At 64.3% G+C, this 113,373-nt stretch carries 105 protein-coding genes, 3 tRNA genes and 2 pseudogenes (2 of these 110 running past the window's edge); 46 read left to right on the forward strand and 64 right to left on the reverse strand.

Annotated elements, in window-relative coordinates; all coding sequences use genetic code 11:
* The 7 genes from dnaB to rnr all read right to left on the reverse strand — a co-directional run.
* On the reverse strand, positions 1-980 hold the 5' portion of the coding sequence (gene dnaB, locus VF673_RS07165; protein WP_090536530.1) for a replicative DNA helicase. It extends 421 nt beyond the left edge of the window; 980 of the gene's 1,401 nt are visible here — the first part of the coding sequence; the start codon lies at positions 978-980; the stop codon falls past the left edge of the window.
* A gap of 152 nt (positions 981-1,132) precedes the next feature.
* Complete coding sequence (gene rplI, locus VF673_RS07170; protein WP_440291423.1) at positions 1,133-1,579, reverse strand: 50S ribosomal protein L9; 447 nt, start codon at positions 1,577-1,579, stop codon at positions 1,133-1,135.
* Between the two features lie 19 nt (positions 1,580-1,598).
* Entirely contained in the window at positions 1,599-2,507 is a 909-nt protein-coding gene (locus VF673_RS07175; protein ID WP_090536526.1) for a hypothetical protein, read from the reverse strand.
* A 40-nt stretch (positions 2,508-2,547) separates the two neighbouring features.
* Positions 2,548-2,778 carry a 30S ribosomal protein S18 gene (gene rpsR / locus VF673_RS07180; RefSeq protein WP_090536524.1) on the reverse strand — a complete coding sequence of 77 codons (231 nt, stop codon included), beginning with the start codon at positions 2,776-2,778 and terminating at the stop codon, positions 2,548-2,550.
* A 40-nt stretch (positions 2,779-2,818) separates the two neighbouring features.
* Positions 2,819-3,250: a 30S ribosomal protein S6 gene (gene rpsF, locus VF673_RS07185; RefSeq protein WP_090536522.1), complete on the reverse strand. Its 432-nt coding sequence runs from the start codon at positions 3,248-3,250 to the stop codon at positions 2,819-2,821.
* 193 nt (positions 3,251-3,443) lie between these two features.
* Positions 3,444-4,187, reverse strand: a complete 744-nt coding sequence (rlmB, locus tag VF673_RS07190) for a 23S rRNA (guanosine(2251)-2'-O)-methyltransferase RlmB (RefSeq protein ID WP_440291424.1) — start codon at positions 4,185-4,187, stop codon at positions 3,444-3,446.
* Between the two features lie 12 nt (positions 4,188-4,199).
* Positions 4,200-6,743: a ribonuclease R gene (rnr, locus tag VF673_RS07195; protein WP_440291425.1), complete on the reverse strand. Its 2,544-nt coding sequence runs from the start codon at positions 6,741-6,743 to the stop codon at positions 4,200-4,202.
* A gap of 180 nt (positions 6,744-6,923) precedes the next feature.
* Between rnr and VF673_RS07200 the strand changes: the two genes are divergently transcribed.
* The 3 genes from VF673_RS07200 to VF673_RS07210 all read left to right on the forward strand — a co-directional run bounded on the left by VF673_RS07200 (position 6,924) and on the right by VF673_RS07210 (position 9,010).
* Positions 6,924-7,010: transfer RNA gene (locus tag VF673_RS07200), tRNA-Leu, on the forward strand.
* A 42-nt stretch (positions 7,011-7,052) separates the two neighbouring features.
* A tRNA-Leu gene (locus VF673_RS07205) sits at positions 7,053-7,139 on the forward strand.
* Between the two features lie 101 nt (positions 7,140-7,240).
* On the forward strand, positions 7,241-9,010 hold the full coding sequence (locus tag VF673_RS07210) for an SLC13 family permease (protein WP_440291426.1): 1,770 nt from the start codon (positions 7,241-7,243) through the stop codon (positions 9,008-9,010).
* Positions 9,011-9,020: 10 nt separating this feature from the next.
* Here VF673_RS07210 and VF673_RS07215 read toward each other — a convergent pair whose 3' ends face one another.
* The 6 genes from VF673_RS07215 to VF673_RS07240 all read right to left on the reverse strand — a co-directional run bounded on the left by VF673_RS07215 (position 9,021) and on the right by VF673_RS07240 (position 15,474).
* The gene (locus VF673_RS07215) at positions 9,021-10,109 is read right to left on the reverse strand and encodes a CaiB/BaiF CoA transferase family protein (protein ID WP_440291427.1); all 1,089 of its coding nucleotides are present in this window, start codon (positions 10,107-10,109) and stop codon (positions 9,021-9,023) included.
* Between the two features lie 16 nt (positions 10,110-10,125).
* Positions 10,126-11,751, reverse strand: a complete 1,626-nt coding sequence (locus VF673_RS07220; RefSeq protein WP_440291570.1) for a long-chain fatty acid--CoA ligase — start codon at positions 11,749-11,751, stop codon at positions 10,126-10,128.
* Positions 11,752-11,858: 107 nt separating this feature from the next.
* Positions 11,859-12,995, reverse strand: coding sequence for an acyl-CoA dehydrogenase (locus tag VF673_RS07225; RefSeq protein ID WP_440291428.1), 1,137 nt, complete (start codon positions 12,993-12,995; stop codon positions 11,859-11,861).
* Positions 12,996-13,005: 10 nt separating this feature from the next.
* Entirely contained in the window at positions 13,006-14,193 is a 1,188-nt protein-coding gene (locus tag VF673_RS07230; protein ID WP_440291429.1) for an acetyl-CoA C-acyltransferase, read from the reverse strand.
* 9 nt (positions 14,194-14,202) lie between these two features.
* Positions 14,203-14,970 (reverse strand): SDR family NAD(P)-dependent oxidoreductase, encoded by a 768-nt coding sequence (locus VF673_RS07235; RefSeq protein ID WP_440291430.1) that lies wholly within the window; start codon positions 14,968-14,970, stop codon positions 14,203-14,205.
* A 378-nt stretch (positions 14,971-15,348) separates the two neighbouring features.
* The gene (locus VF673_RS07240; RefSeq protein ID WP_440291431.1) at positions 15,349-15,474 is read right to left on the reverse strand and encodes a hypothetical protein; all 126 of its coding nucleotides are present in this window, start codon (positions 15,472-15,474) and stop codon (positions 15,349-15,351) included.
* A gap of 137 nt (positions 15,475-15,611) precedes the next feature.
* On the opposite strand from VF673_RS07240, the pseudogene VF673_RS07245 reads away from it, so the two are divergent.
* A pseudogene (locus VF673_RS07245) lies at positions 15,612-15,998 on the forward strand (AMP-binding enzyme); the annotation flags it as partial.
* A 40-nt stretch (positions 15,999-16,038) separates the two neighbouring features.
* Here VF673_RS07245 and VF673_RS07250 read toward each other — a convergent pair.
* The 4 genes and pseudogenes from VF673_RS07250 to VF673_RS07265 form a co-directional block, all read right to left on the reverse strand.
* Complete coding sequence (locus VF673_RS07250; RefSeq protein ID WP_440291432.1) at positions 16,039-17,049, reverse strand: AraC family transcriptional regulator; 1,011 nt, start codon at positions 17,047-17,049, stop codon at positions 16,039-16,041.
* Positions 17,050-17,197: 148 nt separating this feature from the next.
* On the reverse strand, positions 17,198-18,460 hold the full coding sequence (locus tag VF673_RS07255) for an OprD family porin (RefSeq protein ID WP_440291433.1): 1,263 nt from the start codon (positions 18,458-18,460) through the stop codon (positions 17,198-17,200).
* Between the two features lie 40 nt (positions 18,461-18,500).
* Positions 18,501-19,844, reverse strand: a complete 1,344-nt coding sequence (locus VF673_RS07260) for an MFS transporter (protein WP_273125563.1) — start codon at positions 19,842-19,844, stop codon at positions 18,501-18,503.
* A gap of 264 nt (positions 19,845-20,108) precedes the next feature.
* Positions 20,109-20,213, reverse strand: a pseudogene (locus VF673_RS07265) (LuxR C-terminal-related transcriptional regulator); the annotation flags it as partial.
* 90 nt (positions 20,214-20,303) lie between these two features.
* Between VF673_RS07265 and VF673_RS07270 the strand changes: the two are divergent.
* Complete coding sequence (locus tag VF673_RS07270; RefSeq protein ID WP_440291434.1) at positions 20,304-20,624, forward strand: enoyl-CoA hydratase-related protein; 321 nt, start codon at positions 20,304-20,306, stop codon at positions 20,622-20,624.
* 64 nt (positions 20,625-20,688) lie between these two features.
* Here the strand turns inward: VF673_RS07270 and VF673_RS07275 are convergent, their stop codons facing one another.
* The 12 genes from VF673_RS07275 to VF673_RS07330 form a co-directional block, all read right to left on the reverse strand.
* Complete coding sequence (locus VF673_RS07275; protein ID WP_440291435.1) at positions 20,689-21,978, reverse strand: adenylosuccinate synthase; 1,290 nt, start codon at positions 21,976-21,978, stop codon at positions 20,689-20,691.
* A gap of 48 nt (positions 21,979-22,026) precedes the next feature.
* Positions 22,027-23,220, reverse strand: a complete 1,194-nt coding sequence (locus VF673_RS07280) for an ATP phosphoribosyltransferase regulatory subunit (protein ID WP_440291436.1) — start codon at positions 23,218-23,220, stop codon at positions 22,027-22,029.
* A gap of 19 nt (positions 23,221-23,239) precedes the next feature.
* The gene (locus tag VF673_RS07285; RefSeq protein WP_090536485.1) at positions 23,240-23,425 is read right to left on the reverse strand and encodes a DUF2065 domain-containing protein; all 186 of its coding nucleotides are present in this window, start codon (positions 23,423-23,425) and stop codon (positions 23,240-23,242) included.
* A gap of 122 nt (positions 23,426-23,547) precedes the next feature.
* The gene (hflC, locus tag VF673_RS07290) at positions 23,548-24,420 is read right to left on the reverse strand and encodes a protease modulator HflC (protein ID WP_440291437.1); all 873 of its coding nucleotides are present in this window, start codon (positions 24,418-24,420) and stop codon (positions 23,548-23,550) included.
* On the reverse strand, positions 24,420-25,625 hold the full coding sequence (hflK, locus tag VF673_RS07295) for an FtsH protease activity modulator HflK (RefSeq protein WP_320331020.1): 1,206 nt from the start codon (positions 25,623-25,625) through the stop codon (positions 24,420-24,422). The genes hflC and hflK overlap by 1 nt, the downstream gene beginning before the upstream one ends.
* A 116-nt stretch (positions 25,626-25,741) precedes the next feature.
* Complete coding sequence (gene hflX / locus VF673_RS07300) at positions 25,742-27,043, reverse strand: ribosome rescue GTPase HflX (RefSeq protein WP_440291438.1); 1,302 nt, start codon at positions 27,041-27,043, stop codon at positions 25,742-25,744.
* Between the two features lie 17 nt (positions 27,044-27,060).
* Positions 27,061-27,309, reverse strand: a complete 249-nt coding sequence (gene hfq, locus VF673_RS07305; protein ID WP_440291439.1) for an RNA chaperone Hfq — start codon at positions 27,307-27,309, stop codon at positions 27,061-27,063.
* 109 nt (positions 27,310-27,418) lie between these two features.
* The gene (miaA, locus tag VF673_RS07310; RefSeq protein ID WP_440291440.1) at positions 27,419-28,393 is read right to left on the reverse strand and encodes a tRNA (adenosine(37)-N6)-dimethylallyltransferase MiaA; all 975 of its coding nucleotides are present in this window, start codon (positions 28,391-28,393) and stop codon (positions 27,419-27,421) included.
* Positions 28,394-30,253, reverse strand: coding sequence for a DNA mismatch repair endonuclease MutL (gene mutL / locus VF673_RS07315; RefSeq protein WP_440291441.1), 1,860 nt, complete (start codon positions 30,251-30,253; stop codon positions 28,394-28,396). It lies immediately after the preceding gene.
* Positions 30,254-30,272: 19 nt separating this feature from the next.
* Positions 30,273-31,628, reverse strand: coding sequence for an N-acetylmuramoyl-L-alanine amidase (locus VF673_RS07320; RefSeq protein ID WP_440291571.1), 1,356 nt, complete (start codon positions 31,626-31,628; stop codon positions 30,273-30,275).
* 50 nt (positions 31,629-31,678) lie between these two features.
* Complete coding sequence (gene tsaE / locus VF673_RS07325; RefSeq protein ID WP_440291442.1) at positions 31,679-32,158, reverse strand: tRNA (adenosine(37)-N6)-threonylcarbamoyltransferase complex ATPase subunit type 1 TsaE; 480 nt, start codon at positions 32,156-32,158, stop codon at positions 31,679-31,681.
* Positions 32,155-33,645: an NAD(P)H-hydrate dehydratase gene (locus VF673_RS07330; RefSeq protein ID WP_440291572.1), complete on the reverse strand. Its 1,491-nt coding sequence runs from the start codon at positions 33,643-33,645 to the stop codon at positions 32,155-32,157. Before VF673_RS07330 ends, tsaE begins: the two co-directional genes overlap by 4 nt.
* Before the next feature lie 64 nt (positions 33,646-33,709).
* Here VF673_RS07330 and queG point away from each other — a divergent pair, with 64 nt between their 5' ends.
* Positions 33,710-34,801 carry a tRNA epoxyqueuosine(34) reductase QueG gene (gene queG / locus VF673_RS07335; protein WP_440291443.1) on the forward strand — a complete coding sequence of 364 codons (1,092 nt, stop codon included), beginning with the start codon at positions 33,710-33,712 and terminating at the stop codon, positions 34,799-34,801.
* 521 nt (positions 34,802-35,322) lie between these two features.
* Here the strand turns inward: queG and orn are convergent.
* Entirely contained in the window at positions 35,323-35,865 is a 543-nt protein-coding gene (orn, locus tag VF673_RS07340; RefSeq protein WP_090536467.1) for an oligoribonuclease, read from the reverse strand.
* 81 nt (positions 35,866-35,946) lie between these two features.
* Between orn and rsgA the strand changes: the two genes are divergently transcribed.
* The gene (gene rsgA, locus VF673_RS07345) at positions 35,947-36,972 is read left to right on the forward strand and encodes a small ribosomal subunit biogenesis GTPase RsgA (RefSeq protein ID WP_440291444.1); all 1,026 of its coding nucleotides are present in this window, start codon (positions 35,947-35,949) and stop codon (positions 36,970-36,972) included.
* Positions 36,973-37,004: 32 nt separating this feature from the next.
* On the opposite strand, the gene motB is transcribed toward rsgA, so the two are convergent.
* Both motB and motA read right to left on the reverse strand, forming a co-directional pair.
* Positions 37,005-38,018, reverse strand: a complete 1,014-nt coding sequence (motB, locus tag VF673_RS07350) for a flagellar motor protein MotB (protein ID WP_440291445.1) — start codon at positions 38,016-38,018, stop codon at positions 37,005-37,007.
* Positions 38,019-38,021: 3 nt separating this feature from the next.
* On the reverse strand, positions 38,022-38,876 hold the full coding sequence (gene motA, locus VF673_RS07355; RefSeq protein WP_090536461.1) for a flagellar motor stator protein MotA: 855 nt from the start codon (positions 38,874-38,876) through the stop codon (positions 38,022-38,024).
* 189 nt (positions 38,877-39,065) lie between these two features.
* Here motA and VF673_RS07360 point away from each other — a divergent pair, with 189 nt between their 5' ends.
* Positions 39,066-39,875, forward strand: coding sequence for a rhodanese-like domain-containing protein (locus VF673_RS07360; RefSeq protein WP_440291446.1), 810 nt, complete (start codon positions 39,066-39,068; stop codon positions 39,873-39,875).
* Positions 39,876-39,887: 12 nt separating this feature from the next.
* A complete protein-coding gene (asd, locus tag VF673_RS07365; protein WP_440291447.1) occupies positions 39,888-40,739 on the forward strand; it encodes an archaetidylserine decarboxylase in 852 nt (283 codons plus the stop codon).
* Positions 40,740-40,892: 153 nt separating this feature from the next.
* On the opposite strand, the gene groL is transcribed toward asd, so the two are convergent.
* The 3 genes from groL to VF673_RS07380 all read right to left on the reverse strand — a co-directional run bounded on the left by groL (position 40,893) and on the right by VF673_RS07380 (position 43,520).
* The gene (gene groL, locus VF673_RS07370; protein WP_440291448.1) at positions 40,893-42,536 is read right to left on the reverse strand and encodes a chaperonin GroEL; all 1,644 of its coding nucleotides are present in this window, start codon (positions 42,534-42,536) and stop codon (positions 40,893-40,895) included.
* A gap of 46 nt (positions 42,537-42,582) precedes the next feature.
* Positions 42,583-42,876, reverse strand: a complete 294-nt coding sequence (locus tag VF673_RS07375) for a co-chaperone GroES (RefSeq protein ID WP_090536453.1) — start codon at positions 42,874-42,876, stop codon at positions 42,583-42,585.
* 185 nt (positions 42,877-43,061) lie between these two features.
* Positions 43,062-43,520 carry an FxsA family protein gene (locus tag VF673_RS07380; RefSeq protein WP_440291449.1) on the reverse strand — a complete coding sequence of 153 codons (459 nt, stop codon included), beginning with the start codon at positions 43,518-43,520 and terminating at the stop codon, positions 43,062-43,064.
* Positions 43,521-43,678: 158 nt separating this feature from the next.
* Here VF673_RS07380 and VF673_RS07385 point away from each other — a divergent pair, with 158 nt between their 5' ends.
* A complete protein-coding gene (locus tag VF673_RS07385; RefSeq protein ID WP_090536449.1) occupies positions 43,679-44,437 on the forward strand; it encodes an SDR family oxidoreductase in 759 nt (252 codons plus the stop codon).
* A 282-nt stretch (positions 44,438-44,719) separates the two neighbouring features.
* Here the strand turns inward: VF673_RS07385 and VF673_RS07390 are convergent, their stop codons facing one another.
* Positions 44,720-45,724: a DUF481 domain-containing protein gene (locus tag VF673_RS07390; protein ID WP_440291450.1), complete on the reverse strand. Its 1,005-nt coding sequence runs from the start codon at positions 45,722-45,724 to the stop codon at positions 44,720-44,722.
* Positions 45,725-45,767: 43 nt separating this feature from the next.
* Here VF673_RS07390 and VF673_RS07395 point away from each other — a divergent pair, with 43 nt between their 5' ends.
* Positions 45,768-46,136, forward strand: coding sequence for an MGMT family protein (locus VF673_RS07395; protein ID WP_273126278.1), 369 nt, complete (start codon positions 45,768-45,770; stop codon positions 46,134-46,136).
* On the forward strand, positions 46,133-47,494 hold the full coding sequence (locus VF673_RS07400) for an AmpG family muropeptide MFS transporter (protein ID WP_273126280.1): 1,362 nt from the start codon (positions 46,133-46,135) through the stop codon (positions 47,492-47,494). Before VF673_RS07395 ends, VF673_RS07400 begins: the two co-directional genes overlap by 4 nt.
* Before the next feature lie 30 nt (positions 47,495-47,524).
* Here VF673_RS07400 and VF673_RS07405 read toward each other — a convergent pair whose 3' ends face one another.
* Positions 47,525-48,010: a YajQ family cyclic di-GMP-binding protein gene (locus VF673_RS07405; RefSeq protein ID WP_090536439.1), complete on the reverse strand. Its 486-nt coding sequence runs from the start codon at positions 48,008-48,010 to the stop codon at positions 47,525-47,527.
* 110 nt (positions 48,011-48,120) lie between these two features.
* Between VF673_RS07405 and VF673_RS07410 the strand changes: the two genes are divergently transcribed.
* From VF673_RS07410 to VF673_RS07420, 3 genes are read left to right on the forward strand one after another with little or no spacing between them, the layout of a single operon-like run.
* Positions 48,121-49,086 (forward strand): GGDEF domain-containing response regulator, encoded by a 966-nt coding sequence (locus tag VF673_RS07410; protein ID WP_440291451.1) that lies wholly within the window; start codon positions 48,121-48,123, stop codon positions 49,084-49,086.
* Positions 49,079-50,005 (forward strand): 2-dehydropantoate 2-reductase, encoded by a 927-nt coding sequence (locus tag VF673_RS07415; protein WP_440291452.1) that lies wholly within the window; start codon positions 49,079-49,081, stop codon positions 50,003-50,005. Before VF673_RS07410 ends, VF673_RS07415 begins: the two co-directional genes overlap by 8 nt.
* A 51-nt stretch (positions 50,006-50,056) precedes the next feature.
* Positions 50,057-50,623, forward strand: coding sequence for a cob(I)yrinic acid a,c-diamide adenosyltransferase (locus VF673_RS07420; protein WP_090536435.1), 567 nt, complete (start codon positions 50,057-50,059; stop codon positions 50,621-50,623).
* Positions 50,624-50,645: 22 nt separating this feature from the next.
* Here VF673_RS07420 and VF673_RS07425 read toward each other — a convergent pair whose 3' ends face one another.
* The 4 genes from VF673_RS07425 to VF673_RS07440 all read right to left on the reverse strand — a co-directional run bounded on the left by VF673_RS07425 (position 50,646) and on the right by VF673_RS07440 (position 56,548).
* Positions 50,646-52,661 carry a methyl-accepting chemotaxis protein gene (locus VF673_RS07425; RefSeq protein WP_440291453.1) on the reverse strand — a complete coding sequence of 672 codons (2,016 nt, stop codon included), beginning with the start codon at positions 52,659-52,661 and terminating at the stop codon, positions 50,646-50,648.
* A gap of 107 nt (positions 52,662-52,768) precedes the next feature.
* Entirely contained in the window at positions 52,769-53,578 is an 810-nt protein-coding gene (gene ampE, locus VF673_RS07430; RefSeq protein WP_440291454.1) for a regulatory signaling modulator protein AmpE, read from the reverse strand.
* Positions 53,578-54,147, reverse strand: coding sequence for a 1,6-anhydro-N-acetylmuramyl-L-alanine amidase AmpD (gene ampD / locus VF673_RS07435; protein WP_440291455.1), 570 nt, complete (start codon positions 54,145-54,147; stop codon positions 53,578-53,580). Before ampD ends, ampE begins: the two co-directional genes overlap by 1 nt.
* A gap of 76 nt (positions 54,148-54,223) precedes the next feature.
* A complete protein-coding gene (locus tag VF673_RS07440) occupies positions 54,224-56,548 on the reverse strand; it encodes a DUF1631 domain-containing protein (RefSeq protein WP_440291456.1) in 2,325 nt (774 codons plus the stop codon).
* A 229-nt stretch (positions 56,549-56,777) separates the two neighbouring features.
* Between VF673_RS07440 and nadC the strand changes: the two genes are divergently transcribed.
* A complete protein-coding gene (gene nadC / locus VF673_RS07445) occupies positions 56,778-57,626 on the forward strand; it encodes a carboxylating nicotinate-nucleotide diphosphorylase (RefSeq protein WP_440291457.1) in 849 nt (282 codons plus the stop codon).
* 9 nt (positions 57,627-57,635) lie between these two features.
* Here nadC and VF673_RS07450 read toward each other — a convergent pair whose 3' ends face one another.
* Together VF673_RS07450 and tesB are read right to left on the reverse strand one after the other, a co-directional pair.
* Entirely contained in the window at positions 57,636-58,238 is a 603-nt protein-coding gene (locus tag VF673_RS07450) for an HAD family hydrolase (protein ID WP_440291458.1), read from the reverse strand.
* Positions 58,225-59,094, reverse strand: a complete 870-nt coding sequence (tesB, locus tag VF673_RS07455) for an acyl-CoA thioesterase II (RefSeq protein WP_090536420.1) — start codon at positions 59,092-59,094, stop codon at positions 58,225-58,227. The genes VF673_RS07450 and tesB overlap by 14 nt, the downstream gene beginning before the upstream one ends.
* A 198-nt stretch (positions 59,095-59,292) precedes the next feature.
* On the opposite strand from tesB, the gene VF673_RS07460 reads away from it, so the two are divergent.
* Positions 59,293-60,540, forward strand: a complete 1,248-nt coding sequence (locus VF673_RS07460) for a TIGR03862 family flavoprotein (protein WP_440291459.1) — start codon at positions 59,293-59,295, stop codon at positions 60,538-60,540.
* A gap of 16 nt (positions 60,541-60,556) precedes the next feature.
* On the opposite strand, the gene pdxH is transcribed toward VF673_RS07460, so the two are convergent.
* The 3 genes from pdxH to dinG form a co-directional block, all read right to left on the reverse strand.
* Positions 60,557-61,177 (reverse strand): pyridoxamine 5'-phosphate oxidase, encoded by a 621-nt coding sequence (pdxH, locus tag VF673_RS07465; protein ID WP_440291573.1) that lies wholly within the window; start codon positions 61,175-61,177, stop codon positions 60,557-60,559.
* A gap of 89 nt (positions 61,178-61,266) precedes the next feature.
* A complete protein-coding gene (locus tag VF673_RS07470; RefSeq protein WP_440291460.1) occupies positions 61,267-62,439 on the reverse strand; it encodes a serine hydrolase domain-containing protein in 1,173 nt (390 codons plus the stop codon).
* A gap of 139 nt (positions 62,440-62,578) precedes the next feature.
* Entirely contained in the window at positions 62,579-64,711 is a 2,133-nt protein-coding gene (dinG, locus tag VF673_RS07475) for an ATP-dependent DNA helicase DinG (RefSeq protein ID WP_440291461.1), read from the reverse strand.
* 69 nt (positions 64,712-64,780) lie between these two features.
* Here dinG and VF673_RS07480 point away from each other — a divergent pair, with 69 nt between their 5' ends.
* Complete coding sequence (locus VF673_RS07480) at positions 64,781-65,260, forward strand: YchJ family protein (protein ID WP_440291462.1); 480 nt, start codon at positions 64,781-64,783, stop codon at positions 65,258-65,260.
* A 6-nt stretch (positions 65,261-65,266) separates the two neighbouring features.
* Here the strand turns inward: VF673_RS07480 and VF673_RS07485 are convergent, their stop codons facing one another.
* Positions 65,267-65,830: a hypothetical protein gene (locus VF673_RS07485; RefSeq protein WP_440291463.1), complete on the reverse strand. Its 564-nt coding sequence runs from the start codon at positions 65,828-65,830 to the stop codon at positions 65,267-65,269.
* 133 nt (positions 65,831-65,963) lie between these two features.
* Between VF673_RS07485 and VF673_RS07490 the strand changes: the two genes are divergently transcribed.
* Complete coding sequence (locus VF673_RS07490) at positions 65,964-66,446, forward strand: LEA type 2 family protein (RefSeq protein WP_320331000.1); 483 nt, start codon at positions 65,964-65,966, stop codon at positions 66,444-66,446.
* A 31-nt stretch (positions 66,447-66,477) separates the two neighbouring features.
* Entirely contained in the window at positions 66,478-66,918 is a 441-nt protein-coding gene (locus VF673_RS07495; RefSeq protein ID WP_440291464.1) for a DUF2489 domain-containing protein, read from the forward strand.
* 3 nt (positions 66,919-66,921) lie between these two features.
* Here the strand turns inward: VF673_RS07495 and VF673_RS07500 are convergent, their stop codons facing one another.
* Positions 66,922-67,704, reverse strand: coding sequence for an SDR family oxidoreductase (locus VF673_RS07500; RefSeq protein WP_440291465.1), 783 nt, complete (start codon positions 67,702-67,704; stop codon positions 66,922-66,924).
* A 141-nt stretch (positions 67,705-67,845) separates the two neighbouring features.
* Here VF673_RS07500 and VF673_RS07505 point away from each other — a divergent pair, with 141 nt between their 5' ends.
* Positions 67,846-68,286: a hypothetical protein gene (locus VF673_RS07505; protein ID WP_090536401.1), complete on the forward strand. Its 441-nt coding sequence runs from the start codon at positions 67,846-67,848 to the stop codon at positions 68,284-68,286.
* On the opposite strand, the gene dinB is transcribed toward VF673_RS07505, so the two are convergent.
* Positions 68,283-69,341 carry a DNA polymerase IV gene (gene dinB / locus VF673_RS07510; protein ID WP_440291466.1) on the reverse strand — a complete coding sequence of 353 codons (1,059 nt, stop codon included), beginning with the start codon at positions 69,339-69,341 and terminating at the stop codon, positions 68,283-68,285. The two genes, VF673_RS07505 and dinB, sit on opposite strands and share 4 nt — an antisense overlap.
* 34 nt (positions 69,342-69,375) lie before the next feature.
* Positions 69,376-70,557: a GGDEF domain-containing protein gene (locus VF673_RS07515; RefSeq protein WP_440291467.1), complete on the reverse strand. Its 1,182-nt coding sequence runs from the start codon at positions 70,555-70,557 to the stop codon at positions 69,376-69,378.
* Positions 70,558-70,778: 221 nt separating this feature from the next.
* On the opposite strand from VF673_RS07515, the gene VF673_RS07520 reads away from it, so the two are divergent.
* The 9 genes from VF673_RS07520 to VF673_RS07560 all read left to right on the forward strand — a co-directional run bounded on the left by VF673_RS07520 (position 70,779) and on the right by VF673_RS07560 (position 79,276).
* A tRNA-Met gene (locus tag VF673_RS07520) sits at positions 70,779-70,855 on the forward strand.
* Between the two features lie 393 nt (positions 70,856-71,248).
* On the forward strand, positions 71,249-71,527 hold the full coding sequence (locus tag VF673_RS07525; RefSeq protein WP_440291468.1) for a type II toxin-antitoxin system RelE/ParE family toxin: 279 nt from the start codon (positions 71,249-71,251) through the stop codon (positions 71,525-71,527).
* 10 nt (positions 71,528-71,537) lie between these two features.
* Positions 71,538-71,825 (forward strand): HigA family addiction module antitoxin, encoded by a 288-nt coding sequence (locus tag VF673_RS07530; protein ID WP_440291469.1) that lies wholly within the window; start codon positions 71,538-71,540, stop codon positions 71,823-71,825.
* Positions 71,826-71,890: 65 nt separating this feature from the next.
* Entirely contained in the window at positions 71,891-72,886 is a 996-nt protein-coding gene (locus tag VF673_RS07535; RefSeq protein WP_440291470.1) for a 2-hydroxyacid dehydrogenase, read from the forward strand.
* Between the two features lie 57 nt (positions 72,887-72,943).
* Entirely contained in the window at positions 72,944-74,359 is a 1,416-nt protein-coding gene (locus tag VF673_RS07540; RefSeq protein WP_440291471.1) for a coniferyl aldehyde dehydrogenase, read from the forward strand.
* A 34-nt stretch (positions 74,360-74,393) separates the two neighbouring features.
* Entirely contained in the window at positions 74,394-74,936 is a 543-nt protein-coding gene (locus VF673_RS07545) for a twin-arginine translocation pathway signal protein (protein ID WP_440291472.1), read from the forward strand.
* A gap of 19 nt (positions 74,937-74,955) precedes the next feature.
* A complete protein-coding gene (locus tag VF673_RS07550; protein ID WP_440291473.1) occupies positions 74,956-76,545 on the forward strand; it encodes a GMC family oxidoreductase N-terminal domain-containing protein in 1,590 nt (529 codons plus the stop codon).
* A gap of 42 nt (positions 76,546-76,587) precedes the next feature.
* Positions 76,588-78,543 (forward strand): alkyl/aryl-sulfatase, encoded by a 1,956-nt coding sequence (locus tag VF673_RS07555; RefSeq protein WP_440291474.1) that lies wholly within the window; start codon positions 76,588-76,590, stop codon positions 78,541-78,543.
* Positions 78,544-78,595: 52 nt separating this feature from the next.
* Positions 78,596-79,276 (forward strand): TetR/AcrR family transcriptional regulator, encoded by a 681-nt coding sequence (locus VF673_RS07560; RefSeq protein WP_090536384.1) that lies wholly within the window; start codon positions 78,596-78,598, stop codon positions 79,274-79,276.
* Here VF673_RS07560 and VF673_RS07565 read toward each other — a convergent pair.
* The gene (locus VF673_RS07565; protein WP_440291475.1) at positions 79,248-81,038 is read right to left on the reverse strand and encodes an arylsulfatase; all 1,791 of its coding nucleotides are present in this window, start codon (positions 81,036-81,038) and stop codon (positions 79,248-79,250) included. The two genes, VF673_RS07560 and VF673_RS07565, sit on opposite strands and share 29 nt — an antisense overlap.
* Positions 81,039-81,218: 180 nt before the next feature.
* Between VF673_RS07565 and VF673_RS07570 the strand changes: the two genes are divergently transcribed.
* A complete protein-coding gene (locus VF673_RS07570; protein ID WP_090536381.1) occupies positions 81,219-82,091 on the forward strand; it encodes a LysR family transcriptional regulator in 873 nt (290 codons plus the stop codon).
* An 18-nt stretch (positions 82,092-82,109) separates the two neighbouring features.
* Here the strand turns inward: VF673_RS07570 and VF673_RS07575 are convergent, their stop codons facing one another.
* Together VF673_RS07575 and ccoN are read right to left on the reverse strand one after the other, a co-directional pair.
* Positions 82,110-83,258: an HPP family protein gene (locus VF673_RS07575; RefSeq protein WP_440291476.1), complete on the reverse strand. Its 1,149-nt coding sequence runs from the start codon at positions 83,256-83,258 to the stop codon at positions 82,110-82,112.
* A gap of 160 nt (positions 83,259-83,418) precedes the next feature.
* Positions 83,419-84,864, reverse strand: coding sequence for a cytochrome-c oxidase, cbb3-type subunit I (gene ccoN / locus VF673_RS07580; RefSeq protein WP_440291477.1), 1,446 nt, complete (start codon positions 84,862-84,864; stop codon positions 83,419-83,421).
* Between the two features lie 219 nt (positions 84,865-85,083).
* On the opposite strand from ccoN, the gene VF673_RS07585 reads away from it, so the two are divergent.
* From VF673_RS07585 to VF673_RS07610, 6 genes are all read left to right on the forward strand, one after another.
* Positions 85,084-86,256, forward strand: coding sequence for an isovaleryl-CoA dehydrogenase (locus VF673_RS07585; RefSeq protein ID WP_440291478.1), 1,173 nt, complete (start codon positions 85,084-85,086; stop codon positions 86,254-86,256).
* On the forward strand, positions 86,256-87,863 hold the full coding sequence (locus tag VF673_RS07590) for a carboxyl transferase domain-containing protein (protein ID WP_440291479.1): 1,608 nt from the start codon (positions 86,256-86,258) through the stop codon (positions 87,861-87,863). Before VF673_RS07585 ends, VF673_RS07590 begins: the two co-directional genes overlap by 1 nt.
* Positions 87,864-87,880: 17 nt before the next feature.
* Positions 87,881-88,681, forward strand: coding sequence for an enoyl-CoA hydratase-related protein (locus VF673_RS07595; protein ID WP_440291480.1), 801 nt, complete (start codon positions 87,881-87,883; stop codon positions 88,679-88,681).
* Positions 88,678-90,603, forward strand: a complete 1,926-nt coding sequence (locus tag VF673_RS07600; RefSeq protein ID WP_440291481.1) for an acetyl/propionyl/methylcrotonyl-CoA carboxylase subunit alpha — start codon at positions 88,678-88,680, stop codon at positions 90,601-90,603. Before VF673_RS07595 ends, VF673_RS07600 begins: the two co-directional genes overlap by 4 nt.
* 29 nt (positions 90,604-90,632) lie before the next feature.
* Positions 90,633-91,532, forward strand: coding sequence for a hydroxymethylglutaryl-CoA lyase (locus tag VF673_RS07605; RefSeq protein ID WP_090536368.1), 900 nt, complete (start codon positions 90,633-90,635; stop codon positions 91,530-91,532).
* Positions 91,533-91,753: 221 nt separating this feature from the next.
* Positions 91,754-93,715: an acetoacetate--CoA ligase gene (locus tag VF673_RS07610; protein WP_440291482.1), complete on the forward strand. Its 1,962-nt coding sequence runs from the start codon at positions 91,754-91,756 to the stop codon at positions 93,713-93,715.
* Positions 93,716-93,719: 4 nt separating this feature from the next.
* Here VF673_RS07610 and VF673_RS07615 read toward each other — a convergent pair whose 3' ends face one another.
* Entirely contained in the window at positions 93,720-94,592 is an 873-nt protein-coding gene (locus tag VF673_RS07615) for a cache domain-containing protein (protein WP_440291483.1), read from the reverse strand.
* A gap of 205 nt (positions 94,593-94,797) precedes the next feature.
* Positions 94,798-95,694 carry a LysR family transcriptional regulator gene (locus tag VF673_RS07620; RefSeq protein ID WP_440291484.1) on the reverse strand — a complete coding sequence of 299 codons (897 nt, stop codon included), beginning with the start codon at positions 95,692-95,694 and terminating at the stop codon, positions 94,798-94,800.
* A gap of 135 nt (positions 95,695-95,829) precedes the next feature.
* Between VF673_RS07620 and VF673_RS07625 the strand changes: the two genes are divergently transcribed.
* From VF673_RS07625 to VF673_RS07645, 5 genes are all read left to right on the forward strand, one after another.
* Complete coding sequence (locus VF673_RS07625) at positions 95,830-97,338, forward strand: CoA-acylating methylmalonate-semialdehyde dehydrogenase (protein WP_440291485.1); 1,509 nt, start codon at positions 95,830-95,832, stop codon at positions 97,336-97,338.
* 51 nt (positions 97,339-97,389) lie between these two features.
* A complete protein-coding gene (locus tag VF673_RS07630) occupies positions 97,390-98,163 on the forward strand; it encodes an enoyl-CoA hydratase (protein WP_440291486.1) in 774 nt (257 codons plus the stop codon).
* A 227-nt stretch (positions 98,164-98,390) separates the two neighbouring features.
* Positions 98,391-99,284: a 3-hydroxyisobutyrate dehydrogenase gene (mmsB, locus tag VF673_RS07635; RefSeq protein ID WP_440291487.1), complete on the forward strand. Its 894-nt coding sequence runs from the start codon at positions 98,391-98,393 to the stop codon at positions 99,282-99,284.
* A complete protein-coding gene (locus VF673_RS07640; protein ID WP_440291488.1) occupies positions 99,281-100,345 on the forward strand; it encodes an enoyl-CoA hydratase/isomerase family protein in 1,065 nt (354 codons plus the stop codon). Before mmsB ends, VF673_RS07640 begins: the two co-directional genes overlap by 4 nt.
* Positions 100,346-100,358: 13 nt before the next feature.
* Positions 100,359-101,510 carry an acyl-CoA dehydrogenase family protein gene (locus VF673_RS07645; protein WP_440291489.1) on the forward strand — a complete coding sequence of 384 codons (1,152 nt, stop codon included), beginning with the start codon at positions 100,359-100,361 and terminating at the stop codon, positions 101,508-101,510.
* Between the two features lie 48 nt (positions 101,511-101,558).
* Here the strand turns inward: VF673_RS07645 and VF673_RS07650 are convergent, their stop codons facing one another.
* Positions 101,559-102,197, reverse strand: a complete 639-nt coding sequence (locus VF673_RS07650; protein ID WP_320330981.1) for a response regulator transcription factor — start codon at positions 102,195-102,197, stop codon at positions 101,559-101,561.
* A 2-nt stretch (positions 102,198-102,199) separates the two neighbouring features.
* A complete protein-coding gene (locus VF673_RS07655) occupies positions 102,200-103,672 on the reverse strand; it encodes a sensor histidine kinase (protein WP_440291490.1) in 1,473 nt (490 codons plus the stop codon).
* A 157-nt stretch (positions 103,673-103,829) separates the two neighbouring features.
* On the opposite strand from VF673_RS07655, the gene VF673_RS07660 reads away from it, so the two are divergent.
* The 4 genes from VF673_RS07660 to VF673_RS07675 all read left to right on the forward strand — a co-directional run bounded on the left by VF673_RS07660 (position 103,830) and on the right by VF673_RS07675 (position 109,172).
* Positions 103,830-105,458, forward strand: a complete 1,629-nt coding sequence (locus VF673_RS07660; RefSeq protein ID WP_440291491.1) for an acyl-CoA synthetase — start codon at positions 103,830-103,832, stop codon at positions 105,456-105,458.
* 162 nt (positions 105,459-105,620) lie between these two features.
* Positions 105,621-106,997 (forward strand): solute carrier family 23 protein, encoded by a 1,377-nt coding sequence (locus VF673_RS07665; protein ID WP_440291492.1) that lies wholly within the window; start codon positions 105,621-105,623, stop codon positions 106,995-106,997.
* Positions 106,994-108,256: an OprD family porin gene (locus VF673_RS07670; RefSeq protein WP_440291493.1), complete on the forward strand. Its 1,263-nt coding sequence runs from the start codon at positions 106,994-106,996 to the stop codon at positions 108,254-108,256. Before VF673_RS07665 ends, VF673_RS07670 begins: the two co-directional genes overlap by 4 nt.
* A 49-nt stretch (positions 108,257-108,305) precedes the next feature.
* Positions 108,306-109,172: an MBL fold metallo-hydrolase gene (locus VF673_RS07675; RefSeq protein WP_440291494.1), complete on the forward strand. Its 867-nt coding sequence runs from the start codon at positions 108,306-108,308 to the stop codon at positions 109,170-109,172.
* Positions 109,173-109,204: 32 nt separating this feature from the next.
* Here the strand turns inward: VF673_RS07675 and VF673_RS07680 are convergent, their stop codons facing one another.
* From VF673_RS07680 to VF673_RS07710, 7 genes are all read right to left on the reverse strand, one after another.
* Positions 109,205-109,795, reverse strand: coding sequence for a hypothetical protein (locus tag VF673_RS07680; RefSeq protein WP_440291495.1), 591 nt, complete (start codon positions 109,793-109,795; stop codon positions 109,205-109,207).
* Between the two features lie 16 nt (positions 109,796-109,811).
* A complete protein-coding gene (locus tag VF673_RS07685; RefSeq protein ID WP_440291496.1) occupies positions 109,812-110,129 on the reverse strand; it encodes a hypothetical protein in 318 nt (105 codons plus the stop codon).
* Positions 110,130-110,508: 379 nt separating this feature from the next.
* Complete coding sequence (locus VF673_RS07690; RefSeq protein ID WP_440291497.1) at positions 110,509-111,156, reverse strand: FMN-binding negative transcriptional regulator; 648 nt, start codon at positions 111,154-111,156, stop codon at positions 110,509-110,511.
* A 48-nt stretch (positions 111,157-111,204) separates the two neighbouring features.
* On the reverse strand, positions 111,205-111,669 hold the full coding sequence (locus VF673_RS07695; RefSeq protein WP_440291498.1) for a GNAT family N-acetyltransferase: 465 nt from the start codon (positions 111,667-111,669) through the stop codon (positions 111,205-111,207).
* Complete coding sequence (locus VF673_RS07700; protein ID WP_090536334.1) at positions 111,662-112,033, reverse strand: DUF805 domain-containing protein; 372 nt, start codon at positions 112,031-112,033, stop codon at positions 111,662-111,664. The genes VF673_RS07695 and VF673_RS07700 overlap by 8 nt, the downstream gene beginning before the upstream one ends.
* 174 nt (positions 112,034-112,207) lie before the next feature.
* Positions 112,208-112,534 (reverse strand): hypothetical protein, encoded by a 327-nt coding sequence (locus tag VF673_RS07705; protein WP_440291499.1) that lies wholly within the window; start codon positions 112,532-112,534, stop codon positions 112,208-112,210.
* A gap of 169 nt (positions 112,535-112,703) precedes the next feature.
* Positions 112,704-113,373 carry the 3' portion of a bifunctional diguanylate cyclase/phosphodiesterase gene (locus VF673_RS07710; protein WP_440291500.1) on the reverse strand. The gene runs 1,886 nt beyond the window's last position, so the window shows 670 of its 2,556 coding nt (coding positions 1,887-2,556); the start codon falls outside the window, past its right edge — the gene reads right to left on this strand; it ends in the stop codon at positions 112,704-112,706.

Below are 113,373 nucleotides of genomic sequence, written 5' to 3' on the forward strand. Positions count from 1 at the left end.
CCGTGCTCGCGCACGACCCGGCGGGCCCGGGCGCGCATCTCCATCGGCGACAGGCCGGCGGTATCGTCAATGAACAGCTTGCGGTCGTTGAGCAGATTCACCGCCGAGGTCAGGCGCGGCCAGTCCTCGTCGTCCAGACGACCGGAACGCACCTTGGTCTGGTCGATCCGCCCCAGGGACGACAGCATACGCATGATCAGGGATTCGCCGGGCATCTCCAGGGAGAACACCAGCACCGCCTTGTCACTGCCCAGCACCGCGTTCTCCACCAGGTTCATGGCGAAGGTGGTCTTGCCCATGGAGGGGCGACCGGCGACGATGATCAGGTCCGCCGGCTGCAGGCCCGAGGTCATGTTGTCCAGGTCGGTAAAGCCGGTGGACAGCCCGGTAATGGAGCCTTCGCTGTTGAACAGGGTATCGATCCGGTCAATGGCCTTGGTCAGCAGGGTATTGACCGATTCGGGACCACCGCTCTTGGGTCGGCTCTCGGCGATGGCGAAGATCTTGCGCTCGGCCTCGTCCAGCACCTCGTTGGGCTGCATGCCCTTGGGATTGAAGGCCGTCTCGGTGATTTCCGTGCTGACGCTGATCAGTTGGCGCATGGTCGCGCGCTCGCGGATGATCTGTGCGTAGGCACCTATGTTGGCCGCCGACGGCGTGTTCTTGGCCAGCTGACCGAGGTAGGCCAGACCACCGACCTGGTCGATCAGCCCTTCGCGGTCCAGTTCCTCGGCCAGGGTGACCACGTCGAAGGGCTGGTTGCGTGCCGCCAGACCGACCAGCGCGCGGAAGATCAGGCGATGATCATGGCGGTAGAAGTCGGACTCGCTGACCAGCTCGGCGACCCTTTCCCAGGCAGCGTTGTCCAGCATGACCCCACCGAGGACCGCCTGTTCGGCTTCGATCGAATGCGGCGGGATTTTCAGAGCAGCAGTCTGGAGGTCCAACTCGGGGCGCTGGGCATAGATCTGATCAGTCATGGGCTCAAGCTCAGGGACAATTTGGCAGGCTGAAAACGACAACACGGCGCCTGTCGGAGACAGGCACCGTGTCCAAGTCTACCAGAGCCACCCGCCGACCCGCGACCACAGGTCGGGGCGGCGGACGGACTCCTGCTAAGGCGCTGTCGCGCTTAGCCGGCAACCACTACCACTTTGACGGTGGTTTCAACGTCGGTGTGCAGCTGCACAGCCACGTCGAACTCACCCACAGTGCGCAGCGGACCTTCCGGCAGACGTACTTCACTCTTCTCCAGCTCAACGCCAGCGGCGGTGACGGCATCAGCGATGTCGCGGGTACCGATGGAGCCGAACAGCTTGCCTTCCTCACCGGCGTTAGCGGCGATGGTGACGGTCAGATCAGCCAGCTTGGCTGCACGGGCTTCAGCCTCGGCAGTCTTCTCGGCAGCGATCTTTTCCAGCTCAGCGCGACGCGCTTCGAAGGCTTCGATGTTGGCGGCAGTGGCCGGAGTTGCCTTACCGAACGGCAACAGGAAATTGCGAGCATAGCCAGACTTCACGGCGACCTTGTCGCCCAGGCTGCCCAGATTCGCGATCTTTTCGAGCAGGATAACTTCCATTGCGATGACCTCTTTGAATTCAACCTTGGCTGTTCGGGTCGTCATCACCGCGCGGACCGGAGCGCCGCATGCGTGAGCGAAAATCGAACAGACTGTCTACAAATGCCAAAAACATAATCAGGGGGTAGGCGAAGCGCAAAAACAGAATCAGCACAACATAGATTCCGATCAGCCAGCCCCTACCCAGATTCCTTGCCCCTACAACACCATGCAGCAGTGCCAGCCCGGCGATCAGCAAGGGCACACTGGCTACCGGCGACAACATCGCCAGCGACGGCCACTGCGGCGCCAGGACCACCAGCACCAGCAATCCGATACTGGCCATGACCGGCAGTCGCAGCTGATGGAACTCCTGGCGAAAACCACCGGGGTTGTACAGCCCGGCCTGCCAGTACCGACCGATCATCAGACTGATCAGGGCCATCAGCATGTGCGTGGCGCCTAGCACACCGCCGAGCACGGGGATCATCAGCTGGTCGAGACGGGCCAGCAGCTGTGCCCGCTCCGTATCTTCCAGCTGGACGCCCATCTGCTCCAGCAGCTGCGGCAGCATCTCGCGAAAACTGCCGGCCAGCGCTTGCAGGGGTTCACCCAGCGCTCCCAGTAACAGCAGGGCGTAGAGCAATCCCAGAGGTACTGCCAGCAGCAGCACCCGAACCCACTCATTGTGCTGGCGCAGTATCAGCGCCAGCCCGGCGGTGCCGGTAATCACCAGCACGGGGGTCAGATCGCCGACTACCGCCCAGACCACTGCGGGCAGCAGACCCCAGGCAAGAATCGGTAACGCATCGGACAGGCCGCGACGCAGGATGACCAGCGCCAGGGCCGCCGCACTGAACCAGAACAGCAGAGGTATCGCCGCCGCTATGGCTACCGCGAGGGTGGCTTCCCTGCGGCCGCGCATGATGTATTCAGCCAGACCTCGCATACCGGTTCAGTATCCCCTGATTACAGGTTCAGACTGCTGCTCAGCGACCGTGGCTGTCGGTGTAGGGCAGCAGGGCCAGGTAGCGCGCACGCTTGATAGCGACGGCCAGCTGGCGCTGGTACTTGGCCTTTGTACCGGTGATACGGCTGGGTACGATCTTGCCGGTTTCGGTGATGTAGGCCTTCAGGGTGTTGAGATCCTTGTAATCGATCTCTTTAACGCCTTCAGCGGTAAAACGGCAGAACTTTCTGCGACGGAAAAAACGTGCCATGGCAGCGTCTCCTTTTTAACTGGAATGGGAACCGAAAAACTTACTCGTCGTCACCGTCGGTGTCGTCAGCGTCGTTGCTGTCGTCAGCCTCGTTGGCGCTGTCGTTCTCGTCGGAACGCTCGCGGCGCTCACGGCGCTCGCCACGACCGGAATCTTCCGGCTTGAGCATGTCGGACTGTTCGGTGATGGCTTCGTCACGGCGGATGACCAGGTTACGGATAACGGCATCGTTGTAACGGAAGTTTTCGGTCAGCTCTTCCAGTGCCTTGGCGCTGCACTCGACGTTGAGCATGATGTAGTGAGCTTTGTGGATCTTGTCGATCGGGTAAGCCAGTTGACGGCGGCCCCAGTCTTCCAGGCGGTGGATCTTGCCGCCGTCTTCTTCGATCAGCTTGGTGTAACGCTCAACCATGCCGCCGACCTGCTCACTCTGATCCGGATGAACCAGAAATACGATTTCGTAATGACGCATTAGGTGCTCCTTACGGGTTATAGCCAGCCACCCAAATGGTCTGGCAAGGAGTAGAACTTCAGTTTGGGGCGGCCATTCTAGAGAAGTGGCCCGGAACTGGCAAGGAAAAAGCGTGACTGCCGCCGGAAATCAGCCGTTCCTGCGGTAGCGGGTGCCCGCCTCGGAGACATGGCACCCGCACGGAAGGAGCCCGTCAGCGGGAGGCGCGCTGTCGCACCGCCTCGAACAGGCAGATACCGGCGGTAACCGAGACGTTGAGACTGCTCACCGCGCCGGCCATCGGCAGCTTGGCCAGATAGTCGCAGTGTTCGCGGGTCAGACGTCGCATGCCGGTACCTTCGGCGCCCATGACGATGACCGTAGGCACCGCCAGATCGATATCGTACAGCAGCTGCTCGGCCTCGCCGGCCGTACCCACGATCCAGAGACCGCGCTGCTGCAGCTGCTTGAGCGTGCGCGCCAGATTGGTCACAGCTACCAAGGGCACCGTTTCAGCGGCACCACAGGCGACCTTGCGCACGGTCGGCGTCAGGCTGGCGGACTTGTCCCGGGGAATGATCACCGCCTGCGCCCCGGCCGCATCGGCACTGCGCAGACAGGCGCCCAGGTTGTGCGGGTCGGTGACACCGTCGAGCACCAGCAGCAAAGGCACCCCATCGAACTTGTCCAGCAGATGCCCGAGCATTTCCTCGGACCACAGCTGGCTCGGGGAGACCCGGGCCACGACACCCTGATGCACGCCGCCATCGGCCAGCCGATCCAACTCCTCGGGCAGTACCCGATCAACCTCTACCGACTCGCTCGCGGCCAGCTCAAGTACCGCCTGGATGCGGGCATCCAAGCGACCACGCTGCACCAGCAGCTGCCGCACGCGCCGGGGCGCGCGTTCGAGCATGGCCTGCACAGCGTGCAGGCCGTATACGTGTTCGTCGCTCATTGATGATGTCGCTTATCTGTTACTGGTCTTGCGCTTGCGCGGTCCGGCGGAGGGGGTGTCACCACCCTTGCCGCCCTTGCGCGGGCCGCTGGACGTCTTGCGGCTGCCGGACCTGCCCTCTCTGGCCGTACCTTTATTGCTTCGACTGCCTTTGTCCCCGGCCTTGCGAGCCTCCCGGAGCAGTTTCTCGCGCACGGCACGACTGTTGTCGACGCGGTCTGCCTTGCCGTCGTCACTGGCCATCTCGAAGTCGATTTTGCGCTCATCGAGATCAACCCGTGCGACCTTCACGCGGATCGAGTCACCCAGACGGAATACCCGCCCGGCACGCTCGCCGGTCAGCGTGTGCTGTACGGCATCGAAGTCGTAGTAGTCCGCCGGCAGTGCAGTGATGTGCACCAGGCCCTCGACGTAGATGTCAGTCAGCTCGACGAACAGGCCGAAGCTGGTCACCGCGGTGACCAGGCCATCGAAACTCTCCCCGACCTTGTCCTGCATGAATTCGCACTTGAGCCAGCTGACCACGTCGCGACTGGCCTCATCGGCCCGGCGCTCGTTCTGCGAACATTGCTCGCCCAGACGCTCCAGCTCGGCAAGGTCGTAGGGATAGATAGCCGCCTTGGGCAGAGTGCCGGCGCCGGCACGGCGAACCAGATCGGTCTTGCGCCGAGAGCGGATCACCGAGCGGATGGCGCGGTGCACCAGCAGGTCCGGATAGCGCCGGATCGGCGAGGTGAAGTGCGTATAGGCCTCGTAGTTGAGACCGAAGTGCCCGGCGTTGTGCGGAGTGTATACCGCCTGACTCAGAGAGCGCAGCATCACGGTCTGGATCAGCTGGGCGTCGGGGCGATCCTGAACCCTGGCCAGCACCGCCGCATAGTCCTCGGGGGTCGGATCCCCCTTCTTGCGCGTCAGCGACAGCCCCATGGATCCGAGGAACTGGCGCAGGCGCTCGACCTTCTCCGGCTTGGGCCCATCATGCACCCGGTACAGCGCTGGAATGTCCAGTTCCTGCATGAAGCGTGCAGTGGCCACGTTGGCGCACAGCATGCATTCCTCGATGATCTTATGCGCATCGTTGCGCACCGTCGGCAGGATCTCGGTGATCTTGCGATCCTCACCGAACAGCATGCGTGTTTCGGTGGTTTCGAAGTCGATGGCGCCACGCCCCTGACGGGCCTTGGCCAGTGCCTTGTAGAGGTCATACAGATTCTTCAGGTGCGGCAGCACCTCGGCGTACTCCTCGTTCAGCGCCTTGGCCTCGCGGCTGCGCGGATGCTCCAGCATGGTCGAGACCTTGTTGTAGGTCAGCCGCGCATGGGAATGGATGACCGCTTCATAGAACTCGAAGTCGGTCAGCTCGCCGGTCTTGGAGATGGTCATTTCGCAGACCATGGCCAGACGGTCGACACCGGGCATCAGCGAACAGAGACCATTGGAAATGGCCTCCGGCAGCATGGGGATCACTTCACTGGGGAAATAGACCGAGGTGCCGCGCAGCTCGGCCTCGGCATCCAGCGCCGAGCCCAGGGGCACGTAATGGGAAACGTCGGCGATGGCCACGTAAAGCTTCCAGCCGCCGGCGAACAGCCGCCAGCCACTGGCCTTGCGCGGTTCGCAGTACACCGCATCGTCGAAGTCGCGGGCATCTTCACCGTCGATAGTCACCAGCGGCAGATGGCGCAGGTCGACGCGCTTGGCCTTGTCCTTCTCGGCCACCTGGTCGGACAGCTTCGCTGCCTCGTCGAGCACTTCCTGGGGCCAGACGCTGGGGATATCGTAGCTGCGCAGTGCAACCTCGATCTCCACACCCGGCGCCATGTAATCACCGACAACCTCGATCACCTCACCGGTGGCCTGACGGCTCATGGTCGGCCAGTGGGTGATGCGCACCTCGACATACTGGCCGGGCTTGGCACCACCGGCGCTGCCGGGGGCGATGACCACTTCCTGTTTGATGCGAGCGTTGTCCGCGGCGACGAAGCCGATGCCGCTTTCCTCGTAATAGCGCCCCACCAGAATCTCGTGGGCACGCTCGATGACTTCCACCACGGCACCTTCACGGCGACCGCGGCGGTCAACACCGGTGACCCGGCCGAGCACCCGGTCACCGTCGAATACCAGGCGCATCTGCGCCGGACCGAGAAACAGATCCTCGCTGCCGTCGTCCGGCACCAGGAAGCCGAAGCCGTCCCGGTGCCCCTGGACCCGACCGCTGATCAGATCGAGCTTGTCCACCGGCGCATAGGCGCCACGGCGGGTATAGATCAGCTGACCGTCGCGCTCCATGGCGCGCAGGCGCCGACGCAGGGCCTCGATGCTGTCTTCATCGTAGAGCCCGAATTCCTGCTGCAACTGGGCACGGGTCGCCGGCGCGCCACGCTCGGCCAGGAGGCGGAGAATGAGTTCGCGACTGGGGATGGGATTATCGTATTTCTCTGCTTCACGCTGGGCTGCCGGATCCAGTTCGGTCCAGCTGATCGGGTCGGCAGAGCTCGACTCGACAGCATTGCTCGGTGCGGGCACCGAGACTTGAGGTTTGGTCTTTTTCGTCATAGACGCCTATTGAACCGCGAAACGCGGTTTCTTGCACCAACTATTTCCCGACGGGAGAATTATTTTTGCAAACAGGGGTTTACAAGGTTTTGCCTGCTGCGTATCATTCGCGCCGTCAACAAGACATCGTTGCACCGCGGAACAGACAAGTTCAGCATAGCAGAGATGTCCGAAAGACATGCCCAGGTGGTGAAATTGGTAGACACGCTAGCTTCAGGTGCTAGTGGCTTCACGGCCGTGGAAGTTCGAGTCTTCTCCTGGGCACCAATTCAAGGCGACTGAACCTGTTCAGTCTCCACTGCAGTACCCGCCCAGGTGGTGAAATTGGTAGACACGCTAGCTTCAGGTGCTAGTGGCCTCACGGCCGTGGAAGTTCGAGTCTTCTCCTGGGCACCAATCTGAACAAAGCCGAGCTCATGCTCGGCTTTGTCATTTTTCCCTCCCCTATTGCGCAGAGAACAGGCTATCGTTAGCTGACGAGCTTGGGGGAAGCACGCATGACAATCGAAATTGCACTGGTACTGGGTATCGCCCTGGTGGCGGTCCTGTTGTTTGCCACGGAGAAACTGCGCATCGACGCCGTGGCCCTGCTGGTCCTGTCGGGGCTGGCCATTCTCGCACTGGTCAACCCGGAACAGGCACTGAGCGGCTTCAGCAACCAGGCGACCATCACCGTAGCGGCAATGTTCGTCCTTGCCGCCGGCCTGCAGAACAGCGGCGCGCTGTCGGGCATCGGTCGACTGCTGAGCCAGGCCAGATCGCCATTCCTGTTTCTGCTCACACTGTTCGGGGTACTCGCGGTAGTAGCCCCCTTCGTCAACAATACCGCGGTAGTGGCGGTATTCATGCCCATCGTCATGACCGCCACGGCCAGCATCGGCATGTCCGCCTCCAAGGCGCTGATCCCCCTCTCCTATGTATCCCAGATGGCGGGCGTCTGTACCCTGGTCGGCACCTCAACCAACCTGCTGGTCAATGCCATGGCCAAGGACCTGGGGCATCCCGGGTTCACCATGTTCGAATTCACCCCCCTGGGGGTCATCTGCTTCTTCGCCGGGTGTTTCTACCTGCTGACGCTGGGCCGCTGGCTGCTGCCGCGCACACGCGCTACCGAGCTGGTGGAGCATTACGAGCTGGGCAAGTACATCACCGAGCTGCGGGTCATGCCGGATTCCTCGCTGATCGGCAGCTCGGTGGGCGAGGCCAAGCTTGGCGAGGAGTTCGGCGTCTACGTACTGGAACTGATCCGCGGCGATGAGAAGGTCTGGTCGCCGCGCTCCCAGGTACTGGAGGAAGGCGACGTGCTGATCGCCCGGGGCGACTGGTCGAAACTCGATGAGCTGAAGAACCGGACAGGCCTGGAGATCAACTCCGAATTCCAGCTGCGTCAGCGCACCCTGGAGGAAGGCACCCAGCAGGTGCTGACCGAGGTCATGATAGCCCCGCGTTCACGATTGATCGGCGGCAGTCTGGGCGTGCTGGACCGACGCTGGCAGCATAACGCGACGGTCCTGGCGGTCCACCGGCGCGGCGAGGTTTTACGCAAGCAGCTCAAGGAGGTGCGCCTGAACGTAGGCGACGTGCTGCTGATGCTGATGCCCGAGAGCGAGATGCCGGCGCTGCGTCAGGATACCAACGTCATAGTGCTCAGCCAGCGAGATCACGACCGCCCCATGGGCTGGCGTGCCCCCTTCGCCCTGGCCACCATGATTCTGGTGATCGCCACCTCAGCCATCGGCTGGGCACCGATCTCCATCACCTCGCTCATCGGCGCAGTGGCAATGACGCTGGCGGGCTGTCTGGAGGCGGACGAGGTCTATGACGCCATCGACTGGCGCATTATCATCCTGCTGGCCGGCCTGCTGCCCCTGGGGGTAGCCATGAGCCAGAGCGGGGCCGCCGAGTTCGTGGTCGCCAACACCCTGGGGCTGGTCAGCGACTTCGGCCCGCTGGCGGTGCTGGCGGTGCTCTACCTCATGGCCCTGCTGCTCACCGAGTTCATGAGCAACGCCGCCGCTGCGGTCATCCTGACGCCTGTCGGCATGTCCACAGCCAAGCTGATGGGGGTCGACCCGACCCCCTTCCTCATCGCCGTCACCTTCGCCGCCTCCACCAGCTTCGCCACACCGGTGGGCTATCAGACCAACACCATGGTCTACAGCGCCGGCGGCTACCGCTTTGTCGATTTCATCAAGGTGGGGCTGCCGCTGAACCTGATCTTCTGGGTGCTGGGAATGATCTTCATCCCGATTTTCTGGCCGTTCTGAGCTGAACCGCTCAGGGCCGCTCACTCCAGATATCAGCGTCCGGGTCGAGCTGTACGCTGGGGCGTATACCTGACGCAGTGCGCGAAAAGCGCGGAGCAGGTGCACTGTGCAGAACACCATCGATCTGCTGGTAGGTTCCCCGTGATGCCATGTGGGGATGCAGTCGGGCTTCTTCCAGCTCCAGCACCGGTGCGAAGCAGGCGTCCGTCCCCTCCAGCAATGCGCACCACTCGTCCCGCGTACGCTGGGCAAACAGCTGCGCCCAGTGCTCGGCCTGCAATGTTTGCCCAGTCGCATCCTGCGCCTGCTGCTGCATCACCTCACCTGCCCCGGTGAGCGCCACCAGCTCAGCATAGAACCCCGGTTCCAGCGCTCCCACAGCAATCTGTCGACCGTCGGCACAACGGTAGCAACGGTACCAGGGCGCTGCGCCACCGAGCAGATTGCAGCCCTGACGCATATCGATGCGACCGCTGGGCAACAGACCACTGAAGAACGACATCAGTGACGCAGTACCATCGACGATGGCAGCATCAACCACCTGCCCCTGCCCCGAGCGTTCTCGCTCCAACAACGCAGCGAGAATGCCCACCGTCAGGAACATCGAGCCGCCACCGAAATCACCCACCAGATTCAGCGGTGGAATCGCCTCACCCTGCGCCGGGCCGATGGCTGCCAGCGCCCCGGTCAAGGCGATGTAGTTGATGTCGTGGCCGGCGGACCGGGCCAGAGGCCCGGTCTGTCCCCATCCGGTCATGCGGCCATAGACCAGCCGCGGGTTGAGCGCGCACAACTGGTCAGGACCCAGCCCGAGACGCTCCATCACCCCGGGACGATTGCCTTCAATCAGCACGTCGGCACGTTGAGCGAGTTCCAGACAGCGCTGGCGACCAGCCTCAGTGCGGATATCCAGGGTAATGACCGATCGTCCGCGATCGACCACGGGGTTAGGCCAACCGTTGCCCCCCGGGCGCTCAACGCGCAGGACATCCGCTCCCATATCCGCCAGTTGCATGGCGCAATGCGGGCCGGGACCGATGCCGGCGAACTCCAACACCCGCAGACCGGCCAACGGACCGCTGTTCATGCTCGCCGTCATCCCCCCTCCTCCGTCTCTACAGCTGCGCCTGAAGCCTGGAATCAGCCAGGTAGTTGTAATAGCGATCCCGCAGTACCTTCTTGTCGATCTTGCCGGTGGCAGTCAGGGGCACTTCATCAAGAATCATATCGTCGGGCATCCACCATTTGACGATCTTGTCTTCCAGGTGTGCCAGCATCATTTCCATGGTGACTGTTTCGCCCGGGTGGGTTTCCACTATCAATAAGGGTCTCTCTTCCCACTTGGGATGATAGACGCCTATCACCGCAGCGACTCGCACTCCGGGACAGGAAATGGCGGCATTTTCGACGTCGATGGAACTGACCCACTCACCGCCGGATTTGATCACATCCTTGGTACGGTCGGTGATACGCATGAAACCGTTTTCATCCAGAGTGGCGATATCGCCGGTATCGAACCAGCCCTCGGCATCCAGCGCACTGGTGTCGCTGCGGAAATAGCGCTCCACCGTCCACGGACCGCGCACCATCAAGGTACCGGCGCTCTTGCCATCGGCCGGCAGGGGTTCGCCCTTTTCATTCACCACCTTGAGTTCGATGCCGTATTGAAGGCGTCCTTGACGGCTCCAGATGACATCATTGACTGCGTCTTCTCCCAACTGGGCCAGTTTGGGCGTTGGGGTAGCCACCACACCCAGGGGGCTGGTTTCGGTCATGCCCCACAGCTGGCGAACAGCCACCCCGTATTTGGTCTGGAATTTCTCAGCCATGGCGCGGGGCACAGCGGAGCCGCCGATAATCAGATGGGTCAGCTTTCCGGCGTCTTCACCGGTACGCTCGAGGTGATCCAGATACATGGTCCAGATGGTCGGTACGCCCCCGGAGAAGGTCACCCCTTCGTTCTGGATCAGCTCCTGCAGGCTGGCGCCGTCCATCTTGTCGCAGGGCAGCACGAACTTGCAGCCATTGATCGCGGCTGCAAAGGGCACCCCCCAGGCCGTGCCGTGGTACAGGGAAGAACAGGGCATGATGCAATCAAAGGCGGAGAAGTTGAACGCGCTGTTGAGGCCCGCGGCCAGCGCATGCAGCACTATTGAGCGATGGCTGTAGAGAACGCCCTTGGGGTTGCCGGTGGTACCCGAGGTGTAACACAGGATGGCGCCGGCATTCTCATCGAAGCTCGGCCACTGATCGAAGGACTCTTCCTGGGCCAGCAGCTGCTCGTAACCCAGCAGGTTCACGCCGGGCATGTCCGGCAGGTCCGCGTCGGCAAGCATGATGAAATGGCGGATATTGGTCAGCCGGGGCAACAGGCGCTGCACCAGATCGGCGAAGTTGCGCTCGAACAGCAGCACACTGCTGCCCGCATGGTTCAAGGTATAGGCGATCTGCTCGTCCGACAGGCGCGGGTTGCCGGTATGCAGTACAGCGCCGATGCCGGGCACCGCGAAGAACAGCTCATAGTGCCTGTGGGTGTTCCAGGCCAGGGTCGAGACGAAATCCCCCGGGCCGACTCCCAGCCGTTTGATCATGTTGGCTGCGCGCCCTGCCCGCTCGGCGAGGCCGGCATAGTCGTACCGCCACAGCGGCTCGTCTACCAGTCGGGAGACGATCTCCCGGTCGCCATGGGCGGTAGCGGCATGTTGCAGGATGCTGCTGATCATCAGGGGGAATTGCTGCATGCTGCCAGCTTGAAAATTCTGCATTGTTCTGTTCCTTGTTTTTGTTATCGGACTGCTTGGCAGCAGCATTCACCGCTGCCTTGATTAACTGTTACCGGACCGGGGGATCACTGCCCTCCCAGGTTACGGGCAATCACCAGCCGCTGGATATCGCTGGTACCCTCGTAGATCTGACACACCCGCACATCGCGATAGATGCGCTCCAATGGGAAGTCCTTCAGATAGCCATAGCCGCCCAGGGTCTGGATTGCCGCCGAGCACACCTTTTCCGCCATTTCCGAGGCGAACAGCTTGGCCATCGACGCCTCGACCAGCGCCGGCTGGCCGGCGTCACGCAGGGCGGCGGCGTGGTGCACCATCTGCCGGGCCACGGCGATCTGCGTGGCCATGTCGGCCAGGCGGAAGGCCACCGCCTGGTGCTCGGTCAGGGTCTTGCCGAAGGCCTGGCGTTCGTTGGCATAATCGCGCGCCGCCTCGAACGCCGCCCGCGCCATGCCCACCGCCTGGGCGGCGATACCGATGCGGCCCCCTTCCAGGTTGGCCAGGGCGATACGATACCCCTCGCCCTCCTCACCCAGACGGTTGGCCAGCGGCAGGCGCAGGCCATCGAAGGCGATCTGGCAAGTATCCGAGGCGTGCTGGCCGAGCTTGTCCTCGACCCGTACCACCTGATAGCCGGGGCTGTCGGTGGGGACGATAAAGGCACTGATGCCCCGCTTGCCGGCATCCGGGTCAGTCACCGCGAACACGATCACGGTGCCGGCATGACTGCCGGAGGTGATGAATTGCTTGGCGCCATCCAGCACATAACCGTCGCCGTCGCGGCGCGCGCGGGTGCGCAGCGAACCGGCGTCGGAGCCGGCATGCGGCTCGGTCAGGGCGAAGGCGCCGATCTGCTCGCCGCTGGCCAGCGGTGGCAGGAAACGCTGCTTCTGCTCATCACTGCCAAAGCGCAGGATGGGCGCACAGCCCACCGAGTTGTGCACACTCATGATGGTCGAGCAGGCACCATCGCCGGCAGCGATCTCCTCCAACGCCAGGGCATAGGTCAGGTAGCCGGTATCGCAACCGCCCCACTGCTCCGGCACCAGCATGCCGAGAAAGCCCAGCCGGCCCATTTCCGCCAGCGCCTCGGCGGGAAAGCGGTGCTCGCGGTCCCAGTCGGCGGCAAACGGCAACAGCCGCTCCCGGGCGAACTGGCGTGCTACCCCGGCGATCTCGCGTTGCTCATCGGTCAACAGCATTTGCGCCTCCTCAGTCGATCAGTTCGATGGCCATGGCCGTGGCTTCACCACCGCCGATGCAGATGGCCGCCATCCCGCGGCGCAGGCCACGCGCCCGCAGTGCCGCCAGCAGGGTGACCAGGATGCGCGCGCCCGAGGCGCCGATCGGATGGCCCAGAGCGCAGGCACCGCCATGCACGTTGACCTTTGCCGGGTCCAGCCCCAGCTCCCGCACCGCGATCATGCTGACCACGGCAAAGGCCTCGTTGATCTCGAACAGATCGACCTCATCCAGCGACCAGCCAGTGCGTTCCTGCAGTTTGCGGATGGCGCCGATAGGGGCAACCGGAAACAGGCCTGGCTCGTCGGCAAAGGCCGCATGACCACGAATCGCTGCCAGCGGCTTGAGCCCCCGGCGCAGCGCCTCGGACTGGCGCATCAGCAACAATGCTGCGGCACCATCGGAAATAGAACTGGAATTGGCCGCCGTCACTGTGCCACCGTCACGGAAGGCCGGCTTCAGGCTGGGGATACGGCTCGGATCGACCTTCAGCGGCGTCTCATCCACCTGCATCTGTACCACCCGCCGCCCGACCTGGGCGCTGATCGGTGTCAGTTCCTCCGCGAACAGCCCCTGCTCGATGGCCGCCTGCGCCCGCTGCACCGATTGCAGCGCCCAGGCATCCTGCTCTTCACGGGTAAAACCATGCTGCTGGGCGCAATCCTCGGCGAAGGTGCCCATCAAACGACCCTTGTCATAGGCATCCTCAAGCCCATCAAGGAACATGTGATCAAGCAGACGCCCATGCCCCATGCGCAACCCCTGACGGGCACCATCGAGCAGATAGGGTGCGTTGGACATGCTCTCCATGCCACCGGCCACCACCACATCGACACTGCCGGCCAGCAGTCGGTCATGGGCGATGATCGCCGCCTGCATGCCAGAACCGCACATTTTGTTCAGGGTGGTGCACACCGTGGACTTGGCCAGCCCGACCGCCAACGCCGCCTGGCGCGCCGGTGCCTGACCGAGGCCGGCGGGCAGCACACAACCCATCAGCACTTCCTGCACCGCCTCGGCGGCCAGACCACTGCGCTCGACCGCAGCGCGAATCGCCGCCGCCCCCAGTTGCGGCGCGGGTATCCCGGCCAGCTCACCCTGCAGCGCCCCCATCGGGGTACGGGCACTGCCTGTGATTACAATTGGATCCTGTTGCATATCGCCTCCTCAGCGCGCCGCCATGCGCAGCGCGCCATCCAGACGGATCACTTCGCCATTGAGCATGGGGTTTTCGATGATATGGCGCACCAGCGCCGCGTATTCAGCCGGCAAGCCCAGGCGCGGCGGGAAAGGCACATCCCGGGCCAGCGAGTCACGCACCTCCTGAGTCATGCCCGCCATCATCGGCGTCTCGAAGATCCCGGGGGCTATGGTCATCACCCGGATGCCATGGCGCGCCATCTCGCGTGCCGCCGGCAGGGTCATGCTGACCACGCCGCCCTTGGAGGCGGCGTAGGCGGCCTGGCCGATCTGCCCGTCGTAGGCGGCCACCGAGGCGGTATTGATGATCACGCCGCGCTCGCCCTGCCCATTTGGCTCGCCTGCCGCCATCACCTCGGCCACCAGCCGCAGCATGTTGAAGCTGCCGAGCAGGTTGATGCGCAGCGCCCGGTCGAAGCTGGCCAGACCGTGCGGACCGTTACGACCCAGGATCTTCTCCCCGGGAGCGATGCCGGCGCAGTTGACCAGCCCGTGAAGACTGCCGACATCCCGCCGGGCCGCCGCTACCGCTTCAGCGGCCTGCTGTTCATCGGCAATATCGGCGACATAGGCCCGGGCACGATCGCCCAGTTGCTCGACCTGCTGTTGCAGGGCATCACCATTGAGATCGACCAGCGCCACCCTGGCCCCGGCCTCGATCAGCATGGCAGCGGCCGCCGCGCCCAGGCCCGAGGCACCACCGGTGATCATGAAAGTGTTGTCGTTCAGCTGCATGAAAGCTCCTGGCTCGGGCCAGCGCACGGCCCGTCAGATTGTTATGCAACCATTCTGGTATCCGGCCGCCGGGCCGGGCAATGGCCGTTTGTTTCAACCTGCCTGACTGTTTTGGACACTGTTGTTATCGGATAGGGATGCCGCTCCGGATGACGGAGCGGCCAGGCATCACCGGATGAAAATCTGTGGCGTGGTGGTCGACATATCCTCACCCGGCAGGGTGATGCTGCCGACTTTCTTCAGGGTCTCGGTCTGGCCGGCCTCCAGTCGGCATCGATCTGCAGCTGCTGCAGGTTGTGCTCGACAATATTCAGTTTGATACCCATGGGACCACCTCGCTGAGTCTGTTGATTCCGTTTACATCGGAGCCGCCCGACCTCATGGGATCGGCGGTATCACCCAGCGCTGAACGCCGACAATCATCTGGCCTTCACCGGTCACGACCTGGCCACTCTGCTCAACTGTCGCCAGCACTTTCAGGTTGCCGAGGTTGTTGGCCATCATCGGGCGTTCGGGGTTGGGACCCGCATCACCCGGTAAGGCGTCTTGCCATCCTCACCGATGCCCCAGGCCTCGGCATCCAAACGGCCCTCGCCCAACTGCGGCGTGCCATTACGTCGCCCTGCGACAAAGCGCTGGGCGGCTACTACCGTACCGGCGATGTCGCCGTCCGGGGCGAGGCCGGGTACTTCACCTATATCGGCCGCAGCGATGACGTCTTCGAATCCTCGGGTTATCGCATCAGCCCCTTCAAACTGGAAAGCGTGCTGATCGAACACAAGGCATTCGTCATCCTGCGCCAGGGCCATACCCCGAGCCCGGAGCTGGCCCGCCACATCATCGAGTTCGCTCGTCAGCAACTGGCGCCCTACAAACGTGTGCGGCGAATCGAGTTCAGTGACCTGCCGAAAACCATTTCGGGCAAGATCCGCCGGTTGGAGCTGCAGGCACAGGAACAGGCCCGTGCGCCCGGTTCCCGTGGCGAGCTGGAGTTCTGGGAGGAGGATTTCAGCCATGATTCGGCCTGAGGGACCCGGGCTGGCACATCATCGGCGGATCCCGGCCCGCTCAATCGTCGCCAAGGATCAGCTGACGGTAGTGGCCGGGGTTGGTACCGGTCCATTTGCGGAAGGCCTTGTAGAACGAGCTGACATCGGCAAAGCCGAGCCGTTCGGCGATATCCGCATAGCTGATCGCCGGATCGGCCAGCCAGCGGGTAGCCTGCTCCTCGCGCAGGCTGTCCTTGATCGCCTGGTACTGGACCCCTTCGGCTGCCAGTCGGCGACGCAGGGTCGACGGCGACATGCACAGCGATTGCGCCAGCGCATCGCTGGTTGGCCAGTCGATCGCCGGCAGCGCGCGCAGGGCGTTCTTGACCTGGCTGGCCAGGCTGTTGGCATCCCGGTAGCGCACCAGGATATTGGCCGGGGCGTGGCTGAGGAAGCAGCGCAGTTCGTCCTTGCTGCGCCGGACCGGCAGGTCCAGCGCCTCGGCGGCGAAAATGACCCGGGTGGAGGCCTGGCCGAAGCGCAGGTTGTCGGAAAACATCACCCGGTAATCGTCGACGTAACCCGGCTCCTGGCAACGCAACTCGACCGCCAGCAGTGGGATGCGCCGGCCGGCCAGCCAGCAGGCCAGCCCATGCACGATCATCCAGTAGGTGAAATAGGCAAAGGGCCGCTGCGGCGGCTGCGTGCCCTCCTGCAGAACGATTTCCGCCAGGCTCCGGCTCCGGGCCAGGCGGCCCTTGAAGTTGCCGAGCATCAGGCCGAGGAAGTTGAGGGTATGGATCAGCGCCTGCTCCACCGTCGGCTGGTTGATCCCGGTGCGACACAGGAAGTTGAAACTGCCGAGCCGCAGCGGGCGCGGGTCCATGGCGAAGAACTCATCGTCATAGGTAGCGGCCAGGCGCAGCCAGACCACACTGTACAGCTCGACCGGCACCCGCTGGCCCGGCTCATCCAGCGGCACGCCGGGAAAGCCGAGGCTGTCCAGCAGGGCTCCAGCGTCCAGCCCGGGACGGGTGAAGCCCCGCAGGGCTTCCTTCAGAAGGCAAGCCGAGATCGTGTCTTTGTGCATTATCGCCATAGCGCCTCCCCCTGCTCTGCTACGCTGCAAAACTGCGGGATTGCAACTGGTCGGACCAATCCATTGAGCACGGAGTGTAACGCAGGGCGGCGTTGGCCGCCATTAGCCATCCGGCTATACAGGGAATTTCCCTTTGCGTTTATAAATCAAAGACATAACGAACGATAAGGCGGTTCTCATTGGCGCTGTCGGCATAGGTCGAACGGTTCGTCGAGTTGCGCCACTGCAGCGACAATGCCTTGAACGGTCCACTCTGCACAGTGTAACCAATATCGGTGACCCGCTCCCATTCCTTGCCTTCACGACCTTGCGCACGCAACTCGGCGGCCTGCGCGGTGCTCAGCAGTGTCGGATCGACCTCATCACCCTTCACATACTTGACCCCAAGGGTGAGGCCATCCAGTCCCGCCGCGGCGAAGTCGAAATCGTAGCGCAGGAACCAGACCCGTTCCTTCGGCGCCGTGAAGGTACTGACCAGCGACTCGCCGAACAGATAGGTATCGGAACCATTGACGAAGGCGAAGGGGGTACTGCCCCAGGCCTTCTGGTAGCCACCCCCCAGGGTATGGCCAGCCACGCGGTAGGCGAGCCAGCTGCTCAGGGTACGGTTATCCACCTCGCCGAGCTTTTCCGCCCCGCTGTCACGGGCGTCGAAGTAACGGATATCCGATATCAGGCTGCCCGGCCCGAGTGGCTGGTCGAGCTTCAGGCCAAGGAAATGGGAGCGATACAGGTCATCCAGGTCAGCCAGGTGATAGCTGAGCGACAGACCAGGCAGCGCCTGGTAATCCAGCGCCAGATAGTCGTAATGATCGGCACTGACCGGCGCATAGCCGAAGGCCGTCAGCGACTCGAAGTCCGTCGAGTTACGCTGCTTGACCGCGTTCACCCGCAGCAGGCTGATGCGCAGCGGCTCCAGGTCGTTGGAGACCAGCATGCCGCCACGGAAGATCTGCGGCAACAGGCGACTGTTGTTGCTCCACAGCATCGGCAAGGTCGGATGCAGACCACCGATCCGCAGCTCGCTTTGCCCGGCCCGCGCCTTGGCGGTCAGCGTCACCTTGCCATATTCATCCGCTACATTGCGCTCGGAGTCATGCGCGAGAATACCCGATCCGGTGCGATCGGGGCTCGAGTCCAGCTTGACCCCGAGCATGCCGAGCGCGTCGACACCGAAGCCGATGCGGCCTTCGGTGAACCCCGACTGCAGGTTGAGTATGAAGCCCTGGCCCCACTCGTCCCGCTTGGACTGGGCGGCACCCTCGTTGCGCAAATCCCGATTGTAGTAGAAGTTGCGCAGCTCGAGGCTCGCCTTGGCATCACCGAGGAAGTCTGCCAGTGCAACGGGCGCTGTTGCTGTCACAGCGCAGGCCAGCAGCAGCTTGATTGTGTTCTTGAACATGTTACCGATACCATTTTTGTTGTTTGAAAGGTCTGTGCGTTCAGTTGTTCAGCGCTGCCGCTTCCCGGACCTGGGTGGAATCGGCGCGCGACTGGTTGACCAGGGTCACCGCTATGGCGCCAAACACCCCGGCCACGGCGATGGCCATGAAGTTCTGCTCCAGCGGCAGGCTCAGCGAGACCAGCCAGCCGATCAGGATCGGCGCCACTATCGCGCCGATGCGCCCTACCCCGGAGGCGAAACCGACCCCGGTCGAGCGAATCGACAGCGGATAGAAGTCGCCGGCATAGGCATAGGCCAGCAACTGGGTGCCCAGGGTCGAGGCACCGACGATGAACACCATCAGGAACAGCAGCCCGGTGGAGCGAGTAAAGCCCAGCGCGGTCAGGGCCACGGCGCCGATCAGGTAGAACACCACCAGCACGTGCTTGATATTCAGCCGGTCGCTGAGCCAGCCGCCGCCGACCGCACCGACGATGGCACCGATGTTGAACACGATCACGAAGTTCAGCGCCGAGCCGAGGCTGAAACCGGCCATGGCCATCAGCTTGGTCAGCCAGGAGTTGAGGGCATACACCATGAACAGGCCGGTCATGAAGGCGGTCCAGATCATCACAGTGCTGAAGCCGCGGCCTTCGCGGAACAGATTGCGCACCGGCGTATCCTGCCTGGTCGCTGTTGCATCCAGCCCGACGAATACGGTTTGCTGGCTCAAGGCCAGTTGCGGTTCGATCTTCTGCACAATCGTCCGCAACTCCTGCTGACGGCCTTTCTTGAGCAGGAAGGTCATCGACTCGGGCATGCTCTTGAGGATGAAGGGGATCAGCAGCACCGGCAGGCCGGCCATATAGAACACCGACTGCCAGCCATGGCTTTCGATCAGTTGCTTGCCGGTCAGGGCCACCAGGATGCCGCCCACCGAATAACCGGCAAACACCAGGGTCACCAGCCGGGCACGCAACTTGGCTGGCGAGAATTCACTCATCTGCGCGGTCATCACGGGCAGCACCCCACCAATGCCGAGACCGGCGATAAAGCGCGTGACACTGAAGCTGACCGGGTCGCTGGTCAGCCCCGACGCCGCAGTGAACAGGCTGAACAGCGCGACACAGATCGCGATCATCTTCGGCCGGCCTATGCGGTCAGCCAAGGTACCGAGGAACATGGCACCCAACATGGTGCCGAACAGCGCCGAGCCGGCCATGATGCCGGCGCTGGTGGCATCGACGCCCATATCATCCATTATCGCGGGCAACGCCGCTCCTACCACGGCCAGATCGTAGCCGTCGATTATCAATATGAGCACACACCAGAACAGAATGAGTCCGTGGAAACGGTTGAATTTCGACTTGCCGGTAAGCTCGTACACGTTCACCGATTGCATAGATGTACTTCCTTCTTGTCTTGTTCTTGTTTTTCAACGGCCTTGTGGGCCTGTTTTTCAGATGCACGCGTCCCTGCTGCCTCGGATACGGGAGGCAGTACGTCGTCGAACGGCGATGGAGTTACCGCATTGGATGACGCCCCCGGAGGCCGGGGCAAGCGATCATCTGAATGTCATCCATAGTAGAGCGGCAGGTTTGGCGATCAATGTTCGGAAAGATCGTTTTGCGTGACCGATTTGGACAGTGGAAGCGGCGCCTCAGACTCAGAATCGAGCCAGACACCTGATCGCAGCGGCGGCGGCCGCCGTACGGTTCTCCACGCCGAGCTTGCGAAACACCTGATCCAGATGCTTGTTCACCGTGCGCGGGGGCTTCCCTGGCGTTTGCCTCCGATCTGATCGTGGCGGCGCAGGGTAGCTATATTTCGATGGCCTACGTCAAGGCGGGGCTGGTGCCCGATGGTGGCGGAAGTCGCCCTGTTCGACGGGCGGTTGCCGATTGAGCGTTTCGCCGCAGTGGGTGTGATCAACCAACTGGTCGAGTCCGGCACTGCCCCGCAGGTGGCACTGGAACTGGGACAGCAATTGGCCGAGGGGCCGAGTGAGTCGCAGGCGGCGATTCTGGAGTTGCTGGATGGGCCAGACCGTGAGGCGTTCGAGCGGCAGTTGGAGCGTGAGACGCAGTTGATGGCGATTGCGCTGGGTGGCGCGGAGGCTGCCGAGGGGATTGCCGCGTTCAGGGAAAAGCGGGCGGCGAGGTTTTCAGTGTTCGGGACCTGAGCACCCCATTCTTGAACCACCGGGACAGGCACTTCCATGCCTGTCCCGGTGGTTCAGATGCGGGTCAGAAGATCTGCCGCAGGATGATGGTCTCGTTGCGGTCGGGACCGGTGGAAATGATGTCGATGGGGGCGCCCACCAGCTCCTCGATCCGCTTGATGTAGGCCTGCGCAGCAGCCGGCAGCCCTTCGACGGTCTGGATGCCCAGGGTGGATTCGCTCCAGCCGGGCATTTCCTCGTAGACCGGCTCCAGTCCGGTGTAGCTGTCGGCATCGCTGGGGGCTTCGATCAGGTTGCCCTCGTCGTCGCGGTAGCCCACGCAGATGCGGATCGAATCCAGACCGTCGAGTACATCCAGCTTGGTCAGGCACAGACCGCTGATACTGTTGATCTCGATCGCCCGACGCAGGATCACCGCATCGAACCAGCCGCAGCGGCGCGCACGTCCGGTGGTGGAGCCGAACTCGTGGCCGCGGGTAGCCAGGCGCTCGCCGATATCGTCGAACAGCTCGGTGGGGAAAGGACCGGAGCCGACGCGGGTGGTGTAGGCCTTGGTGATACCCAGCACGTAATCCAGGTACAGCGGGCCGACACCGGAACCGGTGGAGGTACCGCCGGCGGTAGTGTTGGAGCTGGTGACGTAGGGATAGGTACCGTGGTCGATGTCCAGCAGCGTGCCCTGGGCACCCTCGAACATGATGTTGGCACCCTCGCGGCGCAGCTCGTGCAAACGGGCAGTCACGTCGATTACCAGGGGCTTCAGCCAGTCGGCAAAGGCCAGCGCCTCTTCCAGGGTCTTCTGGAAGTCGATCGGCTCGACCTTGTAATAGTTCTTCAGCACGAAGTTGTGGTAATCCAGTACCTCGCCGAGCTTGGCGGCAAAGCGCTCGCGATGGAACAGGTCACCGACGCGCAGGCCGCGGCGGGATACCTTGTCCTCATAGGCCGGACCGATACCACGACCGGTGGTGCCGATCTTGGCTTCGCCGCGGGCGTTCTCGCGGGCCTGATCCAGCGCCACGTGGTAGGGCAGGATCAGCGGACAGGCGGGGCTGATGCGCAGGCGGTCGCGTACCGGCACGCCACGGGCTTCCAGCCCGCCCACTTCCTTGATCAGCGCTTCCGGGGACAGCACCACACCGTTGCCGATGTAGCACATGACATTCTCGCGCAGGATGCCCGAGGGGATCAGGTGCAGCACTGTCTTCTCGCCATCGATCACCAGGGTGTGGCCGGCGTTGTGACCGCCCTGATAGCGCACGACGGCGGATACCTGATCGGTCAGCAGATCGACGATCTTGCCCTTGCCCTCATCACCCCACTGGGTGCCCAGGATGACAACATTCTTACCCATGTTCAGCTCTTGCCTCACTCAATATGAATCGGCCCGGGGGCCAGAAAATCAAACTTGCAGTTCGTCAACCTGCCAGCCGTCGTTTGCAAAACGCAGTATGCGATCACATCCCAGTTGCGCTGCATCGGCATCCACCTGCCCCGGCAGCGCCGCGATCACCCGCTCGCCCGCCTGCCGCAGCTCTGCCACCTTCTCCTGCAACCCCGGCTGCTCGCCATGGGGTGCCCAGATGCCGCGATCGCGGCGGCCATCTGCCTGAATCTCACCGCATGCCACCAGCAGGCGCAGGTCGGTGGAAAAACCCGTCGCCGGGCGCGCCCGACCGAAGTCCCGGCCGATCTCGTCGTACCGGCCACCCTGGGCGATGCTCTGGCCGGTTCCCGGTATGAAGGCCGCAAAGGTCACCCCGGTGTGGTAGTGATAGCCACGCAGCTCGGCCAGGTCGAAATACAGCGGCACCTGCGGATAGCGCCGCCCCAGTACACGGGCAATCTCCGACAGCTCATCCAGGGCGACCATGATGCTCTCCGGTGCACCCTTGAGCAGGACATGGGCGCGCTCCAGCACCTGCGCATCCCCGGACAGGTCCACCAGACCACTGAGCATGGCAGCCAGCTCCGGCTGGGTGATGTGCGAGGTCAGCTCACGCACTTCATCCCCGGCCTTGCGCTGCAGTGCATCGAACAGCGCCCGCTCGGTAGCCTCGTCCAGCTCGGCGGCCTGCACCAGACCACGGTAGATGCCGACATGACCCAGATCCAGATGCACATTCTGCACCCGGCTGGCTGCGAGGGTTTCCAGCATCAGCGAGATGACTTCGATGTCGCTGGCGCTGGAGGCGTCGCCGTAGAGTTCAGCACCCAGCTGAATCAGGCTGCGCGAGGTGGACAACGGTCGCGGCAGCGTGTGCAGGACACTGCCGCAATAGCATAGACGACTGGGGCCTTCGGCACCGAGGGTATGGGCGTCGATACGCGCCACCTGGGGCGTGATGTCTGCGCGCAAGCCCAGCATGCGACCGGACAGACGGTCAGTCATCTTGAAGGTCTGCAGGTCGAGATCATGACCGGAGCCGGTCAGGAGGGATTCCAGATATTCGATATGCGGGGTAATGACCAGGTCATAGCCCCAGCGGGAAAACAGATCAAGCAGTTGCCGGCGGGCGGCTTCGGTACGCGCCGCCTCCTCGGGCAGCACTTCCTCGATCCCGTCAGGCAAGAGCCAGCGATCAACAGTAGGCATCATCAGAACCTTAATTTCGTTAGCGGATCAGGTACAGACAGGCCGTACCCGTCAGCATGCACAACAGGCCGGCCACACGCAGCTGACGCTCTCCCATGAGGCTCACAGCTGCCAGCATGCGCTTCCAGGTCGCGGGGGCAAGAAACGGCATCAGACCTTCGATCACCAGCACCAGACACAGCGCCGTCGCCAGACTCTGCCACATCGGCTCATACCTCTATCCCGGAACCACCGGTCACAAAAAAGCCGGGAGGGCCCGGCTGCGCGATTGTAGCATGTTTTGAGGTGGCCACACCTGCCCGGCGGACAAGTGTGGCCAGTTTCCGATCAGGGCCGCTGCGCCCCCTGGAAGAACCGGAAGAACTCGCTGTCCGGATCCAGCACCAGCACGTCGGACTTGCTGGAGAAGCTTTCCCGATAAGCCTGCAGGCTGCGGTAGAAGGAGTAGAACTCCGGATCCTTGTTGTACGCCGCCGCGTAGATGGATGCCGCCTCGGCATCACCCTGACCGCGGATCTCCTCGGCTTCGCGGAAGGCCTCGGCCAGGATCACCCGCTGCTGACGGTCGGCGTCGGCGCGGATACCTTCAGCCAGCTCGCGGCCCTTGGCGCGGTGTTCACGTGCCTCACGCTCACGCTCCGAGCTCATGCGCTCGAACACGCTGCGGTTGACTTCCCGTGGCAGATCGATGGCCTTGACCCGCACGTCCAGCACCTCGATGCCCATCTCGCGACTGGCAACCCGGTTGAGGTCGGCGGTGATGTCCGCCATCAGCTGGTCACGCTCGCCCGCCACGACCTCGTGCAGGGTGCGGCGAGCCACCTCGTTGCGCAGACCTGACTCCAGCTGCCGGGACAGACGCTCCTCAGCGATGGAGCGCATGCCGGAGGTAGCGGTGTAGTAGCGCTGGACATTGATGATGCGCCACTTGGCGAAGGAATCCACCATCAGCGCCTTCTTCTCCAGGGTCAGGTAACGCTGGGTAGCCGTGTCCAGGGTCAGCAGGCGGGCATCGAACAGCTTGGCCTCCTGCACAAAGGGCAGCTTGAAATGCAGACCGGAGGGCACATCATCACGCACCACCTTACCGAACTGCAGCACCAGCCCACGCTGAGTCTCGGAGACGATGTAGAAGCTGTTCCAGCCGACAACGATCACCACCAGCGCGACGATCACTCCGAAAATCGATTTGTTACTCATCAGCGAGCCTCCCTTGAACGCAGATCACGCTGCTGCAGTTGAACCGGTATGCGGTTGCTGGCGTCCGCCCCGGTGGCGGTGCCGGCCGACTGGCTGCCGGAGGACGAGGTTCCGGTGCTGCCGCCCTGTTGCATCAGCTTGTCGATCGGCAGGTACAGCAGATTGCTGTTGCCCTCGCCCGATACCATGATCTTGCTGGTATTGCTCAATACATCCTGCAGGGTCTCGATGTACAGACGCTCGCGCATGACCTCCGGTGCCTGACGGTATTCACCGACCAGCAGGTTGAAGCGTTCGGCCTCACCCTGGGCCCGAGCCACTACCGCCTGGCGATAGCCGTTCGCTTCTTCCAGCAGACGCTGGGCCTGACCGCGGGCTTCCGGAATGACGCTGTTGGCATAGGATTCGGCCAGGTTGCGCTCACGAACCTCGTCCTCCCGGGCACGGATCACGTCATCGAAGGCATCCTGCACCTCCGCCGGCGCCTGGGCGCTCTCGATGTTCACCTGAACCACAGTGATCCCGGTCTCGTAGGCATCCAGATAGCGCTGCAGACGCTCGGTGGTTTCCACACCCATCTGCTCACGCCCTTCGGTCAGCACCTGGTGCATGGGGGTCGAACCCACAACGTGGCGCAGGGCACTCTCGGTGGCATGGCGCAGGCTGGTTTCCGGATCCTCTACCTTGAGCACGAAGTTCTCCAGATTGGAGATGCGATACTGCACCGCCAGCGGTACTTCGACGATGTTCTCGTCCTCGGTCAGCATCTGACCCTGTTGACGGTAGGAACGGATAGCGGTGACGTTACGCTGGAACTTCTTCTCGAAGGGCGGGAAATACACATGCAGGCCCGATTCCACGGTGCGATTGTATTCACCCAGGCGCAGAATGACCGCCTGCTCCTGCTCATCGACCATGTAGATGGCGTTGAACAGCCAGAACACGAACAGCAGAACCCCGCCGATGATCCAGACTCCACGGGGAATACCCTGTCCACCACCGACGCGCCGGCCATTGCCGCCGGAGCCCCCGCTCTTCTTGTTGCCGAAAATGCCGTTCAGGCTGTCCTGCAGCTTGCGCAGGGCCTCGTCCAGGTCCGGCGGCCCCTGTTTGCCGCCGCGGTTGTCACCGCCGCCACGGTTACCGCCGCCCCAGGGATCCTGGTTGTTCGAATTGTTACCGCCACCAGGCTCATTCCACGCCATAGCGTTCTCCGTTGTCAAAAACCGTGAAACCGCTCCGGTCAGCCCGCCGGCCGACACAATCATTCGCGCATCCTACAGCAAATACCGGCCGCTTCGCGAACCGCAGCCAGCATCCATTATTGCAAAGTATGTTGCTCGAGGAAGGCGTCGGGCTGCCAGCCCTCGCGCTTGACCAGGCGGTTGAAGTCCGCCCGGGGCAGGCGCAGGTCCAGCTGTTGCCGGCCATCCTCGGTCACACGTTCAGCTGTGACCGCGCCGGCGGCATAGAATTGCGCGCGCAGTCGGGCTTCAGCGTGCTCGAGCAGTATGCTCTGCTGCACTATGTCCTCGCCCAGCCGCTCGGCAATCGCCTGCGCCAGCAGGTCCAGCCCCTTCCCGTCCCGTGCGGAGAGCCAGACACGTACCGCCACTCCCTGCTCGTCGCGCTGTATCTGGGGCTCGAAGTCCTCAAGCAGGTCGATCTTGTTGTAGACCTCGAGAATCGGCAGCTCAAGAGCGCCGATCTCGCCCAGCACCAGATGCACCTGTTCGATATTGGAGGTCCGCTCGGGGTCGGCGGAGTCGATCACATGCAACAGCAGATCGGCCTGACTGGATTCCTCCAGCGTGGCACGGAAGGCCTCCACCAGTTTGTGCGGCAGATGGCGGATGAAGCCTACTGTATCGGCCAGCACGACAGGGCCTATATCGGCCAGCTCGATGCGGCGCAGGGTCGGATCCAGGGTCGCGAACAGCTGATCGGCAGCGTACACCGCTGCCTCGGTCAGCCGGTTGAACAGGGTGGATTTGCCGGCGTTGGTGTAGCCGACCAGGGAGACCACAGGGATTTCCGCCCGCCGCCGTGCACGCCGGGCCTGATCACGCTGACTGCGGACCTTCTCCAGACGCTTGGTGATCTGCTTGATGCGCACCCGCAGCAGCCGGCGGTCGGTTTCCAGCTGGGTTTCCCCCGGACCACGCAGGCCGATACCACCCTTCTGCCGCTCAAGGTGGGTCCAGCCGCGGACCAGACGGGTACTCAGATGATCGAGCTGGGCCAGCTCGACCTGCAGCTTGCCCTCGTGGGTACGGGCGCGCTGGGCGAAGATATCCAGAATCAGACCGGTACGGTCGATCACCCGGCACTCCAGTTCGCGCTCCAGGTTGCGCTCCTGGCTGGGGGTAAGAACATGATTGAAGATGACCAGGTCACCCTCACCCGCCTTGACCAGCGCACGCAGATCGTCCACCTTGCCGCTGCCGATCAGGAAACGCGGGCTGGGCTGATAGCGGGTGATGGTCATGAAGTCGACCACCTCGGCGCCCGCAGACCTTACCAGTTCGAGAAACTCGTGAGGGTCCTCACGGCTCTGCTCGTCCTGGCTCTCGAGATGAACGAGTACTGCCCGCTCACCCCCTTCATGGCGCTCAAAGAACAATCAGGCCACCTTCAGGCTCAAGGGTTAGCCTCGGCGTCATCACCACCCTGAACCGGCAGACGCACCGGACGGCCCGGAACCACGGTGGAAATGGCATGCTTGTAGACCATCTGGCTGACGGTGTTCTTCAGCAGGATGACGAACTGGTCGAAGGATTCGATCTGCCCCTGCAGCTTGATGCCGTTGACCAGATAGATGGATACCGGAACACGTTCCTTGCGCAGGACGTTCAGGTAAGGGTCTTGTAGGGAATGCCCTTTTGACATTACTCACTCCTTATGGAAACTAGTAGAGAAACTGTTTTCGAAACAAAAAATCATCTGGCCGGTCCGCCAGAGACGGACAGCCCGAAACCTGCCGACAGAACGGGATAAGCTATATGGCGATTGTCCTGAGATGTTTCAAGAGCTTGTCTGATCTTTTCGGATCCAGGCTGTCGAACCATTCGATTTCCTCATGCCAACCGCGCAGCCAGGTGAACTGGCGCTTCGCCAACTGCCGGGTGGCAATTACCCCGCGCTCGACCATCTCCTCCAGCGAGAGTCTCCCCTCGAGATAGTCCCAGGCCTGCCGGTACCCCACAGCCCTGATCGACGGCATCGACACATCCAGATCCCCCCGCGCATGCAGGGCTTCCACCTCGGCAAGGAACCCCTGCTCCATCATCTGCTGGAAGCGCAGGGCAATGCGTTCGTGGAGAATATGCCGCTCACGCGGAGCCACAGCCACATAGCGCGTAGTATAGGACATATTCGGCCTGCCAGTCGCGCTGCTTTCGGCATTTTCCAGCGCCTGGCGACGATGCCATTCGCTGAGCGGCACGCCGGTCAGCAGAAACACCTCATAGGCCCGCTGGATGCGCTGCGGGTCATTGGGATGGATGCGCTGCGCCGCCTGCGGATCGACCTTCGCCAGCTCCCCGTGCACGGCCTCCCAGCCTGCGGCGGCCGCCATAGCCTCGATGCGCTGACGCACCTGCGGATCGGCCGCGGGCATCTGCGCCAGCCCCCCGGCCAGAGCCTTGAAGTACAGCATGGTACCGCCGACCAGCAGCGGGATGCGCCCGCGCTCGAGGATGTCCGTGATCAGCGCCTGGGCATCGACACGGAAACGCGCCGCCGAATAGGCCTCGGCCGGATCGAGGATGTCCACCAGGTGGTGGGGGTAGCGAGCCAGGGTGGCCGCGTCGGGCTTGGCTGTGCCTATGTCCATGCCCCGATAGACCAGCGCCGAATCGACGCTGATCAGTTCACAGGGCAGATGCTCGGCCAGATGCAGGGCCAGGTCGGTCTTGCCGGCGGCGGTCGGCCCCATCAGGCAGATCACCGTAGGCGAAGCAGGGGAAGTCATCTAGCGCCCCCGCAGGAACAGCTTGTCCAGCTCGGCCATGCTCATGCGCGTCCAGGTCGGACGCCCGTGATTGCACTGGCCGCTGCGCTCGGTCTGTTCCATGTCCCTCAGCAGCGCATTCATTTCCGCCAGCGTCAGCCGGCGATTGGCGCGGACCGAGCCGTGGCAGGCCATGGTCGCCAGCAGCTCGTTGCGGTGCGCTTCGATCCGGTCGCTGGTACCGTATTCCATCAGGTCGGCGATCACGTCCAGCACCAGCTGGGCGGCATCGGCCTGGCGCAGCAGCGCCGGAATCTCGCGGATCGCCAGTGTTTCGGGCCCCATGCGCTGCAGGGCGAAGCCGAGCCGGGCAAACCACTGGGCGTGTTCTTCGGCGCAGTCGGCCTGGCGCTGACTCACCGCCAGGGTTTCAGGCACCAGCAGCGGCTGGCTGCGCAGGCCTTCCAGGTCCATGGCCTGCTTCAGGCGCTCGTAGGTGATGCGCTCATGGGCGGCATGCATGTCGACCACCACCAGACCCTCGGCATTCTCCGCCAGGATGTAAATGCCATGCAGCTGGGCAATGGCGTAGCCCAGTGGCGGCACCTCGCCGGCTTCGACTTCGGCCATCGGCATGGACGGGGCCGCCGGCTCACCGTACAGATCGGCATAGGAACGGGCGGCGGCGGCCAGCTGCCCGGGTTCCGGACGGATGACCGGCGGCACCGACCAGCCGGCGGCAGGCTCGTGCAGCGGCATGCGGGTCTGACCGGAGAACACGCCGGCGTCTATGCCGCTGACGGTATTCACCGGACCGGTTGACTGCAGCGCCTCCGCCCCGGCGAGCGAACCGGCATCACCGGGCGCCTGGCCGTCGGGACGCTGGTCCGCCAGCGCCCGGTACAGGGTGCTGAACAGGAAATCATGCACCATGCGGCCGTCACGGAAGCGCACCTCGTGCTTGGTCGGGTGCACGTTGACATCCACCACCGCCGGGTCCAGCTCGAGAAAGAGTACGAAAGTCGGGTGCCGGCCGTTGAACAGCACGTCCCGGTAGGCCTGGCGCACCGCATGGGCGACCAGCTTGTCACGGATCATCCGGCCATTGACGCAGAAATACTGCAGATCCGCCTGACTGCGGGAAAAGGTCGGCAGCCCCACCCAGCCCCAGAGCCTCAGACCGCCGCGCTCCTGGTCGATGGTCACCGATTGCTCGACGAAGGCGGGACCGCAGATGCTGGCCACCCGGCGCCGGGCTTCCTGCTCGGTATGTGCCGGTCGCAGGCTGAGTACGGTACGGCCGTTGTGACGCAGATTGAAGGCCACATCGAAGCGCGACAATGCCAAGCGCTTGACCACCTCCTCGAGGTGGCCGAACTCGGTTTTCTCGGTACGCAGAAACTTGCGCCGTGCCGGCGTGTTGAAGAACAGGTCGCGCACTTCGACCGTGGTGCCCTGCGGGTGGGCAGCCGGCTGAACCCGGGGGTTCATGTCGCGCCCCTCGGTCTCGACCTGCCAGGCCTGATCGGCATTCTCGGCACAGGAGGTCAGCAGCAGGCGCGATACCGAGCTGATCGAGGCCAGCGCCTCGCCGCGAAAGCCCAGGGTGGCCACCCGCTCCAGATCATCCAGGTCGGTGATCTTGCTGGTGGCATGGCGCGACAGGGCCAGCGGCAGGTCCTCATGGGCGATGCCGCGTCCATCATCGCGCACCCGCAGCAACTTTACTCCGCCCTGCTCGACATCGATATCGACGCGAGTGGCACCGGCATCAAGACTGTTCTCCAGCAGCTCCTTGATGACCGAGGCCGGCCGCTCCACCACTTCGCCGGCGGCAATCTGGTTGGCCAGCCGCGGCGTCAACAAATGTATTCGGGACATCTTCAACCCCATGACCGCATCAGGGGTCATTTTTCACCAACATGCTGGAGGCCGGTACCTTGAGTACCTGCCCCACTCGAATCTGATCGTTGCGCAGCCCATTGGCCTGGCGCAGGCTGGCCAGGCTGACATCGTGCCGATTGGCAATCAGCGACAGGGTATCACCCCTGCGCACCGTGTACTCGCGATCCACCTGGGCCAGCTGGCCATTGCTCTTGAGCGCGGCCAGTCGGGTGCCCGGCGGCGGGTTGCGGTGGAAGTAGCCGCGGATCCCGCCGAGCATGGCCCGCGCCAGAGCCTGCTGGTGACTGCGGGTCACCAGTTTCTGCGCTTCACCCGGGTTGGAGATGAATCCGGTCTCGACCAGGATTGACGGGATGTCCGGCGACTTGAGCACCATGAAACCGGCCTGTTCGACCCTGCGCTTGTGCAAGGGAGTGACCTGGCCGATGGAGCTGAGTACCTGCTGGCCCACGTCCAGGCTGGCCGACAGCGTCGCGGTCATCGACAGGTCGAGCAGCACGCTGGCCAGTACCTGATCCTTGTTGTCCAGGCTGACCCCGCCCACGCCGCCGATCAGGTCGGAACGGTTCTCCCGGTCCGCCAGCAGGCGTGCAGTTTCCGAGGTCGCCCCCCGGTCAGACAGGGCGAACACCGACGCGCCGAAGGCACTGGGCCGGGTAAAGGCATCGGCGTGGATGGAGACCAGCAGATCGGCATTGTGCCGGCGGGCAATCTCGGTACGCCGGCGCAATGGAATGAAGTAGTCACCGGTACGCACCAGCACGGCCCTGAACCCGGGCTCGGCATCGATCAGGCTCTTGAGCTCCCGGGCGATTGCCAGCACCACGTCCTTTTCCAGCGCCTTGTTGTGACCGATGGCACCGGGGTCCTCACCGCCGTGACCGGCGTCCAGAGCAATGATCACATCGCGCTGCCCGGCCTCGGTCACCGATCGGGTCGGCGTCTGCGGCAGGGGTGAGGCGCTGGGCTCGGCGCGCGGCGGCAGCGAAGGGGCCGGCTCCTGATCGTAGAGGTCGATCACCAGACGATGGCCATACTGCTGGTTGGGTGGCAGCGAGAAACTCTTGGCGGTCACCTGGCGTGACAGGTCCAGCACCACGCGCAGGTCGGAGCCATCCCGGGGCGCCGAGCGCAGGCCGGTCAGCGGCGTATTGTCCAGCGCCAGGTTACTGGTCGAGGCGTTGAAGGTGGCGCCACTGATATCGATGACGATCCGCTCGGGGCTGGCGAGAGTGAACAGCGTATGGTCGGCGGGCCCGCTCAGGTCGAACACCAGCCGGGTGTTGTCCGGTGCCCGCCAGAGCCGCACATTATTGATCTGAGCCGCCTGCGCCAGACCGCAGAACAGCATGCTGGCGGCTACCAGCAGAGCGGCGGCATACCTTATTGTCGTTCTGATCGTCACGGCGTTGTCGTGCCTCTTGAGCTATGCAGCCGCTGACATGCAGCCTGGCCGCGCGGTCCCTGTCCGTCAATCTGCAAGATACGGCCGGCGCCCTCTACCCGGATGCGGATACACAGATCCGGCACCGGCAGAACGCCATCCCCCTTTTCCGGCCATTCTACTAGACAGAGGCTGTTGTCGGAAAAATAGTCACGAATGCCCAGAAACTCCAACTCCTCGGGATCGGCCAGGCGGTAAAGATCGAAGTGGTAGATCTGCCGCTCCCCCAGTTCGTAGGGCTCGACCAGGGTGAAGGTCGGACTCTTCACCGCGCCGGTGTGCCCCGCCGCACGGATAAGGCCGCGGCTGAGCGTGGTCTTGCCGGCGCCCAGATCTCCGCTCAGCCAGATGCTGCCGCGCCACTCCAGCGCTCGGCCGATCTCCGCTCCCAGGCCCTCCATGGCCTGATCACCCAGTACATGCACTTCCAGGCTCATCTACAATTCCGCAGGTTCAGGTAATAACGTATGTGTTCGACAAGGTCACTGGCCAGGATGCCCAGCTCGCCCTGTTCGCGGGCGGCCCGGTCCCCGGCCAGGGCATGGACCAGCACTGCCAGACGGGCTGCCTCCGGCGCTGCCATGCGCTGCGCCAGCAGTGCCCCCACCAGCCCGGACAGCACATCGCCCATACCGGCGGTGGCCATACCCGGATTGCCATGGCTGCACAGACCGGGGAGCCGCTCACCTGCAGCATCAGCCACCAGCGAACCCACACCCTTGAGGACCGCGGTACAGCCGAAGCGTTCCGCCAGCTCACGGACGGCCCAGGGCCTGTCGGCTTGCACCTGCGCGGTGCTGATCCCCAGCAGTCGGGCGGCTTCGGCGGGGTGCGGCGTGATGACAGTCGCTTCGCCCAGCATCACGGACTGGCCGGCAAGCAGATTGAGGGCATCGGCGTCCAGAATGCAGGGCAGCCCCCGCTGGAGGGCGCTGTCCAGCAAGCCACGTGCCCAGTCGTCGCGCCCCAGGCCCGGGCCTACCACTACAGCGGTGGCCTGGTCCAGTAACGGCGCCAATTGTGCCGGATCCGCCACCCCATGCGCCATCACTTCCGGGCAGCGGGTCAGCATTGCTCCCAGATGTTCGGCCCGGGTCGCCACACTGACCTTGCCGGCACCGGCGCGCAGGGCGGCCTGTGCCGCCAGCAGTATGGCGCCGCCCATGCCCCGGTTGCCGCCGATCAGCAGCAGATGCCCGAACATGCCCTTGTGGGCGGCCCGTGGTCGGGGCGCAAGACCGGCCTGGTGACCCAGCTCCAGCCGTTCCAGCATGGGCCTCACGCCCTGCCCGGTAGACTCGACCAGCGCCGCGAAACGCAGCTGACCTGCCTGATCCGGGCCCTGGCCGGTCAGCAGTCCCGGCTTGACGGCGATGAAGGTGACCGTCAGGTCGGCGCGCACGGCGCAGCCGAGTACCGCACCGGTGTCGGCCTGCAGCCCGCTGGGCAGATCCACCGCCACCACCGGCAGGCCGGAACCGTTGATCGCCGCAATCGCCCCGGCAAAGGGCTCGCCCACCGGGCGATCCAGACCGGTGCCCAGCAGCGCGTCCACCAGCACGCCGTCTTCGGGCAGCGCGACCGGCCAGGCCTCGATCAGCACGCCGGCATCCCGTGCTGCGGCCAGGGCCAGCGCTGCGTCACCAACCAGGCGCTCGGGCGGACTCACAGCCACAGCGCGGACCCGCCAGCCTGCCAGATGCGCCAGCTGGGCGATCAGATAGCCGTCACCGGCATTGTTGCCACCCCCGCACAGCACCGTCAGTTGCCGCGCCTGCGGCCAGCGACTGCGCAATTCCCGCCATACCGCCACGGCGGCGCGGCGCATCAGTTCGAATCCCGGGGTACCGGCGGCAATGATCCGCGCATCCAGCTCACGGGTCGCGGCGGCGCTGTACAGCAGTCGGGGCAGTTCGGGATGCATGGGCATGTCAACCTGATGGATGTCTGGCAGAATTATACGTTCAGTCAAGCAGGTACTCTAATCCATGTCCTCCCCCAGCCACGACCATGCCGCCCTGGCCGACCGCATACGCAGCATCGCCAGCGAACTCGGGTTCCAGCAGCTGGGCATCACCGATGCCGATATCGGCGAGCATGAGCAGCATCTGCAGCGGTGGCTGGAGGCCGGCTATCATGGCGAGATGGAGTGGATGGCCAGCCATGGCACCAAGCGCACCCGTCCCGCCGAGCTGGTACCCGGCACCTGTCGAGTGATCTCGGTGCGCATGGACTACCTGCCGGGGGACACCCGCATGGTCCAACGGCTGGCCGACCCAGACAGTGCCTATGTGTCACGCTACGCCCTGGGCCGTGATTACCACAAGCTGATGCGCCGCCGACTGCAGCAACTGGCCGAACGCATCCAGGCGCTGATCGGCCCCTTCGGCTACCGCGCCTTCGTCGACAGCGCCCCGGTCATGGAGCGAGCGCTGGCCAGCCGCGCGGGCCTGGGCTGGATCGGCAAGAACACCCTGCTGATCAATCCGCGGGCAGGCAGTTACTTCTTTCTCGGCGAGCTGTACACCGACCTTCCCCTGCCGGTGGATGCGCCCTTCGATCAGCACCACTGCGGCAGCTGCAGCGCCTGTCTGAGTCGCTGTCCCACTGACGCCTTCGTCGGCCCGCAGGTGCTGGATGCCCGGCGCTGCATCTCCTACCTGACCATCGAGCTCAAGGGTGCCATCCCCGAGGAGCTGCGCGCGCCCATGGGCAACCGGGTGTTCGGCTGTGACGATTGCCAGCTGGTGTGTCCGTGGAACAAGTTTGCCAACCCTGCCCGGGAGCCCGACTTCAGCCCCCGGCATCAGCTCGACCAGACCGACCTGGTCAGTCTGTTCCGTTGGGACGAAGAAGAGTTTCTGAGAAACACCGAAGGCTCACCTATCCGCCGCATCGGCCACGAACGCTGGTTGCGCAACCTGGCGGTGGGCCTGGGCAACGCCCGCACCAGCATCCCGGTGATAGAGGCCCTGCGCAGCCGACTGGCGCACCCCTCGGAACTGGTGCGCGAGCATGTGATATGGGCATTGGCGCAGCATGGCATCAGCCCTGACGGAGAGGGCGCGGCTGCCGGGTAGACCCTTCGCCGGGGGACCGGCCTCACAATAGGTTCCCGTAGCATCGGTTCGCACCCGGGGCGGGTGCTCCTACAAAACCACCAACGCCTGCCCGTAGGAGCACCCGCCGGATCGCCGGACCGCCCGGGTGCGAAGGGGAATCAGCCCGGAACGAATTCCGTGCCCGCCCGGTTCGCAACGGGCGGATCCAGCGGTACCCCCGCAAAAAGGCCAAACCCACCTCAGGCCGTAGGAGCACCCGCCCCGGGTGTTTCGCAACGGGCGATCCAGCGGTACCCCTGCAAAAGGGCCAAACCCACCTCAGGCCGTAGGAGCACCCGCCCCGGGTGTTTCGCAACGGGCGATCCAGCGGTACCCCTGCAAAAGGGCCAAACCCGCCTCAAGCCGTAGGAGCACCCGCCCCGGGTGTTTCGCAACGGGCGATCCAGCGGTACCCCTGCAAAAGGGCCAAACCCACCTCAAACCGTAGGAGCACCCGCCCCGGGTGCGAAGGGCCAGCGCAGAAGCCAGATGCCGACTGATCAGACCTTGATGAAATGCTCGCGGTAATGGCGCAGCTCGGCGATGGAGTCACGGATATCATCCAGCGCCAGATGGCTGCTTTCCTTCTGGAAGCCATCGCGCACCGCCGGGGCCCAGCGTGCGGCCAGTTCCTTGAGGGTTGACACATCCAGATTGCGGTAGTGGAAGAAACGCTCCAGCTCGGGCATGCCCCGATAGAGGAAGCGCCGGTCCTGGCAGATGCTGTTGCCACACATGGGCGAGCGGCCGGCGGGCACCCACTGCTGCAGGAACGCCAGGGTCTGGCGCTCGGCCTCGGCGGCATCGACGCGGCTTTCACGGACCCTTTTCACCAGTCCGGACTGGTTGTGCTGACGGGTATTCCACTCATCCATGCCATCGAGCAGTTCGTCGGGCTGTTTGACCGCCAGCACCGGACCCTCGGCCAGTACGTTGAGCTGGGAGTCGGTGACCACGGTGGCGATCTCGATGATGACGTCCTTGTCCGGATCCAGCCCGGTCATCTCCAGGTCAATCCAGATCAGATTGTCGGGGTGTTTCATGGCGGCTCCTGCGCAGTGAAGGTAGCGCATCAGTATACGCTGCCCGTGCTACACTGCGGCGGATTATCCCAAGAAACGACCATGGCCAAGCGAAACCTTACCCGGCGTCAGAAGTGGCGCATCGAGAAAATCCAGGAAGAACGCAGCGCCCGCGCCAGCCGCCGGGCCGAGCGGGCCGAGGAAACCCTGCTCGGGGGCGACCTGGGCCCGGAACAGGAGGGGCTGGTGATCGCCCATTTCGGTGTCCAGGTGGACGTCGAGGTACTGGAGGGTGAGGACCGAGGTCAGGTGCGCCGCTGCCACCGGCGCGCCAATCTGCCGGCCCTGGTGACGGGTGACCGCGTGGTCTGGCGCGCGGACAACCAGCAGAGCGGCGTGATCGTTGCCCTGCAGCCCCGCCGCACGGAACTCTACCGCCCGGACCATCGGGGCCAGCTCAAGCCGGTGGCGGCCAATGTCGACCGTCTGGTCATCGTCTTCGCTCCCCTGCCCCAGCCGCACCGCAACCTGATCGACCGCTACCTGGTGGCCGCCGAACAGGCCGGGCTCGAGCCCCTGCTGGTACTGAACAAGGCCGACCTGCTGGCGCAGCCGGAGCATGCGCAGATCCGCGGCTGGCTGGATGACTACGCCGCCCTCGGCTATCGCACCCTGTGCCTGTCGGCGGACTCGGGCAACGGTCTGGATCAATTGCGCGAGGAGCTGCGCGGGCACGTCAACGTGTTCGTCGGCCAATCCGGCGTGGGCAAGTCCTCGCTGATCAATGCCCTGCTGCCTGATGCCGATCTGCGCGTCGGCGCCCTGTCCGAGATGACCGGCAAGGGAACCCATACCACTACCACCGCCCGGCTGTTCCACTTCCCCGCAGGCGGGGACCTGATCGACTCCCCCGGCATACGCGAGTTCGGCCTGACCCACATCAGCCATGCGGACCTGCTGGAAGGCTTTATCGAGTTCCGTCCCTTCCTCGGCCACTGTCGCTTCCGGGACTGTCAGCATGTCCATGAACCCGGCTGCGCCCTGCTCGATGCGGTGGCCAGCGGCGCCATCTCCGCAGGTCGCATGGAAAGTTACCGGCACATCCGGGGCAGCCTGACGGAGGATTGAAGCGCAGGGCCGGACACTGCCGGCCAGCGCACTCAGGGACGCAGCTGGCGCAGCGGATTGTCCGCCTCGAACAGGTTGCGCGAGGTACGGGGCTCTGCGGGCGGCGGTGCGGGCTGGCTGGCTGTAGCCGAGACGGGCTGCGCAGCTTCCGGCGCCGGAACCGAAGAGGAGTCCGGGGTCTCCACCGCGGCAGCGGGCGGCACGCCGGTCTGGCGGACCAGATCCTGCTCCGCCCGGCGGTTCATCACCACGATGTCGATCCGGCGGTTGATCGGGTTGAGCGGATTGCCCGCGTCAAACAGGGCCGAATCGGCATAGCCCACCACCCGTGCTATCTGGTCCTTCGGATAGCCCGCCACCTCCAGGGTGCGACGCGCGGCGTTGGCACGCTGGGCGGACAGTTCCCAGTTGCCGTAGTCAGGTCGCCCGATGAAGGGCATGGCGTCGGTATGGCCGCTGATGCTGATCTTCTTCGGCGACTTCGCAATGGTGTCGCTCAGCGCCAGCAGTATGTCCTCGAAATAGGGCTGCAGATCAGGACTGCCACTGGCGAACATCGGCCGGTTCTCGGCATCGACGATCTGGATGCGCAACCCTTCCATGGTGAACTCCATGAGGATCTGTTCGCGGAACCGCTGCAGCACCGGTTCGGTTTCGATCTTGTTCTGCAGCTCCTGCAGCAGCAGGTCCAGCTCGCGCAGCTCCACTATATCCGGCGCCTGCTCGGCCTCCGGCGCCGGCATCTCCGGACGCGGTTCGCTGTCCACCGTCAGTTCGTTGAGGGTGCGCTGGGGGGCCGGGGTCGGCGAGCCGCCCAGGTCGATCGGACGCGGGCTGCCCCCGTCGAAATTGATCGGATCCTTGAAGTACTGGGACACCATCTTCAGCTGTTCAGGCGTCGCCACTGTGACCAGCCACATCACCAGAAAGAACGCCATCATGGCAATGGCAAAGTCGGCAAAGGCGATCTTCCAGGAGCCACCGTGGTGGCCGCCGGCCCGGCGGCTGACCCGCTTGACGATGATCGGCTGTTCGCTGGCGGACACGACTCAGCGCCCCTTGACCGAAGCTTCCAGCTCGGCAAAGCTCGGGCGGGCCGCCGCGAACAGAGCCTTGCGCCCGAACTCCACGGCCAGCGCCGGGGGCAGACCCTGGGCACTGGCGACCAGGCACATCTTGATTGCCTCGTAGGTATTGGCTTCCTCGTTGGCATCCTGCTGCATGGCCGCGGCAAAGGGTCCGACGAAACCGTAGGCGGCAAGGATCCCCAGGAAGGTACCGACCAGGGCGGTGGCCACCTTCTCGCCGATCATGGCGTTGTCCGCCTCACCGAGGATGCTCATGGTGATGACGATGCCCAGTACCGCCGCGACGATACCGAAGCCCGGCAGGGCATCCGCCACCCGGTTCAGTGCATGGGACGGCTCGCTCAGCTCCTCGGTCAGGGTGGAGATTTCCACATCGAACAGCGCTTCGAGCTCGTGCGGCGCCATGGTGCCGGTGGACATGATGCGCAGGTAGTCGCAGATGAACGCCGTCATGCGCTCATCCTTGAGAATGGCAGGGTACTTGGCAAAGATCGGGCTCTCCCGCGGCTCCTCGACGTCCGCCTCGATGGCCATCATGCCCTCGCGGCGACTCTTGTTGAGGATCTCGTAGAGCAGCCCGAGTACGTCCAGATAGAAGGGCTTGCTGTAGCGGTGACCGAAGATGATCTGGGGTATCTTGGCAAAGACGCCCTTCACCAGTGACAGGTTGTTGGCCACCAGGAAGGCGCCGAAGGCTGCACCACCTATGATCACTATCTCGAATGGATGCCACAACGCGGCGAGCGCGCCGCCGGACATGAGAAAACCGCCCAGCACGCTGGCGATGACAACCACATAACCCGCAATTTTCAACATAAGAACTCACGATCCCTGAACAGCAACTCGGCCGCTTTCGCGTTATAGTCTGCAGTCGGCATGCCGCAACCACACGCAGAGGACTGCGCCGACTCCCTGCTATCGGCCAGCCCCGGAAAATTTTGAGCGCATTATAACGTCAGCCGGTCACCGGCTGGCGCACCGGCACAGGAATAATTGGAACAGATCATGACCGACACCACCCTTCCCCTCCTGCTGGAGCCCACCGATCTACCGGCCGAGCTGGATCCGACCCGCTTCCGGCTGGTGGATCTGAGCCGCTCGGAGCAGTACCTGGCCGGCCATATTCCCGGCGCCGTGCACCTGCCGCCGGGCAGCCTGATCTCCCCGGCGCCGCGCCCCGGCCTGCTGCCCGATGTGCAGAGCCTGCAGCATATCCTCGGCAGCCTGGGCCATCACGACCAGCTGCATTATATTGTCTACGACGACGAGGGTGGCGGCTGGGCCGGCCGTTTCATCTGGCTGCTCGACAGCGTCGAGCATCACAGATACAGCTATATCAACGGCGGCTTGGTGGCCTGGCACGACGAGGGTCTGCCCCTGGAGCGCCAGATCAATCAGGTCGAGCCCACCCAGCCGACCCTGCAGATAGATACCAGCCCCACCATAGACGTGGATACCCTGATGGCTGATCTGGACAACCCGGACCGGGTCATCTGGGACGCCCGCTCCCCCGCCGAGCACCAGGGTGTGCGGGTGTTTGCCGCCAAGGGCGGACATATTCCCGGGGCGATCAACTTCGAGTGGACCTCGGGCATGGACCCGCAACGCGGGCTGCGCCTGCGCGCGGATCTGGCCAGCCGTCTGCAGGCGCTGGGTATCACGCCGGACAAGGAGGTGGTCACCCACTGCCAGACCCACCACCGCTCCGGTTTCACCTACCTGGCGGCAAAAATTCTCGGTTATCCCCGCATCAGGGCCTACGCCGGCTCCTGGTCCGAATGGGGCAACCACCCTGACACCCCCGTAGAGATCTGAGGCTGCTGACGCATGCGTGACCGTTTATTCATCCTGTCCCAGTACCTGTTACCCCACCATCTGCTGTCGCGCCTGGCGGGCGCACTGGCCAACTGCACCTGGGACTGGGTCAAGAACCCCTTCATCAACTGGTTCGTCAAGCGCTATCAGGTCGACATGACCCAGGCCGTGGAACAGGATCCCACCGCCTATGCCTGCTTCAACGACTTCTTCACCCGTGCCCTGGTGGCCGATGCCCGGCCGCTGGATCCGGGCGCGGACAGCATCCTCTGCCCGGCCGATGGCGCCATCAGCCAGCTGGGCCGCATCGAGCATGGCCGCATCTTCCAGGCCAAGGGCCACAGCTTCAGCGTGCTGGAACTGCTCGGCGGCAACCCGGAGCACGCCGCGCTGTTCCAGGGCGGCGAGTTCGCCACCGTATACCTGTCGCCGAGCGACTACCACCGGGTGCACATGCCCCTGGGCGGCACCCTGCGGGAAATGATCCATGTGCCGGGCAGACTGTTCTCGGTCAACCAGACCACCGCCGAGAATGTGCCCGAGCTGTTCGCCCGCAACGAGCGGGTCGTCTGCCTGTTCGATACCCAGGCCGGCCCCATGGCCGTGGTGCTGGTCGGGGCCATGATTGTGGCCTCCATCGAGACAGTCTGGGCGGGGCTGGTGGCACCGCCGCTTCGTCGGGTCCGCAGCCAGCGGTATGACACCCGCGCGCCCGAGCTGGAACGCGGCGCGGAAATGGGCCGTTTCAAGCTGGGTTCCACCGCCATCGTCCTGTTCGGCCCCGGCCAGGCACGCTGGGAAGAGCATGTGCAGGCCGGCGCCCTGGTACGCATGGGCCAGAAGCTGGGCCAGATAGCCCACTGAGCAGAGGCCGGGGCCGCCGCCCCGGCCTGCACCTGCCCCACCGGCCGCCGTCGCGCCGCCTTTGACCTTGACCAATTTCCAGACATGAAAAAACCCCGGTACGGGCTGGCCCGTACCGGGGTTCTGACTGGCTTGGTTAGCCGGGTCGGCTGATTACATCATGCCGCCCATGCCGCCCATTCCACCCATGCCGCTCATGTCGGGCATGGCCGGCTTCTCTTCCGGCAGCTCGGCAATCATGGCCTGGGTGGTGATCATCAGACTGGCAACCGAAGCAGCAGCCTGCAGGGCGCTGCGGGTCACCTTGGCCGGATCCAGGATACCCATCTCGATCATGTCGCCGTACTCACCGGTGGCAGCGTTGTAACCGTAGTTGCCTTCGCCAGCGCGCACTTCCTGCAGGACCACGGCAGCTTCTTCACCAGCGTTGGTGACGATCTGGCGCAGCGGCGCTTCGATGGCGCGACGCAGCAGCTTGATGCCCACGTTCTGGTCTTCGTTGTCGCCCTGCAGGTTTTCGAAGGCCACCAGGGTGCGAACCAGAGCTACGCCACCGCCAGGTACCACGCCCTCTTCCACGGCAGCGCGGGTAGCGTGCAGCGCGTCTTCCACGCGGTGCTTCTTCTCTTTCATTTCCACTTCGGTGGCAGCGCCAACCTTGATTACGGCAACACCGCCAGCCAGCTTGGCCAGACGCTCCTGCAGTTTTTCCTTGTCGTAATCGGAAGTGGTTTCTTCCACCTGCTTGCGGATCTGGGCAACGCGGGCTTCGATGTCGGACTGGGCACCAGCACCGTCGATGATGGTGGAGTTGTCCTTGTTGATCTGCACGCGCTTGGCCTGACCCAGGTGCTCCAGGGTAGTGGTTTCCAGGTTCAGACCCACTTCTTCGCTGATCACGGTACCGCCGGTCAGGATGGCGATATCCTGCAGCATGGCCTTGCGACGATCACCGAAGCCCGGGGCCTTGACCGCAGCCACCTTGACGATGCCGCGCATGTTGTTGACCACCAGGGTGGCCAGCGCTTCACCTTCAACGTCCTCGGCGATGATCATCAGCGGACGACCGGCCTTGGCCACAGCTTCCAGCACCGGCAGCATTTCGCGGATGTTGGAGATCTTCTTGTCAACCAGCAGGATGTACGGGTTGTCCAGCTCGGCGGACATGGTGTCCGGCTTGTTGATGAAGTACGGGGACAGGTAGCCGCGGTCGAACTGCATGCCCTCAACCACGGACAGCTCGTTCTCCAGACCGGACCCTTCCTCAACGGTGATCACACCTTCCTTGCCAACGCGATCCATGGCTTCGGCAATGATCTTGCCGATGGACTCGTCGGAGTTGGCGGAGATGGTGCCTACCTGGGCGATGGACTTGGAGTCGGCGCAGGGCTTGGCCAGGTTCTTCAGCTCGGCAACAACGGCAGCGGTAGCCTTGTCGATACCACGCTTCAGGTCCATCGGGTTCATGCCGGCGGCAACCGCCTTCAGACCTTCGGTAACGATGGCCTGGGCCAGAACGGTAGCAGTAGTGGTACCGTCACCGGCGTCATCGTTGGCACGGGAGGCAACGTCCTTGACCAGTTGCGCACCCATGTTCTCGAAGCGGTCCTTCAGCTCGATTTCCTTGGCAACGGAAACGCCGTCCTTGGTGATCAGTGGAGCACCGAAGCTGCGCTCGATCAGAACGTTGCGGCCCTTCGGCCCCAGGGTGGACTTGACCGCGTTGGCCAGAACGTTAACCCCTTCCAGCATCTTGTTGCGAGCGGCGACGTCAAACAATACTTCTTTAGCAGCCATTTTCACTTTCCTTCAATGAATTCTCTTGCGGATGAACGGTGGCGTCTCAGCCTTCGAGGACACCGTAGATTTCGGATTCGCTCATGATCAGCAGCTCTTCACCATCGATCTTGATGGTGCTGCTGCCGGAGTAAGGGCCGAACACTACCTTGTCACCTTCCTTCACGGCCAGGGAACGTACTTCACCATTGTCCAGCAGACGCCCGGTACCAACAGCGACCACCACACCGGTGTTCGGCTTTTCTGCTGCAGAGCCAGGCAGAACGATACCGCCAGCGGTTTTGGTTTCTTCTTCGCTGCGACGAACGACTACGCGATCGTGTAACGGACGGATTTTCATCGTTGTGAGTCTCCCAATAGTAAGCAAATCGCCGGTTTCCCGGCATTCCAGTAAAAGCTCAGGCCACCGGCCTGAAGGGCGCTGCGCGCCCCTGTTCAAACGGCCACCGTCACCGGAGGCCGAAAATCTCGTGCATCCTTTATGGGGATCGCTTTTGCCATTTCAAGGGCTGCCCCGGAAAATTTTCAATGGTCCCGCAGGCGCGAGGAATCCCGCTCACGGGGTGGATCACCTGCCTGCCATTCACCCTCGATGATGGTGTATTCTCCGCGCCGGTAGGTCCGCGGACCCTGGTCATTGCCGCCACCCGGGCCGGAGCCGCCGCCACGATGACGCAGAGCCATGATCAGGCAGGGCAGCGCCAGCACATCGCTGACCAGCCCGGGAAAGGCGATCAGCGCCCCGGCCAGCACGCCCCACATGCCGGACTTGAGCACGGCACCTGGATTGCGGTTGGCCAGCATCTGCTGTTGCAGCCGCTGGAACATGCCCCAGCCCTGCCGCTGGATGAGCATCAGACCCAGAACACCGGTAAACAGCACCCAGAACAGCGTCCAGCCTACGCCGACGGCCTGACCCAGCAGGATCAGACTGGCCAGCTCGATCAGCGGGAAGGCCAGCAACAGTATGCGCAACAGGGGCATGAGCACCTCGTGTGTGATTGCAAAATTTCTATATGGGGCGTATCCCCGGCGTTTCAAGGCCTGGGGTCATGCTCGACCTTTCGGGTATTTCATATTGCGTACGGTCTGATGCATGCTTGTGGCTCCAACAACAAGCACCCCGTTAAGGAAGTATTCGCATGCAATTGAAAGACAGCGTAATCATCGTCACCGGTGGCGGTCAGGGCCTGGGCCGGGCGATGGCTGAATATCTGGCCGGGCGTGGCGCCCGCCTGGCTCTGGTGGACCTGGATCAGCAGCGCCTCGACGAAGCCGTCGCCGCCTGCAAGAGCGCCGGCGGCGATGCCCGCTCCTACATCTGCAACGTCGCCAATGAGGATCAGGTGAGCAACATGGTCAGCCAGGTCGCCGGCGACTTCGGCACCATCAACGGCCTGATCAACAACGCCGGCATCCTGCGCGATGGCCTGCTGCTCAAGGTGCGGGACGGCGAGATCCAGAAAATGCCGCTGAATCAGTGGCAGTCGGTGATCGACGTCAACCTGACCGGGGTCTTCCTGTGCACCCGCGAGGTCGCCGCCAAGATGGTCGAGCTGCAGAGCAAGGGCCTGATCATCAACATTTCCTCGATCTCCCGGGCCGGCAACATGGGCCAGTCCAACTACTCCGCCGCCAAGGCCGGCGTCGCCGCCATGACCGTGGTCTGGGCGAAGGAACTGGCCCGTTACGGCATCCGCGTAGCCGGTATCGCACCGGGCTTCATCGAAACCGAGATGACCGCCAGCATGAAACCCGAGGCGCTGGAGAAGATGACCGCCGGCATTCCCCTGCGACGCATGGGCAAACCCGAGGAAATCGCCCACTCGGCGGCCTACCTGTTCGAGAACGACTACTACAGCGGTCGCATCCTCGAGCTGGACGGGGGGCTGCGTCTGTAAAGCGTAACCGAGAGGGACGAGCCCCGGCTCGTCCATCATCGAGCTGGTGCTCGACGTTCCCAGGAGGCTCGACGTTACCGGCAAGAGCCGAGCCAAGGCCGGGCGTGCGACAGGACGCAGCGTTTCACCGCAGGCACGGCTTGATCCCGGGAGGGGCGAGCACCAGCTCGTCCGAGGCACCGCGGGCAGCTCCGCCCATCGAGCTGGTGCTCGACGTTCCCGGGAGGCTTAACGTTCCCAGGGGGCGACGCTCCCAGGGGCTCGACGTTCTCCTGCCCCCTCCTACCAGTTGACCCCCAGCCCCAGCTTGTAGCGCCGCTCGTTCTGACTCTTCTCATCCGAGCTGCTGATGTAATCCCACTCGGTCATCAGGCTCAGCGACGCCCAGCTGTTGAGCAGGTAGCGCAGACCCAGCTCGGCATCCACCAGATAATCCACATTGCTGTCGTTGGGAATGATGGTTTCCGCATTGTGTACCAGCTGGAAACGCTTGCCCCACAGATAACGGCGGTAATCCCAGTTCAGACCCAGACCGTTGGTGCGGCTGTCCGAACCATCCCGGGCATCCATGCGGATGTGCTCGAAGCGGGCCGAGGTCTCGAAGCGGCCCAGGGCATTGTTCCACCACTCGTAACCGGGACCGGAACCGATCTGAATCTGCCGCTCGATATCACCCAGATGATCACGCATGTAGCTCACCCGGTTCTGCCAGAACCACTTGTCGGCAAAGAACCAGCTCAGGGTATAGTCGGTCTCCCACCAGTGGCGGCTCTTGATGTCATCGCGATAATCACGTTCGAACTCGCTGGACAGCACGTGACGCCAGTCGCCATGGCGCGCCTCGGTGGTCACATCGATATCCAGATCGCGCTTGCGCGATTCGGTGTTGTCCAGCTCCAGCGAGAAGGTGGCCCGGCCGTCCCAGACCCAGTCCTCGATGATCGGCTGCGGCTCCATGATCTGCCGCAGGTCGGCAATCTGCAGCGGCTGCGGTGGGGTGTCGCCGTTGACCAGCACTATCTCCCCTTCCGTCTCGGACGCTTGAATGCGCCGGGCCCGCTTAGTATCGTCACGGGTCTTGATCAACAGCGGACCGTCGCTCTCCAGGGTACGTATGCGGCGGATATCCACCGCTACCTGCCCGGCGAATTCGGTCTGCAGTATGAGTCGATTGCCCTCCATCAATTCGATACGGCCGGTCAGGCGATCGCCGTTATCCAGCCAGAGGGTATCGGCCATGACCGGCCAGGTGAACAGCAACGACAGCAACCACAGAAAACGCGACATCGGCAATCATCCGCAACAGTGAACAGAACCAGAGACATTATCCATGATTGAACGTTCCGGCGCTGCTCCTGACGGCACCGACCTGCGACGGGAAGCGGTGTGGCAAGTGCTGGCCGCCATTCCGCCGGGGCGGGTCACCAGCTACGGTCAGCTGGCCCGGATGGCCGGGCTCGGCCGGGGTGCGCGGCTGGTCGGGCGCTGGCTGGGGCAGCTGCCGGATGACACCCGTCTGCCCTGGCACCGTGTACTCAACAGTCAGGGCCAACTATCATTGCCGGCGGACCACCCCGCCGGGCGCGAGCAGCTGCAGCGACTGCTGGCCGAGGGGGTGGTGGTGCGCAACCGCCGCGTCAGCATGGCCCGATATGGCTGGCCGGATCATCCCCATTCCATCGAGACAGCTTCAGAATGAATGACACCACGGCAGAACCAGCGCGCGAGGGCTGGAAGGTCTACCTCAAACCCCGCGTGATCGGCATGCTGTTTCTGGGCTTCTCCGCCGGCCTGCCGCTGCTGCTGGTAGGCGGCACCTTCAGCGCCTGGCTGCGGGATCTGGGCATAGAACTGGCCGCCATCGGTTTTCTCAGCTGGGTCGGCATGGCCCACTCGATCAAGGTGCTCTGGGCACCGCTGATCGACCGCGCCCCCCTGCCCCTGCTCAGCCGCCTGCTGGGGCGACGCCGCTCCTGGATGCTGCTGGCTCAGCTGGTAATTGCCGGTGCCCTGCTCGGCATGGCGCTGACCGATCCCCGGGAGAATCTCAGTCTGGTCGCCCTCTGGGCAGTACTGGCGGCCTTCGGCTCGGCGACCCAGGATGTGGCCATCGACGCCTACCGGGTGGAAGCCGAGGCCCGCCATCGCCAGGCGGCAATGGCCGCCACCTATGTCACCGGCTACCGGGTGGCCATCCTTGCCGCCGGCGCCGGGGCACTGCACCTGGCCTCCATCGACAGCTGGATGCTGGCCTACGGCACCATGGCGGTACTCATGGGTGTAGGTGTAGTGACGACTCTGGTGATTGCCGAGCCGGCGGTGGCGGTGGACAGCACCACGGTGCGCTTCGAGCAACGCGTGGCGGACTATCTGGACCGCACCGACCACGCTGGCTGGCAGCGCACCATCACCGCCTGGTTCATCGGCGCCATCGTCTGCCCCTTCGCCGAATTCTTCCAGCGCTACGGCAAGGCTGCGCTGCTGATCCTGGCCTTTGTCGCAACCTTCCGCATCAGTGACATCTTCATGGGAGTGATGGCCAACCCCTTCTATCTGGATCTGGGCTTCAGCAAGGCGCAGATCGCCAATATCGCTGCCGCCTTCGGTCTGGCCATGACTCTGCTCGGTGCGGCACTGGGGGGACTGCTGGTGGCGCGCTTCGGCATCGCGCCGATACTGCTGCTGACCGCCTTCATGGCGCCGGCGACCAATCTGATGTTTGCCTGGCTGGCCTACACGGGTCCGCAGACCCAGGGGCTGGTGATGGCCATCATTGCCGACAACATCACCGGAGGGCTGGCGATCTCGGTGTTCATCGCCTATCTGTCGAGTCTGACCAATACCGCCTACACGGCGACCCAGTACGCCCTGTTCAGCTCACTGATGACCCTGCCCGGGCAATTCGCCGCCGGCTTCACCGGGGTCATGGCGGCGGCCATGGGCTGGGTGCCCTTCTTCATGGTCACCGCTCTGACCGGCCTGCCGGCCATAGTGCTGGCAGCCCTGTTGATCCGTCATGCGCACCCGGACCGGGTGCAGCGTCCGGGACTGGATTGAGCGGCCGGGGCCGCCGGCCCCGGGCAGCGGTCAGTCGCGGAAGTTGGTGAACTGCAGCGGCATGTCGAGCTTGGCACCGCGCAGCAGGGCCATGGTTTCCTGCAGGTCATCGCGCTTCTTGCCGGTAACCCGCACCTGCTCGCCCTGGATGGCGGCCTGGACCTTGATCTTGGAGTCCTTGATGGTGGCGACAATCTTCTTCGCCAGCGCCTGATCGATGCCTTCGCGCAGCACCACTTCCTGCTTCATGTTCTTGCCAGAGGCATAGGCATCCTTCACCTCCAGGCACTGCACATCGATTTTGCGCTTGGTCAAACTCAGGCGCAGGATCTCCAGCATCTGCTCCAGCTGGAACTCGGCCTCGGCAGTGATGGTCACTGTAAGCTGCTTGTCGTTGAACTCGAAACTGCCCTTGCCCTTGAGATCGTATCGGCGATCCAACTCCTTCATGGCATTATCGACAGCATTGGTGACTTCGTGTTTGTCCAGCTCGGACACGACATCAAAGGACGGCATGATGGAACCTCAAATAAACATGATTTTATGACCGTTATGGCAGAATAATAGCCGCACGTCGTGGCATTATAGCGATGTCGCTGATAATACAGGCAGCAGGGAGCTCAGACATGCCAAACCCGCAACTCAGCATAATGGTGGTGGACGATACCAAGTTCAGCAGCGCGGTCATAGGCCATACGCTGTCCCAGGCTGGGTACACCGACATCCGCTTCGCCAGCTCCGCCATGGCAGCCCTGGCGATGCACGAGGAGCGGGCCGCCAGTGTCATGGTGGCGGACTGGCTCATGCCGGAAATGGATGGCCTGCAGCTGACCATGCGCATACGCCAGCGCGACGAGCAGACCAACCACTACACCTACGTCATGCTGTTGACCGCCCGGGAAGGCGACAACGTGCTGGGACAGGCCTTCGACCGCGGCGTGGACGACTTCATCAGCAAGTCGGCAATGAGCGAACAGCTGCTGCCGCGCATCTTTGCCGCCGACCGTATCAGTCAGCTGATCAATCGCCTGCTGGAAGAGAATCAGCTGCTGGCCCGCAACAACGCCCTGCTTGAAGAACACAATCTGATCGACAGCCTCACCGCCCTGGGCAACCGCCGCTACCTGCTGCAACGTCTGGCCGATGCACTGCAGCGGGTCGAGTCCCGCGGTGGTTTCTGCTCCCTGCTGGTACTGGGCATCCAGAATTACGAGGATATGGGCACCCGTTTCGGCGAGCACGTGCAGCAGGAACTGCTCCGCGGCGCCGCCAGACGCCTGCAGCAACTGGTTCGACCCATGGATGTGATTGCCCGGATCGGTCCCGGCACCTTCGGCATCTGCACGGTTGGCAGCGACGCCGACGAATGCAAACCCAACAGCTTCCGCCGTCTGCACGACGGCCTCAACCTCAAGGCGTTCAAGACCAGCGAGGGCTACCTGTCCCTGCGCGCCGGCATGGCTTTGAGTACCCTGGGCAAAAATGATCCGCGCATCGATGCCGACCAGATGCTGCAGGGTGTCGAGGCCCATCTGGAACAGGCCTGGGCCACCAACCTGATCACCGAAGTGCGGATTCCCCAGCTTGTCTGACCCGCTGCACATTCTGGGGGCCGGCAGCCTGGGGCTGCTGCTGGCCGCACGCTGTACCCTGGCCGGTGTTCCCTGCCGACTCATACTGCGAACCCGGGAAGCGGTCTGCGCCTGGCGGCGGCGTGACAACCTGCTGCTGCTCGAGCAGCAGGGCCGGAGCACAGCGCTGAAGGTCGCCGGGGAGCTGGCCGACGAATCCGCGCAACCCATACGTCTGCTGGTGGTAGCGACCAAGGCCTGGGCGGTGGCCGATGCCCTGGACAGCGTTGTTCACCGGCTCACCCCGGACAGCCAGATACTGCTTCTGCAGAACGGCCTGGGCAGCCAGCAGGCCGTCAGCCGCCGGCTTCCCGATCACCGCGTTCTCTACGCCAGCGTCACCGATGGCGCCTGGTTGCGCAACCCCAACCAGGTGGTCTGGGCCGGTTCCGGGCAGACGCTGATCGGTGACCCCGCCGCCGCCCCTGCCCCGGACTGGTTGCAACGGCTCACCCGTGCCGGTATCGACTGGCGCTGGGAAACCGACATACTCCCGGTGCTCTGGCTCAAGCTGGCGGTCAACTGCGCCATCAACCCGCTCAGCGCCCTGCATGATTGTCCCAACGGCGAGGTGCCGGAGCGGGCCGGCGCGATCTTCGAACCCCTCCTCGCCGAGCTGCATGCCCTGCTCTCCAGCGAGGGCGTGAGCCTGTCACTGGCCGAGCTGCGCGAGCGCATTCTGGCAGTGATCCGAGCCACCGCCAGCAACAGCTCATCCATGCGCCAGGATGTGCTCGCCGGCCGCCGTACCGAGATCGACTTCATTCTCGGTCACGCCTGGCGCAGTGCCCGGCAGGCCGGGTTGAGCACCCCCGTACTGGACACGCTCTACCTGCAGCTGCAGAATCACCTGACCGAACGCGGCCTGCCCCGCAACTGAACTGTCCCGCGCTGCGCCCTGTCCCGCCGCCGCACTTCCGAGGAGACCTTCATGGGTTATCGTCTGAGCAAACTCTATACCCGCACCGGCGACGCCGGCACCACAGGACTGGCCGACGGCAGCCGGGTTCCCAAGGACAGTCCGCGTATCGAGGCCATGGGCACCGTGGATGAGCTCAACAGCAGTCTGGGGGTCTTGCTGGCCGGCATGTGCAGTTCCGCCCTGCAGCCCCTGGTCGAGGCGCTGGCACCGGTCCAGCATCGGTTGTTTGATATCGGCGGTGAACTGGCCGTGCCGGGCGTGGACATCATAGAGGAGGAGGACGTGGCCGCTCTGGAGCGGCTGATCGACCGCTTCAACAGCGAGCTGCCACCATTGAGGGAATTCATCCTGCCGGGAGGATCGATGCTGATTGCCCAGGCCCATCTGGCGCGCAGCATCTGTCGCCGCGCCGAACGGCGCTACCTGACGCTGGCCGCCGCCGAGCCGATCAACACCCGGGCCATGGCCTATCTCAATCGCCTGTCGGACCTGCTGTTTGTCATCGCCCGCAGCATTGCCCGGCTGGACAATACCCCCGAGGTGCTCTGGCAACCCAAGCCCCGCCCCGAAGCCTGACAGCCCGGGGCAGGACGGTGGTTCAGACGCGGAAGGTGCTGATCAGCTTCTGCAGCTCGCTCACCAGTTCGCCCATGCGGCTGCTGGCCTGCTCGGTACGGCGGGCACCTTCGGCGGTACGCTCGCCGGAATGGTTGATCTCCACGATGCTCTTGTCGATATCGTGGCTGACGGCGGTCTGTTGCTCCGCCGCCGAGGCGATCTGCTGACTCTGATCGACGATCTGGGTCACGGCGCGCAGGATGTTGTCCAGCGCGGCCTGCACCTTGAGTGAGGAATCAACCGCCTCGCCGGTCATGCCATGACTGCTGCCCATGGCCTTGACCGCAGCGCCGACCCCTTCCTGCAGACGCGCGATCATCTGCTCGATTTCCTGGGTCGACTGCTGGGTGCGCTGGGCCAGGGTACGGACCTCGTCGGCGACCACGGCAAAGCCGCGGCCCTGCTCGCCGGCCCGAGCCGCCTCGATGGCCGCGTTCAGGGCCAGCAGGTTGGTCTGCTCGGCCACGCCCTTGATCACATCCAGCACCCGACTGATGGAAGCGCTGTCCTCGGCCAGGTTGTTGATGACCTTCACCGAGTTCTCGATTTCCTGAGCCAGCTTCTCGATGCCATCCACGGACGCCTCGACCATCCGCCGGCCACTGAGGGTTTCCTGATTCACCTGCTCGGCGTTGGTTGCTGCCAGCGCGGCGCTGCGGGCAACCTCCTGGGAAGTGGCGGCCATCTCGTTCATGGCCGTGGCTACCTGCTCGATCTGGTTGCGCTGGGCATCCACTGCCTGGCTGCTCTCGCTGGAGATGCTGACCACCTCCGCCGACTGGTCGTGTACCTGCCCCGAGGTCCGGCGCACGTGCTGGATCAGGCTCTGAATGCGCTCCAGACTGCCGTTGAGTTCCTGTGCCAGGGCACCAAGCTCATCCCGACTGGCAACCCTGACCCGACCGGTCATGTCACCGGCGGCCACCTGGCGCATCACCAGGGACAGCTCGCCGATGGTCTGGCGGGTGGAGAAGTAGAAGCCCAGATACAGCCAGATGATCAGTACCATGATCACCGCCAGCGCCGTCACCAGCAGGGTCATCGACCGGTTTCCGGCGCTCAGGCGCTGGTCCAGTGCCTGCTGCAGATGGTCCAGCACGGCATGGCTGAAGTCGTAGGTCTTGTTCATTTCCAGGGTGACGGTCTGGAAGAAGTCGTCCCAGGTATCGTCAAAGGAGGATGCCAGGATCACCTGCTCCTCGAAGATTTCCGCCACCCGCTCCAGGGACTCCACGCTGGCCGCCGCCGATGCCCGCAGGGATTGCAGCGAGGGTTGCTGCAGCACCGCCTGGGCCTGGACATACTGTCCCCCGAGTCGCTGGATCTCCTCCAGCACATAGTCCATGTAGCGGCTGGCATCGGAGTTCAGGTAGCCCAGACCGATGGAGTAGGCCCCTGTGGCCCGGCCCAGACCAACGGTGGAGGTGACCTGGGGGGCATGATTGACCAGCAGATCCATCAGTTGCCGCACATCGCGGTCGTAGTCATGGGACAGGCCGCTGTAGGCCGCGCTGAATGTGAGCAGCGACAGCAGGTCCACATGCGCCTGGGTGCTCATCTGACCGCGGTTGCGCAGGGAGGCGGTAGCGGTTTCGCGATAGGCGGCCACCAGGGCGTCGCGCTGCTCGTTGAGTTCACGCGCTTCCGCCGAGTGGCCTTCGATGACCACAGCCTGAAGACCGGAGATGATGCGCTGGCGCACCTCCTGGCTGCGCTGCTCGAGCACGGCTCCCTCATCACCCACACCCAGATGGAAAGCGGCGATATCGAGACCACGGACCCGCTCAGCATCCGGAATCAGCTGTACCAGCTGACGCAGGATGTGCATGGAGTCCAGGGCGTGGCGTGACGCCTGCACCCGGTCCCAGGCCTGATGAACCAGCAGGCCGCTGACCACCACCAGGGGGATGAAGCACAGGGCACTGATCAGACAGAATTTCCAGGCGTAACTGAGCCTGTTCATCAGGGCCATGGCCGGTGCCAATAGACTGTTCAAGCGACTCTCCTCACAACTTGACTCCCTTCAGGAGTATTTCTTGTACTCCTGCCGCCGGTCGCATCCCGGTGGCGCTTGTCATTCTATCGGCGCTGCCTCCCGCTTCTTTAACCCAGCAGGGAAAGAAAGGCGATGATCACTGCCCAGCTGAGTATGCAGCGGACCAGCAGCTGTCGCTGCTCGTCAATCACCGCAATGTCCTCCGCGCCGCGCTCGGTGCTCAGGGCCGCCGCTGCACACCGCGCCACCAGCTCCCCGGCAGACAGTTCCCACTGGGCAGCCAGCGACCTCAGGGTGCGCAGCGTACTCTCGAACTGGCCGACCAGGGCGAAGCTCAGTGCCATCAGCCTGGCGGGTATCCATTCCAGCGCGTGTACCAGCATCCCCGCAGGCTGCACCGCTGCATGCGTCCCCTGCTGCCGCAGCAGCTCCAGCAGACGATAGGCCAATGCCCCCAGCGGCCCGACCAGCAGATACCAGAAGGCCGGCACCAGATAATCCTGCAGGCAGGTCGCGGCCATGCGTGCACGCACCTGGGTCAGCAGCCCCGCCGGCGCGGAGTCGACCACTCCCAGCTGCTGCTCTGCAACCAGAGCGGCCGCCGCCTGGTCGCCGCGCTGCCAGGCGCTCACGAACTCCCGACCGAAACCGCGCAGCGGATCGTGCCGTCCCACGCACAACAGCATCAGTGCCACATGCAGCACCAGGGTGAGAAACCCATAGGCCACCCCCTGCACCAGCCACAACAGCACAGCGATCGGCAGCAGCAGCGCGAGCACCGCCGCTACCGCACGCCAGCCAGTCCCGATGGCACCGGCGCGCAGCACCCATGACTGCAGCAGATCCCGCGGATAACCGCGCTGCCAGGGTGACCACAGCAGGATCAGTCCAACCAGCAACAGCACCAGAAAATTCATCAGTCTTCACCTTCTTCGAGAGGGGCGTCGAGCCGCGCGAGGTAGGAGTTCCAGTCAAAGGCCGGACCGGGGTCGGTCTTGCGCCCCGGGGCAATATGCTCGTGCCCGGTAATACGTTGCGCCGTGATCAGCGGATAGACCCGTCGCAGGGCCCGGGTCAGCCTCACCAGGCTGTCATACTGGGCGGCGGTATAGGGCAGCTCGTCGGTGCCCTCCAGCTCGACGCCGATGGAAAAGTCATTGCAGTTGTCCCGCCCGCCAAAAGCTGACCGACCCGCATGCCAGGCGCGCTGCAGGCAGGATACGAACTGGGTGATGGAGCCATCGCGTTCGACAAGGAAATGGGCCGAGACACGCAGATCGGCGATTTCCAGGAAATAGGGGTGGGCTGAGCAATCCAGGGTGCCGCTGAAGAACTGCTGGACGCAGCCGGTGCCGAACTGGCCCGGCGGCAGGCTGATGTTGTGGATCACCAGCAGGGAAATGTCGTCCGAATCCGGACGCTCATTGAAATGGCTGGAGGGGCAATGCGCTGCCTCGCTCAGCCAGCCGTTCTGATCAACCTGCATGGAAACCGCACCCCGACAGCAAAACCGCTATCCTAGGGTGTCCCGGGCCCGGGCTGCAAGCCGGGCAGCCCGCCCCTCAGGAACGGCTGCCGCGCAGTTGCCGCAGATTGCCGATCACCGACTCCAGGGCGCGATCGAACAGCTGATCGTTGGCCAGCAGGCGGATTTCGCCGCGCTGGTAGAGGCTGCTCAGTTCCAGATGCCCATATTCTGCGACCTTCATGCCACTGCGATTGACGAAGATGTACTTGCCGCTGAAGCTGATGATCGCCGCCAGCTTGCAGCGTTGCGCCGGCCGGTCTTCGCTCGCGGCCAGCTCGAACCAGCTGCCGGTATGCAGGCTGTCGACCCAGGCCGCGGCCTCGGCGTCCGGCAGCTCCGCCACGGTCTCCGGCTGCGACTCGGGCAGCGGCTCCTCCAGAACCGGTTCCTCGACCAGCACCATATCGGTCAGCAGCGGAATGTCGACGGCAAGCTCGGGCTGACCCGGTTCGGCTGCCGGAACGGATTCAACCTCGGAGATCGGAGCCGATACCGGCTCGACCATAAAGGACGCTTCGACCGGCTCGACCACCGTCGGTGCCGGCGGCGCCATCGTGGCCAGTGCCGCCTGCTGCAGCGCCTGAAGCTGATGCAACTGCGGAGAATCCTCCGGCTGCTCCTCGCCAATCAGTCGCATCCCGTCACACAGTCCTTCGCAGACCTGCTCATTGAGCCGACGCCGCTGCTCGAGGGTTTCCCGAACAGGGATTTCGACACTTTCCACCAGGCGTTCGGCAAGGGCCACGGCATCCTGCCAGGCGCTCGAGTCCCTGCCCTCGCGCAGGTGCGCCAGCTGCAGAACCTGGCTCCAGCGATCGCGCAGCAGGTCCACCACGAATACCGGCAGAGTCCGCCCCATCAACAGACCATTGAGCACCCTGGCAGCCTGGCTGCGCGCCGCCTCGACCCGCGCCCGGCCCTCTTCAGCATCCCGGGTACGCTGCTCCAGCCGCTCTGCGCGACGCTGTTCCAGGCGCACGAAACCCGCCAGCTCCTCGTGCATCTGCTCGAAGAAGGCCGCATCCACCAGCGCCTCGCCGTGCATGCGGTCGACCATGCGTTCAAGCAGGGCATGCAACTGGTCGCGCTGCAGATCATCATGGTCGCTCCAGCCCATGGTCGCCCGAGCCAGCTCGTTGAGCAGCCGGCGAGCCGGATGGGAGGCTCTGTTGAACAGACTCTTGTCGGCAATGGCGACCCGCAGGATCGGCAGCTGCATGCGGCCGATCAGCGCCTTGAGGGCGGCGGGCAGCTGGTCATCATCCAGCACCACGTCAAACAGCATGGACACCAGACTGATGACATCGTCATCCACCCGGTCCAGCTTGCGCACCTCGCCGGTCTGGCGCTGCTGTTCGGTCAACTGGTGATTGATGTGATTGCGCAGATCGGTCAGCGAGGCGCCGGAATGGCTCGCCTGACTGGCAAAGTGGTTGAGCATGCCGAGCAGCTCATCACTGCGCACCGGGGGAGCACTGGGCGCGCCCAGGGCACTGAGGGCCACATCGCCACTGACGTGCCGCCAGCTGCTGATCAGCTCGCTGAAGATCGACAGGACCTGCTGCTGCTCAGCGCCATCCTCCGCCGCTCCGGTGGTGGCAGCGGGCCGGCCGGCGGCGGGTGTCGGACGTTCGGCCCGGGGACGGCGCACCGGACCGCCCTGTTTCAGATCGGGGAGCACGCCGGCATTGGCCAGCAGCTCGTTGATGTCCGCGTAAAGGGAATCGAGGGAGTTGAACACGTGCCGCTCGAACATCTTGAGGATGATCAGGCGGACCTTGATGTCCAGGTTCAGCGGCGCATAGCCATCGACAAACAGCTGCACCAGCTGGGCCGGCGCCAGAACATTGTCGGCATCGCTGATCCCGCCATTGACCAGGGCATTCAGGCGCAGGGTCAGATGGGTAAGGGCCTGCTGATTACGCGCCAGAACCCGACCCACCATGCTGTCCATGGCGACCGTCTGCTCCAGCTCGTCGGGCTGTACCAGGCTCAGGGAGTCGAGATCGTAGGAGGCGGGCGCCTCGGCGGCGCGACGGTAGCCCTGCAGTTCGTTGAACTGGCGGTCCAGGCCCTCGCAGCAGCTCTTCTCTACGGCGTGACGCTGCAGGCGCAGCAGCCGCATGGCATCGAAGAACATGCTCTGATCGGCATTGCTGGCGGCGCGATCGGCCTTGGCAAAGAGGGTGTCATCGGCATTGTCGAACAGCTCGCTCAGGCCGACCCGCAGGAAGGTCTGCACTCGGTCGCGGACCGCAGCCAGCGGCGGGGGCAAGCTGCCACGCGACACCGCCCCCTGGCGGCGGACGCCCTGCCCCACAGAAGCAAGGGAAACAACATTGTTGTGATCCTTGGACATTGCCATTCTCCCGGCGAGCAGTCCTTCATGGTGGACGCCCTTTAATGACGATTTTCTGACGTCAAAATATAGTGAAAGTATACATGCTTTGCTGACAGCGGTAGTAGCAAGCACTCAATATTTGCTCGGCGTCACAATTTATGAAGGCGCACCGCCCATGTTCCCGGCCCCGACCACGGGGGTATACTGACAGGCTTTCGCCGTACCATCGACCGCAACGGAGTCGCCCATGCCCAATATCACCCTTGAAAGTCTGCAGCCTTCCATACAGGACGAGGTGCGCCGGGCGCTGGCCGAGGACGTCGGCAGCGGTGATATTACCGCGGCACTGATTCCGGCGGATCGTCAGGCGCGGGCGACCATCATCTCGCGGGAACCCGCCACCCTCTGTGGCACCGCCTGGGCGGATGAGGTCTTCCGTCAGGTCGACCCGCAGATCAGCGTCGAATGGCTGGCCGCCGATGGCGACCGGCTCGAGCCCAACCAGCCGTTCTGCCTGCTCAGCGGCCCGGCGCGGGGACTGCTGACCGGCGAGCGTTGTGCTCTCAACTTCATCCAAACCCTGTCTGCCACTGCGACCCGCAGCCGCTATTTCGCTGATCTGGTCGAAGGCACCGGCGTGAAGTTGCTGGACACGCGCAAGACCCTGCCCGGCCTGCGCCTGGCACAGAAATATGCGGTCACCTGTGGCGGTTGCCACAACCACCGCATCGGCCTGTTCGATGCCTTCCTGATCAAGGAAAACCACATTGCCGCCTGCGGCGGTATCCAGGCGGCGGTCAGCCAGGCCCGCGCACTGGCTCCGGGCAAACCGGTGGAAGTCGAGGTGGAGAGTCTGGACGAGCTGCGCCAGGCACTGGAGGCCGGTGCCGACATCATCATGCTGGACGAGCTGAGCCACGAGGACATGCGCACCGCAGTCAGCATCACCGCCGGTCGTGCCGGGCTCGAGGCCTCCGGTGGCATCAACGAGGCCAACCTGCGCAGCGTGGCGGAAACCGGTGTGGACTACATCTCCATCGGCAGTCTGACCAAGGACATCAAGGCCGTCGACCTGTCCATGCGCCTGAGCATGTAAGTCGGCAGCTCAGCTGGCGGACTGTACCTGTGCCAGCAGCGCATGGCAGTCCGCTACGTGCATATCGGCCAGCTCCGGCCAGCTGTTGTCCGGGTGCACCAGACAGGTATGGCAGCCCGCCGCACGCCCGGCCTCCAGATCAAAGCGGAAGTCCCCGACCATGACCGCCTGCTCCCGGCGCAGCTGCCAGCCGGCGAGCAGCTGATGGATACCGTCGGGCGCAGGCTTGGGAGCCGTATCGTTGCGTCCGAGCACATGCTCGGGTGCGAAACATTCCAGTACACCTATCCTGTCCAGCGAGGCCAGCGCCACCGTGCGCAGGTTGCGCGTGAGTATCCCCAGCCGCGCGCCACGGCCGTGCAGCTCGCGGATCAGTTCCGCCGCCCCCGGCGCCGGCTCCACCTGGCTGGCCAGGCGCAGCTCGATGTCGTCGAGACGGGCATTGAGCTCGTCGCGCTCGGCAATCGGCAGACGCCCCAGATGCTCGAGAATATCCTCCTCGGCGGGGATGCCCAGCTCCCGGCGGATCGCCGCGAAGTCATGCTGGGCGATGGTCAGGGTACCGTCCAGATCGAATATCCAGCCCCGCAGCGGCAGGTCAGATACCGTCATTGCGCTCACGCATCAGCGACTCCTGCGCCACCGAGGCCACCAGTTCGCCGGCACGGTTGTACACCAGACCACGGGAGAAGCCCCGGGCGCCGCTGGCCGAGGGGCTGTCCATGGCGTACAGCAGCCAGTCATCCATGCGCAGCGGGCGATGGAACCAGACCGCATGGTCGATGCTGGCTACCTGCATGCGCGGTGACCAGGTGGAAATGCCATGGGGCAGCGCCGCGGTGCTCAGCAGGTTGAAGTCCGACGCGTAGGCAAACAGGTAGCGGTGCAGGTGGTCGTCATCGGGCAGCTCGCCCGCGGCGCGGAACCAGATGTACTGCTGCGGCTCGGACTTCTTCGGGTTGAAGGGGTTGTAGCCGTTGACCCGACGGATCTCGATCGGCTTGGGACACAGCACGCTCTCGCGCACGGCCTCGGGGATCAGGTGCTGATGCTCCAGTGCCACGTCCAGCTCGCTCTTCAATCCTTCCGGGCCGACCACCTCGGGCATCGGCGTCTGGTGCGAGACACCCCGCTCATCACCGTGAAAGGATGCCATCAGGGTGAAGATCGCCCGTCCCTTCTGGATGGCGGTGACGGTGCGGGTGGTGAAGCTGCCGCCATCGCGGGGCGACTCCACCTGATAGACGATCGGCAGACGGGCATCGCCCGGGCGCAGGAAGTAACCATGAACCGAGTGCACCTTGCGCTCCGGCGCCACTGTCTGGCTGGCAGCGGACAGGGCCTGTCCGAGAACCTGGCCACCGAACAGCTGGCGAAAGCCAAGATCCTGACTCAGACCACGAAACAGATTCTCTTCTATCTTCTCCAGCGCCAGCAGGCTGACCAGGTCATCCAGTTTTTCGCTCATAGCGGCTCCTCGACTGCCCTGCCGCCAGGGGGCGGGAGGGGACGACGTCATAATCGCGACAGAGTGTCGCACCGAAAAGGGATGAGATTCTAAACCCCGGCGTCGCATTCTGACAGTATCGGCTTGTAAACCGTGCTGTCACTGCGTACTCGCCCGGCTTTGAGGTACACTGCGCCGCAGTTCACACCGGAGCTCCGCATGTCGCCCCAGCCCTCCTCCAGCGCGCCCCTCGTCGCCGTCATCGGCGGTGGCCCGGCCGGCCTGATGGCCGCAGAAACCGTGGCTGGCGCAGGCCTGTCGGTTGCCCTGTTTGACGCCATGCCCTCGGTGGGCCGCAAGTTCCTGCTGGCCGGGGTCGGCGGCATGAATATCACCCACTCCGAGGCAGCGGAGCGTTTTATCAGCCGTTACCGCGAAGCCGCGCCCTGGGTGGCGGGCTGGCTGGAACAACTGGATGCCCCTGCCCTGCGCCAGTGGATTCACGACCTGGGCATAGATACCTTCGTCGGCTCTTCCGGTCGGGTATTTCCCACCGACATGAAAGCGGCACCCCTGCTGCGCGCCTGGCTCAAGCGCCTGCGTGATGCGGGGGTGCAGCTGCACACCCGCCACCGCTGGCTGGGCTGGGATGAGCAGCAGGCCCTGATGTTCGACACTCCTGCCGGGCACCGGCGGGTACAGGCCGACGCCGTGATCCTCGCCCTGGGTGGCGGCAGCTGGGCACGCCTGGGCTCCGATGGCCGCTGGGTATCATTGCTGCGTGAGAAGGGCATGGACATCCGGGATCTGCGGCCGACCAACTGTGGCTTTCTCTGCAACTGGAGCCAGCACCTGAGCAGCAGGTTCGCCGGGCAGCCGCTCAAGCCTGTGGTTGCCCGTCTGAGCACCACCAGCGGCGAGCAGCTGGAGCGCCGCGGCGAATGCATCATCACCGAGGATGGTCTGGAAGGCAGCCTCGTCTATGCCCTGTCCGCGCCCCTGCGCGAATTACTGGAGCGTGACGGGCAGGCCACCCTGCAGCTGGATCTGGCCCCGGACCGCAGTCCGGCACAGCTCGCCGAGCTGCTCACCAGACCGCGCAAGGGCCAGACCCTGTCGAGCATACTGCGCAAGCGCGCCGGTCTGGATGGCCTGAAGGTCGCTCTGCTGCATGAATGTCTGGAGCGAGCGCAACTGCTGGATTCCGCGCAACTGGCCGCCGGCATCAAGGCGTTGCCGATCCGACTGCACGGTACCCGGCCACTGGACGAAGCCATCAGCAGCGCCGGCGGCATCGCCCGCCAGGCGCTGGATGACCAGCTGATGCTGCGCCGGCTTCCCGGGGTGTTCTGCGCGGGGGAAATGCTGGACTGGGAAGCCCCGACCGGCGGCTATCTGCTGACCGCCTGCTTCGCCAGTGGCCTGGTCGCCGGCCGGGGCGCCCTGGCCTGGCTGAAGGCGCGCTGAGGCGCCGGCGCGCCCCTCACGGGGCCAGGCGTTCGCGCACCCAGGCATCCTCGACCCGGCGATAACGCAACCGGTCATGCAGCCGGCTCGGCCGGCCCTGCCAGAATTCGATCATCTGCGGCACCAGACGGAAGCCGCCCCAGTGCGGTGGACGCTCCGGCTCGGCATCGGCAAACCGCGCTTCGACCTCGGCCAGACGCCGTTCGAGCTCTTCGCGGCCGCTGATCACCTGGCTCTGGGGTGAGGTCCAGGCGCCCAGCCGACTGCCCAGAGGGCGGCTGTGGAAGTACTGGTCGGATTCCTCGGCGCTGACCTTCTCCACCTGGCCTTCGATGCGCACCTGGCGCTCGAGGTCGTGCCACCAGAAGGTCATTGCCGCCCGGGGGTTGGCCAGCAGCTGCCCCGCCTTTGCGCTCTGGTAGTTGGTGAAGAACACGAAGCCCCGCTCGTCGAACCCCTTGAGCAGCAGGGTGCGCAGATGGGGCTGACCGTCGCCGTCGACGCTGGCCAGCATCATCGCATTGGGTTCGGTGGACTCCACTTCCACCGCCTGGCTGAACCAGAGGCCGAACAGACTGAAGGGATCATCGGGGGCCTGCTCCTCCACCAGTCCATAACGGGTGTAGTTGCGGCGCATATCGGCAATGCTGTATTTCACGGGCGAACTTCCTGAAAGATCATGCTGCTGATTCTGGCATATCTGCCTGCGGACGCCATTGACGCTGCTCAACAGAACTCGCGCAGGCAACGGTAGACCTCGCGGCTGAGTTCGCCCGCCCGGGGGTCGGTGAGCACATAGGGCCCCATGGTATTGGTCACATAGCCGAAACCGACCCTGGCGTCCGGGTCGGCAAAGCCCAGCGAACCACCGGCACCCGGATGACCGAAGGCATTGGCGCCCATGCCGAAGCTGCCCCCCTGCCAGTCCTGCTCGAGCATCACGCCCAGGCCGAAGCGGGTCGGACACAGCAGCGTCAGATCGTCCCCGGCACTGTGCTCACGGCGCATCAGTCGCACCAGTTCGCTGTCCAGCAGGCGGACATCCCCGAGCTGCCCGTCGTGGGCCAGCGCTTGCCAGAAACGCGCCAGGGAACGGGCATTACCGGTGCCGTTGGCGGCCAGGATCTGCGCCTGCTGCCATTCCCGCTTGTTGGTACTGGTCTGCAGGCTGCTGGGGTTGGCGAAGGCCTTCCACTGCAGGCCTGCGGCATTGCCCATGGCGGCGAACAGGGCGCGGGCGTACTCGTCCCCAGACTGATTGCGCAGCCGCGACAGGTGCGCGATACGCGGCAGATCCGCGTCGGGGACGCCGACATGGAAGTCCATGCCCAAAGGCAGAAACAGCCGTTCACGCAGGTAATCTCCCGGCATCTGTCCGCTCAGCCGGCGCAGGGGCTCACCCAGCAGCCAGGCATAGGTCAGGGGCGCATAGCCATGCCGGCTGCCGGGCTCCCACCAGGGTTCCTGGGCTGCAATAGCGGCGGTCATGGCCTGCCAGTCGAACAGCTGTTCCGGCGCCATCGGCTCGCTGATGGCGGAAACCCCGGAGCGATGACTGAGCAGCTGACGCAGGGTGACCTGCTGCTTGCCGGCCTGGGCAAACTCCGGCCAGATGTCCGCCACCGGCTGATCCAGCGTGATACGACCGGCCTCTACCTGCTGCAGCAGGGCCACCGCACCCAGCGGCTTGGTACAGGAGAAGACGTTGACCAGGGTGTCCTGTTCCCAGACCCGGCTGTTGTCCTTGTCCATCACCCCGGCCCAGATATCCAGCACAGTGGTATCCCCCACGGTGACGCACAGCGCGGCCCCGCGGGCCTGCGGGTCGCGCTGCTGCTGGGCAAAGAGTTCGCGCACGGTTTCGAAGCGGGGGTCGAAATAGCCTTGTATCTGGGTCATCTTATTGGTTCTTGTCCGATTAATGGGTTGGCCTGGGTTGTTCCGGTCCGGGTCCGGTGATTTCGCGCCAGGGGCGGCGCTCCTACAGCCCAGCTGGCGCCTGCAACTGTAGGAGCCGCGCCCCGGGGCGAATGGCCTCCTACTCGATTTCCCGCCGAAACGGCGGCAGCGCGGCAAGGATAGCCTTGCCATAGCGCTGGGTCACCAGCCGCCGATCCAGCAGGGTAATAATGCCGGTGTCCTGCTCGGTACGCAGCAGCCGGCCGCAGGCCTGGACCAGGCGCAGGCAGGCATCCGGTACCGCAATCTCCATGAAGGGGTTGCCGCCATTGCGCTCTATCCACTCCGACAGAGCCGCCTCCACCGGATCATCCGGCACGGCAAAGGGGATCTTGGCAATCACCACGTGTTCGCAATACTTGCCCGGCAGATCCACCCCTTCGGCAAAGCTGGCCAGACCGAAGATCACGCTCTGCTGGCCCTTGTCGACCCGCGCGCGGTGCTGGCGGATCAGTTCCTGCTTGGACAGGTCGCCCTGCACCAGTATGCGCTCGCGAAAATCCGCCGGCAGACCGGCGTACACCTCGAGCATCTGCCGGCGCGAGGAGAACAGCACCAGGCTGCCCGGCTCGTCACGCAGGATGTCCGGCAGATGCTCGATGATGGCAGCGCTGTGGGCGGTGTTGTCCCGCGGATCTGCACCATAGTCGGGTACCCGCAGCACGCCACTCTCGGCATAGCGGAACGGACTGGGTGCCAGGGTGCACACCGCGCTGCGCGGCAGACCGGCGCGGTGGATGAAACGGTCAAAGCGGCCCAGGGCGGTGATGGTGGCGGACGTGACCAGGGCGGCAAAGGCCGCGTGCCACAGGTACTGACGCAGGGTGTCGGCCGCCAGTATGGGGCTGACATGCACCTCCAGATCACCCTGCTCGGTCAGGGTCATCCAGCGAGCGGTCGGCGGCTTGTCCTCGGGGTCGACCAGACTGAACTGGGTCCACAGGGTCCAGTTGGCCTCGGCCCGGGCCTGCAGTGCGCCGAACAGCGGATACCATTCCTCGGCCTGGGTCTGGTGCACGCCACTGACCTCGCCGTCCATCGCGTCCTTGAGCAGATCGACCAGCCGCTGCAGCAGGTCGCTGATGCGCCCGAAGCCGCCCTTGAGTTCCACCGACATCTCACGCAGCTGCTCTGGCACCACCCCATGCTCGAAGCGATACTGAGGACGGATCTGGCCGCTGCCGTCCTCGGCACTGGCAAAGTCCGCGACCTCGCCCAGGGCCTGGGCCATGAACTGCTGATGCGGCTTCAGTTCCCGGGCCTGCTGGGGCACCTGCTCCAGCAGACGCCCGAAATCCCCGGGCAGCGGGTGCTGGGCCAGCAGCTTGGTCAGGTTCTTGTCCAGCTGATCGAGCCAGTCGGCAGTGGCGCCCATGCGGGTATGGTGGGCGAAATGGCTGATCGCCTTGTCCGGCAGGTGATGCCCCTCATCGAACACGTACAGGCAGTCCCGCGGGTCGGGCAGTATGGCCCCGCCGCCCAGGGCCAGATCGGCCAGCACCAGGTCGTGGTTGGTGACTATGACATCGATCTTCTGGATGCCCTCGCGGGCCTTGTAGAACACGCACTGGTTGAAGTGACCGCAGCGGCGGTTGGTGCACTGGATATGATCGGTGGTCAGCCGCGACCAGTCCTGATCCTCCAGCGCCTCGGGCCAGGAATCACGCTCGCCATCCCACTTGTTGCTGGCCAGCGCCTCGACCATGCGGGTGTAGAGCTTCAGGCCCGCCTCATCCACGTCGATGCGAAAGCCCTCTTCGGCAAAGCCCTGCTGCTGGCTGGCCAGCGCCTGGTTGTCCTGCAGCAGCTGGTCCAGTTTGGACAGACACACATAGCGTCCGCGCCCCTTGGCCAGGGAGAACTGGAAATCCAGGCCCGCATTGCGCTGAATATCCGGCAGGTCCTTGAGCACTATCTGCTCCTGCAGGGCCACGGTGGCGGTGGAGATCACCAGCGGCTTGCCCAGATGCCTGGCTATGGGAATGCCGGCCAGGCAATAGGCGACCGTCTTGCCGGTCCCGGTGCCGGCCTCGACCACGGCAACCGCCGCCTCTCCATCCCGATGGCCTTCCTCGTCCAGGCTCACTCCACCGAACAGCTTGGCCACCTCGGCGATCATCAATCGCTGGCCGTAACGCGGCTTCAGCGACTTGTTTTCGAGGAAGGTACGGTAGGCCGTCTGGATCTGGGCCTTGAGGTCATCGTTGAGCATGCGGTCTCCGGGGCAGAACAGGGATGATACCATCTCACCCACCTCTGTTCAGACCTCAAGGCAAATACCATGCTTGCATCACAGCCCGACATGCCCTGCCCCTGCGGAGACGGTCGCCCCTATGCCGACTGCTGCCAGCCCCTGCACCAGGGCCGCCCCGCCGCCGGCGCCGGGCGCCTCATGCGCTCACGCTACAGCGCCTACGTGCTGGGACTGATCGACTATCTGGTGCAGACCACGCTGCCCGCGCAGCAGGCACTGCTCGACCGGCAGGCCATGGAGCAGTGGAGCCGGGAAAGCGAATGGCTGGGGCTGGAAGTGACCGAGGATGCCCCCGATGGCGACACCGCCAGCCGCGCCCGGGTCAGCTTCGTGGCCCGTTGGGCGGACCCGGACGGCACCCGTCACAGTCACCTGGAACGCTCGGAGTTCTGCCAACTGGACGGGCGCTGGTACTTCATCGATCCCAATCACCCGCTCAGCGTCGGTCGCAACGATGCCTGCCCCTGCGGCTCGGGACGCAAGTTCAAGCAGTGCTGCCGGTACTGACAGCCCCTAGCCGTTATTGCCCTCGTCGGCCAGATGCAGATGACTGGTATCGGGAATTGGCCCGGCGGGGCTGCGGGGGAGCTGCCCCATATCGCTGCCGACAGGCGCCAGCGAAAAGGCTGACAGATCGATATCCAGCGGCGTGAATTCGCTGTAACTGTCCTGCATGTCCGCGCCCAATGGGGCGATGGGCAGGTCCGGCGCCTGAACATCGCGGAAGGCCGCCATGTACTCGTCCCTCGGCTGAATCGCCGCGGCGGCGGGTGCCGCAGGGCGGGCCGGCTCGGGTGCGGGGGCGGGTGCGGATGCGGGTTCAGACGCAGGCGCAGACACCTGCTCATCGGCCATGGGCACTATCTCGCAGAGCGCACCGGCCCGCTCGATGGCTTCGCGGTACTTCTGCGCACCGGCCTCGTCCAGCCCCTGCTTGATGACTATCCGCCGGCCGGAGAACAGGACCTCAAGCTGCCGCTCACCAACCTGGAACAACTGCCCGATGCGGCTCCTGGCCTGCTCGATATCCACTCCCGGGCGCACCTGCCCGCGGAAAACCACCTCGAACGCTGCCATTTTTCACTCCCTTGTCTCAAATCGGTGCTAGGTTCGGTTGCTGTTTCAACTCAACTGAACCTAGTATGGACAGGCTGCCGGTGAGCGACAACTCCGTCCACTCACGGGGCAGTTCCTGCAAGGAGGGATCGCCATGATGCTGCGCTCGACTGGACTGACACTGCTGATGCTGCTGGGGCTGTTCAGCCTGCAGGGCTGTGCCATGTTCAGCCGGTCCTACAGCGAGCCGGAGGTGACCCTGGCCAACGTGGAAATGCTCAAGGCCAATCTCTGGGAGCAGTCCTTCCGCCTGCGCATGCGGGTGGACAACCCCAATGACCGCAGTCTGCCGGTTCGTGGCATGCAGTATCAGGTGTATCTGAACGGCATGCGGCTGGCCACCGGCGTGGCGGACCGGCATTTCACGGTACCGGCCTACGGGTCGGAGTACTTCGATCTGACGGTGAGATCCAATCTGTGGCGTCATCTGGGTGGTCTGCTGGACATGGTCGAGCACCAGCAGCCGGTTGATTACCGGATCAGCGGCCATATCAATACCGGGCTGTTCTGGGCCCGGCGCCTGACGCTGGACGAACAGGGTACCCTGGATCCCGCTGACCTGAACCTGAAACGATGACCCGCCGAACCGGGCCGAAGGGATAACCACCATGCAGCCAACCGACTGGCTGGTCCTCAGTGGACTCTTGCTGATCTTCCTGCTCGCCGGCTACGCCGCCTGGCTGTGGTACCAGGTATGGCGCAATCGCCAGCGTCAGGCCGAGTCACTCCAGGCCCGCAACCAGCGACTGGCCGGCGATATCCAGCTCCTGGCCCAGGCCCTGCTTGACGGTCAGCTGCCGGCGATCGAGGGCGCCATCCGCCTCAAGGTCCTGCTGGACAACTACAGCGGCGCCCGACCGGCCGATCTGGATATCGAGGTACTGGAAACGCTCTACAATGCCACGGCGCACATTCCGACCCACGCCGCCTGGAAGGAGCTGCCCCTGGCCGAGCGGCGGCAGCACGAGCGCCACATGGCCGAACTGGAGCAGCAGCACCGGGAGGCACTGCTGCGTTCGGCCGAGACACTGCGTCAGGGTCTGGAGTAAGGCTCAGACGGCGGAGTAGCCGCCGTCCACGGCAATCGCCTGCCCACTGATGTGACGTGATGCCTCGCTGGCCAGCAGCAGTGCCACACCCTTGATGTCATCCTCGCCACCGACACGCCCCATCGGGGTGCCCTTGATGATGGACTCGGCAACGTGGTCCAGCCCCTTGGCCAGCTTGGTCGGGAAATAGCCCGGGCAGATGGCATTGACGTTGATGTTGTAGGCGCCCCACTCGCCAGCCAGTGCACGGGTCAGGTTGATGGCTGCGGCCTTGCTGGTGTTATAGGCAGCAGTATGCACCCCGGTATTCGGGCCGTTGCCCTTGAGGCCGGCGATGGAGGCAATGTTGATGATCTTGCCCGACCGTCTGGGGATCATGAAGCGGCGGGCCACTTCCTGGGCCAGCAGGAAGCAGGCGTCCACGTTCAGGTACATCACCTTCTGCCAGCCGGCATAGCTGTGCTCGGCCGCCGGCTCGCCCCAGGTGGTGCCGGCATTGTTGATCAGGATGTCGATGGTGCCGAAACGGGCTTCGGCGGCATCCACCAGGGTAGTGATGGGGTTGCCTTCGGGCTTGCTCAGGTCGCAGGCGATGCCGTCGGCTTCGATGCCACGGGCCTTGAGCTCGGCCACTACCTGCTGCACTTCGTCAGCCTTGCGCGCGTTCATGAAGATGCGTGCGCCCTGCTCCCCCAGTGCCTGGGCCATCTGCAGACCCAATCCCTTGGTGCCGCCGGTGATCAGGGCAACCTTGCCGGTCAGGTCGAACAATTGCATTACGCTCATGGTGTGTCCTCTGGTGTATTGGTCTGGCTGTTGGTCAGATCCTACAAGCCCAGCGCCGCGAGGCGGACCATCAGTGAGCGTGGTGATATGCCAACCTGCACCGGTGTTATCATGTGGCCTTTCCCCCCGGTGGATACTCCCATGGCAGAACATGACTTCCGGCGCACGGCGCTGAACCCTTCACATACCCTGATCGAATGCCGGACCCTGGCCGGCGGACTCTATCAGGTGACCGGTCAGGGCGGCGGCATCCAGCCGGGCGATACGCTGATCTGCACGGTCAAGGGCAGCCGCGATCTGCCGCTGCCCCTGCAGGTGAACAAGATCCGCTATCTGATCAATCCGCCCGGCCAGTGGACCGCCACCGCCAGCGGCCCGGATCTGCGCGGTCAGCTGGTGCTGGGCTGGTCGATCCGGTGCGACCAGTGCAGCAGGGAACAGGCCTTCGAGTTTCTCGCCGCAGACAGTGACGACCTGCAGCAACGCACCGCCAAGGCCGTGCAGCGCATCAGTCAGCTGGGCTGGACGCCCCGGGGCGACAACCATCTGTGCCCTGCCTGCAGCAAGGCTGCCCGGGCCTAGAACAGCGGCAACTGCTCACCGATCGGGCTGTGCGCGTTATCCAGGCGCACACCCACACCGATCAACCGCACCGGCCGCCCACCCCGGGCATAGGCCTGGCTGCACAGTTCCTCGAAGCCCGCCGGGGTCACCGGCATGCCGGCCTGCTCCAGGGTAGTCTGGGTAAAGTCCTGAAACTTGAGCTTGATGAAGGGTTTGGTCACCCGGTAGTCGCCTTCCAGCCGGCCCAATCGCTGGGCCAGTTTTTCCAGCAAGGACGGCAAGGCGGCAATGCAGGCCGCCAGATCCGGCAGATCCTGCTCATAGGTATGCTCCACACTCACCGACTGCCGCACCCGCTCCACCACCAGCGGACGGTCATCAATGCCGCGGGCCAGCTCCCAGAGGCGCTCGCCGAAACTGCCGAACTCGCGCAACAGGTCCTGGCGACGCCAGACCCGCAGTTCCTCACAGGTATCCACCCCCAGGCTGTGCAGACGACGGGCGGTGACCTTGCCGACCCCCGGCAGGCGGTCCACCGGCAGAGCCCTGACAAAATCATCCACCTCCTCCGGCAGTATTACCTTGAGCCCGTCGGGCTTGTTCCAGTCACTGGCGATCTTGGCCAGGAACTTGTTCGGGGCCACACCGGCGGAAACCGTGATGCCCTGACTCTGGCGAACACGCTCGCGGATTTCCCGGGCCATCAGCGTAGCGCTGCCGCGGCAGGCGGCGCTGTCGGTGACATCCAGATAGGCTTCGTCCAGCGACAGCGGCTGGACCAGCGTGGTGTACTCGTGAAAGATCGCCTGGATCGCCTCTGACACCTCCCGGTAGACCGACATGCGGCCGGGCACGATCAGCAGGTCAGGACAGAGCTTCTTGGCGTAGGCCGAGGCCATGGCCGAGCGCACGCCGTAGGCGCGGGCCTCGTAATTGCAGGTGGCGATCACCCCGCGCTTGCCGGGATCACCACCCACCGCCAGCGGCCGGTTGCGCAGTCGCGGGTCATCCCGCATCTCGATGGAGGCGTAGAAACAGTCGCAGTCGATATGGATGATCTTGCGCAAGGCCAACAGTCCGCCGTATGACGGCGACGATTGTACCCTATCAGACCACCACCACCTGATTGCGTCCCGACCGCTTGCCGCGGTACAGGCCCGCATCGACGCGGCGCAGGGTTTCGCTGATATCGTTCTCCGAATCCAGCACCAGCGACAGGGCAAAGGTCGCCGTCAGGCTGCATGGGTTGCCGGCCACCATCAATGGCTCCTCCTCCAGCGCCTGCCGCAGGCGCTCCACCACCCGCTCGGCCTCCGCGACGCCGGTATCGGGCAGCAGTATGATGAATTCCTCGCCACCGAAGCGCCCGACCACATCCCCTTCCCGCAGCTTGCTGGTGAACAGCCGGGCAACATGGCGCAGCGCCTCGTCACCGCCGTCATGACCGAATTCGTCATTGAGCGCCTTGAATCTGTCCAGATCGGCCATGGCCACGCAGATGGCACTGCCCTGCCGCCGACAGCGCTCGCGCTCACGGCGAAACAGCATCTCGTACTGGCGACGGTTGAACAGTCCGGTCAGCGGGTCGGTGGTGGCCTGGCGCTTGAGTTCCTCCTCCAGCAGGCGACGGCGCTCGACCTCCTTCTTCAGCTCCCGGTTGGCCCGCCGCGCCTGGCTGTACATGGCGAACTGGCGGCGCTGCACCTTGTGCAGCTGCTGGGTAGCGAAGAAACCGGTGACCACCGGCAGCGACATCAGTATGAGGGCTCCGATGATCACATCCGCGCCGAGGCCCTTGGACCAGATCGACACCAGGATCAGCGTTACCCCCACCGCCGCTGACAGCAGCGTTAACTTGAGCCGATTCGGCACGAACAGGAACATCGCCAGCAGCATCAGCGCCAGCACCATCACGGTGATGGTGGCGATATCGGGGCGCAGGAAATAGATGGGCAGAAACAGGACCAGCCCGGTTATCTCGAGTGCCGTGACGGCATACCCCGAGGCCGCCAGGCCCGGATAGCGAGGCAACAGCAGCGCCAGAGCGAAGACCAGTGCCGCCTGCAGGGCCCTGCAGCCGGCCAGAATGAGGAATTCATCGCTCATGCCCAGGACCAGCAGATCCTGCAGACCGAACGCCAGCAGCAGGCAACCCCAGACCCAGAGCGCCACCCTCAGGTGTCGTGCCAGCAATGGCTGCATGTGCAGACGGTAGGCACGTTCCATAGCCGGATCGACGAACTCGGCCCAGAGCCGGGAGATGCGGTAAGGGTTCGCCGATTCTGTCATAAGTGTTCCTTGTGCCGTTCCTGTTGATATAGCACAACGGCCCGCAGGACCCTCAGGAAAACAGGACGTGAAAAAATTGGTACAAGACACGATGACATATCATAACGCCATCACCCATTAGGGCTATGCTATCCCGCCGTGCACGCCACGGTAAATAAAAATTCTTTTTGCATCAATCGCTTGACAGCCCTCTTCGAATGAGTAGAATGGGCGAACTCAGACGCGGGGTGGAGCAGTCTGGTAGCTCGTCGGGCTCATAACCCGAAGGTCGTAGGTTCAAATCCTGCCCCCGCAACCATATTATCGTGATCGGCCCCGACTGCCCTGCAGCCGGGGCCGATTGCTTTCTGGGCCCATACTTCTTTGCCCCTGAGCTCGATGCTCACGGCGCTCAGTATCTCGCCCATCGCCGCCCGGGCTCCCATGGGGCTGGAATTTCAGCACTGTACCCAGATCCAGCAGGCGCTCCCTGAATACCTTGCGAATATCGATTGCCGGCCCCTCTGCTGCTTGAGACCGCGAGAGCTCGCCTTCTATCCCCCGTAACGCCCTCTCCGCCTGACGGATCCGCTGCTCTATCGGCTCTGACAGCCCAATGCGGACAATGGCATCCGGGCCCGGTAGCGGGCGGCGCGATTTTTGAACGGATACTGCACTTTACATTCGTGAACAACCGATTCACACTTGAGGCATGATTAAATCCTTCCAGCACAAAGGCCTGAAGGTGTTCTATGAGACGGGGTCCACCCGTGGCATTCGCGCCGATCATGCCAAGCGCCTCAAACGTATTCTGGCTGTGCTGGAACAGGCCCAGAACCCTGATGATGCAGACATGCCTGGCTTTCGCCTGCATCTGCTCAAGGGCGACCTGGCGGAGTACTGGGCTATCACCGTCAGCGGCAACTGGCGCGTGACCTTCCGCTTCACCGGGCAGGACGTAGAACTGCTCAATTATCTGGACTACCACTGAGGACCTGCACATGACCATGCACACCCCCCCGCATCCCGGTGAGATCCTCCGGGAAGATGTTTTCCCCGAATTGGGCCTGAAGATCGCCGCGGCAGCCCGCGGCCTGCACTACTCCCGGGAGATGCTGTCCCGGATCGTCAATGGCCACGCGCCCATCAGTCCCGACCTGGCCGTACGCCTGGAGCGCGCCGGTATCGGCAAGGCCCGTATGTGGCTGGCCATGCAGAGCGCCTACGATCTGTGGCAGGCTGAACATCGTGAGCAGCCCGAGGTTGAGCGACTGGCTGCAGCCATGTGATCCGCCCCCATTTACAAGCCGCCCGCATCTGTTTCCCTGGATGCCACCCGCGTCAAGAGATTCCCATGAAAAAGACCATAGTCGCCTTCAGCCGTGTCTACCCCGAGCTGCTGGAAAGCATTGCCACCGAGTTCGACGTGATTCAGCTGGACGCCAGCGCACCGGATCGGGACGCGCGCCTGCAGGAGGTGCTGCCCCGGGCCCACGGCCTGATCGGCTTCAACCGGCGGCTGGGTGAGGCCGAACTGGCCGGGGCGCGGCAACTGGAAATCCTCTCCACCATCTCGGTGGGTTACGACAGTTACGATGTGGGCTACCTGACCGGTCGCGGCATCATGCTGACCAACACGCCCGATGTGCTGACCGAAACCACGGCCGACCTCGCCTTCGCCCTGATCCTGGCCACGGCCCGACGGGTGCCCGAGCTGGATGCCTGGGTGCGTGCCGGTCAGTGGACGCGACCGGTGGACGAGACGCGCTTCGGCTGTGACGTGCACGGCAAGACCCTGGGCATCATCGGGCTCGGCAAGATAGGCGCAGCGATTGCCCGACGCGGGCGCTTCGGTTTCGGCATGGACATCGTCTACAGCGGCAACAGCCGCAAACCCGAGCTGGAACGCGAACTGGGCGCACGCTTCCTGTCCCGCGAGGCGCTGCTGGCCGAGGCGGACTTTGTCTGCCCGATGGTGCCGCTGACCCCGGAAACCCGCCACCTGATCGGCACCAATGAGCTGGCCCTGATGAAGCCCGAGGCCATCCTGATCAACGTATCCCGTGGCCCGGTGGTGGATGAGCAGGCGCTGGTCGCGGCGCTGCAGGCTGGTCGTATCCGTGCCGCCGGTCTGGATGTCTTCGCCAGGGAGCCACTGAGCACCTCGCCCCTGTTTGCCCTGAACAATGTGGTCTGCCTGCCGCATATCGGCTCGGCTACTCGGGAAACCCGCATGGCCATGGCCCGTCGCGCGCTGGAGAATCTCCTCGCAGGGCTGCGCGGCCAGCGCCCACGGGATCTGGTCAACCCGCAGGTGCTGGCTGCGGGGGAAACCCTGCCCCTGGCTTGACGGCGTCCGGCAACTCCTTTACAAACCTAGAGTAATTACTCGAAAACGGGAGTTGCCATGGACCAGTCGTCCTTTCCTTCCCAGACGGTCGCACTGGAGACCCTGCTGGAACGGCAGAGGGCTGCCTTCCTCGCCGACCCCATGCCCTCGGTTGCGGCCCGGCGCGGCTGGCTCAAGGCCCTGCGCCAGGCCCTGGTGGACCAGCAGCACGCCTTGACCTCGGCGGTAAGCCGGGACTTCGGCAACCGCTCCGTTGACGAGACCCTGTTCGCCGAACTGCTGCCCTGCCTGCAATCCATCGACCACATTTCCCGGCACCTGCCCCGCTGGATGAAGCCATCGCGCCGCCCGCTGGGGCTGGCGTTCCAGCCCGGCTCGGCGCAGGTGGTATATCAGCCGCTGGGGGTGGTCGGGGTGATAGTGCCCTGGAACTACCCGCTCTTTCTCGCCATTGGCCCGCTGGTCGGCGCCCTGGCTGCGGGCAACCGGGTGATGATCAAGATGAGTGAGTCCACACCGGAGACGTCGCAGCTGGTCAGGGACCTGCTGGCCCGGGTCTTCCCGGAGGATCAGGTGGCGGTCGTGCTGGGCGAGGCGGACGTGGGCGCGGCCTTTGCCCGCCTGCCCTTCGATCATCTGCTGTTCACCGGCGCCACCAGCATCGGCCGGCACATCCTGCATGCGGCGGCGGACAACCTGACACCCGTCACCCTGGAGCTGGGCGGCAAGTCGCCGGCCATCGTTTCCCGAAACGTCCCGCTGGAAGATGCCGCCGAGCGCATCGCCTTCGGCAAGACCATGAACGCCGGCCAGACCTGTGTTGCCCCCGACTATGTACTGGTGCCCCAGGACCGCATCGAGGGCTTTGTCGAAGCCTACCGGCGCGTCATCCAGCGCTTCTATCCGCAGCTGGCGGACAACCCGGACTACACCAGCATCATCAATGCCCGCCAGCAGGCGCGGCTCGACAGCTATCTGGAGGATGCCCGGGCTCGGGGCGCGCGCGTGGTACCCCTGTTCAGCGAGGGCCAGGATCGCCGCCTGCCGCATACCCTGCTGCTGGATGTGAATGACGACATGCGGGTCATGCAGGACGAGATTTTCGGCCCCCTGCTGCCGGTGGTGCCCTACGCTCACATCGACGAGGCCATTGCCTATATCAATGCCCGGCCCCGTCCGCTGGCGCTCTACTATTTCGGCTACGACCGGCAGGAGCAGCAGCGGGTCATAGCGCGCACCCACTCCGGCGGCGTGGGGATCAACGAGACCCTGCTGCACGTGGCGGTATGCGACCTGCCCTTTGGCGGCATAGGACCGTCGGGCATGGGGCACTACCATGGTCATGAAGGTTTCCTGACCTTCAGCAAGGCCAAGGCGGTGCTGCGCAAACCCCGGCTGAATGCGACCCGGGTGCTCTATCCGCCCTATGGTCGAACCATGCAGAAGCTGCTGCGCCGGCTGTTGATCCGCTGAGCCGGCCACTCCGTTACAAGGTGCGACAACAACAATGAACACGAGCACAGAACAACCCGAGATCAGTCGCCGCCAGCTGCTGCGCTACGGCCTGCTGGGGACCCTGGTGCTGGCGACCGCCGGCGGTATCGCCAGCGTCACCCGGACCCTGCGCAGTGGTCCCGGCACCGGTTACCACCAGCTGCGCGAGAGCCACATACCCATGCTGCGGCGCATCATCCCGGTCATTCTTGATGGTGCCCTGCCCGCCGGTGACGCAGACGCAGCGGTCCAGGCCGTGCTCGATGGGCTCGACCGGAGCCTGGACCACCTCTCCCCGGCCATGCGCAGCCAGAGCCTGCAGCTGTTCGACCTGCTCAGTCTGGATCTCACCCGCGGCGCCGCCACCGGGGTCTGGCGCAGCTGGGAGAACGCCACCAGCGAGCAGGTGGCAAATTTCCTCTCGCGCTGGGAACACAGTCGTCTGGCCCTGTTCCGCCAGGGGTATGGCGCCCTGAACCAGGCCATCCTGCTGGTGTGGTACGGCCAGCCCTTGGCCTGGGCCCATTGCGGCTATCCCGGCCCGCCGCGTTTCTGAGCTCCAAGGAGATGACCAGATGCTGATTCCCGATCTCTTCCGCCAGGGCCTGGAGCGTGGCTGGCAGGTACAGAACGCCTCCCAACTGGAGGAGGATCTGACCCTGGAGGCCGATATTGCCATCGTCGGCAGCGGCGCCGGCGGGGCCACCAGCGCGGAGATTCTCAGCGCCGCCGGATTCAGGGTACTGCTGATAGAGGAAGGCGGACTGTTCACCAGCAGCGACTTCCGCATGCAGGAAAACGAGGCCTATCCGACCCTGTATCAGGAAGGTCTGGGCCGCCTGTCCAAGGACGGCGCCATTACCATACTGCAGGGCCGCGCCGTGGGTGGTACCACCCTGGTGAACTGGACTTCCAGCTTCCGCACCCCGGACCAGACACTGGCACACTGGGCCAGCGAGCACGGCGTGGTGGGCCATGACAGTCGGAGCATGGCGCCCTGGTTCGAGCGCATGGAGCAGCGCCTCGGGGTGGAGCGCTGGGCCGCGGAGCCCAATGCCAACAACGATGTACTGCGCCGCGGCTGCGAAGAGCTGGGCCTGCACTGGGCGGTGATTCCGCGCAACGTGCGCGGCTGCTGGAACCTGGGTTACTGCGGTCTGGGCTGTCCGACCAATGCCAAGCAGTCGATGCTGGTGACCTGCATTCCGGCGATGCTCGACCAGGGCGGCAGCCTGCTCTATCTGGCCCGCGCCGACCGCCTGCTGCTGGAGGGCGACCGGGTCGCCGGTATCGAGTGTGTGGCCATGGACGAACGCTGCGTGGCACCGACCGGACGCCGGGTACGGGTCCGCGCCCGGCATTACATCCTGGCTGGCGGCGCCATCAACAGCCCGGCCCTGCTGATGCGCTCGGAGGCGCCCGACCCGCATCACCTGCTCGGCAAGCGCACCTTCCTGCACCTGACCAGTTTCTCCTGGGCCCAGTTCGACCACCTGATCAATCCCTTCTACGGCGCGCCCCAGTCGATCTACTCGGATCACTTCCAGTGGCGTGACGGAGTCACCGGCCCGATGGGCTACAAGCTGGAAGTGCCACCCATGCAGCCCGGCTTCAGCGCCACCGTGCTCGGCGAACCAGGCACGCCGGGCGCCGGGCTGATGGAACAGCTGCCCAACAGCAACATGCTGCTGGCCCTGCTGCGTGACGGCTTCCACCCGGACAGCGCCAGCGGCACCGTAACGCTGCGCGGCGACGGCTCACCGGTGCTGGATTACCAGCTCACCGACTACACCCGCGAGGGGCTGCGGCGCAGCTACCTGAGCATGGCGGAGATCCAGTTCGCCGCCGGGGCCAAGCTGGTGAAAACAGTGCACAGGGATGCGACGCCGGCACGCAACATGGCCCAGGCCCGAGAGATCATCGAGCAGCTGCCGCTGGAGCGCTACCGCGCCCTGCTGGGCAGCGCCCATGTCATGGGCGGCTGCCCCATGGGCGAGGACCCGCAGCATGCTGTCACCGACAGCCTCGGGCGGCACCACCAGCTGGAAAACCTGTCGATCCACGATGGGTCCCTGTTTCCCACCAGCATCGGTGCCAACCCGCAACTGTCCATCTATGGCCTGACCGCCAAGCTCACCAGCCTGCTGGCCGAGCGCCTGGCCTGAACCTGCTGCCTGCCCCAGGCGCCACACCGGAGCGCAACAACAATGCACAACAAGCTACTCCCCGCCCTGTTCATGCTGAGTCTCGGCCTGCCGGGCCTTCTGGCGGCCCAGAGCCAACCGGCCGAGCCGGCTACCGCCCGCGCCAATGCGGCGGTGCTGGAGCAACTGGATTTCACCGACGCCCGGGCTTTCGAGGATGCCCGTCGCGGCTTCATCGCTGCCGCCGAGGATCCGCTGCTCAATCCCGATGGCAGCCTGTCCTGGGGCATGGGCGCCTACGCCTTCCTCGACGGGGCCGCGCCGGATACCGCCAACCCGAGCCTGTGGCGCCAGGCACAGCTGAATCGCATCCATGGCCTGTTCCGGGTAACCGACGGCATCTACCAGATCCGCGGCATGGACCTGGCCAACATGACGGTGGTCGAGGGCGACAGCGGTCTGATCATCATTGATCCGCTGCTCACCCCGACCACCGCCCGCGCCGCACTGGACCTGTACCTGCAGCACCGCCCGCAGAAGCCGGTGACGGCGGTGATCTACACGCACAACCACGTCGACCACTTCGCCGGCGTGCGGGGCATCGTCAGCGAGGCCGATATCAGCGAGGGCCGTGTCCGCATCTACGCCCCGGAAGGCTTCATGGAACATGCGGTCAGCGAGAACGTCATCGCCGGCAATGCCATGACCCGCCGTGCCATGTACATGTATGGCACGCGGCTGGAGCCGGGCCCCCAGGGCCACATCGACAACGGTCTGGGCAAGGCGCTGAGCCGTGGCGAACTGACCCTGATCCCGCCCACCGACATCATTGCCCGGAGCGGTCGGCACCAGATCGCCGGGGTTGCCATCGATTTCCACATGGCCCAGGGCAGCGAGGCCCAGGCCGAGCTGATGATGTACTTCCCGGCCAGCCGGGTGCTCAACACCGCAGAGGTGACCTCCCACCAGCTGCACAACATCTATACCCTGCGCGGCGCCGAAGTGCGCGACGCCAGCCGCTGGTCCCGCTACATCGATGAGGTTCTTGAAGAGTACGGCCCGAAAACCGACATACTTATCGCCCAGCATCACTGGCCGGTGTGGAATCAGGCCGGGGTGCGCGAGTTTCTCGGCGTGCAGCGCGACCTCTACAAGTACATCCATGACCAGAGCGTGCGGCTGATGAACAAGGGCTACCGGCCGGATGAGATCGCCGAGCAGCTGCGCCTGCCGCCGAGTCTGGCCAGCCGCTGGATCGCCCGGGACTACTACGGCACCCTGCGCCACAATGCCCGGGCCATCTATCAGAAGTACCTCGGCTGGTACGACGCCAACCCGGCCAACCTCAACCCCCTGCCCGCCCGGGAAGCTGCCCGTCGCACCATCGACTACATGGGCGGGATCGATCAAGTGATCGCCCGTGCCCGTGAGGATTTTGCCAGAGGGGACTACCGCTGGGTGGCCTCCATCATGAGCCAGGCGGTGTTCGCCGAGCCGGATAACCGGGCCGCCCGTGAACTGAATGCCGCCGCGCTGGAGCAGCTCGGCTATCAGGCCGAATCCGGGCCATGGCGCAATGTCTATCTGTCCGGCGCGCTGGAGCTGCGCGAAGGCGGCCCCGGCCAGGAATCCGCTGCCCTGGCGGCGGACCTGCTGCGGGCGCTGGATACCGGCATGTTCTTCGACCTGCTCGGGGTACGGCTCAACGGCCCGCGGGCCGAAGGACAGCACCTGGTGCTGAACTGGCATTTCACCGATACCGACGAGCGCTTCCGGGTCAATCTGGAAAATGCCACCCTGACCTGGCTGCCCGACCGACAGGCCGAGCAGGCGGACGCCAGCATCCGCCTGGCGCGCAGTACCCTGGATGCGATCCTGCTGCAGCGCACCAGCTTCCCCGAGGCCATACAATCGGGCGCCATCCGCATCGAGGGCGACCCGCAGAAGTTCTTCCAGCTGCTGACGCTGATGGACCAGTTCACCCCGGACTTTGCCCTGATCGAACCACTTGAGGAATAATCCCCGCTGCCGCCGTGACCCCACGGCGGCTCTCCACGCAAAAGAGAGACCAATGACCCGCAGAGCCAATACCCGCGATCGCATCCTGCAGGCAAGCCTGCAACTGTTCAATGAACAGGGTGAGCGCAATGTCACCACCAACCACATTGCCAGCCACATGGGCATTTCGCCGGGTAATCTCTACTACCACTTCCGGAGCAAAAGCGAGATAGTCGCCGAGCTGTTCGCCGGCTTTCAGCAGCAGATGGAGGCCTTCTTCACGATACCGGCGGACGAGCCCCTGACCCTGGAAGACAAGGCCCGCTATCTGGAGAACCTGCTGGAGATTCTCTGGCAGCACCGCTTCATGCACCAGGGTCTGGAATACCTGCTGGAAGCGGATCCGGCGCTGGCCGAAGGTTATCGGCAGTTCGCCCAGCGCACCCTGGCCGGCAGCACCGGTATCTACCTGGCCTTTGCCGAGGCGGGGATTCTCGAGCTGACCCCGCGCCAGGCCGAAACGCTGAGCATCAATGTGTGGATAGTGCTCAGCGGCTGGCTGCAGTTTCTGACCACCAGCCATGGCCTGCACCCCGGCCGGGACCGGCGGATGCTGCAGCGCGGCATCTACCAGATCCTGGCCCTGGAGGAAGGTTATGTGGCACCGGCCTATCGCGAGGCGGTACGCGAGCTGCGCGACCGCCTCCATGTACCGCTGGAGGATCTCAGCGACGCCGCCGGCGCCACGCAGTGATACCCAGCCCCACCAGCAGCACCAGTACCACGCCGGCTATCACCAGCTGGCGACCATGGCGTTCGAGGAACTGCTGGCGGGCATTGCGGTTCAGCTGCTCCCAGGCGTTGTAGTCATCGGGCACTTCGACCAGCCCGTGCTCATCAACGAATGAGCGGTAGGCCGCCAGCATGGATGCCACGCGCTCGGGCTCCTGCTGCGCCAGATCCTGACGCTCCAACGGATCGCTGCGCAGGTTGAACAGCCGCGTGCCGGCCGAATCTCCCAGGGCGCTGCTGCGCGCATGCACCAGCTTGTAGTCGCCCTGCCACACCGCCACACCGCCGGCCAGCTCGTAGACCAGCACTTCGTCCTCCGGGTGTACCCGGTCGCTCTCGCCGCGCAGCAGCGGCAGCATGCTGGTACCCATGATGCGATGCACCGGCCGCCCCTGGTACTCGCCGTCCGGCACGGGTGTGCCGGTCAGCTCCAGCAGGGTCGGCGCGATATCCATGACGTAGCCGAACGCCGGGGTGCGCTGACCGGGCTCGATCAGGGCCGGATGGCGGACAATCATCGGCACCCGCAGGCCGCCGCCATAGGGCGAGCCCTTGTAGGAATAGAAGGGCGTGTTGGAGGCATAGCCCCAGCCCCGGCCATACTCGCTCCAGCTGCCACGCGAACCCAGCGCCTCCAGTTCCCGGTCATAGCGCAGGCGGTAGAACCAGGGAGCCACCTCGGTCAGCACCGTGGACTCGGCGCCGTTGTCGCTCATGAAGATGATCAGGGTATTGTCCAGCTCGCCGCTGGAGCGCAGGTGGTCGATGACCCGCCCGATGCTCTCGTCCATGGCTTCGGCCATGCCGGCGAACACCGCCATCTGCCGCGCCCGGTAACGCTGCTCCTCGGCATCAAGGCTGTCCCAGTCCAGGGTCGGAGTGCCGTAGAAGGTGCCCCAGTCGCGGCTGACCACCGATTCTGCGGTACGCGGCAGCACGCCCATGGCGGTCATGCGGTCGTAGCGGCGCTGGCGAATCACGTCCCAGCCCTCGACATAGGTGTCGGCGTAGCGCTCCACGTACTCCGCCGGTGCGTGATGGGGCGCATGCACTGCCTGGAATGCCAGGTAGGCGAAGAAGGGCTGTTCGCTGTCCGGTTCGCTGCTCAGGTATTCGATCAGCTTGTCGGCATAGAAGAAGGAGGAGTAGAAATCATCCGGCAGGCGGATCGGCTGATCGTCCTCGACCCAGGTGGCGGTGCCGGCAGGCAGATAGTGCTTGGCTTCCCAGTTGTCCGCGCCACTCTCCAGCAGCGCTACCGAGCGCTGGAAGCCACGGGCACCGGGCAGGCTCTCCGGTCTCGATCCCAGATGCCACTTGCCGGCCATGTAGGTGCGATAACCGGCATCACGCAGCAGGGTCGGCAGGGTCACCGCCTGGTCGTTGAGCCAGGTCTCGTAGCCGGGCTGCCCCTTCTGGTTGTCGGCCATGATTTCCTTCATGTTGCCCATGCCGACCTTGTGGCTGGTCACTCCGGTCATCAGCATGGCGCGGGTGGGCGAACAGGTGGCAGCCACGTGGAAGTTGGTGAACTGCAGGCCCTCGGCGGCCAGGGCGTCGATGTTCGGGGTACTGATCTCCCCACCGTAGGCTCCGGGGTCGGAGAAGCCCATGTCATCCGCCACTATGAGCAGTATGTTGGGTCGCGGGGCAGCCTGCACCGCCAGCGGCAGCAGGCAGGCGAGCATGCCCAGCAGGGCGGGATGGAGCAGCGTCCGTTTCATGGCAGTACCCTTTCGTTGTTGTTATGGCTGTCCACGGGCAGGGCTTTTTCCACTGCCCGGTTGCGATAGTGATCCGGGATGCCCAAGATATAGAGCAATTACTCTAAAATGTAAAGCCGGCCGCCCGGAACCTGCTTCGCTTGGTAGAATGCACAGCGGCCTTAACAATGGGGATTATCCATGGACATCAGCCTGGCCAGAACCTTTCTGGAAATCGTGCGCAGCGGCAGCTTCGTCGCGGCGGCGGAACGGCTGCATGTTACTCAGGCAGCCGTCACCTCGCGTATCCAGAGCCTGGAAAGCCAGCTGGGTTGCACCCTGTTCATCCGCAACCGCTCGGGCGCTCGCCTGACTGCCGATGGCGAGGCCTTTCTCACCCACGCCAGTCAGATGACCCAGGCCTGGGATAACGCGCTGCGGGATCTGCCCCTGCTCAAGGGCTTCAGCGATGTGCTGCATATCGGCGGCGAGGCCAGTCTGGCCACGCCCCTGATCCTGCAGTGGGTACGTACCCTGCGCCAGCAGATTCCCGAGCACTCGGTGCGTGCGGAGATCGGCGACAGCAGTCTGCTGATGCAGCGGGTGGAACAGGGCACCCTGGACGCGGCACTGGTCTACCGGCCGGAATACCTGCCGGGTCTGCAGGTCGAGGAACTGCTGGAGGAGAAACTCATCCAGGTGTGCCGTCCGGATTGTCCCGAACCCTATGTCTATATCGACTGGGGCGAGGAATTCCGCCGCCAGCACGATGCCGCCCTGCCCGACTGTGCCCGCGCCCCGGTGACCTTCAACCTCGGCCCCCTGGCCCTGCAGTACATCCTGGAGTCCGGCGGGTCCGGCTACTTCCGCAGCCGCGTGGTGCAGCATTATCTGGACACAGGCATGCTGCGGCGGGTGGAAATGGCCCCCGAGTTCAGCTTTCCCACCTATCTGGTGTATTCGCGCCAGCGCACTTCGGCTGTACTGGATCGGGCTCTGGAACTGCTGCGGGAACTGGCGCAGATCGAGCAGGACTGGTCCCAGCGCTGGGACCCGATCCCACCCACTGCCTAGGCCTGGATCTGCCCTGCCTCAGGCCAGGTGATTGACCAGATCCCGGTGCAGGGCAGCGATCACGTCGGTCTGGGTGACCATGCCGACGATATGTCCGTTATCCAGTACCGGCAGGCAATGCAGCCCCTGACTGGAGAGCAGCGGAATCATGTCCACCACGTGGGTATGACGGTCGACGGTGACCACCGGCGCGGTCATGATGCGGTGCAGCGGCTGGTCGCGCCACAGATTCACCCGGGTCGGCAGGATCCGCCCCATGGGCAGGTCCAGCTGCGCCAGCAGATCACTGAGGCTGATGATGCCCTGCACCCGCCCTGCACTGTCCACTACCGGCAGCGTCTTGACCTGATGATGGCGGAACATGCCGATGGCCTGACGTACCGTGGTGTCGGGACCCACGGTACGGATATCCCGTGACATTATCTGCTCGGCGCGGATGTTACCCATCTTGCGCCGCAGGGCAGAGCTTTCGGTGTCGCGGATGATCTGCTCCAGATCATGGCGGGTGATGTCGATGAAGGAACCGAACCTGTCCAGCGCCCGATCCAGATCCTCCTCGGTGAAGCCGACCCGCTGTTCGGGCAGCAGGTCCTGGGTACGGTGCAGATCGATACGCGGCGCCTGCTTCGGATAGCGCACCCCGGTCAGGTTGTTGTACAGCGTGGCGCAGAACAGCAGACAGCAGGCATTGAGCATGATCGGCAGGGGCAGCCAGGCGCCGAGAGGTTCCAACAGCTGCGCCGCCAGCACGATCACCACCGTCATGGCACTGGCCGGTGGGTGCACACAGCGCAGCAACAGCATGCCCAGCACCACTGTCCCCAGGGCCACGGGCAGGCGAACAGTCAGTTCGGCTCCGGCCAGCGCCGGCAGGTGCAGCACAGCAGCACCGGTCAGACCGGCAAGCAGATAACTGCCCAGGACCGGCCAGGGCTGGGCCAGTGCGCCGGAGGACACCACGAACAGCAACACCGCCGACGCGCCGGCCGGCCCCAGCAGCACCATGGCGGTGGTGGGGCCATAGAGCAGACTGGACAACCAGTAGGTGAACACCACTGCCAGCGCCACACCGCCGGAGGCACGCAGCCACTCACCGGGTCGGGGCTGCACGGTACGGGGCAGCCAGCCGAAGAGGCGGCGGGAGAGAAGCAACAACTGATCAGACATAGACACCTGTTCCTGCCGGTGACCGCCGACAGCGCATCAGAAACCGGAACTGCAAAGGGATATCAACGGGGGCGGCTATATTGCCTCTCCGGACGACAACAGGCCAAACGATAATATCTGATCATGAATCAACCATTGCTTATGGATGACCTTGCACAGCTCAACCTGGCGCCTGCTCCAGCGCGCCTTCCTTCACGGTAGCTCCGCGCATGGTCATGGCACAGTTGAACACCATCAGGAACATGCCGGCAGCGAAGATACCGCCGCCGATCAGGCGCACCACATACCCCGGATGAGAGGCCTCCAGTGCTTCGACAAAGGCGTAGGTCAGCGTCCCGTCCACGTTCACCGCGCGCCACATCAGCCCCTGGGTGATGCCGTTGACCCACATGGCGACGATGTAGAGCACCGTGCCCATGCTGGCCATCCAGAAATGCAGATTGACCAGACGGACGCTGTACATCTGCTGCCGCCCCCAGAGCCTCGGCACCATGTGGTACAGGGCGCCGATACTGATCATCGCCACCCAGCCCAGAGCCCCGGCATGCACATGACCTATGGTCCAGTCGGTGTAGTGGGACAGCGCGTTCACCGTCTTGATCGCCATCATCGGCCCCTCGAAGGTGGACATCCCGTAGAACGCCAGGGCCACTACCAGGAAGCGCAGTACCGGGTCGGAGCGCAGTTTGTGCCAGGCCCCGGACAGCGTCATCATGCCGTTGATCATCCCGCCCCAGCTGGGCGCCAGCAGAATGATGGACATGACCATGCCCAGGGTCTGCGCCCAGTCCGGCAGCGCGGTGTAATGCAGGTGATGCGGACCGGCCCAGATGTAGAGCGCGATCACCGACCAGAAGTGCACGATGGACAGCCGATAGGAGTAGATCGGCCGCTCCGCCTGCTTAGGCACGTAGTAGTACATCAGTCCGAGAAAGCCCACCGAAAGGATGAAGCCGACCACGCTGTGACCATACCACCACTGAATCATGGCATCGGCGGCGCCGGCATACACCGGGTAGGACTTGAGCAGCGTCACCGGCAGGTCGATGTGATTGATCACATGGACCATGCCGGTGACTATGATGAAGGCACCGTAGAACCAGTTGGCCACGTAGATGTGCCTGACCTGTCGCCGGGCGATGGTGCCGAAGAACAGCCAGGCATAGATCAGCCAGACGAGCGTCAGCAGAGTCGCCAGCGGCCAGATCATCTCGGCGTATTCCTTGCTCGTGGTCAGCCCGTTGGCGTAGCTCAGGATCATGGCCGCCACCAGCAGCTGCCAGGCCCAGAACACGAAGTTCGCGGCTCCGTCCGAGATCAGGCGCGCGCGGCTGGTGCGCTGCACCACATAAAAGGAGGTGGCAAAGAGCGCGCCACCGCCAAAGGCGAAGATGACCAGGTTGGTATGTATCGGGCGGATACGCCCGAAGCTGAACCAGGGCAGGTCGAAATTGAGTGCCGGCCATACCAGCTGTGCAGCGAGAATGACGCCCACCAGCATGCCCAGGGCGCCCCAGACCAGCGTCATGACGGTGAATTTGCGAACGATATCGTAGTTGTAACCGGGCTCCGCTGGGGTGCCCGCGGCAATGGAAGGGGTGTGCATGACTACTCCGTACAGCAAGGCAGGCTGAAAACGAAAACAGTCTGCGCCCCTCACTTAATAAAATCAAAACAATAATAACGTATATTAAATTCGCATATTTTTATATTTGATAACCATCAAGGCATTCCCGCGAAAGTCCTGCCTGCAGACAGCGATTGACACCCGATGCGCCACTGCCTAGCTTGAGGGTAGTCACTGACTACAATAACAAGGTGGCACATGAGCAATTCCGATCTTGATTTCGCTCTGGGGGAAACCATCGATCTGCTGCGCGAGCAGGTGCGCGGCTTCGTCAATCGCGAACTGGCGCCCCGGGCCGCCGCCATCGATGCGGACAATGCCTTTCCCATGGACATGTGGCGCAAGTTCGGTGACATGGGCCTGCTGGGCATCACCGCCCCCGAGGAGTACGGCGGTGCCGGTATGGGCTATCTGGCCCATGCCGTGGCCATGGAGGAAATCAGCCGCGCCAGCGCCTCGGTCGCCCTCTCCTACGGTGCCCACTCCAACCTCTGCGTAAACCAGATCAGCCGCAACGGCAGCGCCGAACAGAAAGCCCGCTACCTGCCGAAGCTGATCAGCGGCGAGCATGTCGGCGCCCTGGCCATGAGCGAGCCGGAGGCCGGCTCCGATGTGGTCAGCATGCGCCTGCGCGCCGAACGGCGCGGCGATCATTACCTGCTCAATGGCAGCAAGATGTGGATCACCAACGGTCCGGATGCCGACGTACTGGTGATCTACGCCAAGACCGAACCCGAACGCGGTGCCCGGGGCATTACCGCCTTCATCGTCGAGGGCGACAGCCCCGGTTTCAGCCGCGGTGCCAAGCTGGACAAGCTGGGCATGCGCGGCTCCAACACCTGCCCGCTGTTCTTCGATGACGTAGCCGTACCCGTGGAGAACGTGCTGGGCGAGGTCAATGGCGGGGTTCGGGTGCTGATGAGCGGGCTCGACTACGAGCGCGTGGTGCTGGCCGCCGGCCCGGTGGGCATCATGCAGGCCTGCCTCGATCTGGCCCTGCCCTACGCCCGGGAGCGGCGGCAGTTCGGTCAGAGCATCGGCGAGTTCCAGCTGATCCAGGGCAAGCTGGCGGACATCTACACGGCGCTCAATGCCAGCCGTGCCTATCTGTATACGGTGGCGCGCAGCTGCGACAACGGTCAGGCCACCCGCAAGGACGCCGCCGGGGTCATTCTCCATACCGCCGAGCAGGCCACCAGGGCCGCGCTGGAAACCATCCAGATCCTCGGCGGCAACGGCTACATCAACGACTACCCGGCCGGTCGCCTGCTGCGCGATGCCAAGCTCTACGAGATCGGCGCCGGCACCAGCGAGATCCGCCGCATGCTGATCGGCCGGGAGCTGTTCAATGATCCACAGGGAGGCCACTGATGGCCCGCTGGCAGACCCGCATCAACCCCGGCTCACCCGACTTTCAACACAACCGCGAGCATATGCAGCACCTGACCAGGGAACTGCAGACACTGCTTGAACAGATCCGGCGGGGCGGCGGCGAACAGGCCCAGCAGCGGCATGTCAGCCGCGGCAAGCTGCTGCCCAGGGAACGCATCGACGCCCTGCTCGATACCGGCTCGCCCTTCCTCGAGCTCAGCCCGCTGGCCGCCTGGCAGGTATATGACGAGGAGGTGCCGGCCGCCGGCCTGATCGCAGGCATCGGCCGGGTGTCCGGGGTCGAATGCATGATCATCGCCAACGACGCCACGGTCAAAGGCGGCACCTACTACCCGCTGACGGTAAAGAAGCACCTGCGCGCCCAGGCCATCGCCGAGCAGAACCGCCTGCCCTGCCTCTATCTGGTCGACTCCGGCGGCGCCAACCTGCCCCGCCAGGACGAGGTGTTCCCGGACCGTGAGCACTTCGGTCGCATCTTCTTCAACCAGGCGCGCATGAGCGCCGCCGGCATCCCGCAGATCGCTGTGGTCATGGGCTCCTGTACCGCCGGGGGCGCCTATGTTCCGGCCATGGCCGACGAGGCAATCATGGTGCGCAATCAGGCGACCATCTTCCTCGCCGGCCCACCCCTGGTACGCGCCGCCACCGGCGAGGTGGTCAGCGCCGAGGAGCTGGGCGGCGCCGACCTGCACTGCCGCACCTCCGGGGTGGCGGACCACTATGCGCAAAACGACGAGCATGCCCTGGCCCTGGCCCGGCGCTGCATCAGCCAGCTCAACTGGCGCAAACACGGCCGGCTGCAGACCCGCCCGCCGCGTCCGCCCCAGTACCCTGTCGAGGAGCTTTACGGCGTGGTGCCGGTGGACGGCAAACAGTCCTGGGATGTGCGCGAGGTGATCGCCCGGCTGGTGGACGACAGCGAGTTCGACGAGTTCAAGGCCCTGTTCGGCCCGACCCTGGTCTGCGCCTTCGCCCACCTGCACGGTTACCCGGTCGCCATACTGGCGAACAACGGCATCCTGTTTTCCGAGGCGGCGCAGAAGGGCGCGCATTTCATCCAGCTGGCCTGCCAGCGCGGCATTCCGCTGGTATTTCTGCAGAACATCACCGGCTTCATGGTCGGTCAGAAATACGAGACGGGCGGCATTGCCAAGCATGGCGCCAAGCTGGTCACCGCCGTGGCCTGCGCCAGGGTACCGAAGTTTACCGTGATCATCGGCGGCAGCTTCGGCGCCGGCAACTATGGCATGTGCGGCCGGGCCTACGACCCGCGCTTCCTGTGGATGTGGCCCAACGCCCGGATCGGCGTCATGGGCGGCGAGCAGGCCGCCGGGGTGCTGGTGCAAGTCAAGCGCGAACAGGCCGAACGCCAGGGAGCGCCCTTCACGGAGGAGGATGAACAGGCGCTGAGAGGGCCCATACTGGAGCAGTACGAACGCCAGGGCCACCCCTACTACTCCAGCGCCCGGCTGTGGGACGACGGCGTGATCGATCCGGCCCAGACCCGGGATGTGCTGGGGCTGGCGATTTCGGCAAGTCTGAATGCCGAGGTTGAAGAGACGGCGTTCGGGGTATTCAGGATGTAAGGGCGACGGGGAAACAGATGCCATTCAACACCATACAACTCGAACACCACCCACAGGGCCATGCCACCCTGTGGCTGAACCGCCCTGCCCGCCACAACGCCTTCAACGCGCAGATGATCGACGAGCTGCTGCAGGCGCTGGAGCAGTTGCACGGCAATGACCGACTGCGGCTGCTGGTATTGCGCGGCCGGGGCAGGCATTTCAGCGCTGGGGCAGACATCGAGTGGATGCGCGAGGCCGCAGAGCTGGATTATGCCGCCAACCTGCGGGACGCCGAGGCGCTGGGCGAGCTGATGTATCGGCTGTACCAGCTGCCGATGCCGACCCTGGCCGTGGTCCAGGGTGCGGCCTTTGGGGGCGCGCTGGGGCTGATTGCCTGCTGTGATCTGGCCCTGGGCGCGGAAGACGCACAGTTGTCGCTGTCTGAGGTGCGCATCGGTCTGGCCCCGGCGGTGATCAGTCCCTATGTGGTCAAGGCGATCGGCGAACGCGCCACCCGGCAGCTGGCGATCAGCGCCGAGCGTATCAGCGGCGAGCAGGCCAGAGCCCTGGGGCTGCTGACCGAGACCGCCCCCGCTGACGCGCTGGAGGCGCTGCTCGAGCGCTGGGTAACCGCCCTGATGGGCAACAGCCCCCAGGCCATGCGCGAGAGCAAGGCGCTGGTACAGGAGGCCAGCCGCCACAGCCTGACGCGGGAGCTGCGCCGCCATACCGAGCAGAGCATCGCCCGCATCCGCGTCAGCCCGGAAGGTCAGGAGGGGCTGCGGGCCTTTCTGGAGAAGCGCCCGCCGAACTGGTCAGTGGAGCCCGAATCATGATCCAGCGTCTGCTGATAGCCAACCGCGGCGAGATCGCCTGTCGCATCATCCGCACCGCCCGCGCCATGGGTATCGACACGGTGGCGGTATACAGCACTGTCGACCGCCGGGCCCGGCATGTGCAGGAAGCGGATATGGCCATGGCCCTGTCCGGCGCCCGCCCCGGCGAAAGCTATCTGGATATGACACAGCTGCTTGACGCCGCCCGGGCCAGCGGCGCCGATGCAATTCATCCCGGTTACGGCTTCCTCTCGGAGAACCCGGCCTTTGCCCGGGCCGTGGCCGAGGCCGGTCTGACCCTGATCGGACCGCCCGCCAGTGCCATAGAGGCCATGGGCGACAAGGCCGCAGCCAAGGCGCTGATGGCCCGGGCAGGCGTGCCACTGGTGCCCGGCTACCACGGCACAGACCAGTCCCCGGCGGCCTTTGCCCGGGCGGCAGAGCAGATCGGCTTCCCCGTACTGCTCAAGGCCAGCGCCGGTGGCGGCGGCAAGGGCATGAAGATAGTCGAGCGGGCCGATGAGCTGACGGCCGCCATCGAGTCGGCCCGGCGCGAAGCCCTTGCCGCCTTCGGTGATGATGGGCTGCTGCTGGAGAAATACCTGATCCGGCCCCGGCACGTGGAGATCCAGATCTTTGCCGACCACCGGGGCAATTGTGTCTATCTGCATGAGCGGGACTGCTCCATCCAGCGCCGCCATCAGAAGGTGCTGGAGGAGGCCCCCGCCCCCGGGCTGGAGCCATCATTGCGCCATGCCATGGGCCAGGCAGCAGTTCGCGCCGCGCGGGCGATCGGCTACGTCGGCGCCGGCACCCTGGAGTTTCTGCTGGACGCCAGGGGTGACTTCTATTTCATGGAAATGAATACCCGGTTGCAGGTCGAGCACCCGGTGACCGAGGCCATTACCGGGCTGGATCTGGTGGAGTGGCAACTGCGCATCGCCCGGGGTGAACCGCTGCCGCTGACCCAGCAGCAGATCCCTCTGCAGGGCCACGCAATCGAGGTGCGGCTGTACGCCGAGGACCCGGACCACGACTTCCTGCCCGCCAGCGGCCAGCTGCAGCTGTACCGCGAGCCGCTCCCCGGGCCGGGCCAGCGCATCGACAGCGGCGTACGCGAGGGCGACGAGATCAGCCCCTGGTACGACCCGCTGCTGGGCAAGCTGATCGCCTGGGGCAACGACCGGGAACAGGCCCGGCAGCGCCTGCTGGACCTGCTGCGCCGCACCCTGGTCGGCGGCATTCACAGCAACCGCGGCTTCCTGTTGCGGCTGCTGCAGCACCCGGCCTTTACCGCCGGTGCTCTGGATACCGGTTTCATCGCGCAGCACGCGGCCGAGCTGCTGCCTGAACCCACGCCCCTGCCGGAGGAATTCTGGGAGCAGGCCGGGCGGCATTTTCTGGCTACCCTGCCCGACGAGCCCCGGTCGGATGATCCCGCATCGCCCTGGGCCCGGCCCAGCGGCCTGCGGCTGGGCGGCCCCGCCACCGCGCGCCTGCATCTGCAGTGCGGCGACCAGCAGCGCCGCCTGTATCTGGACCCGGAGAGCGAGCCGGTCCCCTCGCCGAGCGCAGTGCGCCGGGGCGAGGTGCTCTTTGTGCCCTGGCAGCATCAGATTTACAGCGTGCGCCGCCATGACCCGCTGGCGGCCGCCGGCAGCCATGCCCTGCCCGAGGGTGGCCTGAGCGCCCCCATGAACGGCAGCGTGGTGCGGGTGCTGGTGCAGCCGGGCCAGCAGGTCGAGGCCGGTACTGCGCTGATGGTACTGGAGGCGATGAAGATGGAGCACAGCGTTCGCGCCGACCGCAGCGGGACCGTGCGCCAGTTGTTCTTCGGCGAGGGGGACATGGTGACCGAGGGCAGTCTGCTGCTGGAACTGGAACCGGCCGGGGGCGACTCACCGGCCGCTATAATCGAATGACCATGACCGGCAGTACAGGAGTCCAGCCCATGCCCCTGCCCCGGCAAGTGCGCCTGGTGGAAGTCGGACCGCGCGATGGCCTGCAGAACGAGGCCACCCCGGTCAGCGTGGCCCAACGCATCGAACTGGTGGACCGTCTGAGCGCCACCGGCCTGAGCCATATCGAGGCCGGCGCCTTCGTTTCCCCCCGCTGGGTGCCGCAGATGGCCGACTCCGCTGCGGTGCTGGCTGGTATCCGGCGCCGGCCCGGGGTTCGGTACGGCGTACTGACGCCCAACCTGCAGGGACTGGAAGCCGCGCTGACCGCCGGCGCCGATGAAGTGGCGGTGTTCGCCTCCGCCTCCGAGGGTTTCTCGCAACGCAACATCAACTGCTCGATCAGCGAAAGCCTGCAGCGCTTCGCGCCGGTGCTGGAGCTGGCGTCGGAGCGGGGTGTGGCGGTGCGCGGTTATGTCTCCTGTGTACTCGGCTGCCCCTACGACGGCGCCGTGGCCCCGGAGCAGGTAGCGGCGGTGGCGGCAGATCTGCAGGCCATGGGGTGTTACGAGATTTCCCTGGGCGACACCATAGGCGTGGGCGTGCCCAGTGCCACCCGACGGTTGATCGAGGTGGTCGGTGAACGGGTTCCCCGGAACCGGTTGGCCGGCCACTTCCACGACACCTATGGCCAGGCGCTGGTCAATATCCACGCGGCTCTGCTGGAGGGCGTCAGCGTGTTCGACAGCTCGGTCGCCGGACTCGGCGGCTGCCCCTACGCCCAGGGCGCCAGCGGTAATGTGGCCAGTGAGGACGTGCTCTACATGCTCGACGGCATGGGCATCAGCACCGGCGTGGATCTGCGCTCGCTGGTCGCGGTCGGTCACTGGATCTGCCAGCAGCTGGGCAGGGAGAATGGTTCCCGGGTCGGCCGGGCGATGGGCAAGCAGTGACCCGCCGGGAGCGTCGAGCACCAGCTCGATGAGCGGCTTTGGCCGCCAGATTGTGGACGAGCTGGTGCTCGTCCGTCCCGGGCACATTCGCCCCGAGGGCTGGGCTCATGCAGCGCGTTACCCGTAGGAGCGGCGCCCCCGCCGCGAAGGGTACCAGGGTAAACCCGAGGCTGGACCTACACAGGCCTGGCGCAGGAACAGCTCAGAACAGGAGTAGCAGCATGCCCCACCCGCTCTGGATACCAACCCCCGAACGCATTGCCCACAGCCGGATGGACAGCTTCCGCCGCCATGTGAACCGGCAGTTCGGCCTGGCGCTGGAGGATTACGCCCAGCTGCATGAGTGGAGCATCCGACAGCGCGGCGACTTCTGGCAGAGCCTGGCCGAATTCTTCGGCGTTCACTTCCATACTCCTGCCACCAGCGCCCTCGAAGAAAACGGCGACATGACCCGGGCGCGCTGGTTCAGCGGCGCCGCGCTGAACTACGCCGAGCATCTGCTGCAGGGTGATGACCGGCAAACCGCGCTGATCAGCCGGGACGAGGGCGGTCAGCGTGTTGAGCTGACCTATGCCGAGCTGCGCGCCCATGTTGCCGGCCTGCAGCGCAGCCTGCGCGGTGCAGGGGTCGGCCCCGGCGACCGGGTCGCGGCTATCCTGCCCAACGGCTGGCAGGCGATAGTCGCCCTGCTGGCCACCAGCAGCCTGGGCGCAGTCTGGTCTTCCTGCTCGCCGGACTTCGGCAGCCGCGGCGTGCTCGACCGCTTCGGCCAGATCGAACCCGCCGTGCTGATCGCCTGCGGCCGTTACCGCTATGGCGGCAAGGACGTGACGCTGGGGCTGCGGCTGGACGAGGTGCTGGCCGGACTGCCGAGTCTGCGCCAGCTGGTGCTGGTGGATGGCGACACTGATGACCGGCGCCCCAGCCCCAGCCCCAGCCCCAGTCCCGTCCCGGTACAGGACTGGCAGGATTTCTATCAGCCCGGCGGCCAGCCGGACTTTGCCGCCCTGCCCTTCGATCACCCGCTGTATATTCTCTACTCCAGCGGCACCACCGGGGCGCCGAAATGCATAGTGCACCGCGCCGGTGGCGTGCTGCTGCAGCATCTCAAGGAGCTCGGCCTGCACACCGACCTGCGCAGCGGCGAGCGACTCTTCTACTACACCACCTGCGGCTGGATGATGTGGAACTGGCTGGTCTCCAGCCTGGCACTGGGTGCAACCCTGGTGCTCTATGACGGCTCGCCCTTCCATCCCGCGCCAGGCCAGCTGCTCGACCTGATCGACGAGGAGTCCATCGCGGTCTTCGGCGTCAGCGCCCGTTACCTGGCGGCATTGGAGAAACAGGGCCTGCATCCGGCAGACAGCCACCGGCTGCACAGCCTGCGCTGCATTCTCTCCACCGGCTCGCCGCTGTCAGCCGAGGGCTTCGACTACGTCTACCGGTCGTTCAAGGCGGACGTGCAGCTGTCCTCCATCTCCGGCGGCACCGATATCGTCTCCTGTTTCGCCCTCGGCAGCCCGACGCTGCCGGTGCGGCGCGGCGAGCTGCAGGGCCCGGGTCTGGGAATGGCGGTGGAGGTATGGAACGATCAGGGCCAGCGCGTCTTCGACGAGAAGGGCGAACTGGTCTGCACCGGGGCCTTCCCCAGCATGCCGCTGGGCTTCTGGCGCGATGAGGATGGCAGCCGCTATCGCGCCGCCTACTTCGAGCGTTTCCCCGGGGTCTGGGCCCATGGTGACTATGCCGAGCAGCGGCCCCACGGCGGCCTGATCATCCACGGGCGCTCGGACGCGGTGCTCAACCCCGGCGGCGTGCGCATCGGCACCGCGGAAATCTACCGGCAGGTGGAGCGTATCGACGAGGTGCTGGAATCGGTCGCCATCGGTCAGCAATGGCAGGGGGATGTGCGCGTGGTGCTCTTTGTGCAGTTGCGTGAGGGGGTGGAGCTGGACGCCGCGCTGGAGCGGCGCATCCGCGAGGAGATCCGCCAGCACGCCAGCCCACGGCATGTGCCGGCACGCATCGTTGCGGTGCAGGACATACCGCGTACCCGCAGCGGCAAGATAGTGGAGCTGGCCGTGCGCAATGTGGTGCACGGCCAGCCGGTGAACAATACCGAAGCCCTGGCCAACCCGGAGGCGCTGGACTGCTACCGCGACCGGGTCGAGCTGCAGAGCTGAGACATCACTCGGCCTGCTCGCCCTCGGGCTTGTAATAGCCCACGGCGACCAGGTAGCTGCCTACCCGACGGGCAAAGGCGTGCTTGGTCTCGACTTCACCGGTGATGGGATGCTCCCACTGGTAGGCGAACTCGATGGCACCCTCGGCATTGACCCGGGTCAGATCCTCGGCACTGATCGGACGACCCACGCGGTTGGCCAGGGCGCCCAGATCGCGACCCACCAGGCGCAGGTTGGAGCCATGGGCGACGATACGCTGGCTGTCCATCTCGACCACGAAGACGTAGAGGTCGTCCTTGTAGAAGCGCTCATCCAGTGCGTTGATCGCCTTGAAGGTTTCCCGTGCGTCGGCTCCGACCGCCTCAACCGCCGAGTTCAGCAGCTGCAGCGCCTCCTCCGAGGTGGCACGCGGCCGGTAGTAACCCACCGCCAGCACCGTATCCCCTACCCGCTGGAAGTACACGTGCTTGGTGATCTTGCGGCCAGCGGTGTCCCAGCTGCCCCAGGGATAGTCCGCCTCGAGGATCTCATCGCCCGGAGGCATGCTGAGCGCCTGCTGGAACTTGGGTTTGAGCTCGTCATCGATGCTGTTCATGATGTCGCGCCCGATCAGCATCACCGACGGCCCGCCGCTGGCCAGCATGATACCGTTGGTGTTGATCGCGAACACATAGAGACCGTCCCTGACAAAAGGTCCCTGACGACTGAACACCGCCAGCGCCTTGTCGCCGTTTTCCTTGTAGTAGTTCACCGCATCGGTGAGCAACGCCTTGGCCTTGGCCGCTTCGTCGTCATCCTGCGCTTGCGCGTGTACAGCTCCAATGCCCATGATCACAGACAGCAGAGCAATCCCCCACATCCTCCAGGTTTTCAGCATTTCATCGTCCTCGGAACACTATATCGGTCTGCGCAGTATTAACCAGAACAAGCATAAAAACCACGTTTGGCCTTGCGACTCGGGCAGTCCGCTTCGACCATCTCGCGCAGCAGCGGAGCCCGGCGGGTATGACAGCGTAACAGCGTTCAGACAATACGCTCTTCAAGAATCAGTCGGACTATGGAGAGCACGAGGCGTGCAAAAGCTAGCCTGCCACCCCCATCAACCGCCCCCGCTCCCGCTCCGCCTGCTCCCTCAGAAAATCCCAGGTCACCCGCATCCTGGCGATATCCTTCAGCTCGATCGGCATCAGCATCCAAAAGGTCCGAATAAAGCGTACCTGTGCCGGCATGATCAGACTCAGGCGCGGGTCCTGATCGGCGGTGAACGCCGGCAGGATGCCCAGCCCGGCGCCGGCGGCGATGGCCTCCTGCTGCGCCAGCACACTGGTACTGCGCACTCCGACCGCGCCGGAGCCGGCAATCTCGTCGAGAAACAGCAGGTCCTTGCTGAACACCAGATCGTCCACATAACTGACAAAGCGGTGCTTTTCCAGATCACTGCGGCTGTTGATCGGCCCGTGCGCCTCAAGGTAATCCTTGCCGGCATACAGGCGCAGCACGTAATCACTGAGCTTGGTGATGATGAAGGGCCCGCGCTCGGGGCGCTCCAGGGTAATGACGATATCCGCCTCGTGGCGGGACAGGCGCACCGCCCGGGGCAGCGCCAGCAGGTCCAGGTTGAGATCGGGGTGGCGCTGGCTGAGTTCGCTGAGCTGGCCGGCCACCAGCATGGTGCCGTAGCCCTCGGTGGCACCGATGCGCACCTGTCCGGAGAGGCTGTCCCCGGGGCTCGGCAGGGCCTGTTCGATGCGCACACTGGCCCCCTCCATCAGCTCCACCTGGGGCAGCAGACTGCGGCCGGCCTCGGTCAGGGTGTAGCCATTGGTGTCACGGATGAACAGTGCCACCCCCAGGCTCTTCTCCAGCGCCTGCAACCGACGGGAGACGGTGGTGTGGTCGACGCCGAGACGGCGGGCGGCGGCGGTGAGGCGTCCCGCCCGGCTTAATTCCAGAAAAAACCGCAGGTTATCCCAATCCATAACACGTCCTGCCCGGCATCCTGTGCATAAATGCAGACCCACGGTGCGAATGAGCCAATTGTTTGTTGTAAAAACGCACTGCTACTATCCATGACATCTTTCAGCACCACAAGGGCCAGAGCCCAGAGGCGACCAATGAGTAATAACAATATCCCTACCATCAAGCTCCTCATCAATGGCGAGTTCATCGAGTCCAAGACCGACCAGTGGCGCGATGTGATCAACCCGGCCACCCAGGAAGTCCTAGCCCGCGTGCCCTTCGCCACCCCGGATGAGATCAACGCCGCCGTGGCCAATGCCAAGGAAGCCTTCAAGACCTGGCGCAAGACCCCGATCGGTGCCCGCGCCCGCATCTTCCTCAAGTATCAGCAGCTGATCCGCGAGAACATGAAGGAGCTGGCCGCCATCCTCACCGCCGAGCAGGGCAAGACCCTGGCCGATGCCGAAGGTGATGTATTCCGTGGTCTGGAAGTGGTCGAACACGCCTCGGCGGTCGGCAACCTGCAACTGGGCGAGCTGGCCAACAACGTGGCCGGTGGCGTCGACACCTACACCCTGCTGCAGCCGCTGGGCGTCTGCGCCGGTATCACCCCGTTCAACTTCCCGGCGATGATCCCCCTGTGGATGTTCCCCATGGCCATCGCCACCGGTAACACCTTCGTGCTCAAGCCCTCCGAGCAGGACCCCATGGTCACCATGCGCCTGGTCGAACTGGCGCTGGAAGCCGGCATTCCTCCGGGCGTGCTGAACGTCATCCACGGCGGCGTGGACGCGGTGAATGCCATCTGCGACCACCCGGACATCAAGGCCGTGTCCTTCGTCGGCTCGACCCACGTCGGCACCCACGTCTACAACCGCGCCAGCCAGGCCGGCAAGCGCGTGCAGTGCATGATGGGCGCGAAGAACCACGCCATCGTCATGCCCGATGCCAACAAGGAACAGACCCTGAACAACCTGGTGGGCGCCGCCTTCGGTGCCGCCGGTCAGCGCTGCATGGCCCTGCCGGTAGTGATCCTGGTGGGCGAGTCGCGCAACTGGCTGCCGGAGCTGGCACGCAAGGCCCAGACCCTCAAGGTCAGCGCCGGCACCGAGCCGGGCACCGACGTCGGCCCGGTCATCTCCACCGCAGCGCTGGAGCGCATCAACGGTCTGATCCAGAAAGGCATCGACGAAGGCGCCGAGCTGGTTCTCGACGGCCGCAACCCGGAAGTGCCCGGCTACGCCGATGGCAACTTCGTCGGCCCGACCATCCTGGCTGGCGTCAAGCCCGGCATGAGCGTGTACGACACCGAAATCTTCGGCCCCGTGCTCTGCGTGATGGAAGCCGACTCCCTCGACGAGGCGCTCGATATCATCAACGCCAACCCCAACGGTAACGGCACCGCCATCTTCACCCGCTCCGGCGGTATCGCCCGTCGCTTCCAGGAGGATATCGACGTGGGTCAGGTCGGCATCAACGTGCCGATTCCGGTGCCGGTCCCGCTGTTCTCCTTCAGCGGTTCGCGCGGCTCCAAGCTTGGCGACCTGGGTCCCTACGGCAAGCAGGTGATCCTGTTCTACACCCAGACCAAGACCGTCACCGCACGCTGGTTCGATGACGACGAGCAGGCCGCTGCCGTCAACACCACCATCACCCTGAAATGATGTACCGGGCCGGTCGCCCTGAGCGACCGGCCCCTTCGCAGGAGCAATGACATGAGTTTTGAAACCATCCTGGTCGAAACCCGCGACCGTGTGGGTCTGATCACCCTGAACCGTCCCCAGGCGCTGAACGCCCTCAATACCCAGGTGCTGGATGAGCTGAACCAGGCGCTGGACCAGTTCGAGAACGACCCCGCCATCGGCTGCGTGGTGCTGACCGGTTCCAGCAAGGCCTTCGCCGCCGGTGCCGACATCAAGCAGATGGTCGACCTGCAGTACCCCGGCGTGTTCATGGATGACTTCTTCTCCCCCGCCGACCGCATTGCCAACCGCCGCAAGCCGCTGATTGCCGCCGTGGCCGGTTATGCCCTGGGTGGCGGTTGCGAACTGGCGATGATCTGCGACTTCATCTATGCCGCCGACAACGCCCGCTTCGGCCAGCCGGAAATCAACCTCGGCGTGCTGCCGGGTATCGGCGGCACCCAGCGTCTGACCCGCGCCATCGGCAAGGCCAAGGCCATGGAAATGTGCCTGACCGGCCGCCAGATGGATGCCCGGGAAGCCGAACAGGCCGGCCTGGTAGCCAGGATCTTCCCGGTCGACCAGCTGCTGGAAGAAACCCTGAAAACCGCCCAGGTCATCGCCAGCAAGTCGCTCCCGAGCGTGATGATGACCAAGGAATGCGTCAACCGCGTATTCGAGACCAGTCTGGCCGAAGGCGTGCGCTTCGAGCGTCGGGTGTTCCACTCGATCTTCGCCACCGCCGACCAGACCGAGGGCATGCAGGCCTTCGTCGAGAAGCGCCAGCCGAACTTCAAGCACAACTGAGCGGGCGCGCGCTGCGCGCCATTCGCCCCGAGGGCGGGGCTCCCACAGCGGTGTGTAGGAGCAGCGCCCCCGCTGCGAACGGCGTGCAAAGCACGCCCAGGGAACAGCCCGCCCACGGGCAGGGCCCACAGCGGTGTGTAGGAGCGGCGCCGGAACGCCGGACCGCCCCGCCGCGAACGGCGTGCCCAGCACGCCCAACCGCCTGACAACAACAACGAGGCAACCACATGAAAATTGGCTTTATAGGACTGGGTAACATGGGCGGGCCGATGGCCCGGAACCTGCTCAAGGCAGGGCATCAGCTCACCGTATCCGACCTCTCCCAAAGCGCCGTCGCCGGCCTGGTCGAAGCCGGTGCCACCGCCGCCGCCAGCATCGCCGAACTGGCCCGCAGCCACGTCGAGATGATCATCACCATGCTGCCCGCAGCGCCCCACGTGAAAGGAGTCTACCTGGGCGAAGACGGCCTGCTGGCCCATGTCGCTCCGCATGTGCGCCTGATCGACAGCTCCACCATCGACCCCATGAGCGCCCGCCAGGTAGCCGAAGCCGCCGCCGCCCGTGGCAACAGCCTGATCGACGCGCCGGTATCCGGTGGCACCGGCGGCGCCACCGCCGGCACCCTGACCTTCATGGTCGGCGGTGACAAGGCCGACTTCGACGCCGCCCTGCCGGTACTCCAGGCCATGGGCAAGAACATCGTGCACTGCGGCCCGACCGGCAACGGTCAGGTGGCCAAGGTTGCCAACAACATGCTGCTGGCCATCACCATGATCGGCACCGCCGAGGCGATGAACCTGGGCGTGTCCCTGGGCATGGACCCGGCGGTACTGGCCGGCATCATCAACACCTCCAGCGGCCGCAACTGGAGCTCCGACACCTACAACCCCTACCCCGGCGTCATGGACAACGTGCCCGCTTCCCGCGGCTACACCGGCGGTTTCGGTACCGACCTGATGCTCAAGGACCTGGGGCTGGCCACCGAGGCCGCCAAGCAGGCGCGCCAGCCGGTCATCCTCGGCGGCCTGGCCCAGCAGCTGTACCAGACCTTCAGCAGTCAGGGTAACGGCGCGCTGGACTTCTCGGCGATCATCAAGCTGTACAACGGAGCAATCAAATGAGCGAGCAGACTGTACTGGTCGAGGTGCGCAACAGCGTCGGTCACCTGACGCTGAACCGGCCGGCCGGACTCAACGCTCTGAACCTGGACATGGTGCGCCAGCTGCGCAGTCAGCTGGACGTCTGGCTGCAGGACGATGGCATCAAGGCGGTGGTACTGCGCGCCAATGGCGAGAAGGCCTTCTGCGCCGGCGGCGACATCCGCGGCCTGTACGACAGCTACCTGGCCGGCGACGGCATGTACATGACCTTCTTCCGCGAGGAATACGCGCTGGATCAGCTGATCCACGCCTATCCCAAACCGGTCCTGGCGCTGATGGACGGCTTCGTGCTGGGTGGCGGCATGGGTCTGGCCCAGGCCGCATCCCACCGGGTGATCACCGAACGGGTAAGAATGGGTATGCCCGAGACCGGAATCGGCTACTTCCCGGATGTCGGCGGCAGCTATTTCCTGCCCCGCCTGGAAGGCGCCATCGGCCAGTACCTGGGCATCACCGGCTCGCACATCCGCGCCGCCGATGCACTGTATTGCGGTCTGGCCGACCACTGCCTCGGCAGCGAGCTGCTTGGCGAGCTGGATCAGGCGCTCGATAGCATGCAATGGACCGACGAACCTGCCAGCGATCTGGATACACTGCTGCGCAAACGCGCATCGCAGAAGATCCCCGGCTCGGAGATCAAGGCCATGCGCTCGGCGATCGATCACCACTTCAGCCAACCGGACATGCAACGCATCCGCACCTCGCTGGCCGCAGAAGACTGCCCCGCCTACCAGGACTGGGCCGAACGCACCCTGGCCGCTATCGACAGCAAGTCGCCGCTGGCCATGAACGTCACCCTGGAGCTGCTGCGTCAGGGCCGCGAACTGAGCCTGGCCGACTGCTTTGCGCTGGAGCTGCACCTGGATGCCCAATGGTTCGCCAAAGGCGACATCATGGAAGGCGTCCGCGCTCTGATCATCGACAAGGACAAGAACCCCAGGTGGAATCCCCCCACCCTGGAAGAAGTCAGCCCGGCCCGGGTTACGGAATTCTTTGCCGGCTTTGAACCAGGCCAGGTCTGAGGGAGACAGATAAATGCACGATATCGAACTCAACGAAGATCAACGCATGATCCGCGACATGGCCCGCCAGTTTGCCCAGAGCGAGCTGGCTCCCCGGGCCGCCGAGTGGGACAAGTCCGGCTGGATCGACGATGCCGTGGTGAGCCAGATGGGCGAACTCGGCCTGCTCGGCATGGTGGTACCCGAGGAATGGGGCGGCAGCTACGTCGACTATGTCGCCTACGCCCTAGCGGTCGAGGAAATCGCCGCCGGCTGCAGCGCTACCGGCGCCATGATGAGCATCCACAACTCCGTGGGCTGCGGCCCCCTGCTCAACTTCGGTACCCCCGAACAGCAGGAAGCCTGGCTGCCGGAGCTGGCCGCCGGCCGCAAGATCGGCTGCTTCGCGCTGACCGAGCCCCAGGCTGGCTCAGAAGCCAACAACCTGCGCACCCGCGCGGTACTGGAAAACGGCGAGTGGGTGCTCAACGGCGCCAAGCAGTTCGTCAGCAACGCCAAACGCGCGCACCTGGCCATCGTCTTCGCGGTGACCGACCCGGAACTGGGCAAGAAAGGTCTGTCGGCCTTCCTGGTCCCCACCAACACCCCGGGCTTCAAGATCGAACGCATGGAACACAAGATGGGCATCCGCGGCTCGGACACCTGCGCCGTAACCCTGGACAACTGCCGCATCCCCGAGGCCAACCTGCTCGGCCCCCGCGGCAAGGGTCTGGCCATTGCCCTGTCCAACCTGGAAGGCGGCCGCATCGGCATCGCCGCCCAGTCCGTGGGTATCGCCCGTGCGGCCTTCGAGGCGGCGCTGACCTACGCCCGCGAACGCACCCAGTTCGGTGTCCCCCTGACCGAGCACCAGAGCGTGGCCAACATGCTGGCCGACATGCACACCCGCATCAACGCCGCACGCCTGCTGATCCTGCACGCCGCGCGCCTGCGTACCGAGGGTGTACCCTGCCTGTCGGAAGCCTCCCAGGCCAAGCTGTTCGCCAGCGAGATCGCCGAGCAGGTGTGCTCCCACGCCGTGCAGATCCACGGCGGCTACGGCTATCTGGAGGATTACCCGGTGGAACGGCTGTACCGCGATGCGCGCATCACCCAGATCTACGAAGGCACCAGCGAAATCCAGCGCCTGCTGATCGCCCGGGAGCTGAAGAACTACCCGCTGTAAACGCATATCGGGCAACCGCAAGGGTTGCCCGGTCCATCGGCCCGATCCTCAGCGTGGCTGCAGGGTAAAGGGTTCCACCAACCCCACTCCGATACACATTCCTACCAGTGCCGGCAGGCTGTCGGCCTGCATGCGCTTCATCACCCGCGAGCGGTAGAGATCCACGGTCTTGACGCTGATGCCCAGCTGCTCGGCTATCTCGCGGTTGCTGCGGCCCTGCACCAGCGGCAGCAGCACGTCCCGCTCCCGTGGGGTGAGCTGATCCAGGCGCTGCTGTACTTCGCTCGCCTGTGGCCCTGCGGCGGCGGGACGCGCACGCTGGCGCAGGGCCCGTTGCACGCTGTCCAGCAGCAGCTGCTCGTTGTAGGGCTTTTCGATGAAGTCCACCGCCCCGGCGCGGAAGGCGCGTACCACTATGGGTACATCGGCATGGGCGCTGACGAAGATCACCGGCAGCTGACTGCCGCGCTCGCGCAGGGCGTCCTGCACCGCCAGCCCGCCCATGCCGGGCATGCGGATATCCAACAGTACGCAGGCCGGTATGTCTTCGCTGCAGCTGTCGAGAAAGGCCTGGCCGGAGGTGAAGGGCACCGCCTGCAGACCTACCGATTCCAGCAGCCAGACGGTGGACTCCAGCATGCCCTGATCGTCGTCCACCACATACACGCGCTGCGGATGCATCTCCATATTCACTTCTCCGTTACCTGTTCCTGTGCGGGCAATACAGGCAGCCAGCCATGCAGGCACAGGCCGCCGGTCTCGGCCGGGCGCGCTTCCAGCCCGCCGCCGAAGCCCTCGATGATGCTTTGACTCATGGACAGCCCCAGTCCCAGGCCGTCTTCCTTGCTGGTGAAGAACGGCGTGAACAGGCTGGCCTGTTGTTCGGGGGCCAGTCCCGGCCCCTGGTCGGTGACTTCCAGATGCACCCGGCGCTCGTCCCCGCTCAGCGTCAGCCAGATCCGCGAGGGCCAGTCCGGGTGGGTTTCCTGATTGGCCTCGATGGCATTGCGCAGCAGGTTGAGTAGCACCTGCTGGATCAGCACCGGGTCCACGTGCACATCGGGCAGTTCGGCCGGTATCTGCTGGATGATCTCCACCTGCTGTTGCTGGGCCTCCCAGGCGCAGAGTCGCAGCGCATCGGCTGCCAACTGCGCCGGATTGATGCGCTGCGCCTTGCGCGGCCCCTTGCGCAGAAAGGCGCGCAGGCGCTTGATCACCTCGGCGGCATGCTGGGCATGACTGTTGATGCGCTCCAGCCCCAGGTTCAGGCGCTGGACCAGCTCGGAATCGGCCTGCAGTGCCGTGAGATACCGCTGACTGGCGCTGGCGTAATTGACGATGGCCGCCAGCGGCTGATTGATCTCATGGGCGATGCCCGAGGCCAGCTCGCCGAGGGTGGCCAGGCGCGTGGCATGGGTCAGCTCCTCCTGCAGGCGCCGGTTGTGCTCCTCGCTGCGCACCCGTTCGGTGATGTCCCGGGACACGCTGACCACCTCCACCACACTGCCGGTATAGGTCTCGCGAATGGCCCGGCTGGCGGTCTCGAACCACAGGTAATGGCCGTCCCTGTGGCGGATGCGGTAACTCAGGGTGAGGTAGCCGTCCTGCTCCAGCGCCCGGGAATAGCGCTGCACCAGTTCATCACGCTCCTGGGGGTGAATCAGCTCCTGGATGCGGGTGCCGCGCAACTGCTCCGGCCAGTAGCCCAGAAGAGCCCAGGCCGCCGGGGAGGCGTCGAGGAATTCGCCGCCAGGTGTGTGCCGGGAGATGAGGTCGGTGGTGTTCTCGATGATCAGACGATACAGCCGTCGCGCCTGCTGCGCCTGCTGAAAGGTACTCAGGGTCTCGGTGGCATCCCGGGCACGCCCCTGCACATGGCCGTCGCCGAGGGCAAAGAAGCTCCACAGCAGCTGCCGTCCGTCGGGCACCGCCACGCGCACATCCTCGATGGCACGCTGTTGTTCCAGCACCGCCTGAACCAGATGGGCGAGGTTTTTCGGCAGCAGCAGATCGGGCGCCAGCCCGGCGCTGAGCCAGGCATGCATGGCTGGATTCCAGTCACACAGACGGGCACGGCCGTCCAGCACCACCGCCGGCTGGGGGTCTGCAGCGGGCAGCCACCAGCCTCGTGCTGGGGCGGCGTGTTTATTCTTATCAGGCATGCATCACCTTATAGGATAACTACTATACCACCTTAGTAATACTTCCAATCTGTTAACGGATAGCCTATAAAAGACCCCAAGAACCGGAAGGATGCCGTCTCGATAATGGCATTCTTTCTAAACAAGAGCTAATAAAACGCCATACAGGATAAGTGCCATGTCCATCTTTCAGGAAGGCCTGCCGGCCACCGCCGTCAACCACACTGCCCTGTCGCCGCTGACCTTCATCGAGCGCACCGCCAGTGTTTATCCCGACTATCCCGCCGTGGTACATGGTGCCGTGCGCCGCAACTGGGCCGAGACCTACACCCGTTGCCGTCGCCTGGCCTCCGCCCTGAAGAATCGCGGCATAGGCAAGGGCGACACCGTCGCCGCCCTGCTGCCCAACATTCCGGAAATGCTCGAAGCCCACTTCGGCGTGCCCATGATCGGTGCGGTGCTCAACACCCTGAACGTGCGCCTGGACGCCGAGGCCATCGCCTTCATGCTGCAGCACGGCGAAGCCAGGGTGCTGATCGCCGACCGCGAATTCCATGACATAGTGCACTCGGCCATCGGCATGCTCGACCATCCGCCGCTGGTGATCGACGTCAACGACCCCGAGTACGGCGAAGGTCAGCCCACCAGCGAGCTGGACTACGAAGCCTTCCTCGCCGAGGGCGATCCCGAATTTGCCTGGCAACTGCCGGATGACGAGTGGGACGCCATCAGCCTCAACTACACCTCCGGCACCACCGGCAACCCCAAGGGTGTGGTCTATCACCACCGCGGCGCCTTCCTCAACGCCATGGGCAACCAGATGACCTGGAACATGGGTCAGCACCCCGTCTACCTGTGGACCCTGCCGATGTTCCACTGCAACGGCTGGTGCTACCCCTGGACAGTCACCGCCATGGCCGGTGTGCACGTGTGCCTGCGCCGGGTCGACCCGCAGAAGATCCTCAACCTGATCCACGACGAGCAGGTCACCCACATGTGCGGCGCCCCCATCGTGCTCAACGCGCTGGTCAACATGCCTCCGGAAGCCAAGGCCGCCATCGACCATCCGGTCCACGCCATGGTCGCCGGCGCAGCGCCGCCGGCCAAGGTCATCGGCGCGGTCGAGGCAATGGGCATCAAGGTGGCTCACGTCTATGGCCTGACCGAAACCTACGGTCCCGTGACCATCTGTGCCTGGCACAGCGAGTGGGATGAGCTGCCGCTGGAGGAGCGCGCCGAGATCAAATCCCGTCAGGGCGTGCGCTACCCGACCCTGGAAGGGGTCATGGTCGCCGATCCCAAGACCCTGCAGCCGGTGCCGAAGGACGGCCAGACCATCGGTGAGATCTTCATGCGCGGCAACACCGTGATGAAGGGCTACCTGAAGAACCCGACCGCCACCGCCGAAGCCTTCGAGGGCGGCTGGTTCCATACCGGCGACCTGGGTGTGTGGCACGAGGGCGGTTACGTGCAGATCAAGGACCGCCTCAAGGACATCATCATCTCCGGTGGCGAGAACATCTCCACCATCGAGGTCGAAGGCGTGCTCTACCGGCACCCGGCGGTACTGGAGGCCGCAGTGGTCGCCAAGCCGGATGACAAGTGGGGCGAAACACCCTGCGCCTTCATCACCCTCAAGGCCGGCCAGCGGGTCAGCGAGCAGGACATCATGCGCTTCTGCCGCGAGCATCTGGCCGGGTTCAAGGTGCCCAAGGACGTGGTCTTCCTCGAGCTGCCGAAGACCTCCACCGGCAAGATCCAGAAGTACGTTCTGCGCGAATGGGCCAGCCAACGCCAGGCCAGCTGATCCGCTGAACACCTGAATACCCCGCAGCCCGCGCTGCGGGGTGGCGGGCGGCCAATCGCCGTACCGCGGCAACATTTCCTGTTTCACAACAACAATAAGCCGACGTCCGTCAGGCCGGGCGCTCCTGCCCTGCACCCGGCGTTCGGCCAGAGGAGTGTTTACATGCAAGTCTACAAGCGCGCCCACGGCGCAGAGCAACCCCACTGGCCCTGCGGTCCCTTCAAGATCCGCCTGCCCTTCATCCACTACCGCTGGGAAGCGGCCGAAATGCTCCAGGCGCTGATCATGTTCGTGGTCAGTCTGGGCATGATTCCCCTGCTGCAGACCTACCTGGGCCTGCCCTACGAGGTCGCCCTGGCCTATGTGGTGGTGTGTGGCGTCGGCTTCATGCTGCCGGCCCTGCTCGGGGTGCCCTTCGTCCCCGGCTGGATCACCCCGGGCATTCCGGTGGTGCTGCTGTTTCTCGGCAACTTCGAACCGGGGCCGGAGGCCATCCAGGCGCTGTTCGCTCTGCAGTTCCTGGTGTTCGTGATCTTCCTGTTCCTCGGCATCACCCGGCTCGGCACCGTGCTGGTGCGGCTGATCCCCAACTCGATGAAGGGCGGCATCATCATCGGTGCCGGCATCGCCGCGCTGATCGGTGAGATCGACGCTGGCGGCCGGCTGGCCAACACCCCGGTGTCCCTGGTGCTGGGCAGCCTGATCTGCCTGTACCTGATGTTCTCGGTGTCCTTCCAGGGCCTGACCGAGCGCTTCCCGCTGGCCCGCAAGGTGGTCAACTACGGCATGGTGCCGGGCATCCTGATCGCCATCTTCGTCGGCATCGCCACCGGCGAGTACGCCATGCCCGACATCCAGTTCGGCATCACTGCGCCTGCCTTCGGCGAAATGTGGAACTACCTGCCCTTCAAGGTCGGCTTCCCGGATGCCCAGGTGTTCATGCTGGCGGTACCGACCGCAGTGATCGCCTACGTGATCGCCTTCGGCGACATCATCGTCGGCCAGTCGCTGATGCAGCGCGCCGATGAGCTGCGCACCGACGAGGTGATCGAGAACAACATCGACCGCGTGCATCTGGTTACTGCCATCCGCAACGCCCTGCACGCCTTCTTTGCGCCCTACCCCGGTCTGGCCGGGCCGCTGTGGACGGCTGTAGCCGCCACCATGGCCGAGCGCTACAAGTACGGTCGCCAGGCGATGGACTCCATCTACAGCGGCGCCGGCACCTTCTGGATCAGCGGCTTCCTGGCGCTGTTCATCCTGCCGCTGGTGAGCTTCTTCCAGCCGGTACTGCCGATCGCCCTGTCGCTGACGCTGATCCTCACCGGCTACATCTGCCTGATGGTCGGCTTCGAGCAGCTGCAGAACAACACCGAGCGCGGCATCGCCGGCACCATGGGCGTGGTACTGGCAGTCTACGGCGCGGGCTGGGGCCTGGCCGCCGGAGCCGTGCTGTACATCCTGGTGGAACGCACCCACCTGCTGAAATTCCGCAGCGTCAGCGACGTCAAGACCACCAGCCAGGAGGGCGCACAATGAACCGACTCAACCTGACCAAAGGCATCGCCATCGCTGCCGCCCTGCTCGGCGGCGGCCTCGGCACCCTGCCCGCCCAGGCCGAATTCTTCGAAGACAGCAGCGCCAGCCTCAGCCTGCGCAATCTGTACTTCAACCGCGACTTCCGCCACGCGGCGGCGACCCAGAGCAAGGCCGACGAATGGGCCCAGGGCATGCGCGCCGAATGGCACTCCGGCTTCACCCCCGGCCGCCTTGGCCTGGGTGTGGATGCCATCGGCCTGCTCGGCATCAAGCTGGACTCCAGCCCCGAGCGCAGCGGTACCGGCATTCTCAAGCGCAGCACCAGCGACGGCCGCGCCATGGACGAGTACGGCGAGCTGGGCTTGACCGCCCGCCTGCGTCTGGACGGCCATGTACTGCGCCTGGGCACCCTGCTGCCGTCCCTGCCGCTGGCCATGCACAACGACACCCGCCTGCTGCCGCAGACCTTTCGCGGCGCCTGGCTGCAGAGCGATCCGTCAGCGCCCCTCAAGCTGGACCTGGGCCGCTTCGACCGGATCAACCTGCGCGATTCCTCCAACCATGAGCGCATGACCCCGGTCATGGGCGGTGCGCGGAACGTGCAGCTCAACGCCGCCGGCATCGACGCCAGCACCTTCGACTTTGTCGGTCTGAGCTGGCAAGCCAGTGACCAGACCAAGGTCAGCTGGCACGTCGGCGAGCTGGAGGACATTTACCGCCAGCACTATCTGACCCTGGGTCACAGCTGGCAGCTGGATAACGGTCACCGCCTGAATCTGGATCTGCGTCATGCCGACTCCAGCGACGCCGGGCGCAGCAACATCGACAACCGCATGACCAGCCTGGGCCTGAGCTACCAGGCCGGCATGCACCGCTTCAGCACCAGCTACCAGCACATGGAAGGCGACACCGGCTTTGCCTACATCAACGGCACCGACCCCTTCCTCGCCCACCTGGTGCAGATCCAGGACTTCGCCAACCGCGACGAGCGCAGCTGGCAGGTGCGTCATGACTACTCCTTCGCCGATCTGGGTCTGCCCGGTCTGAAGCTGATGAACCGCTACACCCATGGCCACAACATCGAGCATGCCGGTGGCCGCGGCAAGGAATGGGAACGCAACACCGATCTGGTCTACGTGATCCAGAGCGGCGCGCTGAAGAACCTGTCCCTGCACTGGCGCAACGCGACTTATCGCAGCAACTACGCCACCGATATGGACGAGAACCGGCTGATCATCGGCTATACCTTCAATCTGTAACACGCCCCGGCCGTTGGGTTAGCCCGGCGGCCGGCCAAGGAGAACCCCAATGCGTACTTTCACCACCCTCGAAGGCAACAGCCAGCGCCTGGACGGCGGCGCCATGTTCGGCAACGCCCCCAAGGCCCTGTGGTCCCGCTGGGTCGACACCGACGAGCAGAACCGCATCGCTCTCAGCTGCCGGGCCCTGCTGGTGCAGGAGGATGACCGCAACATCCTCATCGAGACCGGCATAGGTGCCTTCTTCTCACCGCAGATGAAAGAGCGCTACGGCGTGGTCGAGGACAATCACGTCCTGCTCGACAGCCTGAAGGAAGTCGGCCTCAGCCATACCGACATTAACGTGGTGGTGCTCACCCACCTGCACTTCGACCACGCCGGCGGTCTGCTCACCGCCTGGGAGGAAGGCAAGGAACCGGAACTGCTGTTCCCCAACGCCACCTTCATCATCGGCGAACGCCACTGGGCCCGCGCCCGCCGCCCCCACCCAAGGGACCAGGCGTCCTTCATCCCCCAGCTGATCAACCTGCTCAATGCCAGCGGTCGGGTGGAACTGATCAAGGACGGCCAGCAGTCCCCCACCCTGGGCAAGGACTGGCGCTTCAGCTTCAGCGACGGCCACACCCCCGGCCTGATGCTGCCCGAATTCAACATGCCCGACGGCCCGGTAGTCTTCCCCGGCGACCTCATCCCCGGCGCCCCCTGGCTGCACCTGCCCATCACCATGGGCTACGACCGCTTCCCCGAAACCCTGATCGAAGAAAAGGAAGCCCTGCTCAACGACATGGTCGCACGCAACGGCAGACTGGTATTCACCCACGACAGGGACATTGCCGTGGCCTATGTAGAGCGGGATGAGAAGGGCAGATATACGGCGCGGCTGCCGCAGGGGAATGTGCGGAAGGTGGCGATGTAAGGAGGAAAATGGGGTGCTCCGGGAGACAGGAATTATGGCCCGGCTCGATCCCGTATCCTCAGGCCAGCCAACAGCGCATCGGCAAGAGAATCACTGCCAGCAACATCGAGGTAATGAACAAGGTCGTCGTCGAGAATGAAAAAGGCGTGGTAGCGCTCACCACCGGCTCGCGTCTGCGAGTAGGTGAAAAGGTCCGTACCGGCAAGCTGGTAATGCCTGGCATCTATGCAGCCGGACACCATGGCGCTCCATACCGCATCAGCCTCTGCCCGATCAGCACTGGGGGCGTCAGACACATCTTCTCTGAATACCAGACGTACGAAGTCCACAAAGGGGAGATCACTGGACTGGTCTTCACGGAGCTCCGACGGCGCCATCCAGCGATGGGACAGCGTAGCGCCATCGGCGAATTTGACGATCAGCATTTCCGGAAGATGAGCAATGGTCTCCGCCGACTTGCCGAGATCAAGCGCCAGCCTCCCCTTCCCGGCGAGCAGCAGAGTCTGCCCTTCAGCCGCCTGAGCGGCGGGCAGACTGGCATCTGCAACAGAATCGCGACAGCTTTCCTGGCCGTTAGCGGCGAAGGTAGTTATCAGCAATAACAGTCCAACCCAACGATACATGCCCTGATCTTCCTATTCACATGTCCGGCTGCGAACGCCCGCTGCGCTCATAGGCCGGCTGGTCATACCGATCGTAATTGATCACAGACTCCTGCCAACGTGCCTCACCCTCCTGGCGCCGTTCCTCGATGCTCTTGCCGAACACATCGAAGTGAATACGCTCCATCACCCTGCCCAGCTCCGCACTGGTGGCAAACCCCATGAAAACCGCACCCTGCATAAATCCTTCCAGACGATGGCGATCCTCAGCTGGCGGTTTGTAGCCATCCCGTGAGGCAGAAAAGTAACGGCGCAGACGGCGCTCGATCTCAGCCAGATACGGTTCTTTATTCACGTTAATTGTCCTCGTTGGTCGAAGTATGCCTACCAAACAAATATTTTCATCACACACAAGATCAGAAACACAACGACCAGCCCAACCCACCCCAGGAATCGAGTAACTGGAACCGGTGAGCTTGGGTTGAGTTCGGGAAAGAGAACAGCGGCGAGGGACACGAGCGGCACGTAGCCGAACAGCAACCCCAGCCGCATGGAGGTTACCTTTAACACCGGCGGGATAAACAGATAAGTCGTCAGATAGATTGCTGAGAAAATTATCGCAAAAACGGCACTAGCCTCGAATGACTCATGCCTGCTCCAGACTACATATAGCGAAGCCAGGATCAAAAGCATTATCGACTCAAACACCTATGTAGCCCTTATTCAGTAACCGCCTACCGATCAGCAGGGCGTGTGGATTCAAGAAATGGTGCCATTGCCTGCGCCTGCGACCCATCAGAGCTCTCCAAGCCACGTCTGACACCTTCCCGGTTTCTCTCAGGCTGATTCTGGCTGGCCTTCAGCTTTCCAGTCAGGGTTTCGATTGTTATCTCCACACCCACGATCGCATCGAGCAACCGCTCCGTAAACTCGGCAGGAGCATCATCTACCGACCACGGGGCGTCCATGGCCGCTTCATGCCGATCTGTCAGGTCTCTCACATGGCGCGCCAGCCAGTCGCTGTCCTCCACGATCCGTGCCGCTCCCTGCACATGGACGGCCAGGTAGTTCCAGGTCGGAACAACCCGGCCGGTTTCTGCCTTGGTTGGATACCAAGAAGGCGATATGTAGGCATTCGGCCCTTGAAACACCGCCAGCACCCACGCTCCGCCCTGCACCCGGCGCCAGATCGGGTTGGCACGGGCCAGATGACATTGCAGGTATCCAACAGCGTCTTCGCCGCCACGGATCAGATGAAAGGGAACATGATTGACCTCGATTCCCGCTTCGTCAGCCACTACCAACATGCCGAAGCTGTAGTTATCTATGTATTGCAGGAGCCTGTTCTGGTCTTCCTCGCGGAAGTGTTTGGGGACGTACATTCGATTGTGCTCCTGGTCAGGCTGTACGGTTGGGAAATGGTCAGGCAATCAAAGCAATGACGACGGCGCCAACTCCCAGCACTGTTCATTACGAACAAACCCCAGCTTCGGGTAATAGCCCACGGCCGCGGGGGCACTGATCAGGCGGAGTTTGCAACGTGGGCCCAGTGCACGCTGGGTCTGGCGGATCAGTTCCCGGCCGATACCGCTGTGCTGGTAGGCAACATCCACCGCCAGGTCCGACAGATAACAGGCGTAGTGAAAGTCTGTCATCGAGCGGGCGATGCCGACCAGCTTGTCTCCATCCCAGGCGGTAACAGTGAGGTTGGCATGCTCGAGCATGCCTTCAATGCATTCTTTGTCATCCACCGGCCGCCGCTCGGCCAGAGTGGATCGTGTCAGCACATCAATGAACTGGTCAGGGCTGATTGGCTGGTTGATCCGGTACTCCATTCCTCGTCCCCCGGTCAGCGGCGGGCATACGCCCGCCCGCTGCAGCGCCTTGTCAGGCAATCACGTCTTTCGGATTGGCTCCGTACTGGTTCTGTCCGGAATTGCTGTCCAGTACCAGGAACACCAGCAGTACGATTGCACCGATAAGCGGAACCAGTGCAATCAGCAGCCACCAGCCGCTGCGGTCAGTATCATGGAGCCGGCGTACTGATACGGCCAGACTGGGAATCAAAACGGCCAATGCATATATTCCACCCAGCAAGCCCATTCCCGTTGCCTCGCTGAAAGTACCGGTAATACCGTCGAAGAAAGCCAGAACAATACTGATGATGGTATTGAACAGGACGAAGTACCAGTACTCCTTTCTTCTGGCCCGTCCGCTGAATCCCGCATAGTTTTTCAATACTTCCATATACCAATTCATACCATTTCCTTTTTTCCCCGAGGTTAGCTGATCAGAAGGCAGCGGGGCACTCTGCCGTCTGACGTGAAGCTGAGTGGCGAACCGCCGGAGCTGTATACCAGGCAAGGGGAGCCCTTACGCTCGTTACGCGGAATGCCCGAATGGCCGCCATTAGTACGCAGGCTGGTGTGAATCTCAGCCCATGGCCAGCCCGAGGAAGAGAATGAAAAGCGTGATCAGCAGCGCCGTAGCCGAGAACACGACTCCCAGGATGGCAAAAATCTTCTTGCGATCCTTTTGAATGAGGCCACCTATACCCAACCCAAGTGCCAGGAGCTCGGCACCCAGGAAAGCGAACAGGAAAAGACCAATGAGAACGGCGGCAATGGATTCCTCATCCATTCCCCCGGGTGTCGACACTTCCAGGACCCCGGCAATTATGACCAGCAGGAAGATGAGAACCCCTGCGACTATGCTTGTAACAAACGACGCGATCCCTACCCCTGAATGCTTCACTTCCATTGTGACCTCTTGTTCTATTGACGCCTGTAGTCTTAATCAACACTGAGTATCAGAGTGTCTGATTCAGCATATTAAAGCGGCCGCTTGATTAAGGGAACTTGGGGAAGCACACCTTCGCCAATGGCTGCATTCCATCGCCCTGTCCCCTGGCTCAACAGGTGCTTCCCGGCTATACCTGCTGCGCTCTGTTCATGCCCTGCTCTGCCATCCAGGCGGGCAGCGCCTGCGGCGGCATCGGCTTGGCGAACCAGTACCCCTGCACCACCGGATAGCCCTGGGCTTGCAGGATATCCTTCTGCGCTACGGTCTCGACCCCCTCGGCAACCACGGTCAGGCCCAGGCTGGTGCCGATTCCCAGGATGGCAGCACTCAGTGAGCGGGCCATGGGGGCATGCTCCAGATCAGCGACAAAGCTGCGGTCCAGCTTGAGTTCGGTGATGGGCAGACGCCTCAAGTAGCTCAGACTGGAGTAGCCGGTCCCGAAGTCATCCAGGGACAAACGCACACCCAGGTCATGCAGCCGCTCGATCGTCTGCAGGGTGGCGCTGTGGTCTTCCAGCAGGGTGCTTTCGGTCAGCTCCACGTACAGGTCCGATGGCTGCAGCCCGTGGCGTTCCAGTATCTGCTCCACGAGAGTCGGCAGCTCCAGGTTGTGAAAGTTGGAGGCCGAGAGATTGACCGCCACCGCAGGCACGGCCAGCCCCTCCCGCCGCCACTGCGCCAGCTGCCCGCAGGCCTGCTCCAGCACCCAGCGGCTCAGGGGGCCGATCAGACCGCATTCCTCGGCCAGGGGTATGAAGCGGTCAGGCGGAATCGTCCCCAGGGTCGGATGCTGCCAG

This window comes from Halopseudomonas sp. Lyrl_26, assembly GCF_051948695.1.
Taxonomy (GTDB): domain Bacteria; phylum Pseudomonadota; class Gammaproteobacteria; order Pseudomonadales; family Pseudomonadaceae; genus Halopseudomonas; species Halopseudomonas formosensis.

What these genes read in the sequence shown, in the direction of transcription:
- rplI (WP_440291423.1), bottom strand. Translation starts at nt 1,579, where the DNA reads ATGGAAGTTATCCTGCTCGAAAAGATCGCGAATCTGGGCAGCCTGGGC.
- VF673_RS07175 (WP_090536526.1), bottom strand. Translation starts at nt 2,507, where the DNA reads ATGCGAGGTCTGGCTGAATACATCATGCGCGGCCGCAGGGAAGCCACC.
- rpsR (WP_090536524.1), bottom strand. Translation starts at nt 2,778, where the DNA reads ATGGCACGTTTTTTCCGTCGCAGAAAGTTCTGCCGTTTTACCGCTGAA.
- rpsF (WP_090536522.1), bottom strand. Translation starts at nt 3,250, where the DNA reads ATGCGTCATTACGAAATCGTATTTCTGGTTCATCCGGATCAGAGTGAG.
- rlmB (WP_440291424.1), bottom strand. Translation starts at nt 4,187, where the DNA reads ATGAGCGACGAACACGTATACGGCCTGCACGCTGTGCAGGCCATGCTC.
- rnr (WP_440291425.1), bottom strand. Translation starts at nt 6,743, where the DNA reads ATGACGAAAAAGACCAAACCTCAAGTCTCGGTGCCCGCACCGAGCAAT.
- VF673_RS07210 (WP_440291426.1), top strand. Translation starts at nt 7,241, where the DNA reads ATGACAATCGAAATTGCACTGGTACTGGGTATCGCCCTGGTGGCGGTC.
- VF673_RS07215 (WP_440291427.1), bottom strand. Translation starts at nt 10,109, where the DNA reads ATGACGGCGAGCATGAACAGCGGTCCGTTGGCCGGTCTGCGGGTGTTG.
- VF673_RS07220 (WP_440291570.1), bottom strand. Translation starts at nt 11,751, where the DNA reads ATGCAGCAATTCCCCCTGATGATCAGCAGCATCCTGCAACATGCCGCT.
- VF673_RS07225 (WP_440291428.1), bottom strand. Translation starts at nt 12,995, where the DNA reads ATGCTGTTGACCGATGAGCAACGCGAGATCGCCGGGGTAGCACGCCAG.
- VF673_RS07230 (WP_440291429.1), bottom strand. Translation starts at nt 14,193, where the DNA reads ATGCAACAGGATCCAATTGTAATCACAGGCAGTGCCCGTACCCCGATG.
- VF673_RS07235 (WP_440291430.1), bottom strand. Translation starts at nt 14,970, where the DNA reads ATGCAGCTGAACGACAACACTTTCATGATCACCGGTGGTGCCTCGGGC.
- VF673_RS07240 (WP_440291431.1), bottom strand. Translation starts at nt 15,474, where the DNA reads ATGATGGCCAACAACCTCGGCAACCTGAAAGTGCTGGCGACAGTTGAG.
- VF673_RS07250 (WP_440291432.1), bottom strand. Translation starts at nt 17,049, where the DNA reads ATGCACAAAGACACGATCTCGGCTTGCCTTCTGAAGGAAGCCCTGCGG.
- VF673_RS07255 (WP_440291433.1), bottom strand. Translation starts at nt 18,460, where the DNA reads ATGTTCAAGAACACAATCAAGCTGCTGCTGGCCTGCGCTGTGACAGCA.
- VF673_RS07260 (WP_273125563.1), bottom strand. Translation starts at nt 19,844, where the DNA reads ATGCAATCGGTGAACGTGTACGAGCTTACCGGCAAGTCGAAATTCAAC.
- VF673_RS07270 (WP_440291434.1), top strand. Translation starts at nt 20,304, where the DNA reads ATGGTGGCGGAAGTCGCCCTGTTCGACGGGCGGTTGCCGATTGAGCGT.
- VF673_RS07275 (WP_440291435.1), bottom strand. Translation starts at nt 21,978, where the DNA reads ATGGGTAAGAATGTTGTCATCCTGGGCACCCAGTGGGGTGATGAGGGC.
- VF673_RS07280 (WP_440291436.1), bottom strand. Translation starts at nt 23,220, where the DNA reads ATGCCTACTGTTGATCGCTGGCTCTTGCCTGACGGGATCGAGGAAGTG.
- VF673_RS07285 (WP_090536485.1), bottom strand. Translation starts at nt 23,425, where the DNA reads ATGTGGCAGAGTCTGGCGACGGCGCTGTGTCTGGTGCTGGTGATCGAA.
- hflC (WP_440291437.1), bottom strand. Translation starts at nt 24,420, where the DNA reads ATGAGTAACAAATCGATTTTCGGAGTGATCGTCGCGCTGGTGGTGATC.
- hflK (WP_320331020.1), bottom strand. Translation starts at nt 25,625, where the DNA reads ATGGCGTGGAATGAGCCTGGTGGCGGTAACAATTCGAACAACCAGGAT.
- hfq (WP_440291439.1), bottom strand. Translation starts at nt 27,309, where the DNA reads ATGTCAAAAGGGCATTCCCTACAAGACCCTTACCTGAACGTCCTGCGC.
- miaA (WP_440291440.1), bottom strand. Translation starts at nt 28,393, where the DNA reads ATGACTTCCCCTGCTTCGCCTACGGTGATCTGCCTGATGGGGCCGACC.
- mutL (WP_440291441.1), bottom strand. Translation starts at nt 30,253, where the DNA reads ATGTCCCGAATACATTTGTTGACGCCGCGGCTGGCCAACCAGATTGCC.
- VF673_RS07320 (WP_440291571.1), bottom strand. Translation starts at nt 31,628, where the DNA reads ATGCTGTTCTGCGGTCTGGCGCAGGCGGCTCAGATCAATAATGTGCGG.
- tsaE (WP_440291442.1), bottom strand. Translation starts at nt 32,158, where the DNA reads ATGAGCCTGGAAGTGCATGTACTGGGTGATCAGGCCATGGAGGGCCTG.
- VF673_RS07330 (WP_440291572.1), bottom strand. Translation starts at nt 33,645, where the DNA reads ATGCATCCCGAACTGCCCCGACTGCTGTACAGCGCCGCCGCGACCCGT.
- queG (WP_440291443.1), top strand. Translation starts at nt 33,710, where the DNA reads ATGTCCTCCCCCAGCCACGACCATGCCGCCCTGGCCGACCGCATACGC.
- orn (WP_090536467.1), bottom strand. Translation starts at nt 35,865, where the DNA reads ATGAAACACCCCGACAATCTGATCTGGATTGACCTGGAGATGACCGGG.
- rsgA (WP_440291444.1), top strand. Translation starts at nt 35,947, where the DNA reads ATGGCCAAGCGAAACCTTACCCGGCGTCAGAAGTGGCGCATCGAGAAA.
- motA (WP_090536461.1), bottom strand. Translation starts at nt 38,876, where the DNA reads ATGTTGAAAATTGCGGGTTATGTGGTTGTCATCGCCAGCGTGCTGGGC.
- VF673_RS07360 (WP_440291446.1), top strand. Translation starts at nt 39,066, where the DNA reads ATGACCGACACCACCCTTCCCCTCCTGCTGGAGCCCACCGATCTACCG.
- asd (WP_440291447.1), top strand. Translation starts at nt 39,888, where the DNA reads ATGCGTGACCGTTTATTCATCCTGTCCCAGTACCTGTTACCCCACCAT.
- groL (WP_440291448.1), bottom strand. Translation starts at nt 42,536, where the DNA reads ATGGCTGCTAAAGAAGTATTGTTTGACGTCGCCGCTCGCAACAAGATG.
- VF673_RS07375 (WP_090536453.1), bottom strand. Translation starts at nt 42,876, where the DNA reads ATGAAAATCCGTCCGTTACACGATCGCGTAGTCGTTCGTCGCAGCGAA.
- VF673_RS07380 (WP_440291449.1), bottom strand. Translation starts at nt 43,520, where the DNA reads ATGCCCCTGTTGCGCATACTGTTGCTGGCCTTCCCGCTGATCGAGCTG.
- VF673_RS07385 (WP_090536449.1), top strand. Translation starts at nt 43,679, where the DNA reads ATGCAATTGAAAGACAGCGTAATCATCGTCACCGGTGGCGGTCAGGGC.
- VF673_RS07390 (WP_440291450.1), bottom strand. Translation starts at nt 45,724, where the DNA reads ATGTCGCGTTTTCTGTGGTTGCTGTCGTTGCTGTTCACCTGGCCGGTC.
- VF673_RS07395 (WP_273126278.1), top strand. Translation starts at nt 45,768, where the DNA reads ATGATTGAACGTTCCGGCGCTGCTCCTGACGGCACCGACCTGCGACGG.
- VF673_RS07400 (WP_273126280.1), top strand. Translation starts at nt 46,133, where the DNA reads ATGAATGACACCACGGCAGAACCAGCGCGCGAGGGCTGGAAGGTCTAC.
- VF673_RS07405 (WP_090536439.1), bottom strand. Translation starts at nt 48,010, where the DNA reads ATGCCGTCCTTTGATGTCGTGTCCGAGCTGGACAAACACGAAGTCACC.
- VF673_RS07410 (WP_440291451.1), top strand. Translation starts at nt 48,121, where the DNA reads ATGCCAAACCCGCAACTCAGCATAATGGTGGTGGACGATACCAAGTTC.
- VF673_RS07420 (WP_090536435.1), top strand. Translation starts at nt 50,057, where the DNA reads ATGGGTTATCGTCTGAGCAAACTCTATACCCGCACCGGCGACGCCGGC.
- ampE (WP_440291454.1), bottom strand. Translation starts at nt 53,578, where the DNA reads ATGAATTTTCTGGTGCTGTTGCTGGTTGGACTGATCCTGCTGTGGTCA.
- ampD (WP_440291455.1), bottom strand. Translation starts at nt 54,147, where the DNA reads ATGCAGGTTGATCAGAACGGCTGGCTGAGCGAGGCAGCGCATTGCCCC.
- VF673_RS07440 (WP_440291456.1), bottom strand. Translation starts at nt 56,548, where the DNA reads ATGTCCAAGGATCACAACAATGTTGTTTCCCTTGCTTCTGTGGGGCAG.
- nadC (WP_440291457.1), top strand. Translation starts at nt 56,778, where the DNA reads ATGCCCAATATCACCCTTGAAAGTCTGCAGCCTTCCATACAGGACGAG.
- VF673_RS07450 (WP_440291458.1), bottom strand. Translation starts at nt 58,238, where the DNA reads ATGACGGTATCTGACCTGCCGCTGCGGGGCTGGATATTCGATCTGGAC.
- tesB (WP_090536420.1), bottom strand. Translation starts at nt 59,094, where the DNA reads ATGAGCGAAAAACTGGATGACCTGGTCAGCCTGCTGGCGCTGGAGAAG.
- VF673_RS07460 (WP_440291459.1), top strand. Translation starts at nt 59,293, where the DNA reads ATGTCGCCCCAGCCCTCCTCCAGCGCGCCCCTCGTCGCCGTCATCGGC.
- pdxH (WP_440291573.1), bottom strand. Translation starts at nt 61,177, where the DNA reads ATGCGCCGCAACTACACCCGTTATGGACTGGTGGAGGAGCAGGCCCCC.
- VF673_RS07470 (WP_440291460.1), bottom strand. Translation starts at nt 62,439, where the DNA reads ATGACCCAGATACAAGGCTATTTCGACCCCCGCTTCGAAACCGTGCGC.
- dinG (WP_440291461.1), bottom strand. Translation starts at nt 64,711, where the DNA reads ATGCTCAACGATGACCTCAAGGCCCAGATCCAGACGGCCTACCGTACC.
- VF673_RS07480 (WP_440291462.1), top strand. Translation starts at nt 64,781, where the DNA reads ATGCTTGCATCACAGCCCGACATGCCCTGCCCCTGCGGAGACGGTCGC.
- VF673_RS07485 (WP_440291463.1), bottom strand. Translation starts at nt 65,830, where the DNA reads ATGGCAGCGTTCGAGGTGGTTTTCCGCGGGCAGGTGCGCCCGGGAGTG.
- VF673_RS07490 (WP_320331000.1), top strand. Translation starts at nt 65,964, where the DNA reads ATGATGCTGCGCTCGACTGGACTGACACTGCTGATGCTGCTGGGGCTG.
- VF673_RS07495 (WP_440291464.1), top strand. Translation starts at nt 66,478, where the DNA reads ATGCAGCCAACCGACTGGCTGGTCCTCAGTGGACTCTTGCTGATCTTC.
- VF673_RS07500 (WP_440291465.1), bottom strand. Translation starts at nt 67,704, where the DNA reads ATGAGCGTAATGCAATTGTTCGACCTGACCGGCAAGGTTGCCCTGATC.
- VF673_RS07505 (WP_090536401.1), top strand. Translation starts at nt 67,846, where the DNA reads ATGGCAGAACATGACTTCCGGCGCACGGCGCTGAACCCTTCACATACC.
- VF673_RS07515 (WP_440291467.1), bottom strand. Translation starts at nt 70,557, where the DNA reads ATGACAGAATCGGCGAACCCTTACCGCATCTCCCGGCTCTGGGCCGAG.
- VF673_RS07525 (WP_440291468.1), top strand. Translation starts at nt 71,249, where the DNA reads ATGATTAAATCCTTCCAGCACAAAGGCCTGAAGGTGTTCTATGAGACG.
- VF673_RS07530 (WP_440291469.1), top strand. Translation starts at nt 71,538, where the DNA reads ATGACCATGCACACCCCCCCGCATCCCGGTGAGATCCTCCGGGAAGAT.
- VF673_RS07535 (WP_440291470.1), top strand. Translation starts at nt 71,891, where the DNA reads ATGAAAAAGACCATAGTCGCCTTCAGCCGTGTCTACCCCGAGCTGCTG.
- VF673_RS07540 (WP_440291471.1), top strand. Translation starts at nt 72,944, where the DNA reads ATGGACCAGTCGTCCTTTCCTTCCCAGACGGTCGCACTGGAGACCCTG.
- VF673_RS07545 (WP_440291472.1), top strand. Translation starts at nt 74,394, where the DNA reads ATGAACACGAGCACAGAACAACCCGAGATCAGTCGCCGCCAGCTGCTG.
- VF673_RS07550 (WP_440291473.1), top strand. Translation starts at nt 74,956, where the DNA reads ATGCTGATTCCCGATCTCTTCCGCCAGGGCCTGGAGCGTGGCTGGCAG.
- VF673_RS07555 (WP_440291474.1), top strand. Translation starts at nt 76,588, where the DNA reads ATGCACAACAAGCTACTCCCCGCCCTGTTCATGCTGAGTCTCGGCCTG.
- VF673_RS07560 (WP_090536384.1), top strand. Translation starts at nt 78,596, where the DNA reads ATGACCCGCAGAGCCAATACCCGCGATCGCATCCTGCAGGCAAGCCTG.
- VF673_RS07565 (WP_440291475.1), bottom strand. Translation starts at nt 81,038, where the DNA reads ATGAAACGGACGCTGCTCCATCCCGCCCTGCTGGGCATGCTCGCCTGC.
- VF673_RS07570 (WP_090536381.1), top strand. Translation starts at nt 81,219, where the DNA reads ATGGACATCAGCCTGGCCAGAACCTTTCTGGAAATCGTGCGCAGCGGC.
- VF673_RS07575 (WP_440291476.1), bottom strand. Translation starts at nt 83,258, where the DNA reads ATGTCTGATCAGTTGTTGCTTCTCTCCCGCCGCCTCTTCGGCTGGCTG.
- ccoN (WP_440291477.1), bottom strand. Translation starts at nt 84,864, where the DNA reads ATGCACACCCCTTCCATTGCCGCGGGCACCCCAGCGGAGCCCGGTTAC.
- VF673_RS07585 (WP_440291478.1), top strand. Translation starts at nt 85,084, where the DNA reads ATGAGCAATTCCGATCTTGATTTCGCTCTGGGGGAAACCATCGATCTG.
- VF673_RS07590 (WP_440291479.1), top strand. Translation starts at nt 86,256, where the DNA reads ATGGCCCGCTGGCAGACCCGCATCAACCCCGGCTCACCCGACTTTCAA.
- VF673_RS07595 (WP_440291480.1), top strand. Translation starts at nt 87,881, where the DNA reads ATGCCATTCAACACCATACAACTCGAACACCACCCACAGGGCCATGCC.
- VF673_RS07600 (WP_440291481.1), top strand. Translation starts at nt 88,678, where the DNA reads ATGATCCAGCGTCTGCTGATAGCCAACCGCGGCGAGATCGCCTGTCGC.
- VF673_RS07605 (WP_090536368.1), top strand. Translation starts at nt 90,633, where the DNA reads ATGCCCCTGCCCCGGCAAGTGCGCCTGGTGGAAGTCGGACCGCGCGAT.
- VF673_RS07610 (WP_440291482.1), top strand. Translation starts at nt 91,754, where the DNA reads ATGCCCCACCCGCTCTGGATACCAACCCCCGAACGCATTGCCCACAGC.
- VF673_RS07615 (WP_440291483.1), bottom strand. Translation starts at nt 94,592, where the DNA reads ATGCTGAAAACCTGGAGGATGTGGGGGATTGCTCTGCTGTCTGTGATC.
- VF673_RS07620 (WP_440291484.1), bottom strand. Translation starts at nt 95,694, where the DNA reads ATGGATTGGGATAACCTGCGGTTTTTTCTGGAATTAAGCCGGGCGGGA.
- VF673_RS07625 (WP_440291485.1), top strand. Translation starts at nt 95,830, where the DNA reads ATGAGTAATAACAATATCCCTACCATCAAGCTCCTCATCAATGGCGAG.
- VF673_RS07630 (WP_440291486.1), top strand. Translation starts at nt 97,390, where the DNA reads ATGAGTTTTGAAACCATCCTGGTCGAAACCCGCGACCGTGTGGGTCTG.
- mmsB (WP_440291487.1), top strand. Translation starts at nt 98,391, where the DNA reads ATGAAAATTGGCTTTATAGGACTGGGTAACATGGGCGGGCCGATGGCC.
- VF673_RS07640 (WP_440291488.1), top strand. Translation starts at nt 99,281, where the DNA reads ATGAGCGAGCAGACTGTACTGGTCGAGGTGCGCAACAGCGTCGGTCAC.
- VF673_RS07645 (WP_440291489.1), top strand. Translation starts at nt 100,359, where the DNA reads ATGCACGATATCGAACTCAACGAAGATCAACGCATGATCCGCGACATG.
- VF673_RS07650 (WP_320330981.1), bottom strand. Translation starts at nt 102,197, where the DNA reads ATGGAGATGCATCCGCAGCGCGTGTATGTGGTGGACGACGATCAGGGC.
- VF673_RS07655 (WP_440291490.1), bottom strand. Translation starts at nt 103,672, where the DNA reads ATGCCTGATAAGAATAAACACGCCGCCCCAGCACGAGGCTGGTGGCTG.
- VF673_RS07660 (WP_440291491.1), top strand. Translation starts at nt 103,830, where the DNA reads ATGTCCATCTTTCAGGAAGGCCTGCCGGCCACCGCCGTCAACCACACT.
- VF673_RS07665 (WP_440291492.1), top strand. Translation starts at nt 105,621, where the DNA reads ATGCAAGTCTACAAGCGCGCCCACGGCGCAGAGCAACCCCACTGGCCC.
- VF673_RS07670 (WP_440291493.1), top strand. Translation starts at nt 106,994, where the DNA reads ATGAACCGACTCAACCTGACCAAAGGCATCGCCATCGCTGCCGCCCTG.
- VF673_RS07675 (WP_440291494.1), top strand. Translation starts at nt 108,306, where the DNA reads ATGCGTACTTTCACCACCCTCGAAGGCAACAGCCAGCGCCTGGACGGC.
- VF673_RS07680 (WP_440291495.1), bottom strand. Translation starts at nt 109,795, where the DNA reads ATGTATCGTTGGGTTGGACTGTTATTGCTGATAACTACCTTCGCCGCT.
- VF673_RS07690 (WP_440291497.1), bottom strand. Translation starts at nt 111,156, where the DNA reads ATGTACGTCCCCAAACACTTCCGCGAGGAAGACCAGAACAGGCTCCTG.
- VF673_RS07700 (WP_090536334.1), bottom strand. Translation starts at nt 112,033, where the DNA reads ATGAATTGGTATATGGAAGTATTGAAAAACTATGCGGGATTCAGCGGA.
- VF673_RS07705 (WP_440291499.1), bottom strand. Translation starts at nt 112,534, where the DNA reads ATGGAAGTGAAGCATTCAGGGGTAGGGATCGCGTCGTTTGTTACAAGC.